This is a genomic window from Paenibacillus sp. HJGM_3, assembly GCF_045062745.1.
Taxonomy (GTDB): Bacteria; Bacillota; Bacilli; order Paenibacillales; family NBRC-103111; genus Paenibacillus_AA.
Genome location: NZ_JBJGED010000018.1, coordinates 57,672 through 155,962 on the forward strand (window position 1 = coordinate 57,672; position 98,291 = coordinate 155,962).

General features: G+C 57.4%; 83 protein-coding genes, 1 pseudogene, 1 riboswitch and 1 other annotated feature (1 of these 86 only partly in view). Of the genes and pseudogenes, 65 read left to right on the plus strand and 19 right to left on the minus strand.

All coding sequences use genetic code 11. From position 1 onward, the window contains the following. The 5 genes from ACI5FR_RS19655 to ACI5FR_RS19675 form a co-directional block, all read left to right on the plus strand. A protein-coding gene (locus ACI5FR_RS19655) for a phosphotransferase enzyme family protein (RefSeq protein WP_405457387.1) crosses the window boundary here: on the plus strand, position 1 shows a 1-nt sliver of it. It extends 992 nt beyond the left edge of the window; a 1-nt sliver of its 993-nt coding sequence is all that appears in the window; the start codon falls outside the window, past its left edge; the stop codon is cut by the window's left edge — 1 of its three bases falls inside, at position 1. Positions 2 to 74: 73 nt separating this feature from the next. Continuing rightward, on the plus strand, positions 75 to 653 hold the full coding sequence (locus ACI5FR_RS19660; RefSeq protein ID WP_405457550.1) for a TMEM175 family protein: 579 nt from the start codon (positions 75 to 77) through the stop codon (positions 651 to 653). Between the two features lie 136 nt (positions 654 to 789). Beyond that, on the plus strand, positions 790 to 2,109 hold the full coding sequence (locus tag ACI5FR_RS19665; RefSeq protein ID WP_405457388.1) for a DUF1800 domain-containing protein: 1,320 nt from the start codon (positions 790 to 792) through the stop codon (positions 2,107 to 2,109). A 17-nt stretch (positions 2,110 to 2,126) separates the two neighbouring features. Next, on the plus strand, positions 2,127 to 3,404 hold the full coding sequence (locus tag ACI5FR_RS19670; RefSeq protein WP_405457389.1) for a DUF1501 domain-containing protein: 1,278 nt from the start codon (positions 2,127 to 2,129) through the stop codon (positions 3,402 to 3,404). 190 nt (positions 3,405 to 3,594) lie between these two features. Further along, positions 3,595 to 4,614: a phosphotransferase gene (locus ACI5FR_RS19675; RefSeq protein WP_405457390.1), complete on the plus strand. Its 1,020-nt coding sequence runs from the start codon at positions 3,595 to 3,597 to the stop codon at positions 4,612 to 4,614. Between the two features lie 57 nt (positions 4,615 to 4,671). On the opposite strand, the gene ACI5FR_RS19680 is transcribed toward ACI5FR_RS19675, so the two are convergent. Continuing rightward, entirely contained in the window at positions 4,672 to 6,741 is a 2,070-nt protein-coding gene (locus ACI5FR_RS19680) for an OmpL47-type beta-barrel domain-containing protein (RefSeq protein WP_405457392.1), read from the minus strand. A 13-nt stretch (positions 6,742 to 6,754) separates the two neighbouring features. Then, positions 6,755 to 8,863, minus strand: coding sequence for a hypothetical protein (locus ACI5FR_RS19685; RefSeq protein WP_405457395.1), 2,109 nt, complete (start codon positions 8,861 to 8,863; stop codon positions 6,755 to 6,757). A gap of 411 nt (positions 8,864 to 9,274) precedes the next feature. Here ACI5FR_RS19685 and ACI5FR_RS19690 point away from each other — a divergent pair, with 411 nt between their 5' ends. From ACI5FR_RS19690 to ACI5FR_RS19750, 13 genes are all read left to right on the plus strand, one after another. Beyond that, complete coding sequence (locus ACI5FR_RS19690; protein WP_405457397.1) at positions 9,275 to 10,300, plus strand: efflux RND transporter periplasmic adaptor subunit; 1,026 nt, start codon at positions 9,275 to 9,277, stop codon at positions 10,298 to 10,300. A gap of 64 nt (positions 10,301 to 10,364) precedes the next feature. Then, positions 10,365 to 13,247 carry an ABC transporter permease gene (locus ACI5FR_RS19695; protein WP_405457399.1) on the plus strand — a complete coding sequence of 961 codons (2,883 nt, stop codon included), beginning with the start codon at positions 10,365 to 10,367 and terminating at the stop codon, positions 13,245 to 13,247. Position 13,248: 1 nt separating this feature from the next. Then, positions 13,249 to 14,265, plus strand: coding sequence for an efflux RND transporter periplasmic adaptor subunit (locus tag ACI5FR_RS19700; RefSeq protein ID WP_405457401.1), 1,017 nt, complete (start codon positions 13,249 to 13,251; stop codon positions 14,263 to 14,265). 562 nt (positions 14,266 to 14,827) lie between these two features. Beyond that, positions 14,828 to 15,940 (plus strand): hypothetical protein, encoded by a 1,113-nt coding sequence (locus ACI5FR_RS19705; protein WP_405457403.1) that lies wholly within the window; start codon positions 14,828 to 14,830, stop codon positions 15,938 to 15,940. Positions 15,941 to 15,967: 27 nt separating this feature from the next. Further along, complete coding sequence (locus ACI5FR_RS19710; RefSeq protein ID WP_405457405.1) at positions 15,968 to 18,238, plus strand: SMP-30/gluconolactonase/LRE family protein; 2,271 nt, start codon at positions 15,968 to 15,970, stop codon at positions 18,236 to 18,238. Continuing rightward, a complete protein-coding gene (locus ACI5FR_RS19715) occupies positions 18,235 to 20,538 on the plus strand; it encodes an FAD-dependent oxidoreductase (protein WP_405457406.1) in 2,304 nt (767 codons plus the stop codon). Before ACI5FR_RS19710 ends, ACI5FR_RS19715 begins: the two co-directional genes overlap by 4 nt. Before the next feature lie 37 nt (positions 20,539 to 20,575). Beyond that, positions 20,576 to 21,328 carry an SDR family NAD(P)-dependent oxidoreductase gene (locus ACI5FR_RS19720; protein WP_405457408.1) on the plus strand — a complete coding sequence of 251 codons (753 nt, stop codon included), beginning with the start codon at positions 20,576 to 20,578 and terminating at the stop codon, positions 21,326 to 21,328. Next, entirely contained in the window at positions 21,325 to 22,407 is a 1,083-nt protein-coding gene (locus ACI5FR_RS19725; protein WP_405457409.1) for a M14 family metallopeptidase, read from the plus strand. The genes ACI5FR_RS19720 and ACI5FR_RS19725 overlap by 4 nt, the downstream gene beginning before the upstream one ends. A 2-nt stretch (positions 22,408 to 22,409) precedes the next feature. Next, positions 22,410 to 23,012, plus strand: coding sequence for a carbohydrate-binding family 9-like protein (locus tag ACI5FR_RS19730; RefSeq protein WP_405457412.1), 603 nt, complete (start codon positions 22,410 to 22,412; stop codon positions 23,010 to 23,012). A 28-nt stretch (positions 23,013 to 23,040) separates the two neighbouring features. Beyond that, positions 23,041 to 23,838: a creatininase family protein gene (locus ACI5FR_RS19735; RefSeq protein ID WP_405457414.1), complete on the plus strand. Its 798-nt coding sequence runs from the start codon at positions 23,041 to 23,043 to the stop codon at positions 23,836 to 23,838. A gap of 376 nt (positions 23,839 to 24,214) precedes the next feature. Beyond that, positions 24,215 to 24,811, plus strand: coding sequence for a dihydrofolate reductase family protein (locus tag ACI5FR_RS19740; protein ID WP_405457416.1), 597 nt, complete (start codon positions 24,215 to 24,217; stop codon positions 24,809 to 24,811). 224 nt (positions 24,812 to 25,035) lie between these two features. Then, positions 25,036 to 25,548, plus strand: a complete 513-nt coding sequence (locus tag ACI5FR_RS19745) for an SRPBCC family protein (RefSeq protein ID WP_405457419.1) — start codon at positions 25,036 to 25,038, stop codon at positions 25,546 to 25,548. 142 nt (positions 25,549 to 25,690) lie between these two features. Further along, complete coding sequence (locus ACI5FR_RS19750; RefSeq protein ID WP_405457421.1) at positions 25,691 to 26,260, plus strand: dihydrofolate reductase family protein; 570 nt, start codon at positions 25,691 to 25,693, stop codon at positions 26,258 to 26,260. Between the two features lie 228 nt (positions 26,261 to 26,488). Here the strand turns inward: ACI5FR_RS19750 and ACI5FR_RS19755 are convergent, their stop codons facing one another. Both ACI5FR_RS19755 and ACI5FR_RS19760 read right to left on the minus strand, forming a co-directional pair. Next, positions 26,489 to 26,869, minus strand: coding sequence for a RidA family protein (locus ACI5FR_RS19755; protein WP_405457422.1), 381 nt, complete (start codon positions 26,867 to 26,869; stop codon positions 26,489 to 26,491). A gap of 128 nt (positions 26,870 to 26,997) precedes the next feature. After that, the gene (locus ACI5FR_RS19760; RefSeq protein ID WP_405457425.1) at positions 26,998 to 28,365 is read right to left on the minus strand and encodes an extracellular solute-binding protein; all 1,368 of its coding nucleotides are present in this window, start codon (positions 28,363 to 28,365) and stop codon (positions 26,998 to 27,000) included. Positions 28,366 to 28,651: 286 nt separating this feature from the next. Here ACI5FR_RS19760 and ACI5FR_RS19765 point away from each other — a divergent pair, with 286 nt between their 5' ends. The 8 genes from ACI5FR_RS19765 to ACI5FR_RS19800 are packed head-to-tail and all read left to right on the plus strand — an operon-like array spanning position 28,652 to position 40,805. After that, a complete protein-coding gene (locus ACI5FR_RS19765) occupies positions 28,652 to 29,785 on the plus strand; it encodes an ABC transporter ATP-binding protein (RefSeq protein WP_405457427.1) in 1,134 nt (377 codons plus the stop codon). Beyond that, complete coding sequence (locus ACI5FR_RS19770; protein WP_405457428.1) at positions 29,782 to 32,784, plus strand: extracellular solute-binding protein; 3,003 nt, start codon at positions 29,782 to 29,784, stop codon at positions 32,782 to 32,784. The genes ACI5FR_RS19765 and ACI5FR_RS19770 overlap by 4 nt, the downstream gene beginning before the upstream one ends. A 3-nt stretch (positions 32,785 to 32,787) precedes the next feature. Beyond that, positions 32,788 to 33,777 carry a carbohydrate ABC transporter permease gene (locus ACI5FR_RS19775; protein ID WP_405457430.1) on the plus strand — a complete coding sequence of 330 codons (990 nt, stop codon included), beginning with the start codon at positions 32,788 to 32,790 and terminating at the stop codon, positions 33,775 to 33,777. After that, positions 33,778 to 34,635 (plus strand): carbohydrate ABC transporter permease, encoded by an 858-nt coding sequence (locus ACI5FR_RS19780; RefSeq protein ID WP_405457432.1) that lies wholly within the window; start codon positions 33,778 to 33,780, stop codon positions 34,633 to 34,635. A gap of 24 nt (positions 34,636 to 34,659) precedes the next feature. Beyond that, entirely contained in the window at positions 34,660 to 36,717 is a 2,058-nt protein-coding gene (locus ACI5FR_RS19785; protein WP_405457434.1) for a YIP1 family protein, read from the plus strand. Beyond that, positions 36,710 to 38,932 (plus strand): DUF5696 domain-containing protein, encoded by a 2,223-nt coding sequence (locus tag ACI5FR_RS19790; protein WP_405457436.1) that lies wholly within the window; start codon positions 36,710 to 36,712, stop codon positions 38,930 to 38,932. The genes ACI5FR_RS19785 and ACI5FR_RS19790 overlap by 8 nt, the downstream gene beginning before the upstream one ends. Further along, on the plus strand, positions 38,929 to 39,825 hold the full coding sequence (locus ACI5FR_RS19795; protein ID WP_405457438.1) for a carbohydrate ABC transporter permease: 897 nt from the start codon (positions 38,929 to 38,931) through the stop codon (positions 39,823 to 39,825). The genes ACI5FR_RS19790 and ACI5FR_RS19795 overlap by 4 nt, the downstream gene beginning before the upstream one ends. Further along, positions 39,822 to 40,805 carry a carbohydrate ABC transporter permease gene (locus tag ACI5FR_RS19800; RefSeq protein WP_405457440.1) on the plus strand — a complete coding sequence of 328 codons (984 nt, stop codon included), beginning with the start codon at positions 39,822 to 39,824 and terminating at the stop codon, positions 40,803 to 40,805. Before ACI5FR_RS19795 ends, ACI5FR_RS19800 begins: the two co-directional genes overlap by 4 nt. A 565-nt stretch (positions 40,806 to 41,370) precedes the next feature. Here ACI5FR_RS19800 and ACI5FR_RS19805 read toward each other — a convergent pair. Continuing rightward, positions 41,371 to 42,141 (minus strand): IclR family transcriptional regulator, encoded by a 771-nt coding sequence (locus ACI5FR_RS19805; RefSeq protein ID WP_405457443.1) that lies wholly within the window; start codon positions 42,139 to 42,141, stop codon positions 41,371 to 41,373. A 220-nt stretch (positions 42,142 to 42,361) separates the two neighbouring features. Then, positions 42,362 to 42,664 (minus strand): hypothetical protein, encoded by a 303-nt coding sequence (locus ACI5FR_RS19810; protein ID WP_405457445.1) that lies wholly within the window; start codon positions 42,662 to 42,664, stop codon positions 42,362 to 42,364. Between the two features lie 219 nt (positions 42,665 to 42,883). On the opposite strand from ACI5FR_RS19810, the gene ACI5FR_RS19815 reads away from it, so the two are divergent. Further along, positions 42,884 to 43,027: a hypothetical protein gene (locus ACI5FR_RS19815; protein ID WP_405457447.1), complete on the plus strand. Its 144-nt coding sequence runs from the start codon at positions 42,884 to 42,886 to the stop codon at positions 43,025 to 43,027. Between the two features lie 132 nt (positions 43,028 to 43,159). Here ACI5FR_RS19815 and ACI5FR_RS19820 read toward each other — a convergent pair whose 3' ends face one another. Both ACI5FR_RS19820 and ACI5FR_RS19825 read right to left on the minus strand, forming a co-directional pair. Next, positions 43,160 to 44,584: an MBOAT family O-acyltransferase gene (locus tag ACI5FR_RS19820; RefSeq protein WP_405457450.1), complete on the minus strand. Its 1,425-nt coding sequence runs from the start codon at positions 44,582 to 44,584 to the stop codon at positions 43,160 to 43,162. Between the two features lie 6 nt (positions 44,585 to 44,590). Further along, positions 44,591 to 45,652, minus strand: coding sequence for a hypothetical protein (locus ACI5FR_RS19825; RefSeq protein WP_405457452.1), 1,062 nt, complete (start codon positions 45,650 to 45,652; stop codon positions 44,591 to 44,593). A gap of 307 nt (positions 45,653 to 45,959) precedes the next feature. Here ACI5FR_RS19825 and ACI5FR_RS19830 point away from each other — a divergent pair, with 307 nt between their 5' ends. From ACI5FR_RS19830 to ACI5FR_RS19840, 3 genes are read left to right on the plus strand one after another with little or no spacing between them, the layout of a single operon-like run. Then, on the plus strand, positions 45,960 to 47,258 hold the full coding sequence (locus tag ACI5FR_RS19830) for a hypothetical protein (protein WP_405457454.1): 1,299 nt from the start codon (positions 45,960 to 45,962) through the stop codon (positions 47,256 to 47,258). Then, positions 47,255 to 48,016 carry a response regulator transcription factor gene (locus ACI5FR_RS19835; RefSeq protein WP_405457456.1) on the plus strand — a complete coding sequence of 254 codons (762 nt, stop codon included), beginning with the start codon at positions 47,255 to 47,257 and terminating at the stop codon, positions 48,014 to 48,016. The genes ACI5FR_RS19830 and ACI5FR_RS19835 overlap by 4 nt, the downstream gene beginning before the upstream one ends. Continuing rightward, complete coding sequence (locus tag ACI5FR_RS19840) at positions 48,013 to 49,419, plus strand: sensor histidine kinase (RefSeq protein WP_405457459.1); 1,407 nt, start codon at positions 48,013 to 48,015, stop codon at positions 49,417 to 49,419. Before ACI5FR_RS19835 ends, ACI5FR_RS19840 begins: the two co-directional genes overlap by 4 nt. Positions 49,420 to 49,483: 64 nt before the next feature. On the opposite strand, the gene thpR is transcribed toward ACI5FR_RS19840, so the two are convergent. Further along, a complete protein-coding gene (thpR, locus tag ACI5FR_RS19845) occupies positions 49,484 to 50,128 on the minus strand; it encodes an RNA 2',3'-cyclic phosphodiesterase (protein WP_405457461.1) in 645 nt (214 codons plus the stop codon). A 181-nt stretch (positions 50,129 to 50,309) separates the two neighbouring features. Between thpR and serC the strand changes: the two genes are divergently transcribed. Continuing rightward, complete coding sequence (gene serC / locus ACI5FR_RS19850; protein WP_405457462.1) at positions 50,310 to 51,401, plus strand: 3-phosphoserine/phosphohydroxythreonine transaminase; 1,092 nt, start codon at positions 50,310 to 50,312, stop codon at positions 51,399 to 51,401. 408 nt (positions 51,402 to 51,809) lie between these two features. Here the strand turns inward: serC and ACI5FR_RS19855 are convergent, their stop codons facing one another. Continuing rightward, positions 51,810 to 52,262, minus strand: a complete 453-nt coding sequence (locus ACI5FR_RS19855; protein ID WP_405457464.1) for a helix-turn-helix domain-containing protein — start codon at positions 52,260 to 52,262, stop codon at positions 51,810 to 51,812. A 232-nt stretch (positions 52,263 to 52,494) separates the two neighbouring features. On the opposite strand from ACI5FR_RS19855, the gene ACI5FR_RS19860 reads away from it, so the two are divergent. Then, entirely contained in the window at positions 52,495 to 53,622 is a 1,128-nt protein-coding gene (locus ACI5FR_RS19860; protein ID WP_405457467.1) for a polysaccharide deacetylase family protein, read from the plus strand. A gap of 12 nt (positions 53,623 to 53,634) precedes the next feature. Here the strand turns inward: ACI5FR_RS19860 and ACI5FR_RS19865 are convergent, their stop codons facing one another. Both ACI5FR_RS19865 and ACI5FR_RS19870 read right to left on the minus strand, forming a co-directional pair. Then, a complete protein-coding gene (locus ACI5FR_RS19865) occupies positions 53,635 to 54,519 on the minus strand; it encodes a 3D domain-containing protein (RefSeq protein WP_405457469.1) in 885 nt (294 codons plus the stop codon). A 9-nt stretch (positions 54,520 to 54,528) separates the two neighbouring features. Next, positions 54,529 to 54,708, minus strand: a riboswitch (cyclic di-AMP (ydaO/yuaA leader). 191 nt (positions 54,709 to 54,899) lie between these two features. Beyond that, positions 54,900 to 55,616 (minus strand): response regulator transcription factor, encoded by a 717-nt coding sequence (locus ACI5FR_RS19870; protein ID WP_405457472.1) that lies wholly within the window; start codon positions 55,614 to 55,616, stop codon positions 54,900 to 54,902. Positions 55,617 to 55,777: 161 nt separating this feature from the next. Between ACI5FR_RS19870 and trmL the strand changes: the two genes are divergently transcribed. From trmL to ACI5FR_RS19890, 4 genes are all read left to right on the plus strand, one after another. After that, positions 55,778 to 56,242 carry a tRNA (uridine(34)/cytosine(34)/5-carboxymethylaminomethyluridine(34)-2'-O)-methyltransferase TrmL gene (gene trmL, locus ACI5FR_RS19875; RefSeq protein WP_405457475.1) on the plus strand — a complete coding sequence of 155 codons (465 nt, stop codon included), beginning with the start codon at positions 55,778 to 55,780 and terminating at the stop codon, positions 56,240 to 56,242. A 130-nt stretch (positions 56,243 to 56,372) separates the two neighbouring features. Further along, entirely contained in the window at positions 56,373 to 56,621 is a 249-nt protein-coding gene (locus tag ACI5FR_RS19880; protein WP_405457551.1) for an AbrB/MazE/SpoVT family DNA-binding domain-containing protein, read from the plus strand. 486 nt (positions 56,622 to 57,107) lie between these two features. Next, positions 57,108 to 57,431, plus strand: a complete 324-nt coding sequence (locus tag ACI5FR_RS19885; RefSeq protein ID WP_405457477.1) for a helix-turn-helix domain-containing protein — start codon at positions 57,108 to 57,110, stop codon at positions 57,429 to 57,431. Positions 57,432 to 57,442: 11 nt separating this feature from the next. After that, positions 57,443 to 58,369: an IS3 family transposase gene (locus ACI5FR_RS19890; RefSeq protein WP_405457480.1), complete on the plus strand. Its 927-nt coding sequence runs from the start codon at positions 57,443 to 57,445 to the stop codon at positions 58,367 to 58,369. A 302-nt stretch (positions 58,370 to 58,671) separates the two neighbouring features. On the opposite strand, the gene ACI5FR_RS19895 is transcribed toward ACI5FR_RS19890, so the two are convergent. Next, on the minus strand, positions 58,672 to 59,349 hold the full coding sequence (locus tag ACI5FR_RS19895) for a hypothetical protein (RefSeq protein ID WP_405457483.1): 678 nt from the start codon (positions 59,347 to 59,349) through the stop codon (positions 58,672 to 58,674). 539 nt (positions 59,350 to 59,888) lie between these two features. Here ACI5FR_RS19895 and ACI5FR_RS19900 point away from each other — a divergent pair. Further along, complete coding sequence (locus ACI5FR_RS19900; RefSeq protein WP_405457486.1) at positions 59,889 to 60,932, plus strand: Gfo/Idh/MocA family protein; 1,044 nt, start codon at positions 59,889 to 59,891, stop codon at positions 60,930 to 60,932. 1 nt (position 60,933) lies between these two features. On the opposite strand, the gene ACI5FR_RS19905 is transcribed toward ACI5FR_RS19900, so the two are convergent. From ACI5FR_RS19905 to ACI5FR_RS19915, 3 genes are all read right to left on the minus strand, one after another. Continuing rightward, complete coding sequence (locus ACI5FR_RS19905) at positions 60,934 to 61,707, minus strand: IclR family transcriptional regulator (protein ID WP_405457487.1); 774 nt, start codon at positions 61,705 to 61,707, stop codon at positions 60,934 to 60,936. Between the two features lie 182 nt (positions 61,708 to 61,889). Continuing rightward, a complete protein-coding gene (locus tag ACI5FR_RS19910; RefSeq protein ID WP_405457488.1) occupies positions 61,890 to 62,219 on the minus strand; it encodes an ArsR/SmtB family transcription factor in 330 nt (109 codons plus the stop codon). A 26-nt stretch (positions 62,220 to 62,245) separates the two neighbouring features. Next, positions 62,246 to 63,193 (minus strand): helix-turn-helix transcriptional regulator, encoded by a 948-nt coding sequence (locus ACI5FR_RS19915; RefSeq protein ID WP_405457490.1) that lies wholly within the window; start codon positions 63,191 to 63,193, stop codon positions 62,246 to 62,248. Positions 63,194 to 63,295: 102 nt separating this feature from the next. Between ACI5FR_RS19915 and ACI5FR_RS19920 the strand changes: the two genes are divergently transcribed. After that, entirely contained in the window at positions 63,296 to 63,802 is a 507-nt protein-coding gene (locus ACI5FR_RS19920; protein WP_405457491.1) for a DinB family protein, read from the plus strand. 101 nt (positions 63,803 to 63,903) lie between these two features. Here ACI5FR_RS19920 and ACI5FR_RS19925 read toward each other — a convergent pair whose 3' ends face one another. Further along, positions 63,904 to 64,989 carry a bifunctional 3-deoxy-7-phosphoheptulonate synthase/chorismate mutase gene (locus tag ACI5FR_RS19925; protein WP_405457493.1) on the minus strand — a complete coding sequence of 362 codons (1,086 nt, stop codon included), beginning with the start codon at positions 64,987 to 64,989 and terminating at the stop codon, positions 63,904 to 63,906. Positions 64,990 to 65,582: 593 nt separating this feature from the next. On the opposite strand from ACI5FR_RS19925, the gene ACI5FR_RS19930 reads away from it, so the two are divergent. From ACI5FR_RS19930 to leuS, 19 genes and pseudogenes are all read left to right on the plus strand, one after another. Next, complete coding sequence (locus tag ACI5FR_RS19930; protein ID WP_405457494.1) at positions 65,583 to 66,851, plus strand: MGDG synthase family glycosyltransferase; 1,269 nt, start codon at positions 65,583 to 65,585, stop codon at positions 66,849 to 66,851. 280 nt (positions 66,852 to 67,131) lie between these two features. Further along, positions 67,132 to 67,605 carry a stage V sporulation protein AC gene (spoVAC, locus tag ACI5FR_RS19935; RefSeq protein WP_405457496.1) on the plus strand — a complete coding sequence of 158 codons (474 nt, stop codon included), beginning with the start codon at positions 67,132 to 67,134 and terminating at the stop codon, positions 67,603 to 67,605. A gap of 30 nt (positions 67,606 to 67,635) precedes the next feature. Further along, positions 67,636 to 67,770 (plus strand): annotated as a pseudogene (locus tag ACI5FR_RS19940) (stage V sporulation protein AD); the annotation flags it as partial. 19 nt (positions 67,771 to 67,789) lie between these two features. After that, a complete protein-coding gene (spoVAE, locus tag ACI5FR_RS19945) occupies positions 67,790 to 68,155 on the plus strand; it encodes a stage V sporulation protein AE (protein WP_405457552.1) in 366 nt (121 codons plus the stop codon). Between the two features lie 262 nt (positions 68,156 to 68,417). Beyond that, positions 68,418 to 69,377 (plus strand): AAA family ATPase, encoded by a 960-nt coding sequence (locus ACI5FR_RS19950; protein ID WP_405457497.1) that lies wholly within the window; start codon positions 68,418 to 68,420, stop codon positions 69,375 to 69,377. Positions 69,378 to 69,403: 26 nt separating this feature from the next. Continuing rightward, on the plus strand, positions 69,404 to 70,627 hold the full coding sequence (locus tag ACI5FR_RS19955; protein WP_405457498.1) for a DUF58 domain-containing protein: 1,224 nt from the start codon (positions 69,404 to 69,406) through the stop codon (positions 70,625 to 70,627). A 1-nt stretch (position 70,628) separates the two neighbouring features. After that, positions 70,629 to 72,842: a DUF4129 domain-containing transglutaminase family protein gene (locus ACI5FR_RS19960; protein WP_405457500.1), complete on the plus strand. Its 2,214-nt coding sequence runs from the start codon at positions 70,629 to 70,631 to the stop codon at positions 72,840 to 72,842. A gap of 118 nt (positions 72,843 to 72,960) precedes the next feature. Beyond that, entirely contained in the window at positions 72,961 to 73,479 is a 519-nt protein-coding gene (locus ACI5FR_RS19965) for a YqeG family HAD IIIA-type phosphatase (RefSeq protein ID WP_405457502.1), read from the plus strand. 171 nt (positions 73,480 to 73,650) lie between these two features. Further along, on the plus strand, positions 73,651 to 74,763 hold the full coding sequence (gene yqeH, locus ACI5FR_RS19970; protein WP_405457553.1) for a ribosome biogenesis GTPase YqeH: 1,113 nt from the start codon (positions 73,651 to 73,653) through the stop codon (positions 74,761 to 74,763). 34 nt (positions 74,764 to 74,797) lie between these two features. After that, positions 74,798 to 75,661 carry a shikimate dehydrogenase gene (gene aroE / locus ACI5FR_RS19975; protein ID WP_405457505.1) on the plus strand — a complete coding sequence of 288 codons (864 nt, stop codon included), beginning with the start codon at positions 74,798 to 74,800 and terminating at the stop codon, positions 75,659 to 75,661. A gap of 43 nt (positions 75,662 to 75,704) precedes the next feature. Next, positions 75,705 to 75,995, plus strand: a complete 291-nt coding sequence (gene yhbY / locus ACI5FR_RS19980; protein WP_405457507.1) for a ribosome assembly RNA-binding protein YhbY — start codon at positions 75,705 to 75,707, stop codon at positions 75,993 to 75,995. Positions 75,996 to 76,036: 41 nt separating this feature from the next. Beyond that, positions 76,037 to 76,624: a nicotinate-nucleotide adenylyltransferase gene (locus tag ACI5FR_RS19985; RefSeq protein WP_405457509.1), complete on the plus strand. Its 588-nt coding sequence runs from the start codon at positions 76,037 to 76,039 to the stop codon at positions 76,622 to 76,624. Further along, positions 76,614 to 77,198 (plus strand): bis(5'-nucleosyl)-tetraphosphatase (symmetrical) YqeK, encoded by a 585-nt coding sequence (yqeK, locus tag ACI5FR_RS19990; RefSeq protein ID WP_405457511.1) that lies wholly within the window; start codon positions 76,614 to 76,616, stop codon positions 77,196 to 77,198. Before ACI5FR_RS19985 ends, yqeK begins: the two co-directional genes overlap by 11 nt. A 4-nt stretch (positions 77,199 to 77,202) precedes the next feature. Next, on the plus strand, positions 77,203 to 77,550 hold the full coding sequence (gene rsfS, locus ACI5FR_RS19995; protein ID WP_405457514.1) for a ribosome silencing factor: 348 nt from the start codon (positions 77,203 to 77,205) through the stop codon (positions 77,548 to 77,550). Next, a complete protein-coding gene (locus ACI5FR_RS20000; protein WP_405457517.1) occupies positions 77,547 to 78,473 on the plus strand; it encodes a CvfB family protein in 927 nt (308 codons plus the stop codon). The genes rsfS and ACI5FR_RS20000 overlap by 4 nt, the downstream gene beginning before the upstream one ends. 26 nt (positions 78,474 to 78,499) lie before the next feature. Then, positions 78,500 to 79,264, plus strand: coding sequence for a class I SAM-dependent DNA methyltransferase (locus ACI5FR_RS20005; protein WP_405457519.1), 765 nt, complete (start codon positions 78,500 to 78,502; stop codon positions 79,262 to 79,264). 22 nt (positions 79,265 to 79,286) lie between these two features. Then, positions 79,287 to 79,979 carry an HD domain-containing protein gene (locus ACI5FR_RS20010; RefSeq protein WP_405457521.1) on the plus strand — a complete coding sequence of 231 codons (693 nt, stop codon included), beginning with the start codon at positions 79,287 to 79,289 and terminating at the stop codon, positions 79,977 to 79,979. A gap of 401 nt (positions 79,980 to 80,380) precedes the next feature. Further along, positions 80,381 to 81,154, plus strand: coding sequence for a dioxygenase family protein (locus ACI5FR_RS20015; RefSeq protein ID WP_405457555.1), 774 nt, complete (start codon positions 80,381 to 80,383; stop codon positions 81,152 to 81,154). Positions 81,155 to 81,213: 59 nt separating this feature from the next. Continuing rightward, positions 81,214 to 81,458: a binding site (T-box leader), on the plus strand. A gap of 57 nt (positions 81,459 to 81,515) precedes the next feature. After that, on the plus strand, positions 81,516 to 83,981 hold the full coding sequence (gene leuS, locus ACI5FR_RS20020; protein ID WP_405457524.1) for a leucine--tRNA ligase: 2,466 nt from the start codon (positions 81,516 to 81,518) through the stop codon (positions 83,979 to 83,981). 161 nt (positions 83,982 to 84,142) lie between these two features. On the opposite strand, the gene comER is transcribed toward leuS, so the two are convergent. Next, positions 84,143 to 84,976: a late competence protein ComER gene (gene comER / locus ACI5FR_RS20025; protein WP_405457527.1), complete on the minus strand. Its 834-nt coding sequence runs from the start codon at positions 84,974 to 84,976 to the stop codon at positions 84,143 to 84,145. Positions 84,977 to 85,116: 140 nt separating this feature from the next. On the opposite strand from comER, the gene ACI5FR_RS20030 reads away from it, so the two are divergent. The 4 genes from ACI5FR_RS20030 to ACI5FR_RS20045 all read left to right on the plus strand — a co-directional run bounded on the left by ACI5FR_RS20030 (position 85,117) and on the right by ACI5FR_RS20045 (position 90,241). Next, positions 85,117 to 85,632: a ComEA family DNA-binding protein gene (locus tag ACI5FR_RS20030; protein WP_405457529.1), complete on the plus strand. Its 516-nt coding sequence runs from the start codon at positions 85,117 to 85,119 to the stop codon at positions 85,630 to 85,632. A 93-nt stretch (positions 85,633 to 85,725) separates the two neighbouring features. Continuing rightward, entirely contained in the window at positions 85,726 to 87,021 is a 1,296-nt protein-coding gene (locus tag ACI5FR_RS20035) for a homocysteine synthase (protein ID WP_405457532.1), read from the plus strand. Between the two features lie 4 nt (positions 87,022 to 87,025). Beyond that, positions 87,026 to 87,568, plus strand: coding sequence for a deoxycytidylate deaminase (locus ACI5FR_RS20040; RefSeq protein WP_405457533.1), 543 nt, complete (start codon positions 87,026 to 87,028; stop codon positions 87,566 to 87,568). A 105-nt stretch (positions 87,569 to 87,673) separates the two neighbouring features. Then, positions 87,674 to 90,241 carry a DNA internalization-related competence protein ComEC/Rec2 gene (locus ACI5FR_RS20045; protein WP_405457535.1) on the plus strand — a complete coding sequence of 856 codons (2,568 nt, stop codon included), beginning with the start codon at positions 87,674 to 87,676 and terminating at the stop codon, positions 90,239 to 90,241. 27 nt (positions 90,242 to 90,268) lie between these two features. Here ACI5FR_RS20045 and ACI5FR_RS20050 read toward each other — a convergent pair whose 3' ends face one another. Then, a complete protein-coding gene (locus ACI5FR_RS20050) occupies positions 90,269 to 91,189 on the minus strand; it encodes an AraC family transcriptional regulator (RefSeq protein WP_405457537.1) in 921 nt (306 codons plus the stop codon). 296 nt (positions 91,190 to 91,485) lie between these two features. Between ACI5FR_RS20050 and ACI5FR_RS20055 the strand changes: the two genes are divergently transcribed. The 4 genes from ACI5FR_RS20055 to ACI5FR_RS20070 all read left to right on the plus strand — a co-directional run. After that, positions 91,486 to 93,963, plus strand: a complete 2,478-nt coding sequence (locus ACI5FR_RS20055) for an NHL repeat-containing protein (RefSeq protein ID WP_405457539.1) — start codon at positions 91,486 to 91,488, stop codon at positions 93,961 to 93,963. 907 nt (positions 93,964 to 94,870) lie between these two features. Then, positions 94,871 to 95,698: a response regulator transcription factor gene (locus tag ACI5FR_RS20060; protein ID WP_405457540.1), complete on the plus strand. Its 828-nt coding sequence runs from the start codon at positions 94,871 to 94,873 to the stop codon at positions 95,696 to 95,698. Beyond that, positions 95,695 to 97,440, plus strand: coding sequence for a histidine kinase (locus ACI5FR_RS20065; protein WP_405457541.1), 1,746 nt, complete (start codon positions 95,695 to 95,697; stop codon positions 97,438 to 97,440). Before ACI5FR_RS20060 ends, ACI5FR_RS20065 begins: the two co-directional genes overlap by 4 nt. A 63-nt stretch (positions 97,441 to 97,503) precedes the next feature. Beyond that, on the plus strand, positions 97,504 to 98,291 hold a 788-nt coding region (locus ACI5FR_RS20070), incomplete at its 3' end, for an ABC transporter substrate-binding protein (RefSeq protein WP_405457543.1).

The window sequence follows — 98,291 nt, forward strand, 5'->3', positions numbered from 1 at the left end:
AAACGCGCACAGGAAACTCAGGAAACAAAATTGAGCAAAATTATCGGCAACTAGGCCAGAAAAAGGTGAAACCTCTGAAAGCGAATCGGATGGAAGCGTTCAGCGATGGCGTGCTGGCGATTATTATTACGATCATGGTGTTGGAATTTAAAGTGCCGGAAGGGCATGACTGGCATGCGCTAATCGAACTGGGCCCGAAAATTATAAGCTACATCTTCAGTTTCATCTATATCGGGATCTACTGGAACAATCATCATCATCTGCTGCACATGGTTCGAACGATGAACGGGCGGTTGATGTGGCTCAACTTGCTGCTGCTCTTCTGGTTATCCCTTGTGCCGTTCACGACAGCTTGGATGGGGGAAAGCCACTTTGCCGCCACGCCAACGGCGCTGTACGGTCTTATTCTATTACTAGCGGCGCTCTCGTACTGGCTGCTTCAGCGAGCGATTATTGTCCAGCATTCCGGCGATTCCTCATTCGTTGCGGCGATGGGCAAGGACTTGAAAGGGAAATTATCTCCCTTGCTCTACTTGATCGCGGCTTTGACCGCATATGTGAGTCCATGGATATCCGGCTTCTTTTTCGTACTTGTTGCTATGATCTGGTTCTTGCCGGATAAGCGAATCGAGCACGCCCTCCGAGGCCGCTAGCAACGAACGACGGGATTCGTTTACAAGGATCTCCCGGCTCGGCTCCTGCCTCCGCGTAAATCTTTTGTAACAATTGCCCGCTACAATGGCAGTAAAGGCAATTGCCAGGTACCGGAGAGCGGAGGAGGGACAACGGATGGCCATGGCGTGGACGGAGCAAGAGGCGGTGCATTTGCTCAATCGGACGACCTTTTTCACATCACGGGCGGACGTGTCGGTTGCGGTACGGCTTGGGCAGAACGAGACGGTGCGGCGCCTGGTGGCGGGCGAGCCACTCGATGGGGCGGAACGGACGATACTGCCGATCGAGGAAGTGCTGGCAGACGGCAAAAACTTGAAGGCGACCGACATCGGCGACCAACAGGCGTATTGGCTCTACCGCATGACGGAGACGGGCGCGCCGCTCGTCGAGAAGATGACGCTGTTCTGGCACGATCACTTCGCCACCTCCCATCGCAAGGTGAACAACGTGGCGCTGATGGTGCAGCAAAACGAGCTGTTCCGCCGATATGCGCTGGGCAGCTTCTATGAGCTGCTGCTCGAGGTGGGCAAGGACCCGGCTATGGTCATCTGGCTGGACGGGAACAGCAACAAGAAGGGCAAGCCGAACGAGAATTACGCCCGGGAAGTGATGGAGCTGTTCACGCTCGGCATCGGCTACTATTCGGAGCAGGACATCAAGGAAGCGGCACGCGCTTTCACCGGATGGGCGGTGGATAAGAACGACGGCTACAAGGTGAGCTTCAACCCGAAGCAGCACGATACCGGCGTGAAAAGGGTACTGGGCGAGAGCGGCAATTATGACGAGCATACGTTGATCGACGTCTTGTTCCATCAAGCGGCTCTGCCGCAGCACATGGCGAAGAAGCTGCTGCAGGCGTTCGCCACGGAAGACCCGCCCGCCGCCTGGATCGAGCAGGTCGCCCGGGATTTCCGGGACAGCAAGACCGTGGGAGAAACGCTAACGAAGCTTTTCCTGTCGGAGGAGTTTTACCGGCCGGAATACCGGGGGACGATCATCAAGTCGCCGGCCGAATATGTGGCTTGGCTCGTGAAAGCCTATCGGCTGCCGCTCTCGAAGGGCTATACGTCCGCGATGCGCAAGATGGGGCAGGAGCTGTACTTGCCGCCGGATGTGTCGGGCTGGGAAGAGGGCGCCTCCTGGCTCATGTCGACCTCGCTGCTCGCGCGCTATCAGTTCGCCGAGTCGGTCGCGAAGAAGGTGAAGAGTACGATGTTCATCGAAGCGCCGTACATGCTCGGAAATGGGGCGACGGCGGCGGACTACGTCTGGAGCTGGAGCCGCAACTCCGGCATCTGGTCGCTCGGGGAGCCGTCCGAGAATGCGGTGAAGCAGTATGCGGAAGACACGTTTCTCTATGCGAAGTCGAAGATTAACGGGATGCGCGGACTGCTGCAGCTGCTGCTGATCAGCCCGGAAGCCCAGATGAAGTAGAAGGAGGCGGACCTACGATGAAACCGATAACCCGACGGGAGCTGCTCGTCAAAGGAACGGCTCTGTTCGCCACATTGGGCTTGGGAGTGCCGCTCCTCTGGAGCAAGCAAGGACACGCCCTGCTGACCGACACGGCAGAGGATGCGACCGATCCGGCCGCCGCTGCAGCAGGAGGTTCGGCCGTCAAGTCGCCCGTGCTCGTCGTCGTGCAGCTGTCCGGCGGCAATGACGGGATCAACACGGTGATCCCGTACGGACTGGGCGGCTACTTCGATGCCAGGCCGACGCTGAAGATCACCGAGCAGGAGGTGCTGCCGCTGAGCGGGCAAGTGGGGCTGCATCCGAGCCTGGTTGGCCTGCACGGGCTGTTCGAGAGCGGCAAGCTAGCCATCGTGCAGGGCGTCGGTTACCCGAACCCGGACCGTTCGCATTTCCGCTCGATGGACATCTGGCAGACGGGCGAGCCGGATAAACTGTCGCACTCTGGGTGGCTCGGGCGCTACCTGCAGGCGTCGATGGCCGATGTCCGCAATCCGCTGAAGGCGGTGCAGATCGGCAACAACGTGAACAAGGCGTTCCTCGCGGATCAAGTGAACACCCCGGTCATCCAATCGATGGAGACGTTCAACTTCCTCGATCCGAGGACGCCGGTCGCGGATCAGAACCGGATTGCCAAGGCGTTCCTGGACATGTACGACCCGAACCGGCAAGGGGCGCATCTGAAGGTGACGTGCCGGCACGGCAAGGATGCGTACGACAGCGTCGACGCCATTCACTCGCTCGGCGTGGACTATCAGAACAAGGTCGAGTATCCGAAGACCGGCATCGCGCGCGACCTGCAGCTCGTCGTGAAGCTGCTGGCGGGCAAGTCGGATACGCGGGTGTTCTATGTGCAGCTCGGCGGCTTCGACGACCATGCCCAGGAGAAGGAGCAGCACGCGCGGCTGCTGAAGGAACTGGACATGGGCTTGAAGGCGTTCTACGAAGACTTGACCGCTCAGGGACTCGAGAACGACGTAGTGACGATGGCGTTCTCCGAATTCGGCCGGCGGGTGAAGGAGAACGGCAGCGGCGGGACGGACCACGGCACGGCAGCCCCGGTGTTCATCCTCGGCGGGCAAGTGAAGGGCGGCCTGTATGGCGTGTACCCGAGCCTGACCGACCTGGACCGGAACGGGGACCTGAAGTACGGGGTCGATTTTCGCTCGGTCTACTTCACGTTGATGGACGGTTGGCTGAAGGGCGACGCGGTAAGCGTATTGGGTGCGTCATATGAGAAATTGAAGTTTATATAACTAATAGAGAGAGAAAATAGGCAGTAAGAGGAGAGAAAGGTTGGAAGCAGCAGAAAGCCGGGCTCCGTGCGGAGAAAGCACGGGGGCCGGCTTTTGCTTCACCTCGCTGGATGGATTTCATAGATTAGGCGAACAGGTATTCCTATTCCGATGTCGAATAGATGGGGTATAGGAATAGGAGGGATATTCGTTGCACACAACCACTCAAGATAAACAAATCCTGGATCGAATTCAAGAGAAGCTGCGGAAGCAATACGGCATGCGAGTGGAGAACGCCGCTCCGATCGCCCGAGGGCTGCTCAACCTGAAGTGGCGACTCGAGACGAACAAGGGCGCGTGGTTCGTCAAATGCTACAGTACGGAACGATACGGCAAGCATGGGGCGCGGGTCTGGGAGGAGATCGAGCACGCCTTGACCAAGCAAGCCGAGCTGCGGGCATTGGACGGGCTCTGCCCGAACCTGCTCGAGCCTGCGGAGGGCGAGAGCTACATGCAGCGTACGCCGGAAGGCGACCGCTTCGTCGTCATGGAGCTGTGCGAAGGACGGCTTATCGAAGCGGGAACCATGAGCGCCGGGCAGATGTACAGCCTGGGCAGAGCGGCGGCTCGCATGCACCGGGCTTGGAATGACGCCGGTGTCCAGGCGCAGGGGGACTCAACGCTCAAGCCGCTATGGCCGCTATCCCGGGAACAGATGGAGCAGACTTGGGAAGAGCGCTGGGCTCACGCGGTCGAGAACGGGTCGGCCGGCGTCCGCTCCGCCATGCAGCTCCAAGGCGCTATCATCCGCGCGCTCCGCGACGAGGACTTGGTGGAAGGCACACCGGGATGGACCCATCTCGACCTGTGGGCTGACAATTTGCTCTTCCACGACCATGCTCTGTCGGCCGTCGTAGACTTCGACCGGGTGCGGTACGCCTACCCCCGGTTGGATCTGGGTAGGGCGGTGCTTTCCTGCACCCTGCGGGACGGGACGTTCTGCGAAGAGCCGATCGCCGCCTTCGCCGAAGGCTATCGAAGCGTACGCCCCGATGAGCTGCCGCGAGGCGGTCTGCTCGCGGCGGTGCGTCACGTATGGTGCGTGGAATCGTTCTGGTGGATCCACGCCGGGATGGAGAGCTTCAGCGTGGCGCCGGCCCGGTTCGCGAGCGAGATGGTGGACACGGCGAAGCAATGGGAGGCGCTCGAAGCGATCTTGGGCGGGGTTTGATCAGTTAAAATGTGCATAGCAAGGGACCTGGCCGTCCAAGGCCAGGTCCCTTTTGCTCTATTTGCTTACGACTACCGTCATGACATCTGTGGAAGTAGCTCCTGCGTAGTTCACCAGCTCGCCCCGATACGTGTACGTCCCGACCGGCCGGCCGCTGATGGCGGTCACCGCCGACTGGGCATTCGGCGACCCGCTCGTCAGCGTTTGCGTGTCGATCAGCACGCCGTTCTCATACAGGCGGTACGTATCTCCATTCGTGCCCCACCACAGGTTCATCGTGATCTTGAAGCTGCCGTCGCGATCCCAGTTGTCGTTCGACAGAACCGCCTTGGCCGGCGTCGCATCCGTCACCTGGACGGTCAGAACGTCGCTTTTCGTCGTACCGTATGCATTCGTGAGCTCCGCGTAATACCGGTAGGTGCCGTTCATTTTATAAGTGACCGAAGTCACGGTAGATTGCGCGTTCGGCGCATTGTCGGTCAGCGTCTTCGTGTCGATCAGTACATCGTTCTCGAACAGCTTATACGTCCGGCCGTTATTGCCGTACCACATGTTCATGCTGACGGTGTAGCTGCCGTCCAGAATGCCCGTATCGTGTCGTTGGTCGCTGGACAACACCGGTTTGCCGGGCACGCCGGTGCTCTTCGTAGCGATATTGGTCACGGTTGCGGTGCGGGACCCGACGTTCCCGGCCGCGTCGACGAACTCGAAGGTGAAGCTGCCGTTCGCCTCGAACGTATACTGGCTGGAGCCGCCGTTGTTCGTAATCGTGACCGGCTCGCTCGGCGTTAAGGTCGCCACTACCGGACCCGAAGTCGGTGCCGTGGTGCTGTAAGCGATCGAGCCGGTCGGGGCGGTACGGTCGATACGGACGGACACGGACTTGGCGGCTTCCGTGTGACCGGCCCAATCGGTTGAACGGTATTGGATCGTATAAGCCCCATCCTGATCCAGGACGATCGGCCCCGTATACGGTTGCCATGTGCCTCCGTTGTTCAGGCTATACACGCTCTCCGTTACCCCGGTCGTCGGATCGGTCGCGTTCAGTTCCACCGTAACCGGACTGACGTACCAGCCGTTCGTCCCGTTCGGCTGCCCAGGGGAGAGGCTAGCGGTGGTTACGGGCGAGTCGCCGTCCAGGAGCAGCTTTTTGGTATACTTCTGCCGCGCATCCTCCACATTGTAGCGAAGCTCCATCCAATCGTTGACATGGCGGAACAGCTCGTCGGTCGCGGCTTGCGGCAGAGTGGCCAACTGACTCATCGGAGCGCCTTGGCCCATGCCCTTGGCAATGAGAGGCTGAACCACGCGATTATAGAACTGGATGTCCTTCGTAGCGGGGTTAACCGACCAATACTCGGTCAGCTCCGCCGCCTTAGTCTGGAAGGAATTCCAGGCACGGGACAGCACGTACTTCTGAATCGTCGTCCGCTGCTCCGCCGTGGGGCCTTGAAAGTGCAGCAGGTTGAACTTGCCCGGCTGGTGTACGTGTCCGCCCCATGATTGTCCGTCGGAGGGGGACCAGCGGATCAAGTTGAACTGCCAATTCCCGCCTTCCAGCGGCAAGTGATCGTACACGTTCTCCCACGGAATGACGACTACGGTTCCCCACCCGGTTGGGATTTGGGCCGAATTCACGCGTACGCTTCCTTTGAGCGGACGGTTGTCGCGGTACTCGGTTTGCCACTCGTAATATTGGATCGGCCCGCCGTTCGCCGGCACGATCATTTGATGATAAGGGAGGTCGCCCTCGCCCGGGGTTACGAAAAACTCGAAATCGCTGTTTTTGAGCTGGCCGGCCGCATCGTTCTCCCATTCGTTCGCCTGGAAGAACATATACAACCCATCCTCGCGGTAGACCATGTAGAACGATGTCTCGCGCGGCCCGCCGGGAGGAATCGGGGTGCCGGGCCAATACACCTCGAACCGGGTTTCCTTATACTGCGGATTGTTGAAGTAAGAGCTCTGCACCCATTTCTCCGGTGTCGACAAATCCTCCGCGGCCCATGTGACTTCGTACACCTTCTTGACGGGGTTGGCTGCATGCGCCCGGTCTTGGGACATTCCGGTTGCGGCGAAGACCAGCGCGAGCAGCAGCACTACGAATCGTCCGGATTTCGTAATCAAGAATACCGCCTCCTTATTGGGATTGTTCCAAGCTCAGCATGGCCAGAATATGCCGGATCATCTCCAGCCGCAGCAGATCTTGATTCGTCGAGCGCTCGTCGACCTCTTCCAGCCACACCAAAGCCTGATTCGCGGCGGTTACCCGGTCTTGTTGTCCGGATGCGATCGCGGCCGCGGCGAGCTGCTTGAGCTTAGTCGCATAGCGGATGTCGTCGATCCCTTCGCGGAAGCCTTCCCAGGCCAACGTGTCGATCAATTTCGTTCGGGTCGGATACACCAAGTTGAAGTTGCGGAATTCGTCCTGGATCGAATTGTCGTTCCAGATGTTAGGCGGCCCTTCATAGAAGATATAGTTGTATGTAGCGTCGTAGTTGGCTTTGTACGTCCACATCCCGTGACGCTGGCGCATCAGGTCGGGATTCTCCGGACCGGTATGCGGGTACGCGTAGTTCGTAATGATTTTGTCGCTGCCGAACCCATGCCACGCATCCGCCTTCTCGCGGGTCGGCTCGCCGACGATGTTCAGGAAGTTCTCCTTGATCGCCAGATTGTAGTGGCTCTCGTTGCCTGTAGAGAAAACTTTAAATCCATGGTCCTGTACATACTGCCACATTTCCTGCTGGAATTGGAGCATGCTCCAGCCCGGTTCATCCCAGCCGTCGAAATACAAATTCGTATGGCCGACCAAGCCCGACACATAGGTGAAAGCTTCGTCCAGTGCGTCCTTCTGTGCTTGAACTCCGTTACGCCACGCGGTATACAGCGTATCCATCGTTTGCTTGTTGGCATCCGTAGGATTCGCTTCGTAAGCTGCTTTGGCGTTCAAATACCCGGTATATTTATTGAAAATGTCATATGGCGGGAACGTTTGCTTGACGCCGAACAGCGGATTCAGGCTGAGTCCTGCCTGCTGCATGAGCTGAAGCTGCTTGGTGAAGGTGGCCCGGTCCGCTACAGAGTACAACGGCCCCGGGAGATTGAGCACGTTATGCTCGGCCAGGTTGCGGTAATCGTTCAGCAGCTTCGTCTCAACCAGCGCGGCATTGCCTTTGGCCGCCACGAGGTTTTCCTTCACGCGGCTCTGGTGGTACAGCATGACGTAGAAGTCTTTGTTCACATCGTAATAAGTTTTGGGCTGAGGGAGCTTGAACGGCAGCACCCGGACCGACAAGGCGATGCTTCCGGCGGGAACGCCGTCCGCGGTAATGGCGATCGACCCGGTGTAGAACCCGGCTGGAGCGTCGTCCGGCACCTTCAGCGTCAGCCACATTTGCTTGGATTCCCCTTGCTTCAGCGCGATCGGCAGCAGCGTCGGGCTGTCCTCGACCGGTTCGTCGTACGTATTGAATTTGGTGGCGGGAATATTGGAAATATCCTTGTACTGCGACCCTGTGGGATAGTCGACGCGCAAGGCGTTGCCCTTCCGGTTGTGGTCTACCTGAATGAGAGTCTCGTCGTGCAGGAGCAGCTCGGGCACAAGCACCTGCTTGGAGGAATCGGCAAAATAACTTTGCCAAGCGGTACCGCCCTGATACCAGGTCTTAACGACCCTCAGGTCGATGGCGCCGGCGGGAATCGATCCGGCGTCGCTCGTGAGCGCGCCTGCGGAGAAGGTGACCGAGCTCACGTCACGGAGCGGGGCGAGCACGAACGAAGCGGCTTCGAATTCGCCCTGGGCCGACAGGATCGAGAGCCGATCGCTGATCGCTCCGTCAAGCGGAAGGTTGTAGGGCAGCCGTTTGTCCGGACTGAGCGCAGGTGCGTCGTACACGATGAACGGGGTTTGTGTCCATAACTCGGCGTTCCCTTCCTGGTGGACATCGGCCGCCAGCTTCAGCGCATATTGAAGCGCCCGATGGGCGGTCAGGCCGTCCTGGGAAGAGATCTCGGAGGAAGCCAATACGGTGTCGGCCAAGTTGCGAGCGCTTTCAAGGAACGGCTTCAGCTGGGGTCGGGTCGTGGGTGCGGCAATCCACTCGTTCAGGTCGCCTACTTGGTCGGTCAGGCCTTCCCGCGACCAATTGTCGTCGAATCCAGGCTCGGTTGGCGCCGCCATACCGGGCGAAGCTGCCGTAAGCAACGTGCAAGCCATGAGAACAGCCAGCATCAGACGCTTAAGCATAGAACAATCACTCCTTTGGAGAAAAAGTGGGGTAGGTTGCAGCTTGCGCATACTGCAGCCAATATTTCACTGCACGGCGGGGTCCCAATGAGTGGCCAGCTCAAAGACGGCTACCGCTTGGCAGGAAATAGCCTGGTTCTATTACTGCTTATGTCATCTTGCCGTGTGTCGTTCCGTTGCAAATGCCTATTGTACGAATTCATCCTTTCCAGTTGTTTCCTCTGTTCTACGATCCATATTACACCTTATTGTTTATGTATGTAAATGAGTTTTTCATCCACGTAAAAAATTGTTTTAAAATAGCCTTAGTAAATTCAAGAAAACTTGATCTCATTTTTCATATTGGTAGTTTATTTATATTTATAAAACGATTACAATCAAAATATGGAAATCTAGGCGGGGGATGGACGAATGCCTGACAAGGATCGATGGGGCATGGCGGCTCTAGTAGGCTTGGCCGGTCTGCTGCTGTTCGCCTCGGGCTGCTCTTGGATGCCTAAGGAAGAACTGGCGCTCAAGCCGCCTCTTGTGAAGCCTCAACAGGAAAGCTACAACTTGGCCGAAGTGAAGCGCGGAACCGTAACCAAGCTCATCAAGGGAACGGCCCGGTTCGAATCGTCCGACATCGTCTACCAGGCTTTCCAGGGGGCTGCGGGTAAAATAGCGGCGGTCTCCGCGAAAACCGGCGATGTTGTGCGAAAAGGCGCTCCCTTGATTGAATTGGACATCCGGGGCTTGGATATCGCGGTCAAAGAAAGGGTAAGGGATCTGGAGGTTGCCAAGCTCAGCCTGCGGGAAGCTCAAGAAAGCCGCGACGAGCAGCGGATTCGTATCCGGCTGCTGGAGCTCGATATTGCCCAGCAGAAGCTGAACGAAGCCGAGCGGCAATTGGCCGGCACGAAGATGACCGCCGAGATCGATGGTGTCATAACCGCCATGGAGCCGCTGAAGCCAGGCGACGTAGTGGAATCGGGCAAGGTGTACGTCACAATCGCAGACCCGGCGAATATACAGCTGATCTATACCTCTACCGCTTCCGGCAATTTGCAGGAGGTTCAGGTCGGCATGAAGGCGGAGGTACTGTATCAGAACCGGAGTCTCGAAGCCGTCGTCGTGCAAAGTCCGTCGTCCGCACCGGTTACGTCCAACAAGCAGTTGAATGACAAATATGCGAAAACGATTTATTTTCGGCTTGCCGATTCCAGTGTACGTCCCGCATTAAACGAGAGTGCGGAGATCGCGATCGTCCTGCAGCATAAAGACCATGTGCTCTACATCCCCAAATTCGGCGTGTCGACCTTACTGGGAAGACAGTTCGTTAAGGTGCTGGACGGCGAGAGTATCCAGGAAATCGATGTGGAGACCGGGATCGAAACGCTAACCGACATCGAGATCGTCAAGGGGCTGGAAGAGGGGCAAAAGGTCATCCTGCCATAGCGGAACCCGGCGCTCGGTGCCGGTTCTCGATGCTCGGCAATCACTAGCCAAGGAGGCGGGGCTTATGGCTCTCTTCGTCATGGTTTTGCGCAAAATGGCGAAGAACGGATGGCTTACGGTCAGTCTGCTGGGCGGGCTGATCCTATCCGTAGCGCTAGCGAGCAGTATCCCGATCTATACCGAAGCGATCCTGCAGCGCATGCTGCTCCAGGATCTCGGGCAGCTGCAGCAATCGACCGGACGCTACCCGGGCATCCATTATGCCGAAGCGGTAATGGGCGGGACGTCATATTGGGATCCGGGCGAATACAAGCCGGAGGACCGGCCGCAGGTCGTCCGTGACATCGACGCGTTCATGCGAGATGAAGCATCGCCCGGGTTCGGCCTTCCCGTCGACCTGCTGGTCATGGAGAGGAAGACGGCGTACTACACGATCGTTCCGGCTGACAAGTCCCGAGTCGAATCGGAGACGAATCGCCGGGCGGAATTGGCCGGCCGCTCGGGGCTCTACGACCACATTCGTCTTGTGGACGGCCGGCTCCCCGCCGCGCAGCCCGTCGATGGCGTCTACGAGGCTTTGGTGGTTCAGCAGTCGCTCAAGGCGTTCAACATGGTCCTAGGGAACGAATTCGTGATTGAGGACGAGGACGCGAAGACGCCTGTTCGGATCAAGCCGGTAGGCGTAATCGCCAAGAAGGATGACGCCGACCCGTACTGGTACCGCAATCTCGAGACATACGCCCAAACCTTCTTCTTGGACTTCGGGCTGTATGAACAGGAGATTACTACGGGGAAGGTAATGCCGTCGACGAGCGCCAGCTGGCTGTTCGCGCTCGATTATTCGGCTCTGCATTTGACCTCCGTACACCGATTCGTAGCGGCGAGCGAACAGATCGACCGCTTTTTGGCGCAGCGGTTTCATACGTATAGCGTAGATGCGCCGGCTCTTGCGACGCTGGATTCGTACTTCGAGCGTGAAGCCCGGCTGAGACTGACGTTATGGTGCTTGTACGCGCCCATTCTGATCGTGCTCGCCTTCTACCTGTACATGGTGGCGGGTCTGATCACGGAACGGCAGCAAACCGAGATCGCGGTATTGCGCAGCCGCGGAGCGAGCCGACTTCAGATCGTCGGCGGGTATGTCTTGGAGAGCGCACTGCTAGGAGCGATTGCACTGGCTGCTGGCCCTTGGATCGGCATGCTGCTGACCAAGGTGCTCGGCGCCTCGAACGGGTTTCTCGAGTTCGTGGACCGCTCCGCGCTTCCTGTGCGGGTGAGCGAGATGGCCTACCGTTACGCCCTGTATGCGGTTGCAGGGTCGATGGGCATGACGTTGGTTCCCGCGTGGCTAGCGACACGGAGCACGATCGTCACGCAGATGCGGCAGAAAGCCCGTCCCGAAGGCCGGTCGATTTGGCACCGGTTTTATGTGGACCTGGTGCTGATCGCCGCAGCCTTATACGGACTGAGGACATTCGACCGGCAGCGCGCGGATTGGACCAGGCTGGGCACGGATGCGACCGAAATTTCCATCGATCCGTCGTTGTTCGTGCTGCCTGGGCTGTTCGTCCTCGGCTCGGGTCTCTTCCTCCTGCGGGTATATCCCGGCTTCATCCAGCTCATCTACCGGCTGGGGCGGAGGCGATGGCCGCCGGTCCTCTATTCGACTCTGTTGCAGGTAGGCAGGTCCGGCGCGCAGTATTCGTTCGTCATGATGTTCCTCATCCTGACGATCGCCACGGGGCTGTACAGTGCGAGCGCCGCCCGGACGATCGGCCAGAACGCCGAAGAGAAAATCCGGTATCGGAACGGTGCGGACATTGTCCTGCAGCAGGCGTGGATTAGCGAAGAGGCGGCGGGAGGGGGTTCAGCGGGAGCGTTGGCTGGAGCATCGGCGGGCGGAATGAAGCGAATGCGGTATGTCGAACCTTCGTTTGAACGGTTCACGGAGCTTCCGGGCGTCCGGCAAGCGGCCCGAGTGTTCGTGAAGGAGGACGCGGCCTTCCTGGCGGGGAAGGAGAGCGGACGCGTGCGGCTCATGGGGATCAATACCGCGGAGTTCGGGCGGACAGCCTGGTTCCGGAACGGCCTGCTGGACCATCATTTCAACGAGTATTTGAACTTTATCGCCCTGGATCCGAAGGCGGTGCTGATCTCGCGTTCCCTCGCCGATCGAGGGATTGGGCCCGGGGATGTGATCCACATCGATTGGAACGGAGTGTCCGCCAAGCCCTTCACCGTCTACGGGGTGATCGATTATTGGCCGACCTTCAATCCGAATCCGGCGAGTACGGCCGCGGGGGATAAGGGGGCGCCTCAGGCGCCGCTACTCGTAGTGGGCCATCTGGAGTACATCCAGATGGCGCTCGCGCTGGAGCCGTATCAAGTGTGGATCAAGCTGAAGGAGGAGAGCGGCAGGCAGCCGTTCTACGATGCGATCGGGGCGAGCGGGATGAAGCTCAGCTCGTTGACCGATACGAGCGAGCAACTGATTGCGGCCAAGAACGACCCTTATCAGCTGGCGATTAACGGAGCGATGACGACGGGATTCCTCCTCGCCGCGATCGTCAGCTTCCTTGGGTTCCTGCTGTACTGGGTTCTCTCGCTCTCCGGCAGAGTGATGCAGTTCGGCATTATGCGAGCGATGGGGATCTCGTACGCCCAGCTCGTCGGCATGTTGGCCGCCGAGCAGGTGCTCACATCGGGCGCGGCTGTAGGGATTGGCGGACTCGTAGGCCATTGGACGAGTGTCTTGTTCGTACGGCTGTTCGAGCTGTCGTTCAACCCGGCTGCTCAAGTCCCGCCGTTCCAGGTCGCCTTCGACCCCGGCGATCCGGTCAAGCTGTACTTGATCGTGATCGTCATGATGGGTGTCGGCTTGTTCATCCTCGGTTGGCTGCTCTCACGCATCCGCATACACCAGGCAGTCAAGTTGGGGGAGGATTGAAATGAGGCGCGGTATTCTCGTTGTGCTGATCGCCGCAGCCGTCGCACTTGCACTAGGAGCGTGTTCGCTCCTGTCCCCGCGGGAAGCGGAGGGCCCCGCCCTTATCGAAAATGTCAGAGTGAAGGCCGAGCAGGTGGAAGTGAAGCGGGGGACTATAGCCGAGGAGTTGATCGGTGTGGGGACGCTCGTCTCGTCCCGGACGGAATACCAGTCGTTCGCGATTGACGGGCGACTGAAGGAATTTGCGGTGAAGCGGGGGGATCGTGTCCGGAAGGGCGATGTACTCCTGCGTCTCGACGCCGGGGGCTTTGACCTGCAGCTGGCTCAGCAGAAGCTGGCCGTGGAGAACCGGCAGGCCGCTCTCGGCCAATTGCAGCCATTCGTCGGCGATCCCGATGCGAGAAGGATCGACCTCTTGAACCTCGAGATCGAACAGCTGAAGCTGAACCGTCTGCTGGAGCAGCAGCGCAAGCGGGTACTGGTGGCCGCCGGGGACGGGGTCGTAACCTTCCTCGACGACATCCGTGTCGGCGGCCCGATCGAATCGTATCGGTCCGTCATCGGCATCGCCCGGACCGATCGGCTTCAGCTCCAATTCGTCTGCGACCTGTCGGCTTACGGAGGCGACATCAAGGTCGGCATGCCGGTCACGGTCGCGCATGAGGGAGCGGCTGTGCGGGGCCAAGTAGCGGTGACCCCCGCCTCGGCGCCGCCGGAGGACGATCCGCTGCGGGCTGAGCTCAGCGGCAGAAGGCTGCTGATCGACTTCGTGGATGCCCTCCCCGAAGGCTGGGGGTTGGGCGACGGCGTCGAGCTCCGGCTGGAGCTCCGGCGCCGGCCGGATGTCTTGCTGCTGCCCCGCCGTGCCGTCCGTCAGGAGCCCGGCCGGGACTTTGTGTGGATCGCCGACGGCGACACTCGGCGCGAAGTCGCTGTAAAGGTGGGGCTCGTTACCCCGACGGAAGCCGAGATCGTGAGTGGCTTAACCGAAGGGCAAAAGGTCATCGTGTATCCGTAATCGGCGAGCTTGGGCTGCGTGGTCGGTGGACCCGTGTTGTACAGCGCGAATGCTGATGCTTGCCGCTACCGCTACCGTGGGTAGTGAGAACACGAGAGGGAATTTCTCCCTCATTTTCGTTCGATTCGTGCGGCTGCTGGTGTTACATGGGGAAAAGCTCCCTCTTTTTTTGAGATATAGCTTGATTCGGCCGGATATGGCCGAAAAGTGAGGGAGCTTTTCCCTCTCCTCGGGGCGAAATGTGGGGTTTAGCTCAGAAGTGAGGGAGGATTTCCCTCTCGCATCAGTAAGGTAACGCCACGATCTAAAGAAACGCTAAAAGAGGGCATGAGGAATGATCAATACATTCAAGAACAACAGCGGTCGGAGCCCTTCCTCATGCCCTCCCCACGCGTCAAACGGAATGTCTACGCCAAAGTAAACCATCACCATTTATCATAAATAAAAAAACATTACACACTCATGAAAAATTTTATTGACTGGAAATGGCAACGAGGCTTAGAATTTTCTTAGCATTTCACATTTTACATTTTACATGTCGAAACCAAAGGGACGGCTGCCTATGAGCGATAGCGAAAGCGGAAACAAAATCAAGGTCGCGGCGATCGTAACCGAGTACCGGTACAACTCCCACGCCGACGTTATCTTGGGCCGGCTGCTCGGGGACTTCGACTATCGCCCCCGGGTCGAGGTCGTCTCGCTCTACACCGATCAAGTGCCGGACGGCGACATGAGCCGGGAGGCGGCGTCCCGGCACGGCATCCCGATCTGCGAGACGATCGGCGAAGCGATCCGGGCGATACATACCGGCGGGCCGGTCGACGCCGTGCTGCTGATCGCGGAGCACGGCGACTATCCCCACAACGAGAAGGGACAAATCCTGTACCCCCGTCGACGCTTTCTTGAAGAAACGCTAGCCGCCCTGGACGAACTCAGCCTGGCGGTGCCGATTTTCTCCGACAAGCATCTGGCCTACGATTACGAGGACGCGCTATGGATGTACAACGCGATGAAGGAGCGGGGGATCCCGTTCCTGGGCGGCTCCTCGATTCCCCATGCCGATCTCGTGCCTGCCGTGGACCCTAGCCGGATGCTCTCGCTGCGAGACATTCTGGTCATCGGCAACGGTGGGCTCGAATCGTACGGGTTCCATGCGATGGAGGTGCTGCAATCGATCGTCGAGCGGCGTCGAGGCGGAGAGACCGGAGTGCGTTCGGTCCAACTGTTCGGAGGAGAACAAGGGGAAGTATGGGCCGCGATGGACCGCGGGGAGTGGCCGGAAGATTTGCTGCTGAGCGCCTTAAGCACGTATCCAGACCTGCCTCAAGTTCATCCCAGAGTGAGCGAGCCGAATCCGGCCTTGTTCGTGATCGACTATCTCGACGGGACGAAAGGCTACATTATCATGTTTAAGCGGCTGCACGAGCAGTGGGGCTTCGCCTTCCATGACGGTCAAGGGGAAATTGCCGCCGCCCGCTGCAACAGCGATCTCGACCGGCCGTTCAAGCATTTCGAGCGATTAACGAGCATAATCGAGGATTTCTTCATTACACAGGTAGAGCCGTTCCCGATGGAAAGGACGCTGCTGACGACGGGGATGATCAGCTTCTCCATGGACTCCCTGTACGCCCGCACGAAGCTGGAGACACCGCAGCTCCATATCAAGTACGGATGAAGCGCATTTGCGCCTGGAGGGGTAGAGATGAATCATAATTTGTTGGCGGGGATCCCGGAGTCGCTTACCCGGTTCACCCAACTGCCGAACGAGAACGGGCATAATGCGGTCTGGGATTTCGTCCGTTCGCCGGACGACCGCTTCTATGTAAGCGTATGCGGGGAGAATGAGAAGCCGCTGACGGCGCTGCTGTATGAGTACTATCCGCACACTGGAGAGCTGAGACTTATTTTCGACGTGGCCAAGGTGTGGATCGTCGGTTCCACCCAGATGCCGCCGAGCAAAATCCATACGAGCATCGATTTCCTGCCCGACGGACGGCTCGTCATGGCGACGCACAACACGGCGCCCGCTCCCGGGCACAAGCAGTGGATGTACGAGCAGCACTACGAGCACCCGTGGGAAGGGTATCCCGGGTCAATCTTCATGATCGTGAATCCCGATACGAACGAAGTTCAGGTCCGGGGGATTCCCGTGCCGCGAGAGAGCATGTATGGCGGGATGCTGGGCAACGACCCGCGCTACTATTATTTTCTGGGGTACATGAGAGGGCACTTGTACAGGCTCGATCTCGAGACGAACGAGGTGAAGGATTACGGGAAGGTGTCGGAGTTCTCTTCCTGCCGGCTTGTGAAAGATGCCGAGGGGCGCTTCTATGGCAGCTCGTATACGGGCGGCTTGTGGAGATTCGACCCGGAGCGGGAAGAGATCGAGGATCTGCAGGTCGGCTTCCAGTCACCGAACGGGACCAAGCATCGGAGACAGTTTATCTTCGCGGTGCGCTCCCCGCGGAATACGCTGTTCCTCGTCGACAACATGGACGGGGAAATGGTGGAGCTCTACCCGGATACGCTGGACGTCGTGAGGCACGGCCCGATCTATCTTCGTCATCAAGTCCCCGTCAATCCCTATGGAATTGGAGGTCTGGCCGCCGACGATGATTTCGTCCTGTACTACGGGCTGAAGACGTATGACGGCTATTCCCCGATCCGCTTGGTGCGCTGGGACATTCTGAGAGGGGGAGAACCCGAGAATCTCGGGGTAATCGCGCCGGACGGGAAGGACTCCCAATACATATGCGAAATGATCTTCGACCGCGACGGCGTGCTGCACATGGTGGACGTGTGTGGGGAATTCTCGCCGTACATCCTGGCGGTGGATGTGAGGAAGCTGCAGCCGCCGGGGCCCGAAGCGCCGCCTTCGCCGTTTAGGCCATACACGGAGCCGGATTATAACGGCGTAGGCAGTCCAGCCTTCATGCATATCGTTGCCCGAGCGGCTAGTGTTGTGCCCTTGCACCAGCACATGAAGTGGCAAGATACCTCAGTCCGGCACGTGCGTGCCCTGAACGGCCGCGTGATAAGCATCAGCGGACAGAAGAGCGTCATCCTGACCGCAGCGGGGATTCGGGAGGACTCCGGATTGCGGCGAGAGGTTCTCTACCCAGGAGGCGCTCCCCTGTCCGCCATCGATACGAGCGGCGATAAGGCTGTTGTGCTTACTTCAGACGGGAAACTCTTAGACGTGGACCTCGCATCCGGAACCGGCACCATCCTCTTAGACGTCCCTGCGCCGTTTGAACTTACCCGGCTGCATTTCAGCTTAGGGTCGGGCTCCGTACTTGCCAGCGACCGCCAAGGCGATGTATACGTTTGCGACCTGAATGCCGGCAACATCAGAGCCCTGGCTGCAATTCGTGTGCCCGCACACGAGGATGCACAGCTCATCCCGCTGGACGAGAACCGGATTCTTCTGTCCGGCCGCAACGACGAATTGCTGCTGTACCACATCGCGGAGATGCGCTCCGAGACGCTGCCGATCAAAGTCCCGTCCATCCGCGGGAGAGCGTTCCGGGCGACGGTTACGGGAGGAACCGTGCTGAGCAACGGAACCGTCCTGGCCGGAACCGAGGATGGCCTCTTATTCCGTCTGTCCGCCGATCTCCGGCTTACGACATCCTATGGCAGGCTGTATTCCAGCGGACAGCTCCGGCATTTCATCCGGCGGGGCGAGCGCGAGGTGCTGGGGATCTACGGAGGGATCCACGATGCCGGGCATGTGTTCCATTATTCGGAGGCTACCGGCTTCGTCGACTTGGGAAGACCCCGGGTTGTCAAAGACAATCCCGAATTGCGAGACATGGACACCGAATGGGCCAATATTCATTACATTTCCTGTCTCTCGTACTCGCAGCAGGAGGACGCCCTATGCGTCGCTTCGGGCGAGCTGTACGGCTGTGTTGTCCGCTATGAGAATATAGCGTTTCCTACGGGGCAGCTCGAGGGGGTTGTGGGATGAGTATGCTGGAGACGCCCCATACCGGTTATCGTCAAATCGAAGAGCAATACGATATCGTCGTCTGCGGCGGCGGACTCGCGGGATTCTCCGCGGCTGTGGCGGCAGCGCGTCACGGCGCGCAGGTGTGCCTCGTGCAGGACCGGCCCGTCTTCGGCGGCAACAGCTCGTCGGAAATTCGCGTACCTCCCCAGGGGGCGGCTAGCTTTCACGCCTATGCGCGGGAGACGGGCATTATCTCGGAGCTGCTGATCGAAGAGCGCGCCGTCAATCACGAGAACCCTACGTGGGATAACGGCTACATCAACAGTGTCTGGGACATGGTGCTGTACGATATGGCCGTGAGGACGCCGGGCCTGACATTCCGCCTGAACTGTACGGTCACCGAGGTTCGGATGCGGGATGAGCATACCGTGGACGCGGTGATCGCCAGGGTCAGCCAGGCGGAGACGGTGGTGACGCTAAAGGCGCATACGTTCATCGACTGCACGGGGGACGGGGTTGTGGCGGCGCTCGCCGGCTGCGAGTGGCGACTCGGGACCGAGGGCAGAGACGAATTCGGCGAGCCTCACGCCCCGGAGCAGGCGAGCGATGCGGTGATGGGCAACTCGATTCATTTCAAGGCGAAGGACGTCGGCTACCCGGTTCCGTTCACCGCGCCGGAGTGGGCGGTGCGCTATGAGAACCCCGATTTTTTCTACAAGCGGGGCCGATGGCCGAGCGACCCGCGCAGCGGGTTCTGGTGGATCGAGCTGTCCGTGCCATGGCATACGATCTACGACAATGAGACGCTTCGTCATGAATTAACCCGGCACGTGCTGGGCATCTGGGATTGGATCAAAAACCGGGATCCGCGATTGAAGGACGAGGCGCAGACATACGCGCTGGATTGGATCGGCCAAGTTCCGGGCAAGCGGGAGAGCCGGCGTATTATGGGGGAGTACCTCATGACGGAGCATGACCCGCTTCAGAAAACGGTGTTTCCCGACGAAGTCGCTTACGGAGGCTGGTTTATCGACCTTCACGAACCCGGCGGACTGCTGGCCGATTTCAGCGAGAAGGCGGCGGTCGAAGGGCATACGGGAGGCTCCTATATGGCCAAGAGCTATGTCGGCCCATATGGAATCCCGCTGCGCATCATGATCGCCCGCGACCGGAGCAACCTGATGATGGCGGGCCGCAACGTCAGCGTCACCCACGCGGCGCTAGGGACGGTACGGGTGATGGGCACGACGGCCGTGATGGGCCAGGCGGCCGGCACGGCGGCGGCGATCGCCCTCCGCGCGGGTATGGCTGTCCGAGATGTGCCCGAGCTGGCAATCCGGGACGTTCAGCAGGCGCTGCTGCGGGATGGCTGCTTTCTGCCGAACGTCGTAAACGAAGACCAGCTCGATCTGGCGAGACGGGCCCGAGTCCGGGCGAGCAGCGAGGCTTGCCTGACCGGAGCTCCGCCAGCGAAGGAGGCGGACGGGAGCTGGCCGGCCCATCCGCTCGAGATGAGGCGGGGGCAATGGATCAGTGTGGGCGCAGACCGGGTAGACGCCTTGTCCGTATGCCTGACGAACGAATCGGATGCCGTGCAAGCCGTTGAGGCGCACCTGTACGCGGTCGAGCATATCTGGGATTACCGTGTCGAAGCGGGAACGCCGATCGCTATCGCCACCTTATCCGTCCAGCCGGGGAGGGAGCAGTGGATGGAATGGCCGGTCGCCCTTGATACGGCGGCCCTGCGAGGGAGCTTTATACGATTGGATCTGCTAGCGAACCGCTTCGTTTCCTGGCATACGGCCGCTACGATCGAGCCCGGCCACGTAAGCGCCTATGAGCTCGGGAACGGGATCATGAGGAGGGTCGGGAGCGGGACGATGATGAGCTTCCGCATCTCGCCTCCCCAGCCGTGCTACGGGCCGAATCACGTCCTGAGCGGAGTAACCCGGCCTTACCGTAGCACGAACGAGTGGCGGTCCGACCCCCATCAGCCGCTGCCGCAATGGGTGGAACTGGCATGGGCGGAGCCGGAGGAGATCGGGCGCATCGAGCTCACGTTCCCCGGCCAGCTGCTGCGCGATTATCGGAACTACCCGGGCCTTTACAGGGATCCGGAATGTCCGAAGGATATAACCGCGGAGGCGTATGTAGACGGGGATTGGCAGGAGATCGGGCGGCTGACGGGGAACTATCAGCGGCAGAGAGCTATAGCGCTCGCGCAGCCCGTAACAACTGATCGCATACGGATTACCGTGCACGCCACGAATGGGGATCCGTCCGCGGCGATTTACGAGATCCGGTGCTATCGGTCCTGAGGCGTCGAACGATTATGTGGAGAAGGGGAATACCGAAATGAAGATGCTGCAGGATAAAGTGGTCCTGATCACCGGATGTCTGGGCATGCTGGGCAGCTCGGCGATCCGGCTGTTCTTGGAGAAGGGAGCGGTCGTGTTCGGCTGCGACCGTCACCCGCTCGCCGGCTTCCCGGAAATTCAACAGCTTCAGGCCCATTATGGGGACACCCGATTCGCGTATATGCAGGCCGACGTTTGCGACGAGGAGATGGTGCTGGCCGTCATGTCCGAGATCAAGCGGCAGTACGGCCGATTGGACGGCACCTATCATAATGTGTACACGAACGTATGGAAGCCCGCCCTGGAGCTGAGCTTGGCCGAGTGGGAAGACTCCTTGCGCGGAACGCTCACGAGCACGTTCCTCGTCAACAAGCATGCGATCCCCCTCCTGATCGAGTCGGGCGGGGGATCGATCGTGAACACGTCCTCGATCCTGGGGCAGCTCGTGTCTCCCGGCTGCCTCGCTTACGGGGCGGCCAAAGCGGGTGTAAATCATATGACCCGCGTAGTGGCCGCCGATTATGCTCACTGTGGCATCCGCGCCAACGTGCTGGTGCCGGGCGATTTCCGCTCGGATGAGGCGCTCCCGAAGCAATCGCCCCGAGAAATCGAGGCGATTCGGCAGCATGCGTGGCTCGGGCGGAGCGGACGCGCGGACGAGATTAATGAGGTGGCCGCATTCCTCTTGTCGGACCAGGCTTCTTATGTAACCGGAGCGCTCTATAACGTCGATGGGGGCTTCCACCAATGATCCGTATCCGATCCGACTATGCGGGCGGGAATATTGCCGTCGTGTCGATAGAGCCTTCTCGCGTGCTGCTGGAGCAGGAGCTTCGCGATTCCGTCAACTGGTGGTTTTACTGGAACTTCTGCGTCCAGTGCGACGAACCCGGGGAATTCGTATTCGACTTCGCGAACGGAGAGGTGCTCGGCCCCTGGGGGCCGGCTTACAGCTATGACGGGATCTCCTGGGCTTGGCTCGGAGAGAGGAGCTTGCGCAGCCGGGAGTCGTTCGTTTACCGGTTCACGGCGGACCGGCCCGAGGTGTATTTCGCCTTTTCGCTGCCTTACCAGCTGCATCATCTGGAGCGATTTTATCGGAGGTATCACACCCATCCGCTCGTTCGCCGGGATATTCTATGCCGGTCTGAGGGCAATAGAGAGGTGCCGCTGTTCATGCTCGGGCGTACCGACGCCCCGCGAAGCATCCTCCTAAGCGGCCGGCACCATGCCTGCGAATCGACGGCGAATTACTTGGCGGAAGGGTTGTTGAACCGGATGATCGAGCGCCATGTCGCTACCGGAGTGCTGGATCGCGTATGCCTGCATTATATACCTTTCGTCGATATTGACGGGGTCGAGAACGGGGATCAGGGGAAAGGAAGGGCTCCGCACGACCATAACCGCGACTATACGGATCGGCCGATTTATGAAACGACCCGCGCTATGATGCGGTTTGTGAGCGCGCTGCAGCCCGACATTGGCATCGATCTCCACTGTCCGTTCAAATGGGGAGACCGCCATGACCATGTGTTCTTCGTGAAGACCGGCACGGCCGCGGATCGCCGAATCGAACGGTTCGGGCGGACGCTGCAGAGGCTGACGCAGATGTACGATCCGGTTCACGATATAGAGAAAGGGGAGGACTGGAACCAGCCGAGCCCGACATGTGCCGCATTCATGCTCAGCCGGAACGTGCCGATGGCGTTCTCGATGGAAATTCCATATTTCGGCCTCGCCGATAGGAGGGTTACGACCGATTCGCTTCGCGAGCTGGGCGGTTGCGTGGCGGAAGCGTTAGAGCTGCATATTGAGGAGATGAGCGAATAAAGATGAGCGAGACGATGAAAACGATCCAGTGCCCTTATATCCGCCCGGACGACCGCAGCTGGGATCAAGTGACCCCGGAGCCCTTGGTCGATGTCGTTACCGGGGAGCGGGTGGAGGAACCGACCGATGTGCGGACGAGTTGGGATGACGACGCGCTCTATATCCGATTCGACTGTCAGGACGACTATGCGGTGGCGGATTATACGAGACGGGACGACCCTCTATACGACCAGGATGTCGTGGAAGTGTTCATTGACGAAGAAGGATTGGGGCGGCGCTATATCGAATTGGAGCTCAGTCCGCGGAACGTCGTGTTCGATGCCATCATCGAGAACGTGAATGGGAAGATTACGGTCGACACGGATTGGGATGCGGAGGATATGACAACGCATGTGTGGGAGGAGGGCGGTCGGCGCGTCTATGAGCTCCGGCTGCCGTTCGCCCATTTTGCGAAAAAGCCGGAAGCCGGCACCGAGTGGCGCATCAACTTTTACCGCATCGACGAAGACCGGAACCGGAAGCGGCATTTTCAGGCTTGGTCCCCGACGGGTGCCGTAGACTATCATATCGCTTCGCGCTTCGGAACGATCCGCTTCGTGAAGTGATTCCTGTCTCAGGAGGGAGGAGATTCCTATGAAAATGTACCGATATCACGAACACACAAGGGAAGAGCTGACGGCGAAGGCGGAGGCCGGCTATATGGCCATCGTCCCGTTGGCGGCTACGGAACAGCACGGTCCGCATCTCCCGGTCTACACCGACAGCCTGATCTGCGGGCATATCGCGGACGAGTCGGCCCGGAGAGCGGCAGACTCAATTCCTGTGCTGCTCTGCCCGCTGCTCCCGATCGGCTGCTCGAATCACCACCACACCTTCGGAGGCACGCTGTCCTTCTCCTCCGCCACGTACATGCACATGCTGCGCGATATCGGCGAGAGTCTCGTCACGAACGGATTTCGCAAGATCGCGTTCCTGAACGGCCACGGCGGGAACGACCCGATCATGCATCAAACGGCGAACGATCTCGCGGTTCGGTACCCGGTGTGGACGGCCTCCGCCTCCTACTGGAGCATCGCGAGGGAAGCGCTGCAGTTGGAGAACGCCGATGAAGTCGGTATGTTGCCGGGTCATGCGGGAGGCTTCGAGACGGCGGCTATCCTCGCGCTCAGGGAGGAGCTCGTGCACGTCGATCGGGCCCCCGCTCAGCACGAGCAGCGGGCCTGGATCCATTCCGGTCCTCCAGGTACGTTCATCGGTCGGCATCGGGAGCTGACCGGAGCCGACGGCTACACCGATGCACCTCATCTGGCTACGAAGGAGAAAGGAAGCCGGTACTTGGACGCGATCACGCGGAGCGTGTCGGATTGGCTGATCCAAGTGTATCGCCATATGGAGTCGGGGGAGAGGAGTGTAAGCACCGACAAGGGTTGAGGCGTTGAGGGGAAGGAAGTGTTTCGATTGTCTTATGGGACACTTTAAGAAAAATCAAACCCATAATTTGAATTTGGCTGCTGTTTAACCAGCAGCCTCTTCTTGTTTTATAACGCTCTTGCAAACATTGCCTCCACGTCACGTGCTGTTCTCCTTTTGAAGGACGTATTCGAGTGGTCCTCTAAGCAGATTGCAGAAACGCTAAGACATGAAAGACAAGAAGATCTTCCACATCCAAAATTTCATTAACACAAAAATATTTTCAGATTGGGCTTCCTGATAGACCGATGAATATTGCAATCGAATTTCGTCTAAATAAATGAGAATCAAAAACAATAATCTAGTGAGGTCATCATTTCATAGGAGGAATTCAATTATGAGAAAAATTATTGTGCTTGAACATGTATCCCTTGATGGTGTCATACAAGCCCCAGGCGGGCCAGACGAAGATCTCAGCGACGGCTTTGCCTATGGCGGGTGGTCAGCGCCATATGCAAACGAGATCGTTGGAACGCTCCTAAGAAGGCAGATGGACATGCCGTTCGACCTGTTGTTAGGGCGCAAAACCTATGAAATTTTTGCAGCGTATTGGCCGCAACATGCGGACGTATGGCCGGGGGCCGACAAGGCAATCAAGTACGTCGCCTCGAACACCATGACATCCAGCGAATGGCAGCCGTCCGTGTTTTTAAGTGGAGATATTGCGGAAAAAATCGCTCAAATCAAGCAACAGCAGGGGCCGGATTTGCACGTTTGGGGAAGCGGTGATCTCATTCAGACGCTTATCAAGCATGATTTGGTCGATGTGTTCTGGCTGATGATATTTCCTATAACGTTGGGCAGTGGAAAGCGGTTGTTTGCAGATGGCACGATCCCGGCGGCATTCAAGGTGACCGAAAGCACTGTCGCCCCGAATGGAGTTATTGTCGTGAATTACGAGCGTGCAGGCGCAATCACAACCGGAAGTTTATGAATATTTGCGCAGCGTCAGGCAGCTGACATCAAGTTCAGCGTGCAGGAGTGAAAGACAAGACTTCATGATCCGCAAGCCGAAAGCGGACAACAAGACAGTTCCTGAAGACAAGGTGATTGTGGAGTCGTGAGCGACAAAGCCTGGAGCAATAATGGAGCAGGCGCGTTGGCGACCAGCTCTTGCTCGTTGAAAGAAAAATGGACACTATGACAAGGAGGATTTTCATGGATAACAATCTGAATCAATCGTTCGAATTTGCATTTACGCGCGTATTCGATGCCCCTCGCGAACTCGTATTTAAAGCATGGACAGAGCACGGGCATTTCGCGAAATGGTGGGGACCAAAGGGGATCACCCTCGAAGTCGTTAAAATGGACGCTCGATCAGGTGGCGAGTTTTTAGGTTTTCAGACGTCTCCTGACGGAAAACAGGTTATGTGGGGAAAATTTGCATACCAAGAGGTTGTCGAACCTGAGAAAGTGGCCTATATCCGATCCTTTTCCGATGAGCAAGGCAATACGGTCCGAGCGCCTTTTAGCGCGAGCTGGCCTCTTGAAATTATGAATATCATAACGCTAGAAGATGTCGAAGGTAAAACGGTTTTAAAACTGAAAGGCGGCCCTGTGAACGCTTCCGCTGAGGAAAAAGAAACCTACAACAGTATGGCTCCAATGCTTCAAAAAGATCTAGAGGGGACTTTTGATAAACTTGCCGACTATCTTGTCTCCCTGAATTAGAAAGTTAATCGGCCAAATTCAGATTTCGACTTGAACCTTACGTGACGTAATGATTTATTATGAACGTAACAGCAGGGTGAAACGCGGGCCAACGGCCAAAAAAATCGAACATAATAAATTCGAAATCGAAGGAGAAACGGACATGAGAAAACTCGTATTGTTCATGCATGTGTCGCTGGACGGATATGCGTCGGATTCGAACGGAGGACTCGATTGGATTCCATACAACGAGGAATTAGAGAAATACGCCGAGGAGGTCGTAGCCGAAGTCGGAGCTCCCGTTTACGGACGCATGACGTATCGCCTGATGGAGAGCTACTGGCCCACGGTGCTGGACAATCCGAATGCGTCGAGGCACGGTATGGAGCATGCCAAATGGCTGCAGGATGTTAAGAAGATCGTCATTTCCAGAACGATGGACAAGGTGGAATGGAACAATACGATGCTGATCAAGGACAATATCGCAGAGGAAATCAAGGTACTCAAGGAGCAGCCCGGCAAAAATCTCGTTATCTTCGGCAGCCCGGGAGCGGCGAAGACGCTGCTTAAGCTCGGCCTGATCGACGAATTCCTGCTTACAATTTGTCCGGTCGTCCTGGGCGGCGGAAAATCGGTATTCGACGGCGGCGGCGAGAAAATCAGGCTCAAGCTGCTGTCCAGCCGAACGCTCAAGTCGGGCATTATCGCAGCCCGCTATGAGTTGGAGAAATAGCCGTACAAGGTGTTCCGAGGGACGGGAGATGTTAGTTCAACGAATAGCGATTGGAAGGCTACCTATTGGCGGCCTTCTTTTTGTGCTTTCGGCGCAAAAGCCGGGAATGACCGACTTAACGCGAAAAACCGTCCAACTCCAGTCGCAAAGCCCCGGACGAACGGAATTAACGCGAAAAACAATCTAACTCTTTGCGAAGGCTACCCTAGCCGCATTCCCACAATATCCCTACATCTCCGGTTTGCTCTTCAGCTTCGCCACGACATCGATTTCCACCAGCAGGTCAAAGTTCAAATCGCAGTACACAAGCGTGCGGGCCGGATAAGGACGAGGGAACAGCCGCGAATAAATTTGATTGAACGCTTCATAATCGTTGCGGTTGGACAAGTAGATATTGGCCTTCACGACGTCCGCCAGCGTCAAGTCCCACTCGGACAATATATTTTGAATATTTTGCACGGTCAGAATCGTCTGACCCTCCAAGTCGGCAGCCGCCACTTCTCCGGTATGCGGATCGGTCCCGCCTTGGCCGGATACGAACAGCAGGGAATCCGATGGCGTTGCGGAGGAAAAGGGAACTTCATCCAATCCGTATTTTTGTATTTTCATATTCAATCCTCATGTTCCTCTCGCCGTATATTTCGTAGGAAGGTCCGTTCATACTGCTTAAACAAAGACAGGAGGCCGCTGAGCCACTCTCAGCAGCCTCCAGCTTCCAGCTTCCACGCGGGAACACGCTACCAGCCTAACGCTTTGCGGGTTTCCAACGCTTTCGTATTGTAGGCCTCGACCGCCGGGAATAACGTGCTGATGTTGCCGCCATCCCGGATCAGCTTGTCGATCGGCCCGTTGACTTTGCCGACGAGCTCGCCCAGGTTGACCAATCGCGGATCGCTCGAGAAGCAGCACATGTTCGCGGACAGCTTCAGCGCGTCGACGTTTTTGCCTTTCCACAGCGGCACTTGGCCGAAGTAATTTTCCAGGACCGGATCTTTGACGAACGCGCTGGAGCCGGTTTCGATCATCGTCTTTTGCGCTTCGACATCGAACAGGAAGCTGATGTACAGGAACGCTTCTTCTTTATGTTTGGACGCCTTCGGAATGGCGATCGGGCCGGCTTGGTGAATCGTCGCCTGCTGCTTTTTGCCCTTCGGCATCGGCAGGACGTCCCACTCGAACTTCGCCTTCTGCACCGTCTCGAGCATCCAGTCCGCACCCAGCATGAACAGCACGTTGCCTTTGATGAACGCTTCTTCCGCTACGGCCGGAATACCTAGATCTTTTTGCTCCTGCGCGGTCGGTTGAACGTGCCATTTGTTCGTCAAGTCCTGTACCCATTTGAAATCTTCCTGAATGGCCGGCGTATTCGCGACGCTTTGGGACGAATCCTTGTTCATGTACCGATAGTTCTCCGCACTGCCATTGGCCATCGTCATGATGCTCGTGAACTCATGGCCCATCCCGACCATTCCCCAATCGCCCGCGGCCGTATTGGTCGCTTTTTTGGACATTTCGAGGAAGTCGTTGTACGTCCAGTCGTTCTTGGGCATCGTCATGCCGTATTTCTTCAACATATCCTTATTGACGAGAATCCACATCGGAATGTCCGAGAAAGGCACCGTCCATTGCTTGCCGCCGGTAGCGAACGACTCCAGCAGGTTGTCGACCTTTTTGGCGCTTTGAATTCTTTGATCCTTCTTAATATAAGGGGTCAAATCCTCCAACAGATCGCCGGACATCCATTCGGACAGCCCGTTGTCGAGGAACACGAGGTCGGCCTGGTCGCCTGCGATGACGTTCTTGATGATGCCGCCGTTGATCTTCGTGCTGGCGTCGATCGTAATCCAAGGATACTTCTCATGGAACTTGTCGAACAGCTTCTGGAAAGGGCCGGCGTTCCAAGTCAGCACCTTCAGCGTAACCGGGTCTTTCTTGGCCGTGGCGGCCGGGCTTGCCGAGGCTGCCGTACTCGGAGCGGCCGTCGGGCTGGGCGTGCTCCCCGAATCTCCTCCCGAACAAGCGGCGAGGATCGGCAGGAACGCCAGGAGCATGATCATGGTACTGACAATCGCGAACTTTCTTGGACTCTTCTTACGGAACTTCATTCATTTCCCCTCCAGATCATCGTTCTTAATGAAAAGCCATTCTCCGCAACCCCTGAAGTAAGCGTATCCAATTCGATCTTTCTGTCTCGATTTTATCACGGCACTTTTTCATGTCAAGAAATATTTTTCATGTATAAGATAAAACTGCATGTCTGTTAAAAGGTATTGTTGAAATTCGTTAAATAGAAGAAGATGATCTTACGTATTTACCTTATTTTGTTTCTTTGGTATCATTGATTCATGTACTTGAAATCATTTTATGAATTTATCCGCGGGGGTATTACTCATGGGGAGCGTGGCATTCAAGCATGTCTACAAGTATTACAAAGGGGAAGCGAACCCATCGGTCCATGATTTCCATCTGGATATAGACGACGGCGAGTTCCTGGTCATGGTCGGCCCGTCCGGCTGCGGCAAGTCGACGACGCTGCGCATGTTGGCCGGCCTCGAGGAAGTTTCGAAGGGCGATATATACATAGACGGCAGATTCATCAATTATGTGTCTCCCAAAAACCGCGATATCGCCATGGTGTTCCAGAATTACGCGCTGTATCCGAATTTGACGGTGTACGAGAATATGGCGCTGGGGCTGCAGCTGCACAAAGTCGCCAAGCACGAAATCGAGCTGAGGGTTAACCGGGCGGCCAAGATGCTGGAAATCTCTCATTTCCTGAACAAACGGCCCGGCCAGCTGTCCGGCGGTCAGAAGCAGCGCGTCGCCTTGGGCCGTGCGCTCGTCCGGGAGCCGCAAGTGTTCCTCATGGATGAGCCGCTGTCCAATCTGGACGCCAAGCTGCGGACGCAGACCCGCGTGGAGATCAGCAAGCTGCACAGCGAGCTGAAGACGACGATGGTGTACGTCACCCACGACCAGACGGAAGCGATGACGATGGGGACGCGGATCGTAGTGATGAAGGACGGGCGTATCCAGCAGGTAGCCCCGCCCCAGCAATTATACGATCATCCGAACAACATGTTCGTGGCCGGGTTTATCGGCACTCCGCAGATGAACTTCATCGAAGGCTCGATCGTGCTGCAGGAGGGCCAATTCTTTTTCGAAAATAAACGTTGGCTTCTGCGTATCCCGGACCACTTCAACCGTGCGCTCCGCTCGGCCAAGACGAATTTGCGGCAGGTAACACTAGGCATTCGCTCGGAATACGTGAGCTGCGAACCGTGGGCGCTCGAGCAATATGCGGACTGGCGCATCTCCGCCGCCGTCGACACCCGGGAGCCGATGGGGTCGAATACGTTCCTGTACGCCCGATCGGGGGACGATGTCTTGGTGTGCCGTACGGAAGCGCATACACCGATTCAGCCCGGCGACCGTATCGAGCTCGCGATTCGGATGGACAAGGCGCATTTCTTCGACCGGGAGAGCGGCCTATCGCTCGCGGTCCAGGGGGATGCGACGTCATGAGCCGGAGAGGGTACAGCAGGATTGCCATCGGCATCTTCTTCTTATGTATGATAGGCTGGATCACCTGGCGGGCCGCCTCGGGGGACGGGGCGGCTATGCCGGTGCTCGCCGAGAAGGACATTCCGCTGTCCGAGGATGCGGCGGCTGGCCAATCTCCATCCTACGTGCAATGGCTGCGCACGGAGGCATCCCGGCCGAGTACGGGAGGAGCTAAGGTGGAGATCAAGGTGCCCGCGGTCCAATACAGCGCGGCATCCGCCGAAGCCGGCATCGTGCGCCGCCAGGACCCGGCCCGCAACGCGGAAGTCGTAGAATGGAACAATGCGAAGGGCTGGCTCGAATGGAAGGTGGAGGTGCCCCAGGATGGCGTATATAATCTGGCCCTGGATTATATGCCGCTCGAAGGCAGCTTCTCCGAAATTGTCCGTGGAGTTCAGATCGACGGCTCCTATCCGTTTGCCGAGGCGGAGCGCATCGCGTTCGACCGGCAATGGAAGGACGCCAAGTATCCGTACGACCGCAATTCGATCGGGAACGAAATCCGTCCGGTCCAGCAAGAGATCCGAGTCTGGAGTATGATTCGGGCAGCCAATTATGCGGTGTCCTCGGAGCCGCTCCGCTGGCCGCTTACGAAGGGCGTGCACACGATTCGCCTCGTCGGCGTCAAGGAGCCGCTGGCGCTCGCCTCGCTCGCTCTCGTGTCGCCCGACCCGATTCCTACATACGCCGATTATACGGGCCGGCATTCGACGGACGGTGGCCCGCGCGACTGGTTTGGGCAGATCGAAGCCGAGCGTTATACGAACAAATCCGCAGTCAGCACCCGCACGCTCAGTGTAGCCGAGCCGTTCGTATCCCCCGATGCGCACGGCAGACTCGTCTACAACGCGGTCGGCGGGACGTCCTGGGACAAACCGGGGCAGTCGATCGAATGGGAGATTGCGGTCCCCGCCTCGGGGTACTATGCGATCGATCTGAAATATTTTCAAGGCTACAACGGGAAGGCGAATGCTTACCGCACCGTGTTGATCGACGGCCAGGTTCCGTTTCAGGAAATGCTGCATTACCGCCTGGCTCCGAATACCGCGCTCCAGATTAAACCGATTGCCGGTCCGGATGGGAAACCGTACTTATTTTACTTAACCGAAGGCAAGCATCGGCTCAAGCTGGTGGTCGACAATTCATTGATCCGTCCCGCGGTGCTGGCGCTTAACGAGATGGGCCGGCGCATCCAGTCGATCGAACAAGAGATTCGCGCCCTGTCCGGCAATTACGGCTACGGAAGCGATCAGAACATCGATACGGCCCGCACATGGGATATCAAGAAGATTTATCCGGAGATGGAAAACAAGCTGCAGTCCGTCATCGATGACATGACCGTCGTACGCGACTACTTGCAGGGGCTGAATCAGGCTGTGACCGATCCGACGACCGCGCTCAGTACGATCATCAACCAGATCGGAGAGCTCCGGCAGGATGTGAACGAGCTTCCCAATCGGATCGGCGAGTTCGGAGATATCGCCACGGTGCTGGGCACTTGGATCAAGTCGATCGAGAGCCAGGCGGTGCAGCTCGATTATATCGTCGTGCGAACGCCTGACACCGATCCCGGCTTCAAGGTCCCGAACACATGGGACAAGGTGAAGTATACGACGGCCAACTTCGTCCGCACGTTTTTCCAGAACTACAGCACCAATGAGCTGAACGACAAGAAAGCTCTCACGATCTGGGTGCAGCGCGGCCGCGATTACGTCGATTTGCTGCAAACGCTGATCGAGCAAGAATTCACGCCGAAGACCGGGATTAAAGTGAATGTCAACCTGATCCCGGCGCAGGGCAATCAGAATGTGCTCCTCATGGGGAATGCCTCCGGCGACCAGCCGGATCTCGCCCTCGGGGTCGGGATGGAGACGCCGGTCGACTTCGCCATGCGCGGAGCGGCTGAGGATCTCACCCGGTTCCCGGGCTTCGCCGAGGTAATGAAGCGATTCAATCCGGGCCTGATGCGCTCCTATGAATACGACCAAAAAGTATACGGCCTGCCCGAGACGCAAACGTACAACATGCTGTTTTATCGGACCGATATTTTCGACCGGCTGGGATTGAAGCCGCCGGATACTTGGGAAGACGTGATGAAGCTGCTGCCGTCGCTGCAGGAGAATGGGATGACGTTCAAATATCCGAAGACGATGGACAAAACGATCCACTCGAATTTGACGACGTCTACCGCCTACAGCTTTCACTACGCGCTGCCGTATTACCAGCACGAGGCGGAGTTTTTCACGCCGAACGGCTTGCAGCCGCAGCTCACGACCGCCGAAGGGCTCGCCGCGTTCAAGCAGTATACCGAGCTGTTCAGCAAATACAGCCTGCCTCAAGACGTCCCGGCGTTTATCAATCATTTTCGCTTGGGGGATATGCCGATCGGGATCAGCGACTTCATGCTGAACATTCAGTTGTCGGCCGCGGCGCCCGAGCTGGACGGCCGCTGGCGCATGCTCCCGCTGCCCGGCATCCGCCGTCCGGACGGGACAGTCGCGCGCTGGGCGCCGCAAGAGACGACGTCGGCCTTCATGCTGAAGAAGAGCGAGCGCAAAGAAGAGGCGTGGAAGTTCCTGGAGTGGTGGACGTCCGACGCCATTCAGAGCCGGTTCGGCAATGACATCGAATCGTTCGCCGGAACGGAATACCGGTGGTACACGGCCAATACGGCCGCGATGCAAAAGCTGCCCTGGTCGGAGGATGATCTCAAGGCGCTGAACGAGCAAGACCGGTGGGCTAAAAATGTCCCGTACGTGCCCGGCTACTATTTCCTTACTCGGGAAATGGACTTTGCCTGGATCAACACGGTCTTGGACGGCCAGCCGGGTAGAGAAGCGCTGGAGCAATCGGAAATGTCGCTCCGGCGCGAGATGATGCGCAAGCAAGAGGAGTTCGGCTTGACCCCGGACGATAATTTGCATCTGGCGCCTTATACGAACCCTTACAGAAGGGAGTAACCCATGGAACCCGCACACTTGACCAAGGTCGCTACGACCCCGCCGGCAGCCGCCAAGCCGGCAACGCCTGCCATCCTGCGGCGGATTCGTCAATTCCTGCGAGAATGCTGGCGGGACCGGCTGTCCTACTTGTTTCTCGCGCCGTTCCTGCTGTGCTTCGCCTGCTTCATCATCATTCCCGTCTTCATGGCGGCCTTGCTCAGCGTCACTTCCTTCAACGGAATTGCATTTCCGCGGTTCATCGGCGTGAGCAACTTCATCTACATGCTCACGCAGGATATCGTGTTCATGAAATATACGCTGCCCAATACGCTCAAGTTCGCCATCATCGTCGGACCCGGCGGATATGCATTGTCGTTTGTGTTCGCCTGGCTCATCCACCAATTGCCGAGAAGCATCCGCGACTACTTCACGCTTGCTCTCTACGCGCCGTCCATGGTGGGAGGCGTCGCTTTGTCCGTCGTGTGGGCGGCTACATTCAGCGGCGATCGGGTCGGGTATTTGAACAACGTGTTGATCCGTCTGGGAATCATCGATGCGCCTCATCTGTGGCTGCAAGACCCCAAGTACCTAATGAACATTATGATTCTCGTTACGCTATGGACCAGCATGGGGGTCGGATTCCTGGCGATGCTCGGAGGCCTGCAGACGGTGAACACGGAGTTGTACGAAGCCGGCCGTCTGGACGGGATCAAGAACAGCCTGCAGGAAGTGTACTACATCACGATTCCGTCCATGAAACCGCAGATGCTGTTCAGCGCGGTTATGGCGATCGTCGGCACGCTCAAGGCCGGGGCGATCTCGACCCAGCTCACGGGACTCACGATCACGCCGAATTATGCCGGCCATCTCATCACGAACCACATCGACGATTACGCCTATCTGCGCTATGAATGGGGCTATGCGTCCGCACTCTCGGTCGTTCTGCTCATCATGAGCTACGCGCTGATGAAGACGAGCTACAAGCTGTTCGGTTCGAAGGGGGAACAATAAGTGATTCGTGCGCTTCGCAAGCAGCTGACCGTCTCCCGGATGTTCCTGATCGCCTTTCTAACCGTCTTAGGCCTATTTATGCTCATCCCGATCGTGTTTCTGATCAATAACGCCTTCAAGCCGCTGAGCGAGCTGTTCCTGTTCCCGCCGACGATTATCGTCCGGCAGCCGACGCTTCGCAACTTCGAGCAGCTGCTGCTTCATACTTCCGCAGGACTCGTGCCGTTCACGCGGTATTTGTTCAACAGCGTCATTGTGACCGCCGTTTCGACGGTATCGGTCATCCTGGTCAGCACGATGGCGGGATATGTGCTGTCGAAGCACCGGTTTCATTTCAAGACGCTGATCATGGCCATGATCATGCTAGCGCTGATGTTCGCGCCGGAAACCGTAGCGATCCCACGGTATCTAGTGGTAAGCTTCTTGGGCTTGAAAGACACCTATTTCGCCCATGTGCTGCCCTTCATCGCTTCGCCGGTGGCGGTATTCCTGATGAAACAGTTTATCGATCAAATTCCCGACTCGCTGACGGAGGCGGCCAAGCTGGACGGGGCGGGGGACATGTACATTTTTACACGCATCATCATTCCGCTCACCGCTCCGGCGGTCGCTACCGTGACGATCATTACGTTTCAGGCGGTCTATCTGGACGTGGAGACTTCAACGCTTTACACGACCAAGGAAACGATGAAGACGCTGGCCTTCTACGTGACGAGCTTGACGTCGGGCGTTCCCGGCGTGGCGGCCGCCGGTATGGCGGCAGCCGTCGGTCTGCTGATGTTTTTGCCGAACCTCATCTTATTCTTGCTCTTCCAGCGGAAGATGATCGAGACGATGCTGCATTCGGGAGTGAAGTAAGATGGAGAGAGAGGGGGTCCGCCTATGATCGGCCGGTTCGCATCGGGGTTATGGAAATTCAATGTCAAGCTGTTCACGGTGCTAATCTTGTTCGGCCTGATAGCGCCGACGGCCGCTTCGGCCAAGCTGCCTTACAATACGTATTACGTCGATCCGCTCACGTACAAGATCAATCGGATTCAGCCCATCTATGTCCCGGACCGCATCGTCGACGGCAACGGCATGAAGGTGCCGCTCTCCGCGCCGAGCGACTTGTTCATCGCGGACAACGACCACGTCTACGTGGCGGATACGGGCAACAATCGCGTCGTCGAATTGGACCCGGAGGGCCGCTATATTCGCAGCATCGGCGAAGAAGAGGGACCGGGCAAGCTGAACCGACCGGAAGGGGTGTTCGTCGCCAAGGACGGCACGATCTACGTGGCGGATACCGCAAGCGAGTCCATTGTGAAATACGCTGCGAACGGCAAGGTGGAGCGAGTCTTCACGAAGCCGGAGTCGGCTCTGCTCGGCAAGGACTACTTCTTCCTGCCGACGAAGCTCGCGGTCGATAACCGGGGGTTCATGTATGTGGTCGTGAAGGATACGTACCAAGGTCTCGTGCGGATGAATCCCGAGGGGAGCTTTACGGGATTTTTCGGGGCGAACAAGGCGAAGCTGGACTGGCTGGACCGGGTGAAACGTGCAATGCTGAACAAGGTGCAACTGGCTAAAGAAGTGGCGAAGCGCCCGAACTCGATCGAGAACGTAACGCTGTCGGACGAAGGGTTCCTGTTCACGACCAGCATGGGGAAGGGGAACGACGGGCAGATCAAAAAATTAAACGCCGGCGCAACCGACGCCTTCAAGAACAAACCGTTCCGCGAGCAGCAGCTCGTCGATACGGCGGTCGACCGCAACGGTTTCTTGTACGGCATGAATCGCCAGTTTAATGAGATCTCCATCTATGACCCGACCGGCAACGTCATGTTTTACTTCAGCGAAGGCGACAAGAATGCCCGTCAGCTCGGCGTGACGAGCTTCGCGAGCAGCATTGCCGTGAACGGGAAGAACGAGCTGTGGGTCGCGGATAGCCGGTCCAATCTCATTCATGTGTTCGCCCGCACGAGCTTCGGCGATACGTTCCTGACGGCCGCCCATTATTACTTCGAGGGCGATTACGAACAGAGCAAGACGTATTGGGAAGAAGTCGTGCGCCAGAACGGGATGCTGAACATTTCGTACAACGGCTTGGGGAAAATTGCCCTTCATGAGAAGCAATACGAGACGGCACTCGGTTATTTCCAACAATCGTACGATGCCCAGGGCTACTCGGACGCGTTCTGGAACATCCGATACGAGTGGATTCAGAGCCACTTCATCCTCGTCGTTCTGATCGCCGCCGTCGCGGTCTGGGTCCTCGTATTCGCGGGGAAACGGGGGAAGGCGTTTGTGGCCCGGCGGACATGGCCCGGCTTAGCGGTTCGCTACGCGGGTGAGCTTCGGGACTCGCTCTATGTGATGATCCATCCTTACCAAGGCTTTTACCGGCTCAAAGACTGCAAAGTTTCGTGGTTCGTTCTCTTGCTGCTGCTCGCACTCGCCGTGGGCGTTCACATCTGGTCCATTTTCGGCTCCGGGTTCATCGCCTATCCGTTCGATCTTGGCACTTATAATCTCAAGTGGTCGTTAACCGTATTGATCGTGCCTTGGGCCACATGGGTGCTTGCCAATTACCTGGTCAGCGCGGTGAAAGGTGGAGAGGGGCGGTTCCGCGAAGTGTTCCAAGCGAGCACGTTCGCCATCGTTCCGTACATCGTGCTGAAGGTCCCTGCCGTCCTGCTGTCGAATGTGGTCGTCCTGGAAGAATGGATCCTGATTGATTTGATTCATCGCATTCTGTGGATTTGGATCATCGTTCTGTTCTTCGTCATGACGCAGGTCATTCATAACTTTGATTTCGTCGAGGCGATCAAAAATGCGGGCATCACGTTGTTCACGATCGGAGTCATATGGGTATTCGTCCTGATCATGACCGGACTCGGCATCAACCTGTACGACTTCCTGGATCAGATGTACCGGGAGGTGACCTTCAATGGCTAGCCGGTTACGGCTTACGAAGCGGCGGCTGCAAGCATTGGCCGGAGTGGTGCTTCTCCTCGTCTTAGCGGCACTATGGGTGGCGAACCGGAATACGCTGCCAACACTTACATCGATGCAGATCGAAGCACCCCCTTCCGGAGGGCTGCCTGTCGTACAGGGGGCCGAATGGAAGGCGGGGTCCGTCGATGCCGAAGGGTTCGCGGCCGCAGCGGAAAACGCGCGCTTCGCCCTGCTGCTCGATCCCAAGACGAGCCAGATCGCCGTCAAGGACAAACGGAGCGGCTACTTGTGGCGAAGCAATCCGCCTAACGAGAAGCTCGCGCAGGAGACGGTGAAGGGAACACTGCTGGAGAACCTGCACTCCCCCTACATCCTGGAGTATACGTCGGGTACGGAGACGAAGCGGTCGGTGACGAACGTGCAGGATCCCAAGATCGCCATCCGCTATACCGCTATGGGGAATACCGGGATTCAAGCCACTTACACGCACCCGGATCTGCAAGTCGCGATCGTGATTCAATACGTGTTAACCGATCGCGGGGTGGAAGTGCTCGTACCGAGCGAAGGGCTCTCGGAGACGGGGAACGTCCGTATCTTTGCGTTGAATGTGCTGCCCTTCTTCGGCGCGGTGTCGCGGACGGAGGAGCCCGGCTACTTGTTCGTGCCCGACGGACCGGGCGGTCTCGTATACTACGATCGCAAGAGACCGGCAATCGGGACGGTCTATGATTTTCCCATCTACGGGGAGGATCCGGCCAACATCAAGATGACCGAGCGCAAAACGCCGCGGGAACAAATTACGTATCCGGTGTACGGGTTGAAGCGGGGGAACGAGGCGTTCCTCGCCATCGTGAAGGAAGGCCAGTACTCCGCGTCGGTCAAAGCCGTCCTGCCGGGCAACATCTCGAGCTACAATACGGTAAGCGCCAATTTCAGCTACAGGCAGGAATACGGTCGTAAAGTAAGCGGCATTACGAAGGAGGTCGTGAGCACGATCCAGAAGGATCGCATTCATGAAGACCGCCGCGTGGAATACCGGCTCTTATCCGGCGAAGACGCCGATTATGTCGGGATGGCGCATGCGTATCGCACCTACCTTGAGGAGAGCAAGCGCCTCGCGCCGCCGCTGCCGGCCAAGGACCGGATCCCTCTGCAGCTGTCTATCGTCGGCGGAGCGACCAAGCCGAAGTTCGGCGGGAAGCAGTACGAGGCGACGACCACGTTCGCGCAAGCGGAATCGATCGTTGACGATCTTCTAAGCAATGGCGCAGCGAATATCCGGGTGACTTATCAAGGGTGGCAGAAGAGCGGGCTCGCCCAGTCCGATGAACGATTCCCGATCGCTCCGGCGCTCGGAGGTACCGAAGGGGCGAAGCGGTTCATCCAATCGATGCACGGGAAGGGCATTCAAGTGTGGTTCGAGGATTATGCGGCGTGGAAAAATCCGGAGTCTACGTCCTTCTACCTGAAATCCGACGGCATTCGCAGCATGGATACGTCCGTCCTGCAAGCCCAGTCCGGCCGGTTCATCGTAGAGCCGGTGAAGATCGTGCGCGGGATGAAGGAAGTCATCGAGCGGCTGAAGGGACTCGGGGTGGACGGCATTCATTACGTCGACGGGCCGGGCAGCCTGCTGTACAGCGACTACAACCCCCGCTCCCCGCTGACGAGGCAGGACACCGCGTACTACTATGAACAGCTGCTGGATTATACCCGTACCCAGCTGGGCGAAGTCGGAGTCGTGCGCGGGGAAGACTATTCGCTCGGTCATGCCGGGATGATCGAGGAGCTGCCGTTCTCATCGAGCTACGATATCATGATCGACGAGACGGTGCCGTTCTATCCGATCGTCGTCCACGGCACGGTCGAATATACGTCGACAGCCGGCAACCTGAGGGACGTCTATGACGAGCAGCTTCTGAAAGCGATCGAATACGGAGCGATTCCATTCTTCCGGCTCACTTATGCGGAGAGCCGCGTTCTGAAAGAGTCGGATTACGATTGGATCTATAGCGGAGAATACGCCGTGTGGAAAGACCGGATTGTGGACGAGTACAAGAAGTTCGATCGATTGGCTTCGGTCTACAACCAGCCGATCCGCGATCATGAGCGGGTGTCGGAAGGCGTCTACCGAACGACCTATGCGGACGGAACCGCCGTGACCGTGAACTACAACACCAAGCAATTCGACGTTGCGAAAGGAGGAGTCCGATGATCGGCAAGCTCGAGCGGCGCAAAGCATACATCAAGCTTCTCCTGAGGGAGTACGGGGTCGGCTATTTATTTTTGCTGCCCTGGATCGTCGGCTTCTCCTGTTTTGTTGCTTTTCCGGTGGGGTGGTCCCTGTACAACAGCTTCAACAAAGTGCTGATCTCGAGCGGGAGCTTTAAATACCAGTGGGTGGGGTTGGACAATTACAAACGGATGCTGATTACGGACAACGCCTACCCGATTGTGCTGTATTCGCTTTTTCAGGAAATGCTGATCATCATTCCGCTTATTCTTATCTTTTCGTTTTTCGTCTCGCTCGTGTTGAATCAGAAGTTTCCGGGCCGGGGCTTGATGCGAGCCGTCTTCTTCCTACCGGTCATCTTCGCCACGGGGCAAGTGCTGATGGAGTTGTTCGCCCAGGGGGCGGGCGAGGTGCCGTTCATGGATCAGTACGACCTGGCTCCGATCCTCCAGCAGTATTTCAGCGAACGTACGGCGAATACGCTCATGACGGTATTGAGCCGGGCCGTCATCATCCTCTGGTACTCCGGCGTGCAGATTCTGATCTTCATAGCCGGGTTCCAGACGATCCCGAAGTCAATCTATGAGGCGATACGCGTAGACGGCGCCACTCCTTGGGAGAGCTTCTGGAAAGTTACGTTTCCCGGCATGCTGCCCTTCATCGGGCTGAACGCGGTGTTCACGATCGTCGATTTGTTCACCTTCCCGTTCAATCCGGTGCTGCAGATCATCAAGAATAACATGTTTTCTCCCACCACGGGGTACGGGTATGCGAGCGCACAGGCGTGGCTGTACTTCCTGCTCATCCTGATCCTGCTGGGCATCACCTTGTGGCTCACTTACCGCGCGACGAAAGGAAAGGGGGGACTGCGGTGAAACTTACCGAGACATACCGGCAAGCGAAGCTGGAGCTGCAGCGAACGGTCGAGAGCCGCCGTGCGCAGCGCGTGGGCAAATTCCTGCTCGGCCCGAACTTGAACGACGGATTGATCGCGAAGACGATCATGATTGTTCTCTTGTCCGTCATCGCGTTCTTGTACGTGAAGCCGATTCTCTATATGATCTCGACGAGCGTCAAAAGTCTGGAGGATTTGATCGATCCGGTCGTCGGACTTATCCCGAGAAGCTTGCACATTCAAAATTATCTCGACGCGTGGAAAGGACTCCGCTATCCGGAGGCGTTCACCAACACGTTTATCATCGCGTTTTTCGGGTCGCTGTTCCAAGTGTTCTCGTGCGCGTTGACCGGGTACGCATTGGCGCGGCTGCGCATTCCCGGGAAGACGCTCGTCTTCGTGCTGGTCCTGATCACGTTCCTCGTTCCGCCCGAGATCACGATGATTCCGCTGTATATGATCTACAGCAAGCTCGGCTGGCTAAACACGCCGCTCGTCTTCCTCGTGCCGGCCTTGCTCGCCCAAGGCATGCGGGGGGCGTTATTCATCATTATTTTCCGGCAATTTTTCCTGGCGCAGCCCAAAGCGTTGGAGGAAGCGGCCAAAATCGACGGGGCCTCCGTCTTCCGGCTGTTCTTCCGGATTATGCTGCCGCTTGCGGGCTCGGCCTGTCTCGTCGTCTTCCTGTTCTCGTTCGTCTGGTATTGGAACATGCACATGGAGCCCTCCATGTTCCTCAGCAAAGGCTTCACCCCGCTCTCCCTGCGGCTGAACGAGCTGTCGGTGCAGCTGCTTGGCAACAAGTCGATGAGCCTAAGCGTAGCCGTCGGCAAAGACCCGATCTCGGAAGGGCCCAAAATGGCCGCCGCCTTCTTGATCATCCTGCCGCCGCTCATCGTCTATCTTATCGCGCAGCGATGGTTTACGGAAGGGATCGAGCGGACGGGACTGGTGGAGTAAGCTTCTGCCGTATGTAAGAAAAACTTCTGGAGCAGATTCACTCCAGAGGTCCTTGCGTTGGCGTTCAGTTGGCGCGTGAGGCGGGCATGGGGAAGGGCTCCGACCGCTGTTGAAATCGTAGGGTAAACCCTCTTATAGTGAAGGGCAACGTAATTCCTCTATTCTCCCGTAATCCAGAGAAATGAACCCATTGTGGGAACGAGGTTCCCTTATTTGGCGGCAAACTGGTCTAGAGTCGTTCTTCGGAAAGGAATAGCGGAATGAGGTTCTCCTTTCTTTACGAATCCATGCCGATCAGCCCAAATAGTGGAACGACGTTCCCGTTCATTCGCTATTATCCCTTCTTCGCTCCAGTTCTTAGCTCAGAGCTTGCCGGGTTCGGCAATATCGTACGATACCACTTCGCCAAAGAAACCCGATATTTTTACTTTACTAGTATTTCAAAAAAAGGACCTTGCTTCCTCGTCGGAACGACGGGAGCCAGGTCCTTTTTGTTTTAAATCCCGGGGTCCCCGTAAAGTACTGGGAATAAGCTCCGAAGGTCCACTTCACTTTGTGGGGTTGATCACTGCTGTCGAAACACCTTGTAACTCAGCTCTTCGCACGCCTTCCGGATCCAATCGTGGACATTGCCCCACACCTCGCCGGTGATGCGCACGACCGGAATCGAGATGCTGATCGAGGCCGCCGCTTTGTTGTCCGCGTCCCGGACCGCCCCGGCTACGCAATGTACGCCGTCAACGGTTTCACCCATGTTGTAGCCGAACCCTTGCTTCCGGACCTTCTCCAGCTCCTTCACCAGGTCGCTGAACGAGGAGATCGTCTTGTTCGTCACTTTCTCCAGCTGATCGGTCGGGTACAGATCGCGGAGATCTTCCATCGTCATATCCGCCAACAGAATTTTGCCGGAGGCGGTAGCGTGCAGCGGCAGCGTATTCCCGAGACTCGGATTGAAGCGAAGGGGGTGGGTGCTCACCTTCTCGCCGATATAGAGAAGCTGGTTATCCGCCCGAATCGACAGGCTCACCGTCTCGTTCAAATCCTGGATGATTTTCTCGGCGATCTGGTTGAACTCCCCAGTCAAGCTCGAGCTCCGCATATAGCCGGAACGAATCGTGAACAATTTATAGCCGATGCGGAATTGTTTGCCGGACCGATCCGTTTCGAGATAGCCCCGGTTCAGCATATTTTGCAGGATTAAGTAGGTGCTGCTCGGAGGCATATTGAGCTGTTTCGAAATATCCGTAAGGCTATAGGAATCTTTCTCTCCTGTGAATAGCTCGAATATATCCAATACGCGGTCCGCCGACTTCACTTTTGGTGCTTGTTGATCCATTCCATTCACCCTCACAGAAACGATTTCACAAATATGAAACACTATGATTCTACCGCATTTGGATCATATTGTCGATATGCGATTTGTTTGTCAGTAAAATTAAGCCAATACTGCCATAAATGAAGCAAAAAGCTCAAGCCGTTACCTCCCGGCTTGAGCCTATTCAGCTTTTCACAAATAAGTTGAAGGTTTCATCCATTTGCAAACGATCATCGGGAGCTTATTGCCAGCTCTCCAGCGCATCATCCAAATCGGTTAGGGTCAGCTGCGGTTTCCGCATGTGCATGTTCGGCACACAGGCGTTGTAGGCGTCGATGCTGCGGTTCAGCTGCTGCAGGTCCGACTCGGCGAGCGTTTGCGCGTGCGCGAGCAGCCGGTTCAGCTGCGTGCGAATGTCTTGCTGCAGCTGCAGCCACGAGGGCAGGCTCTCCGTATGGCGGCAGTCGTTATAGAAAGGATCGAAGGCGTCCGTCAGGGATACCGGCTCCAGGGTTGCTTCATTCCGAATCGTCTCATTAAGCATAGCGTAATCCTCCATTCCGGAATTAGGTCGTGCGCGCTTCCTATCCTTAGTATAACGCGGGAACTGAGGCGGCGAACGGAGCAATTATGTCCAATCTCGGGCGGAATGATGGACGAATCATGAACATGGGTTGCGTGCCCGTTCCCCTCCTTCTATACATACTCCGTAACTCTGCATTGCATACTACAAGGTGAAAGCATCCAGGGGAGGTGAGCTAGAATGGCTGGCGCGCAAGTGAAGAAGCAAGCGGAGAAAATAATGGAGAGCTGCAGCAAGCTGCAGAACATGACGACCGACGAAGCGATTCATAACGAAATTTTGAAGATCAAACAATATTGCCAGATGATCGAGAGTCAGATTTAAAAGCGGCCCAAAGTGAAACGTCCCCGGCATCCGCAGCGTGCGGAGCGGGGACGTTTTGCTTGTTGTCAATCCGGGGCCCCCGCAAAGTACTAGGACTACGCTTCGGAGGCTTTCTTCACTTTGTGGGGTAACTTAGAACTGGAAGTAAATAAAGGTGCTCTGCTCGCCCTTCAAGTAAATGATCAGGAAGGCGATAATCGCCGTGTACAGCACCGCCCGGACCGGGGCCGGGAACCGCTTCTGCCACCCTTCGGCCAGCTTGGCTGCATTTTTGAACAAGAAATATTCGCCGATATGCAGCAGGAACAGGAACGCTACGATATAGGCGTAAGGGAACAGCAAGCCTTGGAACTGGAACACTTCCGGCGACAGCATTTTGCGAATCATGTCTGTCGCGTTGTGCATCCCGTTCACCCGGAAAAGTACCCACCCGATGCAGGTGATGTGGAAGAAGATCAGAACCGACAGCACGTAATAAATCTTGCTGTTATCGAGCCCCTTCAGCCCGAGCTTCTCCTTCACCGCCATATACAGCTTGTGCAGAATGAGCAGCGTGCCGTGGAACATCCCCCAGACGACGTACGTCCACGCGGCGCCGTGCCAAATGCCCGAGATCGCCATGGCGATGAACAGGTTCACATATTGGCGCACACGGCCCTTCCGGGAGCCGCCAAGCGGGATGTAGATGTACTGCATGATCCAGGAGGACAGCGTAATGTGCCAGCGGCGCCAAAACTCCGTCGGGTTCGTGCTCAAGTACGGAGTGCGGAAATTGACGGCCAGCGTCATCCCGAACATATAGCCGAGCCCGACCGCCATCTCGCTGTACGCGGCGAAGTCGAAGAAGATCTGGAAGGCGAACATATAGGACGCCATCCACGCCTCCGCCCCGGTCAGGGAAGCGCCGCGGGCGAAGTAATCGTTGACATAGGGGGCCAAGTAGTCGGCCATCCATATTTTTTTCATCAAGCCGATCGCGAGCCACGCGACCCCCATCTTGAACTTGCGCACGTCGAATTTGATGGACCGGATCGCTTCGATCTGCGGCATGAACTCGTTCGAACGCATAATCGGTCCGGCAACGAGGTGGGCGAAGAACGAGATGAACACCCAGAAGTTGAGCAGCGTTGTGGCCGGTTCGGCTTTGCGCTGATACACGTCCACCATATAGGCGATCACCTGGAACGTATAGAACGAGATCCCGATCGGCAGCACGATCGTCGTCAGGAACGAGTCTTGGGCCACGAGCTGGATATTCACGAGCCGTTCGACCGTATGCAGGAAGAAGACGATATATTTGAAAAAGATCAGGTTCGCCAAGCTGACGCACACACCGAGCCAGATGAACAACCGGCTGTAGGGGCCGCGCATGTTGCGGGAGCAGATGTAGCAAAAAATCGTAATGGCCAGGAAGATCGCCAGATTGCCGAGGCCGGCCACCCCATAGAACAGCATGTTGGCGATCGTGAGCACATAAATGCGGATGTTCGGGAACGCGTAATACAGAATTAGCGTAACGACGAGCAATCCGGCGAATTCCGGTGTATGAAACAGCATCGCTTTCTATCTCCTATTCCATTCTTGCCAGATCAGATCCGCCATCCGGTGGTAGCCTTCCGGCGTTAAGTGCGTATGGTCGGTGAATAACGAATCCGGGATGCGCCCTTCCAAATCCGCATACTGGAACGGCTGCTTCGCCATATAGGCGTTCAGCGCCTGCATGTTCGCGATATAGCCGGGCTTGTTCACATGCTCCTTCATCATCTCGTGGTTCGTGCCTGTCAGCAGTACCAGCGTCTTCTTGCCCTCCTGGAATGCGGTCATCTTGTTCAGGAAGTAGATGTCCGGGCTGTTCTCCGTCAAGTCGAACGGCTTGTCCGAGAAGCTCTGGAGCAGCTGCGGGTCGTGCATGAAGTCGGCGAAGTCCTTCTCGAACCAAGGGCGGGAATCGCCTAGTGCATCGCCCGGAATAGGCTTCCCGGTGAGCTTCAGATAATCATGGTAATAGTCCAGCTTGATATTGTCCTTGTAGCGGAACAGCCCCACCTTCGGCAGTACGACGTGGTGCAGGAAATACTTATACCACTGGAACGGCGTGGACGGCGGCTTGAAGCCGGCATTCTTCAATGGCGTAAGGACGCGGTCGTACGCTTCGCGGTCCAGGCCGCGCAGCTCGTCCGCCAGCCAGAACACGGGAGACGGGAACGGATCGCGCTCGATGAACATGGCGTATCGGATATTGAGGATCAAGTTGTCCGTGGAGATGCCGAATTTCTTCAGCTTCAGCATCATCACATAATAGTCGCCGAGCTGCATCGCCGGCATCGACAGATTGAAGATCGCCGGGGCGCCAGGCTGCTCCTGCATGAAGACGTTCACGCTCTGGTCCGAATTCCCGGGGCTGCCGAACAGCACGGAGTCGCCCAGAATGATAATATAGTCTTGGAGCTTCTTGCGCTTGATTTCCTTCTGGATTTGCTGCATGACCGCGTCCAGATCGTGAAGATTGCTTTTCACCCGTTCATAATCGATCCGGTTATGGTATACGTCCGCGAGTGACAGTTGGGAGGGCAGGAAGAACTGAATAATGAGAAGGAACACGATTACGTATTTCAAGGATTTCATGAGTCGGCGGCACCTATCCTAAGTATAGTCTCTAGTCATTATAATAGAAACGAGCTCGAACGTCACTTTTTGCCAAAATGTTTCTGCATTCCCTATTGTATATAACACCGGTTGTCGAACATTGTTACTAGTTTGTCACCGATTTTTCAATCGGGCAAGCTACTATAGAACTAGTCTGTGTCATGGACAATCCGGGGGAGTGAATCGTTGCACCGGCAGGAGCTTGACTCTAGTTTGCTTACAAGGGCATAGTTTGATGTATAGATAGAAGAAGGATCGGAATCGGAACGGCGGGAGGTGGATTCGCATGAGAGGTCGAAGGAGGCTGGCGCTGCTGCTGTTCGCGGGGGTGCTGCTGGGACTGGGGACAGGCTGCTCGCTCATGCAGCAGCCCCAGACCTATATGCGCCTGCCCAAGCTCATGGCGGAGGAGGAGAAGCTGATGGAGCAAGTGCAGCTGTCGCTTCCGGCCGGCGCTGCTATCATCCGCCCGCGGCGGGCGGACCAGCGCAACACGGTGGCGATGCTCGATCTGGATGGGGACTCACGCCAGGAAGCGGTGCTGTTCTATAAGAACAAGGGCGACAAGGATCAAATCATCGGCGAAATCTGGACGAGCCGGCAGGGAGCCTGGCAACGGCTCGCCACGATTCCGGGGGAAGGCTACGAGCTCGATACGCTCAAGTTCGCCGACCTCATGAAGAACGGCCGGCAGTCGGTTATGATCGGCTATTCTGCCGCGAACAAGTCGGACCAGCGCGGCTTGACCGTATACAGCCTGGAGGCGGACGGCCATTTGACGAAGCAGTTCGAATCGCCCTATCAGGAGTTCATCGTCGACGACATGAACGGGGACGGCAAGAAGGACGTGACGATCATCAACCGGACGAGGGAGAAGGAGAAGGACAAAGCGAACGCAGTGCTGTACCAATACGAGCAGTCGATGGGAAAACTGGGCATGGTCGACCTCGATCCGAGCGTAAACGGCTATTACAACGTCGTATCGGGAGCTGTGGCGCCAGGCCAAAGGGGCATTTTGCTCGATGCCGGGGTGGGCGCCCATTCGTCGACGACCCAGCTGATCGTGTGGGAGAACGGACGGCTGAGAGCGGTCTTCTCGGATAGGAGCAATCCGACGTTCCGTGCGTATTCGGCCCTGAGCACCGATGTAGACGGCGACGGGATTCTGGATATCCCGCTTATGAAGGAGGCGCCGGGCTGGGAAGAAGCCGCGATGGCGTATAAGGCTTGGCTGTATCCGTATTACAAATGGGATGGGAAGAATGGGCTCACATTCGTCCTGGAACGATATTACAACAACGAGCAGGGCTATTATGTAGACATTCCGAAGGATTGGGTGAATCGGTATACGGTCGAGAAAACGCCTCAGTCCGTCCGGTTCGTCGGCTTAAGCGGAGGGCAGCTGTTAGCCGAGATCCGGGCGGTGCCGGTGGACCAATGGACGGAATCGGCCGGCGGTTGGATAGAGCTGACCCGCACCGGCAGTACGGTATTCGAAGTGAACGCGGAGGCGGCCCCGGTCGGACTCTCTGCCTTCCATCTCATCACGGAGACGACCCAGCAAAAGGAGGACAGGCTGCCATGAACAACGGAGTGACATTGTCGGGGTCAGCATCGGGATTGAGCAAAGAGACGGAATGTACGGCGAAAGTGCTCATTCTGGAGGACGAGGAATCGATCCGCAGCTTCGTGGTCGTCAATCTGAAGCGAAGCGGGTTCCAGGTCGTGGAGACGGACAATGGCGACGACGCGCTGCGGATTCTGCGCTCCGATCTCTCGATCGATATCGCGCTCCTCGACGTCATGGTGCCCGGGATCGACGGGTTCGAGGTTTGCCGCCAAGTGCGGGAGTTCAATGAGAAGATCGGCATTTTGTTCCTGACCGCCAAGGTCCAGGAGCAGGACAAGGTCATGGGCCTGTCGCTCGGAGCGGACGACCATATGGGCAAGCCGTTCAGTCCGGCGGAGCTGATGGCGCGAGTGCAGTCGCTGCTGCGGCGCGTGCGGCTGGTGAAGATGGATGCCTCGTCCGCGGATACGTTCGTCTCGGGCCCATTCGAGCTGCACCCGAAGTCGAATCAGCTGTTCAAGCTCGAGCAGCGCATTGAGCTGACGCCGACGGAGTTCGCCCTGATCCGGTTCCTGATGGAGCGCCGGAATGTCCCGGTGAGCCGGGACGAGCTGCTGGATTCAATCTGGGGCGTGAACTATGTAGGCGATCCGAAGATTGTGGACGTCAACATCCGCCGGGTGCGGCAAAAAATCGAGGAGGATCCGTCCCATCCGGTCTACGTCGAGGCGATCTGGGGCTTCGGGTACATGTGGAAGGAGAGCACGGAATGAGCGGCGGCGGCCTGAAACGCCAAATCGTCGCCCGATTCATCATCGTCGTGCTGCTGACGCTGCTCCTGATCGAATCGGTCTTAGCCGTGACGGTCCATCAGTATTATTACAGCAGCATCGAATCGGTGCTTCGCAATCAGGCATCCGTGTCGCTGTCGTTTTATACGAAATACTCCAATCCGTTGTATGTGTCGACCTTCAAGCAAAATTTAAATGAACTGGTGCAAAATTTGGCGTTCGAAGCGGCGGAGCTGGAAATTATCGATCGGGATGAAACCGTGCTCATCACGTCGAGCGGATTCGCGTCCGATCGCAAACGGGCGACTGAAGACGTCCGCTCCGCGATCAAGGGGCATACCGGGACATGGGTGGGTAAAACGCCGGTCACGGGGGAGAAAGTGATGGCGGTATCGACGCCGATCGTCTCGAACGGCCAGACGCTCGGGGTGCTCCGCTACATCACGTCGCTCGAAGAAGTGGACCGTACGCTGCTGCGGCTGCTCTTATTCTCCGCCGCGATTGCTCTCGGCGTGCTTATCGTCGTGCTGCTCGTCAGCCTGACGCTAGCCAACTCGATCGTCAAGCCGATCAAGCGCATTACCGCCGCCTCCGCCGAGATGGCGCAGGGGCGGTTCGATGTGCGGGTGGAGGAGACGGTCCGCAACGAAATCGGCGAGCTGGCGAAGACGCTGAACTTCATGGCTGCGGAGATCGTGCGGAGTGAGGGGCTGAAGAACGACTTCATCTCGTCGATCTCGCACGAGATCCGCACGCCGCTCAGCAGCATCAAGGGCTGGAGCGAGACGATCCAGACCGGCAGCCTGCAGGACGAGGAGGAGACGCGCCAGGGCTTGCGCATCATTTCGAAGGAGACCGACCGGCTGATCGGGCTCGTCGAGGAGCTGCTCGATTTCGCCCGACTCGCCGAGAAGCGGATCCTCCTCGATCTGCGCAAAGTGTCGCTCACGTCGCTGCTCTCGGAAGTCGTCCTGCAGCTGCGGGCTAAGGCCGACAAGAAGCGGTTGACGCTGCTGCTGCCGGAAGACCAGGAGCAGGAGCCCGTGTATGTGACGGGCGATTCGAATCGGCTCAAGCAAGTGTTCCTCAATCTGCTGGACAATGCGGTCAAATTCTCGCACCCGGACGGCACGATCGAGCTTGAGGTCGAGCGGTGGGAGACCGAAGCCGTCGTGCGGGTGAAGGACAACGGCATCGGGATCGAGCCGCAGCATCTGCCGCACATCGAGATGAAGTTCTACCAAGTCAACCCCCAGGCGGAAGGGACCGGGCTCGGCCTCTCGATCTGCCGCGAGATCGTGTCGCTGCACGGGGGCCGGCTCGAGTTCGAGACCGAGCCGGGCCAAGGCACGACCGTCTCGGTCGCGCTCCCGCTGTCGGTGTAAGCGGCATCGGTTCCCGGCTGCCGGCATCTGTAGGCGGCTTGCGCGGCAACTGCGAGGCGGCGGCTCAGCCGCCGGAAGAGAACACGAACTCGCGCAGCGGTTCGTACATCGGCGACCGCCCCATGCGGGTGCGGTACAGCACGACCCGGTCCGCGGTCCACGCGGCCGCGGGCCACAGAGCATCGCCCGAGAAGGCGGGGACCGGCGTCCCCGCCTTCTCGGGCTGCAGGGCGTGCCGCCGCGCCGAGCCGCGGCCCCCGCCGCCTGCGGCGTAGCGGCGGGCCAGCGTCACGTGCGGCGCATACGCGCGCCCTTCGGGCGCGTAGCCGAGCTCGGCGGCCTCCCGCGCTGCATCGGCCTGGAGCCGATGCAGCGCGGGCAGGCTGCCGCCGAGCCCGGCCCAGAGCACGCGCGGCGCCTGAGGCGCGCCGAACGTGCCCGTGCCCTCGAGGCGGAGCGGGAAGGGCACGGCTCGCGAGGCGAGCCGGGTGAGCGCCGCCTCGAGGGCGGGCACGGCGGCCGGCGCCGTGTCGCCGAGGAAGACGAGCGTGATGTGCACGTCCTCCGGGTGCACCCACTTCTGGAACGGCAGCCCCGCCTGCAGCGTGGGGAGCGCGCTCGTCACGAGCGCCTTGACTTCGGGCGGCAGCGGCACGGCCACGAACAGACGCCAAGGTGCAAGGGTGGAAGAATCAGTCGAAGAGATCATGATGAAACCTATTCTCCTTTCGGGAACCCTATTATGGGGATGGTCCGAACATCTGGATCAACCCTAGCTTGCCCGGATTTTAAGACAATTTTCGGACAAATGGTTCGTTTCGTATTGTACGGGGGGACGAATACTGCTATCATAGCGATAAACCACAAGAGGGAAGAAGGAGTCTATTAGCATGAGCCACAACCGCGCGTACAATTTCAATGCCGGTCCGGCTGCGCTGCCGCTCGAAGTGCTGCAGCAGGCGCAGGAGCAATTCGTCGATTTCCGGGGCATCGGCATGTCCATTATGGAGATTTCGCATCGCAGCAAGGAATATGAGCAAGTGAACGACGAGACGCAGGCGCTCATGAAGGAACTGCTCGGAGTCCCCGCCGGGTACGAAGTGCTGTTCCTGCAGGGCGGAGCGAGCACGCAATTCGCGATGATCCCGATGAACCTGCTCGGGCCGGGCAAGTCGGCCGGCTATGTGTTGACCGGCACTTGGTCGGACAAGGCCTTCAAGGAAGCCAAGCTCTTCGGCGACGCTTATGCGGCGGCGAGCGGAGAAGCGAGCGGCTTCAAGCGGATGCCGGGGCAGGCGGAGCTAACGATTCGTCCGGATACGGCCTATGTACACTTGACGTCGAACGAGACGATCGCCGGCTCGCAGTTCCCGCACTACTTGGACACCGGCTCGGTGCCGCTCATCGGTGACCTGTCCAGCGATATTTTATCCCGGCCGGTCGATGTGTCGCAATTCGCCATGATCTACGCCGGAGCCCAGAAGAACCTCGGCCCTTCGGGTGTGACCGTCGTCATCGTGAGAGAGGAGCTGCTGGCGGGCAGTCCGAAGCACGTCGCCTCCATGCTGCGCTACGACACGCATGCCAAGACGAAGTCGCTTTATAACACGCCGCCGGTCTACTCCGTCTACATGGTGAATCTCGTGCTGAAGTGGATCAAGGCGAAGGGCGGCCTGGCCTGGATGGAGCAGTTCAACCGGGACAAGACCCAGCTCATCTACGACGTCATCGACCAAAGCGGCGGCTTCTATACCGGCCTGGTCGATCCGGGCAGCCGGTCGCGGATGAACATCACGTTCGCCTTGGGCAGCGATGAGCTCGAAGCCCGCTTCCTGAAAGCCTCGGAACAAGCCGGCTTCGTCGGCCTGAAGGGCCACCGGGACGTAGGCCATTTGCGCGCCTCGACGTACAACGCCGTGCCGCTCGAGAGCTGCCAAGCGCTCGCCGACTTCATGAAGCAATTCCAGGCGCAGAACGGGTAAATCGATTGAAGTGCCGTCCCCTGCTTCATGCAAGGGACGGCACTTTTTTTGTATAAGAAAACCCAGTTCGACCGAATGTAAGCCTAAGTTTACAATTAACACGGGTACCCTGACTATTTTCACGCCATTTTGGCGGTTTTCGCCGTTTTGTAAGGCTATCTTCTGTTATTTGTAAAGCACACATTACTAATAACACAAGGTGGGTTTACTATTCGACTCTAAACGTTCCAAACATGCCCTAACCTGTTAGGGTACTATGCTTATTAGTAAACATCGATTATCAAGATGGACAACGCGTACGATCCATTCGCTGGTCGGAATCCATCCTGCCTGCCCGTCCCACGCGCCTAACTGACCGTCACGACCAAGGACGTATGAAGTGACCTGACCCAGCAGGTTTATCCCATATTAACTTTGTTTAAACTTATCTTTCAGAATGCCGGAACCGATACCTCCGCCCAGCATCAGCAATAAAGGTCCGAAATTCCAAAGAACCTTCCCCCCGTACAACGTAATGTCCAGCCCTGCTGTTTTGTTCAGAATCAGAACGACTAGTTTGATCACCAACAAGACTAGACCGACCAGAAATAACACATCGAACGCAAACTTTAATTTCGGATAGGCCAATTGTCGGCTGTCTCTGATCACTTTCTTCGTCAACTCCTCGTCGCTTCTCAGTAACTCATCGATCGTTAAACCGAATAGATCGCTTATTTTCATAATAATCTCAATACTCGGGTAGTTTTGACCGTTCTCCCATTTCGAAACCGATTGCCGGGTTACAAACAGCCTCTCGGCCAATTCGTCTTGAGACCAGCCCATCTTCTTTCTTTCCGTTTTCAACTTCTCCCCAAAGATCATAGGACCAGCTGCCTTTCTGCATTGGATAAGTCCATTGTGGTCGGACCGTATGCAAAAGTAAAGCTCGCTTTGGTTGCGAGCGGCCCGCAATCTCAGGTTGCATCCAGGCTTTCTCCCCATTGCAGCAAAAATTCCGGGCTCCCTGCTGGTCGCGTTTAAATTCGAATCATCAACGGAGTGCCAATCCGAATTCCTGCACATACTAGGGAAAAATGTGTGGGGAGTGCGTGTGATGAGGCGAGGCTATCGTAGCAAGGGACAAGATCGGGGACTGTCATCGGGCAGGCGAATTGCCGGGGCTGCCGTCTGGACGATCGCGCTCGTCCTGAGCGCTTGTTCGGCCGGTTCGACGTCCAAGTCGGCCTCGCAAGACCCGCCCGGGATCTTGCAGCCGAGCCAGGAGCAGCAGGAGCTGAGCGGAAGCACCGGAAGCGCAGGAAGCGCCGGGGACGCCGGCCTTAGCGGCCGTGTTCAATTCTCGACGCCTGCGAAGCAATATCGGTTTATCGTCGGGCAATCCGACCCGGCCAGCCCCATACCGGCCCCCGCCGCGACAACGGACCCGGCTTCGCCGCTTCAGGCGGCGGCCCCGGTTCCGGCTCCCGCGCCGACGCAGACACCGACGTCGCCGGCCGCCTCCGTCAAAAGCAAAAAGCCTGCCATCCCCGTGCAGCGGCAGCAGGAGCAGCAGGCTAAGCGAAAGCTTACATTGGGCGAGCTGAGGCACAAATATTCCGACATCTTCAAAGTGAACGGCCAGCCCGGGGTCAAGCGCATTGCCCTTACGTTCGACGATGGCCCGGACCAGCTGTATACGCCGCAAATTCTGGATGTGCTGAAGGCGCATCAGGTCAAAGCGACGTTCTTCTTACTGGGGAAACGCGCCGAGGCGAACCCAAATATCGTGCAGCGAATCGTGCAGGAAGGCCATGTAATCGGCAACCATTCCTACAGCCATCCGTTGTTCACCAAGTTGTCGGTAGAGGAGTACAAGCAGCAGATCGATCGAACCTCCGCGATCCTCCAGGCCCAAATCGGCTATACCCCGAAGCTGATTCGCCCTCCCTACGGTGAGATTACGGAGGAGCAGCTGCAGTGGACGGGCTCGAACCGGTATGTAATCGTGAATTGGAATATCGATTCCTTGGACTGGAAAGGTCTCTCGGCCGATCAAGTCTCGCACAACATCATAAGCCATGCCAGGGGGGGCGCGATTGTGCTGCAGCATTCCGCAGGGGGAGACAAGCAAAATTTGTCCGGCACCGTAGCGGCGCTCTCGACGGTGATTTCCAAAATAAAAGCGGACGGCTACGAACTCGTAACCGTCCCGCAATTATTGAAGCTATCCAAGCAAATGTAGGTACAACGTTCCTTAGTTCAACACGTACACTTGAACCTTTTGCAGCCCGAAGGAGTTCACGAACGATTTGGACCCGGGGATGAAAATATCGATCCGGTTGCCTTGGATCGCTCCGCCGATGTCGGTAGCTTTGGCGACGAGCGTCTGAGGCAGGCCGTTAAAGCTGTATCCCTTGATCAAGACGCTCGAACCGAGCGGGATGACTTTCGGATCCACCGCGATCGTACCCAGCTTCAGCGCGTTCCCGTAATAGTCGAGTCCACCGTAGCCGCCGTTTTCTTCCGGCGCGTCGGAGTAGGCCGAAGCGGTTACATTCAGCACTTTCTTAAACGTGTACGATTTGCCTTGGTGATCCTGAACGGCTTGTCCGGCTTGTGCCGCCTGTGTATCGGCCGCCGCCATCGTTTGCGCCGGAGCGCTTGCCGCAGGCTTCGCTTTTGCCGCAGCTGCTGCCGTTTTGGCTTTGTTCACGATCGGCGCTTGCTTCGCCGCAGGCGTAGCTGCCGGCGCAGTTGCGGGTGCAGGCGTTGCCTGTGGTGCCGCCGCTGCTGCAGCTTGTGCCGCTGCCGCCGCGATCGAGGCTTGAGCCGCCGCGGTCTGAGCTGCCGCCCTAGCCGCCGCCGCTTCGTTCTTCGCGATCGTGTCGATCAGTTGCGGGCGCTGCAGGTCCCAACCTGCCAGCAGGTCGAAGTGGATCGGTTCGGAAGAAATCAGGCTTATCCCATTTTGGGAATCGGCGCTCGTGGTGGCGCGGAGCGTTGCTTCCGCTGCAGGGGACTTCTCCTCATCCGGATTCAGCTTCGAAACTAGGCTTTCCGCGAAGACGGTCGTCCCGCCGACACAGAGCGCACCCAGTGCGATGGTAACCATCGTTCTGCTGAAAAGCTTGCTTTTCAATGTACATCGCTCCTTTTGTGTTGATGCCTACGAGGTTAGCTGTCGGGTTTGGGCTGAGGATACAACCCTACGTTTTCGTGAACGATTCACCCCAAACGAACGAACTCCATCCTGATTCGTTCGTACAATCCTGCGTCCCCCGCACTTTCCATCCATGAACTGGAAAGAAAGTCTCGGCCGTGCTTAGTTAACAGGCTAACATACGACAACAGTAGGGAAAAACCCTAAAAATTTGGTAATTGTTTATGTAAACGCTTTAGTTTGTAAGCATTTGTAATTCTCGAGGGCGCCGGAAAGCAAACAAAAAAGCGCTAATTTCTTAGCGCTGAGCAAAGTTTTACGGGGTTTCGAGTGTCTAGATTTGATGGTAGAAATGCCCTTTAAGCAAACGACTCTTTTTTGACAGGCGGCTCCAGCAGCTTGTAGCCCACATTGCGAATCGTAATGATGTATTCGGGCGTGCGGGCGTTTTTCTCGATTTTGTCGCGCAGATGGCTGATGTGGACGTCCACGATGCGCGTGTCTCCGAGGAAATGGTAGTCCCAAACCCCGTGCAGCAGCTGTTGTCGGCTGAGCACCTTGCCCCGGTGTTGGCACAGGAACGAGAGCAGCTCGAATTCCTTCGGCGTCAGCTCGATCGGATTGCCGTGCAAGAACACTTCCCGCTGCGCGGGGCGCAGCTCGAGGGGGCCGATCTCGATCGTCTCCTCCGTATTGGCCGGCAGCGTGTGGAGGCGTCTCAGAATCGCCTGGATCCGGGAGACGAGCTCCTGCGGACTGAATGGCTTCGTCATATAATCGTCCGCGCCGTTGTCGAGACCGGTGATCTTATCCGACAAGTCCTGCAGGGCGGTCAGCATGATGATCGGGACGAGATTGCCTTGGCTGCGCAGCCTCCGGCACACTTGGATGCCGTCCAGCTTGGGCAGCATCAGATCGAGCACGATCAGATCCGGGCGAAACTGGGGCAGCACGTCGAAGACCGCCTCCCCGTCAAACACACATTGCACCTCATATCCGACCAGCTTCAGATTGAATTCAATCAGCATGGAGATCGAGGGTTCGTCATCAACGACAAGGATTCGTTTTTTCATCATCATCGTCTCCTTTATGTCACAGTCTGGGTCGCAGGTGGTACCCTAACGTTAAGATTAGCTCCATTATCGCCCGGCAACGTCATGCCGATATTAATCATTCGTAAAGCGGGTGTTAAAAATCGCGGCAAATTTGTTGTATAATGAAACGCGAGGTGAACGCATTGGCTTTTCATATCGTCCTAGTCGAGCCGGAGATACCGGCCAATACCGGCAACATATCCCGCACTTGCGCGGCTACGGGAACATACCTGCACTTGGTGCGGCCGCTCGGATTCCAAACCGATGACAAGACGCTCAAACGGGCGGGACTCGATTACTGGCATTCCGTCAAGATCGATTACTATGACTCTTTCCAGGAGCTGCAGGCGAAGTTTCCAGATGCTCGCTATTTCTATGCGACTACCAAGGCGACCCGTCTCTATACCGAGTTTGAGTACCGGGACGGCGATTTCTTCGTATTCGGCAAGGAGACCAAGGGGCTTCCGCCGGAGCTGATCGAGGCGAACCGCGAGACATGCATTCGGATGCCGATGACGGATGCCGTCCGGTCGCTGAATTTATCCAACTCGGCGGCCATCGTGCTGTTCGAGGGGCTTCGGCAGAACGGCTTTCTCGGCTTACATTGATTTTTCGCGTAGAATTTCAAAAGATTCCCCTTTGTGAATGAGTCTTTAGAAGGATTTTTCATCGTGCACAGCGAATGATTATCATTGTAATTTCGAGCTTTCTTGAGGATCCTGGGGAGGGGGAAGTATGATGAGGCCTGCCGGAGTCGTACGCAAAGTAGATCAACTAGGCAGAATTGTTTTACCGAAGTCGTTAAGGAAACGTTACAAAATGAATGAAGGCGACCCTGTGGAAATTTTGGTTGCCGGGGATCAAATTTTGCTGGAGCGGTATCGCCCGAAATGTGTGTTTTGCGGAGAAATGAACGGCGTTACCGAATACCGCGAGAAGCACATTTGCGAAGGCTGCATGGGGGAAATGGCCCAGATTCGAGCTTAAGCGACTTGATCTTGCGGATCCCAGCGGAATGACGAGCGAAACACCCTACACCCCAGACTCGCGCAAAAGAATAGACGATACAAGGAAAGAGACGTGCTTCGTCCGGACAGGGCGAGGGCACGTCTCTTGTTTTTAAAGACGGCTTCACAGGGGGAGGATGGACAGTGCCGACATCTCGTGTTACTGGACGGGATAAGCGAGCTTAGGCCGAGAAAGTCGAGTTACTTGTCAGGATCCGAGACGCTAGGCGGGATAAGCCGAAAAAGTCGTGTGACTGGGGGTTGGAAATCGCTCCTTATTGGAGCCAGGCCTTGCGGAGACTGTTGCAGAGGGAAAACCTCCTTCTTTTTCCGATGAAACGGTGCCTTTTGCTTCGATGAAAGGGAAAATCTCCCTCTCTTTCGGTCTTTTCTTCAAAGCCCCATAATTGGAATGGAGTCATCATAGTGAAATGAATTACACTATTGGTGAAGGGGGCTGATGATCATGAAAAACCCAACGATCTATGAAGAAATGCGAATGAAAGTTGCACAAGAAGCACTTAGCGGAACAAGAGCTGGGTTCTTAGCTCGAAAGTACAATGTTTCCCCAAAAACGATTTACAATTGGGTGAGTCAATATAAACAAAAATACGGAGCCGAGGCTATTCCTTCCGTGAACGAACGAATCGATGACTCTAAGCGCCTTCAAGAACTAGAAGATAAGTACGAAAAAGCGGTAAAAATGATTGGAGAAAAAGATCTCGAAATTGAGATTCTCCGTGACCTCGTAAAAAAGAGCAACCCCGCTTACAAGAAAGACTCGAAATAGCCGACAAATACATGAAGCGGGGCTTTGCTGCAGCACTCGTGTTGCGCTTGGTCGGCGTGAACGAATCGACTTACTATGCACGAAAGAAACGGAAATTAGAGCGGCGCGGTCGCAGAGAAAAAACGATTTCTGCCGGTCGCCCGTTCCCTGAGTATTCCCTGACGAAAGACGGTAAAAAGATCAGCGACGCCCAGATCGAAGAATGGCTAATGGAACTCGTCGAAGGCGAAGAACAAGGCTATGGGTACCGAAACCTTGCTCATGCGTTGTACATGCAAAAGGGACTCCTTTTGAACCATAAGAAGGCCTACCGACTTTGTAAGAAGTTAGGCCTCCTGCATACGCAGCGGAAGAAGAAGTTTAAGTATCCTCGGCGCTTACCCAAAAACCGAGTCGTTACAGGACCGAACCAGCTATGGCAAATGGACATTAAATACGGATATGTAGCAGGGTACGATAGCTTTTTCTTTCTATTCGACATCATTGATGTGTTTGACCGAGCGATTGTAGGTTACCATGTTGGCTCAAGTTGTGATGCTAAAGACGTTTGTGCAGCCGTGAAGCGAGCGTTACTGGCGCGAATACAACCTGGAGAAGAGAAGCCTGTCCTGCGTACAGACAATGGACCTCAATTTTTGAGCAATCGGTTTGGTGAACTGTGTCTGGAAGATGAGCAAAACCCGCTCATTCACGAGCGGATCCCGCCCAAAACACCAAACCTGAATGCTTACATTGAATCCTTCCACAGCAACATTGAGTGGGACTTGTTCTCAAGAGAAGAGTTTAACACCTTTGAAGAAGCGTACCAGGCCGTCCATCAATACATCGAGTTTTACAACCAAAGACGCTTTCATGGCAGCTTAAAGCGAATGAGTCCTGTTCAATTCCACGAAGCATGGAAAGCAGATAAATTGCCAGAGATTAAAATCGCTGTATGAAGCCCGTCAAGGCCCGCAGAGCGGTTTACTTTAGCCTTGACGGAGTGAGGATACCATCCAACACTTTTTTACAATCCTCCGGCCCATTTGGCCGGGGACGGCACACGCCGAGTGACGGGGTGCAGGGGGCGTGCTCCCTGCAAAAAAAAGGAATACTACGACAAACCGAGTAATTCACAACATGACTCCAAAATTAAGGGGCCGAGCCGATTTCGCCCTCCTTACTTGTAAAGTGGGGGAGGTTTTCCCGAGGTTTTCCCTCCCTCCGTTGGAGCGATAGCCCTCGTAATCCCATAACCTCGTTAATTGAAGTAATTCAACACCCCGTGCGCGAGCTCGTAGTTCAGAATACGCTCTCTCTTGCCTCGTTCGGCCGAAACTAACCAACCTTTGTCGCACAGCTTCGCGAGCATCAATCCCGCCGTTTTGGCGTCGATGTCGAAATGCTTCACCACATCCATCCGGCGTATGGGCCGAGCGATGGTGATGGCCAGTCGGATCAGCTCCTTTTCGGCCAGCTGGGCGCGGGAGACGGGAGGAGGGCTCGACTGGTAACGAGCGAGCACCATGCGGAGCAGAGCGATACAGAGCTCCGGCCGCTGCTCCACATCGTCGTAGGCGAAAGAAATCACGTGGTAGCCCATGGCGTGTAGGAACGTTTCCCGGTTGAGCTCATTGGAATACTTGGGGCGATCCATGTCGCGGACATGGGTGTTGAATCCCTTGATTTCGATCAACAGCTTAACCAGGCCGTTCAGCGGCAGCCAGGCGAAATCCGCGAAGTATGATCTACCCCGCCAATCCATCACTTCATACTCCGGGTGCAAATTCTCGAAATGTCCAACCAAGAGCCACCAGATCTGGCGTAAGAACAAAATCTCTGCGTGCCGATGCCCCCGTTCCAGTCTGCTGCGGCGTTCACCCGTCCTTTTTTGCAAATGCCCTTCAATAAAAGCTTTATGCTGCTCCTCGAATGACAAATAAAAACCTCCTTATAAAAATAAAAAACGCCCCAAACACGCCGCTACACAGCGTTTATTCGGGACGTTCTTCGTCTTGGTTGCTATTATAACCTATCATTCAATTATTTTCCAGTAGATTCCTGCAGATGTAGCGTATACATGCAGATCGAGCAGTTATCAGAGAAAAAAATATGGAACGAACTAGCTGGAAGATAGCTGTGATGGGGGGTGACAGCATTTACGCCAAATGCCGGATTTCATTAACGGGTCCCAGCCAGGGCAGACGTACTAGAATTGGCTGCGGCGTCAGCAACGCGACCAAATCGGGTAGGATTTTGCCGTCACTTCTCACTCAACCTCATCTCAGAAGCCAGCATGTTCCTATACCCTTCATGCGCTCCGCTTCTCTTCATTCGCGTCCGTCGAACGCACCCATCCGAGTTTGACGGGTTCTTTGTTCGCGAAGAGTGCCTTAACGAAACACCTTGACGCCTCCCTAATTATCAAGCAAGATGACCCTAAGGGACATTCAGGAAATGAGCAGGAGGGACGGGAATATGAAACGGTTTCGTATCGTCGTCGTTGGGTGCGGGAACATGGCTCACGCCTGGGTCGGGTATGCGCTAACGCGCGAAGACAGTGAGATCGTCGCGCTAGTCGACATCTCCAAGGAGAATGCGGAGCGCATGGCGGAGCGGCACGGTCTTACATGCGGAATATATCCCGATGTCGCAATGGCGATCGCCGAAACCGGTGCGAATGTCGCGTTCGACATCACGGTCCCGGACAGCCGGTTCGACGTCAGTCGAACCGCGCTGCAGGCGGGTTGTCACGTCTTCGCCGAGAAGCCGATGGCCGTCTCGCGTGAAGAGGCGCATGAGCTGGTCCGTACGGCGGATAGAGCCGGACGCAGGCTCTCGATCATGCAGAACCGGCGCTACAACGGCCACATTCGATCGCTTCAAGGACTGTTTGACGATGGGGCAATCGGGCCGGTCGGATACATCGGCGCCGACTTCTTCCTGGCGCCGCACTTCGGCGGGTTCCGCGAGGCGATGGAGCACCCGCTGATCGTAGACATGGCGATCCATACGTTCGATCAAGCCCGGTTCATCGGAGGAGCGGACCCGGTGTCCGTGTACTGCCAGCCGTTCAATCCGCCCGGCTCCTGGTACGCGGGCGCGGCGGCCGCCGTCTGCATTTTCGAGATGTCGGACGGCTCGATATTTTGCTACCGCGGATCGTGGTGCGCAGAGGGAGCACCGACCTCTTGGGAGGCTTCATGGCGAATTACCGGAGCGCACGGGACGGCGATCTGGGACGGTACCGGCGAGCCATACGCGGAAATCGTGGCTCCGGGTATCGGGACCGATCAATCTGGCTTTCTGCGGGAACATGTACGAATCGAAGCTAACAATCTGTGGAGGGGTCGCGAAAGGCATACCGGGTGTTTGGACGAGATGTTCGCCGCGTTGCAGGAGGGGCGTCCTGCGGAGACAGATGCGCGGGACAATTTGAAGAGCATTGCCATGGTGTTAGGGGCGGTGGAGAGCGCGGAAAAAGGCCTGAAGATTGACCTCAGGCCTTATTGGAACCTATAGCTCAGCCATTCGCCGAGTAACCGATGCCTCGGGAGATCTCCATGGCTACATCCGCGATGTAGGCGCCCACTTCCCCGAATTTGTCGGAGGGGAGGTCGTGCTTGAGGGCGGTGACGCTGATAGCGGCGACGACTTCGCCTTTGCTGTCCCGGATTGGAGCCCCGATGCAGCGTATTCCGAGCTCGCCCTCCTCGTCCTCGACCGAGTAGCCGTTCACCCGAACCTTCTCGAGCGACGCCTTCAATGCGGCCGGCTCGGTGATCGTGTTCGGGGTGATGGACTCCATGCCGTGCACTTCCAGGATGCGGTCGAGCTCCTTCTCCGGCAAATAAGCGGCGAGCGCCTTGCCCACGGCGGACGTATGCAGCGACCAAGCGAGGCCGATCTTGCTCGAGAACTGGACGAAGCCGGGTCCGTTCACCTTGTCGATATAGACGGCCTTGCCGAACTCGAGTTGGGCGAGATGCACCGTTGAGCCGAGCTTCGCAGCCACCTGCTCCATGTAGGGATGGGCGACCGCGCGTATATCGAGCTTGTTCAGGATGAGCTCGCCCAGGTTGTACAACTTGAGCGTCAGCTTGTACTTGTCGCCGCTTAGCTTCTCGACGAATTTCAAATCTTCGAGCGTGGACAGAATCATGAAGACCGAGGACTTGGGCAACCCGCAGAGTGCGTACAGGTCGGTAATGCCGAGCGGCTGATCGCTTCGGGCCAGCGTCTCGATGATGAGCAGTCCTTTCTCTAGAGCCGGCACATTGTATCGATTTGGTTTCAAGATGGAAACCCCTTCTCAGAATAAATAGATTTTTTCTATACCGAACCGTTGTTTGAAGAATGCTGATCTAATTTAAACATAAAACGACACCGCGAATCAATCGAAGGTTAACGCTTCGGATGGAGCGGCAACGAAGAAGAGCCGGCGAGGGAGCCGGCTCTTGCCTGTTCGAAACAATCCGATCAATGGTGTTGAGACGAGTCCTTCTTCTGCAGCTCCTGCAAGTACTCATCCAGCCGGTCGAAGCGCTCCTCCCACATCTTGCGGAACGGGTCAAGCCACTTGTCCAGCTCCTGCAGCGGCTGAGGCCGCAGCTTGTAGATCCGGCGGTTCGCGGCGGGGTTCATCTCGACCAAGCCGGCGTCGCTCAGCACGCGAAGGTGCTTCGACACCTGCGGCTGATGCAGCCTAAGCCGGTCGGCGATTTCCCCTACGGGCCTGGGCCCGTCGCGCAAAAGCTGCATGATGGACATCCGGTGAGGTTCCGCTAAAGCGCTCATTGTTTTATACATCGCACAACTACCTCCAGCAAACAAGCTTAAATATAATGAGCCGTCATATCCGACAGCTTTGTTCGTATCCGTTCTATCAATTCTAACGGTTGAAGCACCTTCGCGGCAACACCCAACCCGATAAAAAAGACGGCGAAAAAGTCCAAATCGTTCTTCGGCACCGGACCGTCCAGGAGACCGGTTCCATCACTGCGCAAGTGGAGCTTGGGCGACGGCCACAGTTCCGCCATACATCGCTCGGCGCCTTCCTTGGTTAATTCCACATGTATACTAATATACTCCTGCGACACCCGGTTATGCGAGCCCCGATTCGTAAGATCCACATGACGCAGATCGATCGGCTGCTCCGTCGCCGCCTGCTCGTCTACCGAGCGGAACCGGTCGCAGCGGAACAGACGCACTTCGCCGCGCAGGAAGCAGTAGGCCGGGCAATACCAGAGGCCATGGCTCGCGTAGATGCCTACCGGCTGAATGTCGCGGCTCGTCGTGCCCTCCCGCGATGCATAGTCGACGCGAAGCACCTTTTGCCGCAGGGCCGCCTCAAGTAGGACGGGCAAGTAGGGTGACTCCAGCGGCCGGGTCGGTGAGAAAAAGTCCACGCGGTTGCGCATTTGATCGATGCGCTCTCGAACGTCGGAAGGCATGAAGGAGTAGAATTTGTTTAAGGCCGACGCGGCTTCCATCTCGAACGGAAGGCTGGCATAATGGCGCAACGCATGGCTGGCGAAAAAAATCGCGACCGCTTCCTCTTCGGTGAACGCGATCGGGGGCAGGATGCGTTCCTTCAAAATCTGGTAGCCGCCGTGCGGCCCGACCTCGGAGTAGAGCGGAACGCCCAGCTCACCCAGCTCTTGCAGATCGCGCAGGATCGTCCTCGATGACACCCCGAATTCTTGGGCAAGCTCCTTGACAGTGAACTTGCGTTTACGGTTGACGGCCATCATGAGCTCCATCAGCCGCTTCGATTTGGACATGGCGCAACTCCATCTGTTAATTATGACAGGACTTGTCACTATTATAAGCTATAATGGGAACGAAGCAAGTGGAAGATTCATTATGATGCGTGGAGGGACGAAATGGCTGAAAAAAACCAAATGACAGGCGTGCAGCTAATGAAGCAAATGCTGTTCGAGGAACTTGGGCAAATCGTACGAACGAGCTCCAAGCTTATTGGTTCTATTAAAGAGGAAGATTGGGCGTTCAAGCCGCACCCAAACATGCGGTCGCTGCGCGAGCTGGTCGATCATCTCGTATCCGTTCCTTCGACGGACCTGCTCATTCTGAAGGAGCATGCCGAGCCGGATATCCGCCGATTGGAATCGGACATAGCCGCTGACAGAGACAAAACGTCCCTTGCGGCGCGGATGGCCGCCGGGCTGCAGGAAGTGACCGAATATATGGAAGCTTTGGATGACGAAACGTTCCTGCACCGGACTACCACGCCGTTCTACATCGATCACCCGACGGCTCAGGCGAAGTGGCTGATCGAGATCGTCACGCACGCCCAGCACCATCGCGCCCAGCTGTTCCAATATTTGAAGCAGCTCGGCTACTCCGTCACGATGTTTGATTTGTACGGTTAAGCCTGTGCCTATACGCGCGGAACCTTATTCCGGAGCTTATCCTTCGCCTGGAACGCGAGGGTCCCGGCAGGTTCCGCGTGGTCGCATAGCAGACTTACATTCTATTGAACACGGCTGTTGTACAAGCCCGATTGCTTCAGCTGGGCGAAGAACGATTCGAACTGTGGTATCGTAAGCTGCTGCTCCGCATCAGAGAGGGCGGTCGGAGGATCCGGATGTACTTCGATCATAATGCCGTCGGCTCCGGCGGCTAGAGCAGCCTTGGCACATGGCAGTACGATGTCCTTGCGCCCGGTGGAATGGCTGACGTCGACGAGCACCGGCAAGTGGCTCTCCTGTTTCAGGATCGGGACGGCGGAGATGTCGAGCGTATTGCGCGTCCACTTCTCATAAGTCCGGATGCCGCGCTCGATCAGCATCACTTGCGTATTGCCTCGCGAGACGACGTATTCCGCCGCCATGAGGAATTCCTCCATCGTCGCGGCGATGCCCCGCTTCAGCAAGACCGGGATGCGGGCTTCGCCGGCGGCTTTCAGCAGCTCGAAATTTTGCATATTGCGCGCGCCGATTTGAATGACGTCGATATATTGCTCCGCCAGCTCGATATGGGCGGGATTCACGATTTCGCTGATCGTGACAAGGCCGAATTCGTCGGCGACTTCTTTCAGAATTTTCAACCCTTCGACACCCAGCCCCTGAAAATCGTACGGAGACGTTCTTGGCTTATAGGCGCCGCCTCGGATGACCTGCACCCCCGACGCTTTAAGAGCTGCCGCTACCGTTCGTACCTGCTCATAGCTTTCCACCGAGCACGGTCCCGCCACCATCAAGTGCGCGCCTCCGCCGACCGTGACCCCCTTCGCGTTCACGACCGTATCCTCCGTTTGCCGCTTGCGGCTGACCAGCAAATGCTTTTTCCGGTCTTGCTGCTGCAAATCCAGCGAAGCTTTGAAAATTTGTTTGAACAGATGCCTGATCGTCGCTTCATCGAACGGGCCTGTGTTCATCTCCACCAAGGCGTCGAGCATTTGCCGCTCCCGAACCGGATCGTACTTCGGGACGCCTTGCGTTTCTTTGACGACGCCGATCTGCTGCGCGATCTGGCCTCTTCGGCAAAACAGCTGCAGCAGCTCCTTATTGATCTGATCCAATTCTCCGCGCAAGGCGTCCAATTCGTTGTTGCTCATCGTCAGTCCACTCCTTCTTCCCGTTATTTTTTGAATTCCTCGGACAACAAAAAAGGTCCCTCGTCCGGAAAGGGACGGGGAACCGCGGTACCACCCTAATTAGAGCGCTGCTTCCGTAAGCGGCCGTGAGCTATGCCCGGGCCGTGGAAATGCGCATCTCGCTTGGAGCACGGTAACGGCGTGCGGCCGGATCACCTCTACATACCTGCGGCATGCGCGGCAGGCGTTCAAGAATCCACTCGGGAGCGAACTTCGGCTGCTGTTTCCTTCGGCGCGCTCTCAGTCGCTGACGCGCCGTCCCTGATAAGGACATCAGGCCGAACTGACGCCTAACAGGGGGCGAGTCAGTTCCGGCATGCTTACTTTTCTCCGTCATTGTGCTTGCGTACGTATAATGACTCTTACTTTAGGGGAGAGAGCTTATCCGTGTCAAGCCCATTTTTTTGATCTCGGGACGGGGTTACGGGCTGGACCAAGGTCCAGCCGACGAACGACCTGAAGTCGGTTTTCGATCGAGAGGTCCTTGCGTATAGTAAAAGTATCAGAAACAAACTGCGAGGTTACGAGGAAACAGGAATAGAGGAGTGGCGAAGATGGAACGCATGGAACACCAACGTATCTTGATCTTGACTGGACGCTATGGGGAAGGACACCGCCAGGCCGCGCTGGCGCTGCAGGAAGCCTACGGGCAGAGCTATCCGAACGCCTCCGTTCAAGTTGTTGACTATATGGAATGGATGCACCCGTATACGCATGAGCTGGGCCGTACGTTATTCGTAAAGGGGGTGGCCGCCCTACCGTCGGTCTACGGCTTCCTGTTCGAGCAGACCCGGCGGCCCGGGATGATCGCCCGCGGGATGCACTTCCTGACCCGCTTCGGCATTCCGCGCATGCAGCAGCTCCTGGAGGAGACGCGGCCTACGCTCGTGGTCAGCACGTTCCCGCTCGCCGCGGGCGCCATGTCGGCGCTGAAGCAGCGGGGATTGACGGATGTCCCGACAGTCACCGTTATTACCGACCATACGGACCACAGCTATTGGGTGCATCCGTATACCGATCGCTACTTGGTCGGCTCGGAACGGGTCGGCCGTCTGCTGCGGAGGAAGGGCGTCCCGTCCACGCGCATCACCGTGACCGGCATCCCAATCCGCAGCCGGTTCGGGCACGATCCGGAGCGGGAGCTGCTTCGGCACAAACACGGACTGCGGGCGGACATGCCCACGATCCTGCTAATGGGCGGAGGCTGCGGCATCATCGACAAGCACCTGCTGGCGGCGCTCGAGAGCGAAGCCGTGACCCAGCGGCTGCAGCTCGTCATCTGCTGCGGGCACAATACGCGGCGGATGGAGCAGATGACCCGCGCTTCCCGCTCGAGCCGCCACCGCATCGTTCCGCTCGGCTTCGTCGAGTGCATCGACGAATACATGGCGCTCGCCGATTTGATCGTGACGAAGCCCGGCGGGCTCAGCACGTCGGAGGCGATCGCTATGCGGCTGCCGATGCTCTTGTACCGGGCGCTCCCCGGCCAGGAGGAGGACAACGCCCGGTACTTGACGAAGGCGGGCGTTGCCGTCAGGGCGGAAGGCGAGCTCGATCTCGCGCGGAAGCTAAGCGCGCTGCTCGAAGCGCCGGAGCAGCTCGACGAGATGCGGAATCGCGCGAGCCGGCTCGATCAGCGCCATTCCGCCGGCAAGGCGGCGCTTCAGATGGCTTTCGTGCAGGCCGATCCTTACACGGCGCCGTCGGACACGGGCGCCATCGCCATCGCCTGGTCGAGACGGGGCTCCAAACTTTTGCCGGAGTTCCTCAAGCAAAAATGGGCGTCTGTCCGTGCAGCCCGCCCGTTCTCGCGAATAGGATAGGCTAAGAACCCATCACGCGAGATAGGAGCCCGAAATTCATGGTCAGGATCTCCCCTACGGAATGGATTATCGTATTAACCCTGTTTACCCTGCTGGCGCTTATACTCGTTTTGCTGCTGTAACGAGAGGTTCCTTCGTGAGCCGCACCGCTTCCTCGAAGCGGGTGCGGCTGTTTGCCGTGGATAAGGATACGCGATGTTGCGAATGCTATCCACACAAGGCGCTAGAAGCGAGTGCTATCGAAGTGCGTTTTTGACAAACGCTGTAGGAGTTGACACGAATGACAAATCAACAAAAGAAGAAGATGACGCCGGTTCAGCAAAAGTACCAGCAGCTCGCCAAAGCGAAAGAGCCGCCCCGGCCGGTGCTGATGAATTGTATCCGCGCCTTCTTCGCGGGGGGCCTCATTTGTTTGGTGGGGCAGTGCCTCATGGAGCTGTTCATCCATCAATTCGATTTCACGGAGAAGACCGCGGGCAACCCGACGGTCGCCGTGCTCATCCTGATCTCGGTTATCCTGACGTCGTTCGGCGTGTACGACAAATTCGCCCAATGGGCGGGCGCCGGGTCGGCGGTACCGGTCACGGGCTTCGCCAACTCCATGAGCTCCGCCGCTATCGAGCACAAGAGCGAAGGTCTCGTGCTGGGCGTCGGAGGCAACATGTTCAAACTGGCCGGCTCGGTGATCGTCTTCGGGACGGTGGCGGCGTTCTTTGTCGGCATCGTACATATGCTGCTCGACCTGGGAGGATGACCGGATGCTGAAGGAGCACGTAACGTGGGTTTGAAGAGGTTGAAGAAGGGCGAGCTGAAGCGCGTGCTGGTCGTCGCGACCGGAGCGCTGCTGTCGCCGCTGTCCTTCCAGCAAGGCGAGAGCATTCCGTGCATTGCGCATGCGGTAGCGTTAGAGAGCGGGGGGTATGGCGAAGATGGATTACATGCAATATGTGTGGGCGTTTGTGATAGGCGGCGCAATTTGCGTCCTCGGGCAGCTTCTGTTCGACGTGGTCAAGCTGACCCCGGCGCACACGATGAGCACGCTCGTCGTGTTGGGAGCGATCGTGGACGGGATCAATGTGAACGGGAAAAGCTTGTACGACCGGTTCATCGAGTTCGCCGGAGCGGGCGCCACCGTGCCGATCACGAGCTTCGGGAACGCACTCGTACACGGGGCGCTGCAGGAGTACGAGCTGCACGGGTGGATCGGGATCATCACCGGAATTTTCGACGTGACGAGCGCCGGCGTATCCGCCGCGATCATATTCTCTTTCCTCGCGGCGGTCGTGGCCCGGCCGAAGGGCTGAGCTCCTTTCACCGGACATTGAACAACTGAATATATGCCCCATGACAACCTCTGAAGGATCCGCTTCAGAGGTTTTTGGCATGTCTTTCGACCCATCTCCTATTCAATCCGATTTCAATAGGCTGAATTATACAAATATTTCTGTAAGGACGGCTACTATACGGGATTTTTCAATTCCTGTAATATAGAATTAACACCCTTGTATGCATCGATAGACAACCGCCTATATTCGGCTGATGGACCTAAAGGAGGAGCAGATTTTAATGGATGCACGGTTTAGTGAAGACGTACGGCTGTTAGAAGCAATTCAAGCCAATTTAAGCTCCTGCATTTTAGGCAAAGATCAAGAAATCGGACTTCTGCTGACCGCGCTGCTGGCTGGCGGCCATGTGCTGCTGGAAGACGTGCCCGGTACGGGCAAAACCGTGCTGATCAAAGCACTGGCCAAATCGATAAGCGGTCAATTCCGCCGCATTCAATGCAACCCCGATCTGCTTCCTACGGATATCACCGGCGTGTCCATTTTCCATCCGAAAAACGAGGAGTTCATGTTCCGGCCGGGACCGGTGCAGACGAACTTCCTGCTCGCGGACGAGATCAACCGCGCCACGACGAAGACGCAATCCGCGTTGCTGGAAGCGATGGAGGAGCGGCACGTGACCGTCGACGGCGAAGCGCATCCGCTGCCGACGCCGTTCCTGCTCATGGCGACGCAGAACCCGATCGACTTCGAGGGCACATACGTGCTGCCGGAGGCGCAGCTCGACCGGTTCATGATGAAATTCGGGCTCGGCTACCCGGATCATGACACCGAGAAGCGCATGCTGTTCTCGCAGGCGAGCGCGCATCCGGTGGAGCAGCTCGAGCCGGTTACCGACGTGGAACGCATCCAGTCCATGCAGGCCCGTGTTCGGGATGTCCATGTCGATGACGCCGTGGCCGATTATGTCGTGTCGCTGACGCGCAAAACCCGCGACCACGCCTCCGTGTTCCTCGGGGCCAGCCCGCGCGCGACCTTGTCGCTGATGCAGGCGGCCAAGGCGTACGCTTATATCCAGGGAAGAGACTACGTCATTCCCGACGACATTAAGACGCTGGTGCCGTTCGTGCTCAGCCACCGCATCATTCTTCACTCCGAAGCCCGCATCGAGGGCAAAACGATCGAATCCGTATTCGAATCGATTTTCTCGCAAGTCCGGGTACCCGTCCGCATCGAAAAATGACTCGCCGCCAAACGAGGTGAACTGGGATGATTCAATCGCTGAAATACTCCCCCCGGTTCTGGGGGGTCTCGCTCTGCTTCGTCTTCAGCTTGTTCTACCTGCTGTTCCAGGGGGGCAAGCTCGCATTCATGGTGTTCATCATCGTATCCGTGCTCTGCCTATACTTGGCGCTTATCCGCTGGAGCGGCATCGCCAAGACGCAGGGCGAGCGGCAGCTGCTGAATACGAGCCACGAGCCGGTGCACGAAGCGGGCTCCACGCTGGCCGTGCAGATTCAAGTGCAAATTCCGGGCTTCTGGCCCATTCCGTACGTCTCGATCAAGGACCGGCTCATCCGAAGAGGCGGGGAAGAGATGATGTTCGAGTCGTTCCTCATCCCCGATTGGAAGCGCAAGGGCGAGATCTCCTACCGGACGCCTCCGCTTCGCCGCGGCTTCTATCATTTCGGATCGACCGCTTGCTCCACCGAGGACATCTTCGGCTTGTTCGAATCGAAGGGCACGATGGAGATGCCGTATTCGTTCGGCGTGCTTCCCCGCAAGATCCATATCCGGGAATGGAAGCAGCTGCACCAGCTGTTCCGCGGCGTGCACCATCACTCGGCTACGACCCGTTCCCACCGGGAGACGACGCAGATCAACGGCGTCAGGGAGTATATCTACGGCGACCGGCTGTCCCGGATTCACTGGAACGCGACAGCGAAGACCGGCACATGGAAGTCCAAGGAGTTCGAGCGGGAGTCGCTGCCGAAGACGATCGTTTTGCTGGACCGCAATTTGAAGCATTACAAGGACAAGGAGCATTTCGAGCTTGCGGTATCGGTTGCCGCCTCCTTGCTGGATTACGGCACACGCAAAGATTTGGCGCTGGGGCTCGTCTCCATCGGGAAGGAAACGCAGATTTTCGAGCCGCGGCTCAGCAGCACGCAGAACAAGCAGATCAGCAATCACCTCATCGACGTGGAGCCGGACTCGACGCACGGGTTGATGGAAGTGCTCAAGAACAGCAGCCGGCAATTCGCGCCGGGCGTGTTCTTCACGATCGTGACGCCGGTCTACGGAGAGCCGCTCCTCTCGGCATTGTCCTGGATCGACAATCGGCAGATGAACCCGTGCCACATGTGGATCAGCGCCGAGCAGCCGGCCGCCGTGCAGGAAGCATGGAGGAAGCAGCTGCATACGAAAGGCTATATGGGCTATTCGATCGCCGCATTGGACGATTTGGCGCAAGGGCTGGGGGGGCGTGCTTGAGATGAAAAACTTGCTGCGATCCCTCGTCTTGAACCACTGGTATGAACGGTTAAGCGCCTTTTTTGTCGGTTTGTATTTGCTCCAATTCCTCTTGTGGATCTCGAAGGAAGACCAGCTGTGGCTCCCTGAGACGATCTCGATCGTGAAGTTGACGCTCTTATGCACATTTTTTATCGAACTGTTTCCCAGACTCAATACCTGGCTCCGCATCGCGATCCAACTGGGGCTTATGATCTACATCCTGGAAGCCCAGCTAGGCTATGAATACATAGGCGGCAGCTTCTCTTCCTGGACCGGATTCCTCGATTGGTTCGACATGAACGCCTCCCAGCTGCTGCCTTACTTCTGGTTTAGCTTGTTCACCTGGCTCGCGTTTTGGGTGACCAAATGGTGGGTGCAAGCCAAGTGGCGCATCTTCATCCTGATGACGGTGACGGTGCTGTTCTTCGCGATCAAGGACTCCTACAGCGTCATCCTGCTATGGCCTCAGGCGGCGATGACCATCTTGTGCGGACTGTTCCTGCTGATCGTGCACCACTTCGCGAACCTGCAAAAGAAAAACCCGGCGGGCTGGTCGAATTTGGCCGAGAATCCGCTTGGCGTCGCAGTGCCGATCGTGTTCCTCGTGTCGCTCGTCGTCTTCCTCGGGACACTGGCTCCTAACGTGGGAGCGGTTCTGAAGGATCCGTACACGCTATGGAAAAATTGGCAAGGCGAGGAAGTGGCGTTTTTCAACAAAGGGTTAGGCACGGGGGCTCTCTCTTTAGGGGATTCTACCTCGGGTTACAGCCGAAACGACTCAACGCTCGGGAACAACTTTGAATTCGACTATTCGCCGGTTATGACCGTTACCACGACGCATCGCGGCTACTGGCGGGGCGAGACGCGTTCGCTTTACACCGGGAAGGGCTGGGTGAAGAGCGACGCCGAATCGAAAGCCCCCGTGTCCGCAGTGACGCCGGAGACCGGGCTGCAGCAGGACAGCCGCTTGAACGTCGGCAGCCTGAAGACGGTGGATGTGGTGCAGACGGTTACGATGCTGAACAAGGAAGAGAAGTACCCCGTGTTGTTCGGAGCGTTCAGCATCGATCAAGTAACCGCGATCAATAACGGCGCGAGCACGAACTATACGCCGGTACAATGGGCATCCCGCATGGAAGAGCTGCGCTGGGACGAGAAGAACCGGCAGGCGTATCCGGAATCGTATACGATCGTCTCCAAGGTGCCGGTCGTCGACGAGACCGAGCTGCGCAAGGTGCAGCTGGACCCGAACAACCGTGCGCTGGACGAATACTTGGCGTTGCCGGATACGATTCCGCAGCGGGTTCGCGACTTGACCCTCGACGTTACGAAGAACGGGGCCACGCTCTACGACAAGGTCAAGCTGCTCGAGCAGTACTTGTCGACATCGTTCAAGTATACGAACACGCCGGACCTGAGCAAGGGCCGGAGCCGGGATTTCGTCGACCGCTTCCTGTTCGAGATCAAGGAAGGCTATTGCGACTACTATTCGACATCGATGGTCGTCATGACGCGGATCCTCGGCATTCCGGCCCGTTGGGTCAAAGGATACACTTCGGGGGTAAGCGATCAAATCACCGAAGGCATCGGACCCGAGATCATGGAACTCGATCCGAACGGAGCGGGTACGTATACGGTACGCAACTCCGACGCCCACTCCTGGGCGGAGGTATACTTCCCAGGCTACGGCTGGATTCCGTTCGAGCCGACATCCGGCTTCGCGATCCCGGTCGTCGTGCCTCCGACCGATCCGGTCGTGTCGACCGATCCTGTGCTTCCTTCGGACTTCGTCCCAGAAGAGGCGCCGGCCGCCGGCCCGTCGTTCAAGACGATCGGCTGGATCTCCGGAGGCGTGGCGGTCGCCATCGCGGCGGCATTCCTCCTGGTCCTGAAACGGAATGTTTGGCTGCCACTCGTGCGGCGAGGACGCTTCACGCCGAACTTGAACCAGCGCGTCGTCCTGGAGTTCGAACGGCTGCTCCGCTTCGCTCGCAGAAAAGGCTACGCTCGCGTCGAGCATGAGACCGCCCGGGAAATGACGGAGCGCTGGATCCAGAGGGACAAATGGCTGCGAGGCGATCTCGAAGCGCTGCTCGGACTGTTCGAGAAAGCGAAGTACAGCCGGGCCCTCATTACGGAAGAAGAAGCGAATCACATGTCCCGCGTGGTGCAAAAGCTGCGGCAAAGCATGTAAGGACCGCAGGCGAGTTCAGCAAAAGAAACCAACCGTCGCGGATTGGTTTCTTTTGCTTATTTTGCAGGGACTGTGCTATAGTTTGTCCTATACAATTCCGGTTCGAGGTGACGATCGGTTGCTGACCAAGTTAATTCCCCGCCTCAGTGTGCGGTCGATTTACGAGATTGATTTGCAGGCGTTGCGCCAGGCCGGTGTGAGAGGCATCATCACGGATCTGGACAACACGCTCGTGGGGGCCAAGCACCCGTCGGCGACGCCGGAGCTGTCCAACTGGCTTCGCAAGGTCACGGCGATGGGCTTCCAGGTCGTCATCGTGTCCAATAACAACGAGCTGCGGGTGTCGCGGTTCTCGGATCCGCTGTCGATCCCGTACATCTCGGCCGCGCGCAAGCCCGGGAACGCCCCGTTCCGTCGAGCGATCCGGATGATGGGCCTGAACCCGGAGCAGGTGTGCGTCATCGGCGACCAGATGCTGACCGACGTGCTGGGCGGCAATCGGCTCGGCCTGCACACGATTCTGGTCGTGCCGATCTCGCCGAAGGACGAAGGGTTTTTCACCCGGATCAACCGCAGGATCGAGCGGGTCGCGATGGCGTGGATGCGCCGGCGCGGGCTCATGAAGTGGGAGGATTAACGCTCCCGGGTAAGACGTTTTACGGCGCGGAGGGAGGGTGCGAGTGGAAATCCGTACCTGTCCCTCCCTTTGGTTTTTCGGGCAGATATGGTATAGTTTGACGTAGAAACGCATGGATTTGGGAGCTTGAAACGCTTTAGGAGGAGTTCTACTTTGGATGAAGCCTCAAGGATGACATTGGCGCGGGAGATTTGCTCGGGCTGCGGCGTGAAGCTGCAGACGGACAACCCGGAGAAGATCGGGTACATCCCGACCGCCGTGCGCGACCGAGAGCCGCTTATGTGTCAGCGGTGCTACCGAATTAAACATTACAACGAAATGTCCAGCGCAACGGTTAACCCGGCGGATTTTTTGGCGATCTTGAGCCAGCTCGGGAAATCGGATGCGCTCATCGTGCATATTGTGGACTTGTTCGACTTTGAAGGCAGCCTGATCAGCGGGCTTCACCGCTTCGTAGGCAATACCCCGGTGCTGCTCGTGGTGAACAAGATCGATCTGCTCCCGAAGGCGATCAATCCGAATCGGGTGCTGAACTGGGCGCAGAAGCAGGCGAAGCAGAATGGCATCTGGGCGTCGAAGGTCGTGCTGTGCAGCGCGCGCAAAAATATCGGCTTCGACCGCGTCGTAGAGGCGCTGAGCGAGCTTCGCGGCAACCGGGACGTGGCGGTGGTCGGGGCGACGAACGTCGGCAAATCGACGCTTATCAACCGGCTCATCCGCGATTACAGCGACCTGGAGGCCGAGCTGACGACTTCGCCTTACCCGGGCACGACGCTCGGCGTCGTGAACATTCCGCTCGATGACGGCCGATCGATCATCGACACCCCGGGCATCGTCTACGACAGCCGGTTGACGGAGCTGGTGCAGAAGCACGAGCTGCAGGCGGTGCTGCCGGACAAACCGCTCAAGCCTACCGTCTTCCAGCTGAACGAACAGCAGAGTCTGTTCTTCGGGGCGCTCGCCCGGCTCGATTTCGTAAAGGGGGAGCGGCAGTCGTTCACCTGCTACATGTCGAACGCTCTGTCGATTCACCGGACGAAGCTCGAGCGTGCCGACGAGCTGTACCGCGAGCATCGCGGGGAGCTGCTCGCACCGCCGGTGAAGGAGGACCTCGACAAGCTGCCGCCGTTCACGAAGCATGCCATCCGCATTCCGAAGGGTGCTCAGAAGGACGTGCTCATCTCGGGCCTCGGGTGGGTCAAGGTGAACGGAATGACAGGGGCCGAACTGATGGTCCACGCTCCGCGAGGCGTCAAAGTGATCATGCGCGACGCGCTGATTTAAGCAAATATTTCTGCGGGAAACGGGAGAAAATGGGATGGAACAGGGGAGATTGGACAGTCAGACGGTGCTTCACGGCGTATTCGGCGATCCGATCAAGCATTCGAAGTCGCCGATTATGCATAACCGGGCGTTCCGGGAGCTAGGGCTGAACGCGGCCTACGTGGCGTTCCATGTCGGGCCGGGGAAGCTCAAGGCCGCGGTGGAGGGGATACGCGCGCTGCAGTTTCGCGGGGTGAACGTGACGATCCCGCACAAGGTCGAGGTGATGGAGTATCTGGACGAGATCGATGAGCATGCCCGTGTTATCGGGGCGGTGAACACGATCGTGAACGACAATGGTCACCTGAAAGGCTACAACACCGACGGCATCGGCTACGTGCGTTCTCTGCAGGAGGAAGCCGGCTTCCGCGTGAGCGGGAAGCGCGTGCTCATGCTCGGCGCGGGCGGAGCGGCCCGAGGCGTGGCGTACGCTTTGGCCCGCGAGGGGGCGTCCGCGATGTGGATCGCGAACCGGACGGTGGACAAAGCGGAGCAGCTGGCCTCGACAGTGAGCGGCATGACAAGCTCCAGCGGCATCGGCTACGAGCAGATCGCCGACATACGCGGCGAGGTCGATCTGATCGTGCATAATACATCCGTCGGCATGCATCCCAATGTGGACGAGGTGCTGATCGACACGTCGTGGTTCCATGAGGGGCTCACCGTGAGCGACCTCGTGTACAATCCGCTCGAGACGCGGCTGCTGCGGGAAGCGAAGGCCCGGGGGGCCCGGACGCACGGCGGACTCGGGATGTTCATCTACCAAGGCGCCTATGCGTTCGAGTATTGGACGGGTCTTCCGGCGCCGGTCGCCGCGATGCGGGAGACGGTGGAAGCCGCTCTTCATGCTTCATCCTGAATGAGGTTAGAGTCTAGAGAACATAGAATTGAGGGTAAGAATGATGCTGACAGGCAAACAAAAGCGGTATTTGCGCTCGCTCGCGCACCATCTGGATCCGATTTTTCAAGTGGGCAAAGGCGGGGTGAACGATCATCTGATCCGCCATATCGAGGAAGCGATCGAGCTGCGCGAGCTGATGAAGGTGTCCGTGTTGAACAACAACTCGGAAGACAGGCAGCAGATCGCGGCCGAGCTGGCGCTCAAATCGGGGTCGGAGGTCGTGCAGACGATCGGCAGTACGATCGTGCTCTACAAGCCGTCCGTGAACAATAAACAAATCGAGCTGCCCTAAACGGTTTTTGCGCAGCGGGTCCGATCGGAGTGGATGAACATATGTTAGTCGGAATTATGGGCGGCACGTTCGATCCGGTGCATCTCGGTCATTTGCTCGCGGCGGAGCGGGCGCTGGAGGAGGGGGGGCTGGACGAGGTCTGGTTCATGCCGGCCAATGTCCCGCCCCACAAGCCGAATCCGCCCAAGGCCACGACGGAGCAGCGGGTGGACATGCTGAAGCTGTCGATCGCCGGGCATCCACGGTTTCGGCTGGAGCTGATCGAGATCGAGCGCCAAGGCATCTCCTATACCGTAGACACGGTAGACCAATTGCGCCGCCGTTATCCGAACGTGCGGTTTTGTTATATAGTCGGAGCCGACATGGTGCAATATTTGCCGAATTGGGTTCGGATCGAAGAGATTATGCGGAACATCTCGTTCATCGGGCTCCAGCGGCCGGGGTACTCGCTCGATATGAGCGGGTTGCCGCCGTTCATCCGGCAAGGGGTGCGGCTCGCGGTGATGCCACAGATCGAGCTGTCCTCGACCGACATCCGGGAACGGAGCCGGTCGGGCCGATCGGTCCGCTATATGGTGCACGATGCGGTGTATGCCTATATAAAGGAGCGGAGGCTGTATGAAGCTTGATGAGCTGGTGGAGCGAACCCGGTCTCAGATGCCGTCCCGGCGCTGGGAGCATACGCAGGGGGTGCGGCAGAGCGCGGTAGAGCTCGCCCGCCGTTACGGCGGCGACCCGGAGCGGGCCGATCTGGCGGCGCTGCTGCACGATTACTGCAAGTATTGGCCGGTCGAGCAGCAGCTCGAGACGTACCGCCGCCTCTCGCTGCCGGATGAGGTGCTGGATTACGACCCGCAGCTGCTCCACGGACCGCTCGCGGCGGAGATCGCCCGATCGGAGCTGGGCGTTGACGTCCCGGAGGTGCTGGATGCGATCCGCTACCATACTTCCGGCCGGGCGGGCATGACGCTCCTGGACAAGATCGTCTGCCTGGCCGACTATATCGAGCCGGGCCGGGATTTTCCCGAGGTTGCCCGGATGCGGGAGCTCGCGGTTGTGAGCTTGGACGAGTCGCTGCTCGCCGGGTTTGATTCGACGATTCAGTTTTTGCTGAACAAGGGTAAAAAAATTTATCCGCTGACGCTGCAGGCGCGCAATGCGCTCCTCGACGAGCTGAAGCGGAACCGACAAGACAGGAGTTGATTGGATGAGCCAAAGCCCCAAAGCGGTAATGAACATGGTCGTGAAAGCGGCTGAAGATAAAAAAGCGATGAATGTAGTAGTTCTCGATTTGCAAAATATTTCTATGGTGGCCGATTACTACGTGATCTGCCACGGGAATTCGGACGTTCAGGTGCAGGCGATCACGACCGAAATCCGCAAGCAGGCGCAGGAACGGGGCATTCCCGTCCGCGGCATCGAAGGGTTCGACTCGGCCCGTTGGGTGCTGATCGATCTGGGGGACGTCGTTATTCACGTGTTCCATCGCGATGAGCGGGAGTATTACAATATCGAACGGCTATGGTCGGACGCGAAAGTGGTTGAGTTCGCATGAAGCTGGAAACAGGTACGGTTCGGCGGCTGCGGGTAGCCCGAGAAGTGCCCCCGAACGGGTACTTCCTGTCGGACGGCGAACGCGAGGTGCTGCTGCATTATAGCGAGATAGTCGGAGACCGGCCCGAGCCGGGCGATACGGTCTCGGTGTTCCTCTACCACGACACCGAGGACCGGCTGGCGGCTACGATGAAGGAGCCGCATATCCGGCTCGGCGAGATGGCGGAGCTGGAGGTGGCCGACGTACACCCGCGCTTCGGCTGCTTCCTCGAGATGGGGCTCGGCCGCCAGTTGCTGCTGCCGATCGGCGAATTGCCCGAGTGGCAGGAGCTGTTCCCGCAGAAGGGCGACCGCGTGTTCGTCACGCTGGCGCACGACAAGCAGGGGCGCCTGACCGCGAAGCTGGCGGGTGAGCGGGAGCTGGCGCCGCTCGCGTTCCCCGCGCCGTCCGGCTGGCGCAATCAGTGGATCGAGGCGCGGGTATACAAGTCGCTTAAGAACGCGACGTTCGTGCTGTGCGACGGCGGCGTGCTCGGGTTTGGCGCGATCGGGATGATCCATGAGAACGAGCGCACTCGCCCGCTGCGGCTGGGGGAGCAGGTGAAGGCGCGCGTCACATTCGTCCGGGAGGACGGGCGGGTGAACCTGTCCATGCGTCCGGCGAAGCATGTGGGGCAAGTGGAGGACTCCGACCGGATCCTTGCCTTCCTGCAGGACCGGCCGACCGGCTCGATGCCGTATTCGGACGAGACGCCGGCCGATATTATTATGAGCAAGTTCGGTATCAGCAAAGGGGCGTTCAAGCGCGCGCTCGGCAAGCTGATGAAGGACGGGCTGGTGGAACAGCAAGGCAGTTGGACGAAGCTGAAGGCGGATCGGCCGGCGAGTTCAAGTGCCGATACCGATCAAGGCTCCACCGAGTAAGAGGTAAGAAAGGGACTATTCGAGAAATGGCTTACGAGAAATTCGCTTACACCTATGATCTGCTGATGGAAGACATGCCGTATCCCCAGTGGATTCGGTTCGCCCGCCAGATCTGGGACCAGTACGGCAGCCCGAGGACGGTCGTCGATCTGGGCTGCGGCACCGGCAATATCGCGATCCCGCTCGCCCAGACCGGCTTGCACGTGACCGGCATCGACTTGTCCGCCGACATGCTGGCAGTCGCCCGGGACAAGGAGGAGCAGCACCGGAAGCGCTCTTCCTTCGCGCCCGGCGGGGGCCTTCTGTGGCTCGAGCAGGACATCCGCGAGTGGGCGCTGCCGGAGCGCGTCGATTCGGTCATTTCGTTCTGCGACTGCCTGAATTACCTGACCGAGGAAGAGCAGCTTCTGCAGGCGTTCCGACAGACGTACGAAGGACTCGTCGAGGGCGGGACGTTCCTGTTCGACATGCATACGGAGGCACAACTGAAAGCGTATGCAGAGATGCAGCCGTTCTGGCTGAAGGACGAGCTCGTCTCCTACATCTGGACTTGCGAGCTGGACGAGGCACGGTGCGAGATCGAGCACGACCTCACGATTTTCCTTAAGGACGAAGGGGCTCCCGTCTACCGGCGCATCGACGAGGTGCATGTGCAGCGGGCGTACAAGCTCGACTGGCTCGAGCAGGCGCTGCACCGCAGCGGGTTCTCGAGGGTGATGCGGTTCGCCGATTTCAAGCTTCAGCCTTCGGATGAACGGACGGAGCGGGCCTTTTTCGTGGCGATCAAGTAACGATGGCAGGGGGCCAGGTTGCATGACTGACGAATCGAGAAGCGGAGTGCTGGAGTCGGCGCGGGATCGGCAGCAAGCCGAAGTGCTGCAGGCGGCGGAGGGGTTCGCCCGCGGCGTGCACGCGGCGGACCGGAGCGGCCACGACTGGCCGCACATCGAGCGCGTGGCCGAACTGGCGGAGCGGCTCGCCGAGGCGGAAGGCGCGGACCGGTTCATCTGCCGGCTCGCCGCGCTGCTGCACGATGTGAGCGACCCGAAGCTGAACGCATCGAAGGAAGCCGGCGAGCGGCTCCTGCAGGACTGGCTGCACGGCCAGCCGATCTCGGCGGAAGCCCGGGACCACGTGCTGGACATCATCGCCACGATGTCCTACAATGGCGGCCACAACCCGCCGATGCGGACGCTGGAAGGCCAAGTCGTGCAGGATGCAGACCGGGTCGACGCGCTGGGCGCGGTCGGAATCGCGCGCACGTTCGTGTACGCCGGCGCGAAGGGGCATTCGATGCATGATCCGGCCTTGTGCTCCCGGGAAGCTATGAGTGTGGAGGAGTACCGGAGCGAGCGCAACCAGACGGCGGTGAACCACTTTTATGAGAAGCTGCTGCGGCTGAAGGACCGGATGAACACGGCAACCGGGCGACAGCTGGCCGAGGAGCGGCACGCGTTTATGGAACGGTTCCTGGAGCAGTTTTACAGGGAATGGGAAGGGCGATAACCCCCGAAAACGCACTGATATATCGAGACCCTGATTCCGGTATCCCGGAGGCAGGGTTTTTTCTCTGTTGTAGGTATACAGGGAGTTACGCGTGAAATAGCGGAAAAAGGATCATCTAATTCATTTTTCGAGCCTTCATCAAGCAAAATAAAGGAAAAATGATCATCTATTGGCTCCGCTGAGTTCATTTTCACATTGAATCGAAGGAATAGATGCAATATTTTCCTCTATTTCATATGAAAAACCGATTAGTATTGGATTAGAAGAAATTTTTTCATCTAAGGATCGTGGTCGGTGTGTACTGAAAAGCTTCAATAGGATGGTCATTGACTTGACTTAACTATAAAATAGTAATAAACTTATTAAATAGTAGTTAATTACGAATTAAGGAGCGATTCATGATGATACCCGCCATGTTCCTGGCACACGGTTCGCCGATGACCGCCATCGAGAATACCCCCTTTACCCGTTTCCTCGAGGAGCTGGGCCGGAAGGTGAAGCCGAAGGCGATCGTCCTCTTCACCGCGCATTGGGAAAGCGAAGTGCTGACCATCTCGTCACACGACGAAGTGTACGATACGATTTACGATTTCGGCGGCTTCCCGCCGGAGCTGTATGCGATCAAGTATCGCGCACGCGGCTCTTCGATCGTCGCCTCCGAGTTGGCGCGGCGGTTCGGCGCGGCGGGCATCCAGGTGCGCCTCGACGCGACCCGCGGCTTGGACCACGGCGCCTGGACGATGCTGCACCGGATGTACCCGCAGGCGGATATTCCGGTCGTGCAGGTGTCGGTGAATCCGTTCCTGCCGATGCGCGAGCAATATCGGATCGGCGAGGCGCTGCGCGGGCTGGATGAGCAGGATATTCTCGTCATCGGCAGCGGAGTGACCGTGCACAATTTGCGCCGCGTCAATTTCGACGACCGGTTCGGCGAACCGGAGAGCTGGGCGTACGAGTTCGATGAGTGGCTCATCGAGCACATCCGTACCGGAGACTTCGACAGCTTGTTCCGGGTAATGGAGCTGGCCCCCCATGCACGGCTGGCCGTACCGCGACCGGAGCACTTCGTCCCGTTATTCATCGCCATGGGCAGCGGGAATCCCGACCGGAAGCCGGAGATTTTGCACCGTTCGTATGAGTTCGGCACACTCAGTTACTTGAGTCTGCAGTTTTGATGGATGCTTGACAATGATTCCCTTGGTTTGCTATAATACCAAGAAGATTTTCACACTTGGATAAGGCTGTGAAGAGGAGCAGTAAGGAGTCGCAATTCCTTAAGAGAGTCGGCGGTTGGTGCGAGCCGATGGTTGCGTTCGTGAACTCGCCTCGGAGCCAGATGGTGAATCCCCGAGCCTTCGCCGGCTGCTGGATGAACCGGATCGTGTCCCCGCGTTAAGGGGGTTAAGTGGGCTTTAGGGCAAAGAATGCCTCGAGCCAACTAGGGTGGTACCACGGGAACTCGAACCTCTCGTCCCTAGCGTGATGCTAGCGACGCGGGGTTTTTTTAATGAATTCGAATAAGGAGTCGAAGACGTCATGACACAGCTGGATCGCGATCAAACCAATGAAAGAGAACAGGGGTACAATCCCCAGCGCATCGAACCCAAGTGGCAGCAATATTGGGATGCCAGCAAGACGTTCAAGGTAGAGGAGAACTCGTCCAAGCCGAAGTTTTATGCGCTGGATATGTTCCCTTATCCGTCCGGAGCCGGACTTCATGTAGGCCATCCGGAAGGGTACACCGCTACCGACATCGTCTCCCGCTACAAGCGGATGCGCGGCTTCAATGTCCTGCACCCGATGGGCTGGGACGCGTTCGGGCTGCCGGCGGAGCAGCACGCGCTCGATACGGGCAAGCATCCCCGCGACATTACGTTCAAGAATATCGATAATTTCCGGAGACAGATCAAATCGCTCGGATTCTCCTACGACTGGGACCGCGAGCTGAGCACGACCGATCCGGATTACTACAAATGGACGCAATGGATTTTTATCCAGCTGTACAACAAAGGGCTCGCCTACGTCGCGGAAGTGCCTGTGAACTGGTGCCCTGCGCTAGGCACGGTGCTGGCGAACGAGGAAGTGATCGACGGCTTGAGCGAGCGCGGCGGCCATCCCGTCATCCGCAAGCCGATGCGCCAGTGGGTGCTGAAGATTACCGAATACGCCGAGCGTCTCCTGGAAGACTTGGAGGAGCTGGACTGGTCCGAGAGCATCAAGGATATGCAGCGCAACTGGATCGGGAAGTCGAAGGGCGCCGAAGTGCACTTCGCGATCGCCGGCCACGAAGGCCGCGAGCTGACCGTCTTCACGACCCGCCCGGACACGCTGTTCGGTGCGACCTACTGCGTGCTGGCACCGGAGCACGAGATGGTGCAGGCGATTACGACCGGGGAGCAAGCGGCAGCCGTTAAGGAATACCAGGAGAAGGCCGCCCGCAAAAGCGATTTGGAGCGTACCGACCTGGCCAAGGAGAAGACGGGGGTCTTCACCGGCGCCTATGCGATCAATCCGGTGAATGGCGCTCAAGTGCCGATCTGGATCGCGGACTACGTGCTGGCCGGCTACGGGACCGGCGCGATCATGGCCGTACCGGGCCACGACCAGCGCGACTGGGAGTTCGCGAAGCAGTTCGAGCTGCCGATCGTGGAGGTCGTGAGCGGCGGCGACGTGACGAAGGAAGCGTTCGCGGGCGACGGTGTACATGTGAACTCGGGGCTGCTGGACGGCTTGAACAATGAAGCTGCGATCGCCCGAATGATCGAGTGGCTGGAAGCGAACGGCAAGGGGCAAGGCAAGGTCACGTACCGCCTGAGAGACTGGCTGTTCAGCCGCCAGCGCTATTGGGGCGAGCCGATCCCGATTCTCCATCTGGAGGACGGCACGATGAAGCCTGTGCCGGAATATCAACTGCCGCTCCTGCTGCCGGAGGTCGACGAGATTCGTCCGTCCGGTACGGGCGAGTCTCCGCTCGCCAACGTGACGGAGTGGGTCAACACCGTCGATCCGGAGACGGGCAAGCCGGCGCGCCGCGAGACGAACACGATGCCGCAATGGGCGGGCAGCTGCTGGTACTACTTGCGGTTCATCGACCCGCACAACAGTGAGGCTCTGTGCTCGCCGGAGCTGCAGAAGGAATGGCTGCCGGTCGACCTGTACATCGGCGGCGCCGAGCATGCGGTTCTGCACTTGCTGTACGCGCGCTTCTGGCACAAGGTGCTGTACGATATCGGCGTGGTGAATACGAAGGAGCCGTTCTACAAGCTGGTGAACCAGGGGATGATCCTGGGCGAGAACATGGAGAAGATGAGCAAATCCCGCGGCAACGTCGTCAATCCGGACGACATCGTGAACGAATTCGGCGCCGATACGCTGCGCGTCTATGAGATGTTCATGGGGCCGCTGGAAGCGACGAAGCCTTGGAACACGAACGGGGTGGAAGGCTCGTTCCGGTTCTTGAGCCGTATCTGGCGCCTGATCGTAAACGAAGACGGCGGATTGAGCGCCAAGATCGGGGCCGACGACGCCGGGACGTCCGAAGCGTTCATGCGGACATGGCACCGTTCGATCAAGAAAATCACCGAGGATCTGGAGGCGCTGCGCTTCAACACGGCGATCAGCCAGCTGATGATCTTCGTGAACGAAGCGTACAAAACCGAGCAGCTCCCGTTGTCGGCCATGAAGCAGTTCACGCAGATGCTGTCGCCGTTCGCGCCGCACTTGGCGGAAGAGCTGTGGGAGCGTCTGGGCGGCCAAGAGTCGATCACATACGCGCCGTGGCCGACGTACGACGAAGCGCTGACGGTGGACAACGAGGTCGAGATTGTCGTACAGGTGAACGGCAAGATCGCCGACCGTGTCAAGATCGCGAACGACACTGACGAAGCGGCGATGCAGGACATCGCGCTCGGGTTGGAGAAAGTGCAGGAGATGATCGCCGGCCGGTCCGTCCGAAAAGTGATTGCGGTGAAGGGCAAGCTCGTAAACCTGGTCGTGGGTTAAGGTTCACTTTGCGGGAATTGTTTTTTGGGGGCCCCCGCAAAGTAATCGGAATATGCTACAGAGCTTAACTTCACTTTGTGGGGAAAGAGAAAAGCTTACCTGTCTTAAGACGAAGAGACACGCGTCCTCGTCCGGGCAGGTAAGCTTTGTTTTTTCATCGGTTACTCGACGATTTTGCCGTAAAACAAATTCTCGACCTTCTCGATATCCTCGTGGTACTTCGCGTGGGTAATGCCGATCAGCCGATTGAACATCCCGTCGAGCTCCTTCTCCATCAGCTTGATCGCCGAGGCGGTGATGCCGCCGGGGACGGATACGCGCTCGCGCAGCGAGGCGGGCGTGAAGCCGCCTGCAGTCAGCAGTTTGCCGGTGCCGAGCAGCATCTCGGCCGACAGGCGCGTCGCTTCCTCGCGGGGGATGCCGGTTTCGACGATCGCGGCGTCGATCAGCTTCTCGAGGAAGAAGGCGAGAAACGCCGGGCCGCAGCTCGACAAGTCCGAGCAAATCCGCGTATGGTCTTCTTCCACTTCCAGCGGCGTGCTGATAGCACTGAACAACCCCTCCAGCCTTAGCTTGTCGGCCGCGGTTACATGCTTCCCGTACATGATAAGGGAAGCCCCGCTCCGCATATAGTTCGTAATGCTGGGGATCATTTTCACCACTTTGCAGTTCAGCAAATCTTCCAAATGCTTAATGAGCACCGGGCTCGTGATTGAAACGACGATTTGGCCGGGGGAGAGCGCTCCCTTGAGCTCGTCGAGCACTTTTTTATATTCAACCGGCTTCACGCACAGGAACAGCAATTCGCACGTCGCGGCCACTTCCATATTGGACCTAGCCGCCGTTAACCCGGGGTACCGCTCGGACAGAAGCTTCACTTTCCCGAAGGTCCGGTTGCTGGCTACGATTTCTTCTGCCTGTAGAGCTCCCGAGTGAATCCAGGACTCGATTAGCATGCTCCCCATACTGCCCGTCCCAATAAATCCAACCTTCATGAAGAATCCCTCCTAGACGTTTCCACGGCCAAGACACGAACCAAGCCTTTCTAACATGTATATGCGAGATTGTCGAATCTTATGCTACCCAAATGTAAAATAGGAAAATCTCCTAGACAAACTGAGAGAGGAGGAGCCTCATGCGACATACAAGGAATAGGCAGGCGTTATGGTGCGGTGCCGTCGCGGCCCTCGTGCTGATCGTCCTCGTGCTGGGGATGATGCGGCCGTGGAAGCGACCGGTGTCCAGCCGGGGGCTGCAAGACCGGAACGCCGACATGGCCGCTCTGATCGCCACTGACGGGCCTGCGGTCAAGCCAACTCCATCGCCGCTGTCATCCCCTTCCCCATCCCGAACCGCTGCACCGTCTCCAACCGCAGCCCCGCGCTCAACCGCCGTACCACCGGCATCGCCGGCAGCTACAGTGTCAGCTGCACCATCGCCGGGAGGGCCCGTATCCGGCAAGCTCAATCTCAATCAAGCGACGCTGGCGGAGCTGGACCGTCTGCCCGGCATCGGGCCGGCCAAGGCTCAGGCGATCCTAGATTATCGGGCCAAGGCGGGAGCTTTCCGCAAGCCGGAAGAGCTCATGAACGTGAAGGGAATCGGCGCCAAGCTCTACGAATCTATCAAAGACCGTATCGTAGCGGAATAAATGGCACCAGTCTTTTATTTTACGGCGGGATATGAGAAAATAAGGAAGTGTTGATAGATAGATAGAATTAGAGATTAGGGAGGCTATGCATTCATGGCAGAAGAACGCAAATTATCGCTGGACACGTTAGCCGTTCACGCAGGACAAGAGATCGATCCGACTACGATGTCCCGCGCCGTACCGATTTACCAGACCACATCCTACGGGTTCCGGGATGCCGAGCATGCGGCGAATTTGTTCGCGTTGAAGGAATTCGGCAACATCTACACGCGTCTGATGAACCCGACGTCCGACGTGTTCGAGAAGCGGATCGCCGCCCTCGAGGGCGGGGTCGGAGCGCTGTCGACCTCTTCGGGTCAATCCGCGATTACATACGCCCTCCTGAATATCGCCTCCGCGGGCGACGAGATCGTCTCGGCGTCCAGCTTGTACGGCGGCACATACAATTTGTTCGCGAATACGCTGCCGAAGCTCGGCATTCAAGTCCGTTTCGTCGACCCAAGCGACCCGGAGAACTTCCGCAAGGCGATTACTCCAAAGACGAAGGCTTTGTACGCCGAGTCCCTCGGCAATCCTAAGGGCGACGTGCTGGACGTGGAAGCGGTCGCTGCGATCGCGCATGAGAACGGCATTCCGCTCATCGTCGACAATACGCTGCCGAGCCCGTACTTGATGCGACCGATCGAGCACGGCGCGGATATCGTCGTCCATTCGGCGACGAAGTTCATCGGGGGCCACGGCACATCGATCGGCGGCGTCATCGTGGACGGAGGCAAGTTCAATTGGAAGGAAAGCGGCAAGTTCCCCGGGTTCACGGAGCCGGATCCCAGCTACCACGGACTCGTGTACTGGGACGCGCTCGGTCCGATCTCGTATATTATCAAAGCCCGGGTCCAGCTGGCTCGCGATATCGGGGCGGCGATCTCGCCGTTCAACTCGTTCCTGCTGCTGCAAGGTCTGGAGACGCTGCACCTGCGCATGGAGCGCCACAGCTCCAATGCGATCCAGGTCGCGAAGTTCCTGAAGGATCATGAGGCGGTCGAGTGGGTTAACTATGTGGGGCTCGAAGATCACCCTTACTACAAGCTCGGACAGAAGTACATGAGCAAGGGGCAAGGCGCGATCCTGACGTTCGGCATCAAGGGCGGTCTTGCCGCGGGCAAAAAAGTGATCGAGAATGTCAAGCTGTTCTCCCACCTTGCCAATGTCGGCGATTCCAAGTCGCTCATCATACATCCGGCCAGCACGACGCACAGCCAGCTGGAAGGGGCGGAACTCGAATCGACCGGCGTTACGCCGGGTATGATCCGCTTGTCCGTCGGCACGGAATCGATCGACGATATCGTGTACGACCTCGATCAGGCGATCCGGGCGAGCCAGCAAGGGTGAGGCGATGAACGAATCGATGAACGATCTGACCGTCCATCCGCCGCGCAAAGATTGGGATACGTACTTCATGGACATCGCTTATATGGTATCGACCCGTTCCCAGTGCCCGCGCAGACACGTTGGTGCGGTGCTCGTTCAAGGCAAGAAGCTGCTAGGTACCGCCTACAACGGCGCTCCGATGGGGATGCCGGATTGCTCGGAAGAGGGCTGTATGCTCGTGGAGGAGTTCGAGGTGAAGCTGCAGGACGGTCAGGAGACGATGGTGAAAAAAGAGCGCTGCATTCGGACCATTCATGCCGAGCAGAACTTGCTGCTGTTCACGGACCGCGACGACCGGGAAGGCTCCACCGTGTATGTGACCGACCAGCCGTGCTGGACGTGCGCGAACATGCTGGCGAACAGCGGGATCGTCGAGATTGTGTATCATCGCAAATACCCGAAGGACCAGGAGAAAGTCTCGAAGATGATGGAGACGAAGGGCATCGTGTTCCGCGAGTTGGCGGCGTACGAACCGCCTGCCGGGACCATCGCGATTGTAACCAACTGAATCGGCAATCTCGAGGGGAAGAACCTCTCTCGCTTAGGCGGGAGAGGTTTTTTGGCTTTTTGATCGAGCAGCCGAATAAGGTTCGTGGGGAAGGAGGGGCTTAGGGTGAGGAACAGACCGATCGTGCAGGCTGCCGTGCTTTGGACCGCCGGGTACGTATGGGCTGAATATGCCGGTGTGTCATGGCTCGGTTGGAGAACGGGAGGGATCGCCCTCCTGGTTTGGGCGCTCGTCGGGATGTTCAAGCCTCCGGGCAGCCGGTATGTGTCCATGGCGCTTCTCTTCCTTCTCGCTGCTTGCTACTATCAAGGGCATGACGCCCGCAATACGTCCGGCATTGCGTACCGGGAAGCGCATGGCCGGGAGGTGAGCGTCGAAGGGGCCATCGTTTCCTCGGTAGAGGTGGATGGCGATCGGGCGGCGTTCACCGTTCGAGCGGATCATGTCACATTCGGGAGCGGAACAACGGGAGCGTCCGACGCAACGGATGCAACGGATGCAACGGATGCAAGGGACGCAAGGGACGCAAACAAGCTGCTGCGCCGTCCGGAATTGCTGCAAGTGTCCGTTCGGCTGCTGGAGCGCCAGGACCAGGATGTGGCGGAAGGTTGGGGAAGAGGCGACCGGATCCGCTTCGCCGGCACGCTGAAGCTCCCCGAGCCGGCCCGCAACTTCGGCGGGTTCGATTACCGCCGCTATTTGTATTGGCACCATATCCACGCGACCGTGTCCGTTAAGGGGCTTGGTTCCGTTGCTGCGACCCGTTCGTCCGATCACTCTAAATGGTCGCCGCTTACGGTGATGCGATGGAATGACGAAGCCCGCGCATTCCTGGGCGATCGCTTTGACGGGCTGTTCGATTCCGTCCAAGCCGGCTATATGAAGAGCCTTGTGCTGGGCATCACGGAGGATTTCGATCCGGACCGGTACCAGCAGTTTTCCCGGCTCGGTTTGACGCACGTGCTTGCAATCTCGGGGCTGCACGTGGCGGTGTTCGTGGCCGGCTGCATGGGCTTGCTGCGGCTGCTGGGCCTGACGCGGGAGAAGATGCTCGTCGTCACGATGGCGCTCGTCCCTTTGTATGCCGCCTTGGCCGGCGGCTCTCCCTCCGTGGTCCGCGCCGGGCTGATGGCGATGATCGCCTTGTATGCGGCGAGACGGGGGTTGCTGAAGGACGGACTGCACCTTCTAAGTGCGGTGGCGCTGCTCATGCTCGCTTGGGAGCCGTACTACTTATTCAATGTCAGCTTCCAGCTGTCGTTCCTCGTGACAGCCGGGCTTATCGTGGGTGTTCCGCGTTTTTCCCGGCTCCTCCCGATCCGCACTCCATGGCTGAACTCCGCGATCTCGGTGACCACCGTGGCCCAGCTCATTTCGTTTCCGATCTCGATCTATTACTTCAACTCGCTCTCGCTCTTGTCCTGGCTCGCCAATATGCTGCTCGTACCGTTCATCAGCTTCGTTACGCTGCCGCTAGGGTCGGTCGCCTTGCTTGTCTCGCTGATCTGGCTGCCCGCGGGGAGAGGGGCGGCCTGGCTCGCCGAAGCGAGCAACCATGTCACATTCTGGCTCGTGGACCAGGGCGCGGCTTACCGCGTCACGCAAACAATATGGCCGACCCCGCCTCTCTTGTGGATCGGCGCTTATTTTGTCGCACTAGCGCTGATTTACAAGGCGTTCGAGCGTGCGAGAGAGGGAAGGGGGGCGTGGCCGCTCACCGCCGTGCTGTGCGGTACGCTTGCGCTGCTGGCGTACGCTTATGAGCCGGCTGCATTCAAACCCGCGAGCAGCCAACCCGGTTCGGTGAGCTTCCTCGATGTCGGGCAAGGCGACGCGATCCTCATCCGCACCCCGCAAGGGCGCACCATGCTCATCGACGGCGGCGGCACGCTCTCGTTCCGCAAGCCGGGCGAGGAATGGAAGGAGCGGAGCGACCCTTATGAAGTGGGCGCCAAGCTGCTCGTGCCGCTGCTGAAGAAACGTGGCATCCACGAGCTCGACTACGTCGTCGTCAGTCACCAGGACGCCGACCACATCGGCGGGCTGCTGGCGGTGCTGGAGCAAATGCCGGTGAAGCGGCTCCTGTTCAACGATACGTGGAAGGGCAACGAGAGCTCAAGACAGCTGTTCGAGACCGCGCTGGAGCACGGCGTGGAGCTGCTCGGAGCCGGAGCGGGAGACCAGCTCGGGCTGGATGGCGCAACCGGGCTGACGGTGCTGGCCCCGCCCGATGCAGGAGCGGCGGGCCTGAGCCTGGTCCAGGAGCAGAACGGAGCCTCGCTCGTCCTGCTGATGGAGATGTTCGACACCCGGTTTTTGTTCACCGGCGATATCGGGGCGGAGCAGGAGATGGAGCTGATGGTGCTGCGAGAATCCAATGCATCCGCCCATGCCGCCTCCGCTGCACCAGCCGTCGTTCCACCAATCGATGTGCTTAAAATCGCCCACCATGGCTCCAAGACGTCCACTTCGTCGGACTGGTTGTCCTACTGGCGGCCGATCGATGCGGTCATCTCCGTAGGCGCAACGAACAGCTACGGCCACCCGAACCCTCAGGTGCTCAAGCGTATCCAGGCTTCCGGCGCGCGTCTGCACCGGACCGACCGCGAAGGCGAGCTTGTTTACCGCGTGAGCCGGCGAGGGGTGGAATTCACTTCAAAGCTGCAGGAGTAAGCGAGCCTATAGGCAGGATCGCAAGGACTACAACAAGATGCTGCTGCGGGCATCGCTTGACGTTTGGCCGCGGCGATGGGCTTTACGATACTCGATCGGCGTGCAGCCCTTCAACTGCTTGAACCGCCGGGAAAAGCTGCGAAAATGTTCGCAGCCGACCTCTTCGGAAATATCCGAAACCGGCATGTCGGTCGTGGCCAGGAGCGTCGCCGCCCGGTTGATTCGGAGGGCATGCAAATACTCCAGAAAGCTTTTACCGGCATACTGGCGAAACGAGCGGCTTATATAGGATGGGCTCAGCTGAAAATAATTCGACAAGGCCTGAAGGGATAACGGCTGGTTGGAATGAACGTGAACGAAATGGATCAAGTTCCAGATCGAGTTCATCTCCCGCGGGTTCGATTTGGCCGTTAAGGCATCCAGGTCCATAGCGCTTTCCTCGTAATAGCGCAGGAGATGCAAAAGCGCCTCCAAGAGCTTCGACTTCAGCATCGTATCCTTCCCCGAGGCTTTCCCGCGATATTCCTCTATCATTTGTTCAATGAGCGTTCGGATAACGGGGAACTGCTCGTCGCCCAGGTCATAAAAAAACGGGAATCGCGAGCCCATCTCCAGCAGCTTCATGCCGAGCTCACGATCGTATGGCGAGCTTAGCAAAATGGAGTAGTCGAACATACAGCAGTACACGACGATCGGCTTCCCGTTATCGCTGTGGAATTCATGCATGTGGTGCGGCAGCAGAACGGACACGGTACCCGGGCGCATGGAATGGCGCTGTCCGTTGATGATTTCATAGCCGGAGCCTTCCACGACGAGCAGCAATTCCGCGAAATCGTGATAATGCAAAGCGGAATGATAGCGTTTGTTACACAGCACATACATGGGGAGCTGGCCTTCCGAGAAGCTGGCCATATCCATCGGATTGTGGAAGCGGGGATACAAGGTCATGGAGCGTTTCCCTCCTGTCACATCGGGTTCGGCGTCGTAGTCCTTTGCTTCTTCATACTTGGATTGTACCATAGAGAGCTGTTAGCCGATGGAATATTTGGGCAAAAAGTGACTGCGGCCAAACTCATTTTGTGACATTCGGTTCCGTAGAGCCGATTACAATTAGAACTGCCTGTTCAGAAAATTGACCTGAGGGAGGGGATAACCTTTTACCTGCGCAAACGCTTACGGTTGTTACTCTTAATGGAATGTTGAGGATTCCGGGACGGGATCGACAAGAATGGGAGGGAAAAAGAGTGAAGAGAAGATGGAGCACGTGGATGATGAAGATAGCCATGGCGGCAGTCATAACAATGGGGGCGGCAGCCGGACTATCCGCTTCGGCTTCCGCGGCGGACATGCTGATCCCGAATTACAGCTTTGAATCGGGCCTCACCGGTTGGACGCCTGTGCTCGAGCTGAATAAGCCGAAGCATGAACAGAAAGCGGATGAACGCGGCTGCGGGAAGCAGGTCTCCACATCCACAGAAAAAGCGTATAGCGGAACGTCTAGTCTGAAGCTCACAGGCAGTCCGTTCTGCCACTCATTCGGAGCGGAGAGCGAGCAGCTGGACGCCGTGCCGGGGGAAACGTATTTCGCCTACGCAAGAGCCTACTTGGAAGGGCGCAACGCTCAGCTGTATATTCGGTTTTACGATGCGGGCGGGAAGCTTCTGGGCACGGAGTCCGCGAAAGCCGAGCCATCCGAGGAGGAGTGGCAAACTCTCAAGGTCAAAGCGCAGGCTCCACCGCTTACCGCTTATGTCACGACGATGCTGTACACGGACAAAGCCAATATAGGGCAAATCTATTTTGACGACGTTCTGATTACGAAGCAAATGACGAATCTGGGCACGCAAATTACAACCGCGGCTTACCATTCCGCCGTACACGGTAAAGATGCGTCGGGCCGCGATGTGCTCTATACCGTGATCGACGGCTTGGTGGGCGGAGGGAATGCGATTCCGGCGAAGCTGGCTGCAGTTGACGTGAATTCCGGCCAAATTAAGGGTACCTATCCGCTGCCGGGAGCATCCGGAGGTTGGGGAGCCGTAGCGGCATCGGATGGCAGTATATACGTTGGCACATACTCGAACGGACACTTGTACAGGTATATCCCGGGGCAGTCGGCGGCCATCGATCTGGGGCAGCCCATCCAGGGCGAGTCGTACGTCTGGGCCTTAGCGGCAGGGTTGAACGGCAAAGTATACGGGGGCACGTATCCGAACGCGGCGGTGTTCGAGTACGACCCGGCTAGCGGCTATAGACAAATCGGCAGCAAGCCTGTTGCCGCCGGTGAACAGTACGTCCGCAGCATCGAATACGATCCCGTGCACAACACGATTTATGCAGGGATCGGCGCCCACGCCAAGCTGGTCAGCCTGAATGCGGATACCGGAGAAGGAGTCGAGGTGCTGCCGGACACTTACAAGACGGACGCGTTCGTCTATAACATGCGCGTGAGGGGCGACAAGCTTTTTGCAACCGTGGCCCGCACATACCGGACGGCCGTCTTCGACATTGCAGCAGACGGTACGCTGTCGCAGGATACGCAGTTAACGGGCATGCAGTCGGACGGCGTATCTCGGGTGTATGACGGGAAGGTGTATTTTATTAAGAGCGGCGCATTGCATGCGTATGAGCTGGAGTCGAAGACGTCGACGGTCGTAGCTCAAGGGCCATTCTCCGACGCCAAGCCGCTTCAGATTGTTCGCCTTGAGGATCAAGTCCGCTACCCGGGCGATACGCTTGTCGGCATTTATTCCAGTCCGAAGGCGCCTGTCATTCTGAAATATAATTTTACAACCGGGCAAATCACGACTGAGAACGTCGAAGTTCCCGGCGTCCCGACTCAAATTCGCAGCTTGGCCTCCGGTCCGGACGGCAACATTTATACTTCCGGATACTTGGTAGGAGGAGCGGGCATATACACGCCGATGCGAAGCGATCTTCAGCGGGAGTTCAGCGGAGTCGGCCAAGCGGAAGGGATGACCGCCTACGGCAATAAGCTCTATTTCGGGATCTATCCGCGAGCCAAAATTTACGAATTCGATGCAACGTCTCCGATAGGACCGAATAATCCGCCTAAGCAAGTGCTGGACTTGTACCCCTACGGGCAGGATCGTCCGTTCGGCATGTCGGCGGCCGAAGGGAAATTGTTTATAGGCACAGTTCCTGAGTACGGCAAGGTGCAGGGGGCTGTGGCCATCTACGACACGGTGACGGGCGAGTCCAAGGTTTATCCGAACGTCGTGCCGAATCAGGGCATTGTTTCTACCGCATACTTAAACGGATATGTCTATGCCGGCTCCCTCGCAGAGGGCGGGGAAACGAGCGCCAAGATCGCCAAAATCAACTTGGCCACCGGCGAGTCGACCCTAATCGAGCTGCCGGTATCGGGACTGGGTACGGTTCGGGAGCTGATCGCTGCACCGGACGGGAAAATTTGGGGCTTTGCGATGGGATACTTCTTCATCCTGGACCCGCAGACGAATACGTTCGACAAGTTCGAACTGGCGTTTCCGAGCGTAACGGCAACGTCGCAAATTCCGAAAATGCTGATCCGCCAAGACGGAAACGTATATGGCACGCTGATCGGAAATCTGTTCCGGATCGATCCTACAGTCAAAGCGATTGAAGTCATTACGGATCAAGCCGGAGGATACTTGGCTCAGGACGAATTCGGCAATCTTTACTATACGCAGGGAGCTTCGCTCATTCGGTATGCCATGTAGCGTTAGATCAATAAGTGAATAATCTTATTTCAAGCTGAAACATAAGAGTAAGGAGTCCTTGAAAATAAGGACTTCTTTTTTTTGAATCGGAGATTAGTGGCTGTGACTTTACCTCTTAATGCTCAAAAATAGGACGAAATCATCTGTTACATTTGGAAATAATTTGTTCAAATTGGTGTAAGTGACATGGAGGGAGTGGTTTTATGCTTGAGAGAATAGATGGTGTCAGACCCACTGAAAGCGAAATTAAGTCGATGTGGAAAACGATTCAGTTTTCTCCCCGAGAACTACAGGATCCTGAGTTCGCTGAGTTTAAGAACATCTTGAATGTGTATTTTCCTACACATATTTTTAAATGCTTTTTCATTGAGGAAAACCATTGTTTCGATTACTTTGTTTCCAGAAGAGAGTTTCTTGCCCTCGATTTTATACGCATGTTCTTATGCAACCCGCACATCCTTCAGCACATCCCGGAGCTAATGATGGATAAGGTAGATTATAAATTATTTAGTTATTTCAACACAGTCGATACATTTTGTTTGGATGGGGAGATTGCATCTTTATTATTCCACGGGGACGTATACGGGAATTCGCCTTTTCAACATGGGAAAGACGCTAAGAACTTCGGACTAAAGCTTGTTGACCGTATTATGGGCCACAGGTACAGCGAATTTATTGTGTTTCAATCCGAGAAACGATGGTGTCCTTGGCTGAATGGATTGTTTGTTCATACCTTCATCATGATGGATTGTAGAAGCAGGCTAATTTATGTATTCTGCATCAATTGTTGGGACTAGCGCTTGACCCGCTGCTCGTACGGCTCTCGGCAAACACATTGACAGATCCTATTGGTTGCGCTTACTTTAAGAAATAACAAGTCACTATCTAACAAGAGAAGGTGCTGACCGTGCGCATCGTCGTCGTGGAAGACCAGCAGGAGCTGTGCAACGCGCTCGCCAAACGAATCTCCAGGCTGCATGAGGACTATGAAATCGTGGGAAAAGCCTACAACGGACGCGACGGATTGAGCTTGATCCAAACGACCCGGCCCGACGCGGCGTTCATCGACATTCGCATGCCGCATCTGGACGGCCTTCAACTGATGGAGCAACTAAGCAAAGAAGTGAAGCGTCACACCAAGTGCATCATCTTGACCGCTTATTCCGATTTCCCGTATACGCAGCGCTCGATTCGCGGAGGAGCGTTCGATTATTTGCTGAAGCCGATCTCGAACAGCATGCTGGAGGAAGTGATGGAGCGGGTCGCCGCCGAGAAACACGTACCGGCTGAACTCCATGCCCCTTATACCGTTTCGGTCGCCGCAGCGCCATCGTATCCGCTGGACGACTATGCAGAATGTCACTTGAACCTTACGATTCGGGAGAAACAAATTACGGACGAGCTCGTGCTTCAGGTACTCAGCATTATCGGATCGGAGTACCGGAACCCGATCGCCTTGAACAGCCTCGCCGATCGGCTGCATGTTAGCGTTAGCCACCTGTGCCGCCTGTTCGCGAAGAAGGTGGGCACGAATTTGATCGCGTATCTGAACGGCTTCCGCATCGAGCTCGCCAAGACGCTGATGGCGAATACGGAGCTTCGAATCGGCGATATCGCCAAGCTGACCGGCTTCGGCAACATGACTTACTTCGGCCGGTTGTTCCGCAAGCATACGAGCCTGTCCCCCACGGAATTCAAACAATACGCTGCAGCCGCCCGAGAGCTTCCATTATGAGAAACACGATCTACCACCCCATCAAATCATCGCTGCGCAAAAAAATGGTGATCGGCTTCATCGTTTTTATCAGCATCCCCATTCTGTTCTTCGAAATGGTCCTGTTCCAATCGTGGTTGGGCACAACCCGGAATATTGTCGTCAACCAGTACGAGACAATCCTAAACGACTCGATCGCCTCGCTTATGCAGAATATCGTCACGATCGAGCGGATGAACGACTATTTGTACCGGGACTACCAAACCGAACCCGTGCTCTTCGAGAAGCTGACTTCGGGCTCGGACGGGCCCACCCTCCGCAGCGACCCCTATCTGAATGCCGTCTTCACCCAATTGAGCCGCCAGTTCTTCAGCCAAGCGGAAGACGAGATCACGTTCAGCTTCTTCTCGATGGACGGCGATTTGATCTATCAACGGTCCAATAGTCCGGGACGAGCCCAATTTTTGAGCCTGGTGTCCAATTACAAGGAAGAAGCATGGTTCCAGCAAGTGGCCGACAACGGGCCGATCAATACGGTGCTGCCGGCTCACCGCTCTTTTTTCCAGCTCGAGGATACGTCGATCTACTTCTCCTTCGGCCAAGTGATCCGAAGCCCGTTCGATCTGTTGCCCGCGGGGATTAGCATGCTGACCGTAGACGCGTCCCTTTTCGCCAAGGTGCTGAAATCCCCCTCCGACAATGAGCTGATCAAGACGGTTGTGACGTCCCTGGACGGACGCCGCGTGTATACGAACGACCCGGAAGACCATATTCCGGTGCATTCTTCGCATATTTTCCATCAACAGCTCGATCCGTACGCTTGGGAGGTCAGCGCCTACTTGTCCAGCGAGCGGCTGTCGCAAAGCTATATCGTAGGTATGATTCGGAACAACGGCCTGTTCGTCGTGGCCAACTTCGTCATGCTGGCGGCGATCATCGGCTTCCTGACGCGCCAGCTGAAGCCCTTGTACGTGCTCGCCGACAAGATGAGGAAAGCGAAGGAAGGCCATTTCCACGTGAAGATCGTTCAGTCGTCCACGGACGAGCTGGGGATGCTCTCCGAGATTTTCAATGAAATGACGACGGAGATTAAGCGCCTGTTCGAGAATCAGCAGAAGGATTACCAAGAAAAGCTGGCGTTTCAAATGAAATCGCTGGAAAGCCAAATCAATCCCCATTTCATCTACAACATGCTCGACCTGATTCAGAGCCGCGTTTATGAAGACAATCCGGACAAGGCGTCGGACTTGATCGTCGCGCTGTCCGTCATTATGCGATATACGACGACCCGGCCCGGGGAGAAGGTGACGTGCGCGGAGGAGATCAAGTGGCTGAGGGACTATTTGTTCCTGCAGCAGCAGTTGTTCGGGGAGCGGGTGGACGTTCGGCTGGATTTCGACGACCGGATCATGTCGTGCAAAGTGCACAAGCTTATCCTGCAGCCGATTATCGAAAATGCGTTCATTCATGGGTTCGAACCGGGCCGAAGCGGCAACCGGCTGCTGATCCGAGGCTATCGGGAAGACGGCTTCCTGGTGTTCGAAGTTCGCGACGACGGGCGGGGCTTCGCGGAACCGGTCGATCTGCATCTGACTCGTGACAATGTGGACGGGCTGAAGGAGTGGGGAACCGGACTCTACGTGACCGCGCAGCGGTTTTTGCTTCAATCCGACCAAGCGAGTATACATTTGCAGAGCGCACCAGGAGGGGGCACGAGTGTCGTGATGAAGCAATTTTGTATGAGTGAGACGCAAATTCCGTAGGATAGAATGACTTTTGAAACCGCTTTATAATGAGGGCAATCTATCCAAATTGGGGGTTTCGCCATGTTCCGTAAATCGATCGCATGGGGTGTCATCTGTACGCTGCTGCTCGTTCTGATTGTAGGGTGCTCCAGCGGAGAGCCCGCCACGGGCGGTAATAGCACGCCGTCCGGCAGCTCGCCGCCCGAGAAGAAGAGCGTTACGCTCAAAATGCAAATCGCTGAAGGGCTCATCGTCAACCGGGACACGGTGCTCGGCATGATCGGCGAGTTCAACAAGGTGCATCCGGAAATCAAAGTGGAGCTGGAAACGCTGCCGGCGGATCAACGGAACGCCAAGCTGCAGACGATGATCACGACGGCGGAAATGCCGGACATTTATCAGCTGAACGCTCTGCACGAGCTCACGACGTTGTCCAACAAGGCGGGCTATCTGTATGATCTAAGTCAGCTGGAAGCGGCCAAGTCGTTCTCGGACGATATTCGCAAAGGCGTTACCGTGGACGGGAAGATGGCGGTATTCCCGACCGGCCTCGGGTTCGTAGGGCTCGCATACAACATTCCGCTGCTGGAATCGGTCGGGTATTCGAAGCCGCCGCAGACATGGGAAGAGTTCCTGGATGCGGGCGAGAAGCTCAAAGCGAAAGGTGTCCCGCTCCTGGTCTACGCCGGCAAATGGGCGACCGCGATCGGCAACGTGTTCCATTGGACGTTCGCGAACAAGGGTGTCAAGGACAAAGAGTTCCAGGCTGCGTATTTGGGTCAGAAGGTCGATTGGACGAAGTACAAGGACGTGCTGCTGGAAGGGTATGACCGCTTCAACAAGCTGAATAAGTACGTGTTGACCGGCAG

Excerpts from the sequence above, each read along its gene's own strand:
- ACI5FR_RS19960 (WP_405457500.1), top strand. The coding sequence starts at position 70,629 with ATGAAAAACTTGCTGCGATCCCTCGTCTTGAACCACTGGTATGAACGG.
- ACI5FR_RS19805 (WP_405457443.1), bottom strand. The coding sequence starts at position 42,141 with ATGGATCAACAAGCACCAAAAGTGAAGTCGGCGGACCGCGTATTGGAT.
- ACI5FR_RS19665 (WP_405457388.1), top strand. The coding sequence starts at position 790 with ATGGCCATGGCGTGGACGGAGCAAGAGGCGGTGCATTTGCTCAATCGG.
- yqeK (WP_405457511.1), top strand. The coding sequence starts at position 76,614 with ATGAAGCTTGATGAGCTGGTGGAGCGAACCCGGTCTCAGATGCCGTCC.
- ACI5FR_RS19770 (WP_405457428.1), top strand. The coding sequence starts at position 29,782 with ATGAGCCGGAGAGGGTACAGCAGGATTGCCATCGGCATCTTCTTCTTA.
- ACI5FR_RS19835 (WP_405457456.1), top strand. The coding sequence starts at position 47,255 with ATGAACAACGGAGTGACATTGTCGGGGTCAGCATCGGGATTGAGCAAA.
- ACI5FR_RS19790 (WP_405457436.1), top strand. The coding sequence starts at position 36,710 with ATGGCTAGCCGGTTACGGCTTACGAAGCGGCGGCTGCAAGCATTGGCC.
- ACI5FR_RS19870 (WP_405457472.1), bottom strand. The coding sequence starts at position 55,616 with ATGATGAAAAAACGAATCCTTGTCGTTGATGACGAACCCTCGATCTCC.
- ACI5FR_RS19880 (WP_405457551.1), top strand. The coding sequence starts at position 56,373 with ATGAGGCCTGCCGGAGTCGTACGCAAAGTAGATCAACTAGGCAGAATT.
- ACI5FR_RS19860 (WP_405457467.1), top strand. The coding sequence starts at position 52,495 with ATGAGGCGAGGCTATCGTAGCAAGGGACAAGATCGGGGACTGTCATCG.
- ACI5FR_RS19705 (WP_405457403.1), top strand. The coding sequence starts at position 14,828 with ATGAGCGATAGCGAAAGCGGAAACAAAATCAAGGTCGCGGCGATCGTA.
- ACI5FR_RS19715 (WP_405457406.1), top strand. The coding sequence starts at position 18,235 with ATGAGTATGCTGGAGACGCCCCATACCGGTTATCGTCAAATCGAAGAG.
- spoVAC (WP_405457496.1), top strand. The coding sequence starts at position 67,132 with ATGACAAATCAACAAAAGAAGAAGATGACGCCGGTTCAGCAAAAGTAC.
- ACI5FR_RS19910 (WP_405457488.1), bottom strand. The coding sequence starts at position 62,219 with ATGTATAAAACAATGAGCGCTTTAGCGGAACCTCACCGGATGTCCATC.
- ACI5FR_RS19785 (WP_405457434.1), top strand. The coding sequence starts at position 34,660 with ATGATCGGCCGGTTCGCATCGGGGTTATGGAAATTCAATGTCAAGCTG.
- ACI5FR_RS19955 (WP_405457498.1), top strand. The coding sequence starts at position 69,404 with ATGATTCAATCGCTGAAATACTCCCCCCGGTTCTGGGGGGTCTCGCTC.
- ACI5FR_RS19690 (WP_405457397.1), top strand. The coding sequence starts at position 9,275 with ATGCCTGACAAGGATCGATGGGGCATGGCGGCTCTAGTAGGCTTGGCC.
- ACI5FR_RS19795 (WP_405457438.1), top strand. The coding sequence starts at position 38,929 with ATGATCGGCAAGCTCGAGCGGCGCAAAGCATACATCAAGCTTCTCCTG.
- yqeH (WP_405457553.1), top strand. The coding sequence starts at position 73,651 with ATGACATTGGCGCGGGAGATTTGCTCGGGCTGCGGCGTGAAGCTGCAG.
- ACI5FR_RS19775 (WP_405457430.1), top strand. The coding sequence starts at position 32,788 with ATGGAACCCGCACACTTGACCAAGGTCGCTACGACCCCGCCGGCAGCC.
- ACI5FR_RS20040 (WP_405457533.1), top strand. The coding sequence starts at position 87,026 with ATGAACGAATCGATGAACGATCTGACCGTCCATCCGCCGCGCAAAGAT.
- ACI5FR_RS19885 (WP_405457477.1), top strand. The coding sequence starts at position 57,108 with ATGAAAAACCCAACGATCTATGAAGAAATGCGAATGAAAGTTGCACAA.
- ACI5FR_RS19725 (WP_405457409.1), top strand. The coding sequence starts at position 21,325 with ATGATCCGTATCCGATCCGACTATGCGGGCGGGAATATTGCCGTCGTG.
- ACI5FR_RS20010 (WP_405457521.1), top strand. The coding sequence starts at position 79,287 with ATGACTGACGAATCGAGAAGCGGAGTGCTGGAGTCGGCGCGGGATCGG.
- ACI5FR_RS19820 (WP_405457450.1), bottom strand. The coding sequence starts at position 44,584 with ATGCTGTTTCATACACCGGAATTCGCCGGATTGCTCGTCGTTACGCTA.
- comER (WP_405457527.1), bottom strand. The coding sequence starts at position 84,976 with ATGAAGGTTGGATTTATTGGGACGGGCAGTATGGGGAGCATGCTAATC.
- ACI5FR_RS19890 (WP_405457480.1), top strand. The coding sequence starts at position 57,443 with ATGAAGCGGGGCTTTGCTGCAGCACTCGTGTTGCGCTTGGTCGGCGTG.
- ACI5FR_RS19695 (WP_405457399.1), top strand. The coding sequence starts at position 10,365 with ATGGCTCTCTTCGTCATGGTTTTGCGCAAAATGGCGAAGAACGGATGG.
- ACI5FR_RS20005 (WP_405457519.1), top strand. The coding sequence starts at position 78,500 with ATGGCTTACGAGAAATTCGCTTACACCTATGATCTGCTGATGGAAGAC.
- ACI5FR_RS19825 (WP_405457452.1), bottom strand. The coding sequence starts at position 45,652 with ATGAAATCCTTGAAATACGTAATCGTGTTCCTTCTCATTATTCAGTTC.
- ACI5FR_RS20050 (WP_405457537.1), bottom strand. The coding sequence starts at position 91,189 with ATGACCTTGTATCCCCGCTTCCACAATCCGATGGATATGGCCAGCTTC.
- ACI5FR_RS20065 (WP_405457541.1), top strand. The coding sequence starts at position 95,695 with ATGAGAAACACGATCTACCACCCCATCAAATCATCGCTGCGCAAAAAA.
- ACI5FR_RS19740 (WP_405457416.1), top strand. The coding sequence starts at position 24,215 with ATGAGAAAAATTATTGTGCTTGAACATGTATCCCTTGATGGTGTCATA.
- ACI5FR_RS20015 (WP_405457555.1), top strand. The coding sequence starts at position 80,381 with ATGATACCCGCCATGTTCCTGGCACACGGTTCGCCGATGACCGCCATC.
- ACI5FR_RS19685 (WP_405457395.1), bottom strand. The coding sequence starts at position 8,863 with ATGCTTAAGCGTCTGATGCTGGCTGTTCTCATGGCTTGCACGTTGCTT.
- ACI5FR_RS19720 (WP_405457408.1), top strand. The coding sequence starts at position 20,576 with ATGAAGATGCTGCAGGATAAAGTGGTCCTGATCACCGGATGTCTGGGC.
- ACI5FR_RS19930 (WP_405457494.1), top strand. The coding sequence starts at position 65,583 with ATGGAACGCATGGAACACCAACGTATCTTGATCTTGACTGGACGCTAT.
- ACI5FR_RS19920 (WP_405457491.1), top strand. The coding sequence starts at position 63,296 with ATGGCTGAAAAAAACCAAATGACAGGCGTGCAGCTAATGAAGCAAATG.
- ACI5FR_RS19830 (WP_405457454.1), top strand. The coding sequence starts at position 45,960 with ATGAGAGGTCGAAGGAGGCTGGCGCTGCTGCTGTTCGCGGGGGTGCTG.
- ACI5FR_RS19735 (WP_405457414.1), top strand. The coding sequence starts at position 23,041 with ATGAAAATGTACCGATATCACGAACACACAAGGGAAGAGCTGACGGCG.
- ACI5FR_RS19760 (WP_405457425.1), bottom strand. The coding sequence starts at position 28,365 with ATGAAGTTCCGTAAGAAGAGTCCAAGAAAGTTCGCGATTGTCAGTACC.
- ACI5FR_RS19950 (WP_405457497.1), top strand. The coding sequence starts at position 68,418 with ATGGATGCACGGTTTAGTGAAGACGTACGGCTGTTAGAAGCAATTCAA.
- ACI5FR_RS19900 (WP_405457486.1), top strand. The coding sequence starts at position 59,889 with ATGAAACGGTTTCGTATCGTCGTCGTTGGGTGCGGGAACATGGCTCAC.
- ACI5FR_RS20030 (WP_405457529.1), top strand. The coding sequence starts at position 85,117 with ATGCGACATACAAGGAATAGGCAGGCGTTATGGTGCGGTGCCGTCGCG.
- ACI5FR_RS19730 (WP_405457412.1), top strand. The coding sequence starts at position 22,410 with ATGAGCGAGACGATGAAAACGATCCAGTGCCCTTATATCCGCCCGGAC.
- ACI5FR_RS20000 (WP_405457517.1), top strand. The coding sequence starts at position 77,547 with ATGAAGCTGGAAACAGGTACGGTTCGGCGGCTGCGGGTAGCCCGAGAA.
- serC (WP_405457462.1), top strand. The coding sequence starts at position 50,310 with ATGAGCCACAACCGCGCGTACAATTTCAATGCCGGTCCGGCTGCGCTG.
- ACI5FR_RS19855 (WP_405457464.1), bottom strand. The coding sequence starts at position 52,262 with ATGATCTTTGGGGAGAAGTTGAAAACGGAAAGAAAGAAGATGGGCTGG.
- ACI5FR_RS19840 (WP_405457459.1), top strand. The coding sequence starts at position 48,013 with ATGAGCGGCGGCGGCCTGAAACGCCAAATCGTCGCCCGATTCATCATC.
- ACI5FR_RS20035 (WP_405457532.1), top strand. The coding sequence starts at position 85,726 with ATGGCAGAAGAACGCAAATTATCGCTGGACACGTTAGCCGTTCACGCA.
- ACI5FR_RS19810 (WP_405457445.1), bottom strand. The coding sequence starts at position 42,664 with ATGCTTAATGAGACGATTCGGAATGAAGCAACCCTGGAGCCGGTATCC.
- ACI5FR_RS19765 (WP_405457427.1), top strand. The coding sequence starts at position 28,652 with ATGGGGAGCGTGGCATTCAAGCATGTCTACAAGTATTACAAAGGGGAA.
- ACI5FR_RS19915 (WP_405457490.1), bottom strand. The coding sequence starts at position 63,193 with ATGTCCAAATCGAAGCGGCTGATGGAGCTCATGATGGCCGTCAACCGT.
- leuS (WP_405457524.1), top strand. The coding sequence starts at position 81,516 with ATGACACAGCTGGATCGCGATCAAACCAATGAAAGAGAACAGGGGTAC.
- aroE (WP_405457505.1), top strand. The coding sequence starts at position 74,798 with ATGGAACAGGGGAGATTGGACAGTCAGACGGTGCTTCACGGCGTATTC.
- ACI5FR_RS19700 (WP_405457401.1), top strand. The coding sequence starts at position 13,249 with ATGAGGCGCGGTATTCTCGTTGTGCTGATCGCCGCAGCCGTCGCACTT.
- ACI5FR_RS19985 (WP_405457509.1), top strand. The coding sequence starts at position 76,037 with ATGTTAGTCGGAATTATGGGCGGCACGTTCGATCCGGTGCATCTCGGT.
- spoVAE (WP_405457552.1), top strand. The coding sequence starts at position 67,790 with ATGCAATATGTGTGGGCGTTTGTGATAGGCGGCGCAATTTGCGTCCTC.
- ACI5FR_RS19815 (WP_405457447.1), top strand. The coding sequence starts at position 42,884 with ATGGCTGGCGCGCAAGTGAAGAAGCAAGCGGAGAAAATAATGGAGAGC.
- ACI5FR_RS19755 (WP_405457422.1), bottom strand. The coding sequence starts at position 26,869 with ATGAAAATACAAAAATACGGATTGGATGAAGTTCCCTTTTCCTCCGCA.
- ACI5FR_RS19745 (WP_405457419.1), top strand. The coding sequence starts at position 25,036 with ATGGATAACAATCTGAATCAATCGTTCGAATTTGCATTTACGCGCGTA.
- ACI5FR_RS19925 (WP_405457493.1), bottom strand. The coding sequence starts at position 64,989 with ATGAGCAACAACGAATTGGACGCCTTGCGCGGAGAATTGGATCAGATC.
- thpR (WP_405457461.1), bottom strand. The coding sequence starts at position 50,128 with ATGATCTCTTCGACTGATTCTTCCACCCTTGCACCTTGGCGTCTGTTC.
- rsfS (WP_405457514.1), top strand. The coding sequence starts at position 77,203 with ATGAGCCAAAGCCCCAAAGCGGTAATGAACATGGTCGTGAAAGCGGCT.
- ACI5FR_RS19670 (WP_405457389.1), top strand. The coding sequence starts at position 2,127 with ATGAAACCGATAACCCGACGGGAGCTGCTCGTCAAAGGAACGGCTCTG.
- ACI5FR_RS19750 (WP_405457421.1), top strand. The coding sequence starts at position 25,691 with ATGAGAAAACTCGTATTGTTCATGCATGTGTCGCTGGACGGATATGCG.
- ACI5FR_RS19710 (WP_405457405.1), top strand. The coding sequence starts at position 15,968 with ATGAATCATAATTTGTTGGCGGGGATCCCGGAGTCGCTTACCCGGTTC.
- yhbY (WP_405457507.1), top strand. The coding sequence starts at position 75,705 with ATGCTGACAGGCAAACAAAAGCGGTATTTGCGCTCGCTCGCGCACCAT.